Here is a 111,880-nt window from a genome sequence, read left to right as displayed (position 1 = left end):
CCGCGTTCGCGCGGACCGACGGCAAGGGAAGCACCGGCAAGCGAAGTACCGGCGGCCGGAGCACCGGCGGTCGACGCACCGGTGGTCGGGGCACCGGCCGGCGTCGTCCGTTTGTGGTTCAGGCAAGCCCAACCAGCGAAAGAGTTACGGGCTACTTCTTGCCCTGGTTGGCCACGGCCAGGATGGCCTGCTCCGCTGCCTCGGGGTCGAGGTAGGTTCCGCCGCGGGTGATCGGCTGGAAGTTCTCGTCCAGGTCGTAGACCAGCGGGATGCCGGTGGGGATGTTCAGGCTGGCGATGTCGTCGTCGCTGATGCCGTCCAGGTGCTTGACCAGGGCGCGCAGGGAGTTGCCGTGGGCGGTGACCAGGACGGTCTTGCCGGCCTTCAGGTCTTCCTTGATGTCCGATTCCCAGTACGGGAGCAGGCGGATGAGGACATCCTTGAGGCACTCGGTGCGGGGGAGTTCGTCGCCGAGGTCCGCGTAGCGCGGATCGCGGGACTGGGAGAACTCGCTGCTGTCGTCCAGCGCGGGCGGCGGGGTGTCGTAGGAACGGCGCCACAGCATGAACTGGTCCTCACCGAATTCGGCCAGGGTCTGGGCCTTGTCCTTGCCCTGCAGCGCACCGTAGTGGCGCTCGTTCAGGCGCCAGTCGCGCTTGACGGGGATCCAGCCGCGGTCAGCCTTGTCCAGGGCGATGTTGGCCGTGTTGATGGCCCGCTTCAGGAGCGAGGTGTAGAGGATGTCCGGGAGAATGTTGTTCTCAACCAGCAGCTCTCCACCGCGTGCTGCTTCCCCGCGGCCCTGGTCATTCAGGTCAACGTCCACCCAGCCGGTGAACAGGTTCTTGGCGTTCCAATCGCTGTGGCCGTGGCGCAGCAGAATCAACTTGTAAGTCATGATTTTCATCCTAGCCGAGCGCGGCCTCCGGGTGCCGAGAGTTACATCACGCCACCGGGCTTGCCTCAACCCCGAAGCGGGGCCGGCCGATAGGCTAGGGCCGTGGTGCAGAAAGCAGAGCGGGTGGTGACCGCCCGGAGCAGCCGGGGCAAGCCGGTGGGGAACGTAACCCGCGGCACCACCAACCCCAACCGCATGCGCCGGCTGGACCGCTGGCTGGCCGGGCCGCAGGCCTGGCGGCTGCGGAGGGCGGCTGACCCGCTGGTCGTGGACCTGGGCTACGGCGCCTCGCCGGCCACCGCCGTCGAACTCTTTGAACGGCTCCGGGCGGTACGGCCGGATGTGCGCGTCTGCGGGATAGAAATCGAGCCGGAACGCGTGCGTGCGGCGAAGCCCTTGGAGCGGCCGGGCCTGAGTTTCCACAACGGAGGATTCGAACTTCCGGTGCCCGGGAAACCCGTGTTTGTGCGCGCGTTCAACGTCCTGCGGCAGTACGAGGAAGCAGATGTCCGCGGCATCTGGGGGCTGGTGCAGGGCCGGCTGGCTCCGGACGGCCTGTTCATCGACGGAACGTGCGACGAGATCGGCCGCCGCTCCGCCTGGGTTGCCCTTGATGCGGAGCGCCCGCTCAGCCTCAGTATGTCGGTGCGGTTCGGCAGTTTCGGCCTGCCGTCGGAGATCGCCGAACGACTGCCCAAGGCCCTCATCCACCGCAATGTTCCCGGCGAACGCATCCACGCGCTGCTGCAGGCCATGGACCGGGCCTGGCTTGAGGCGGCGCCGCTGGCGCCGTTTGGGAACCGGCAGCGGTGGACCGCCATGTGCAGGGCGCTGCTCGACGGCGGGTGGCCGGTGCAGGATGGCCCCTCGCGGTGGCGTCTGGGGGAACTTACCGTGGGCTGGGACGCTGTGGCGCCGGGTTAACGCATGTCACCAGGGGCCGTAGGGGCCCATGTTCCTGCTGCCGCCGCGGCCGGCGTCCTTGACGGCGGGCCGGACGTCGGCCAGGTAGACGGACGCTGCCACCACGGCCGCGAGGCCGAACAGGCCCAGCGGGCCGAGGAAACCGCCGGATCCCCCGCCGAGCACGGACAGCGCGCCGATGGCCAGGCTGCCGCCGGTCAATGCCAGCCAGAACGTCTTGGTGCGCTTGCCCACAGCCTCGAAGGCGTTGGCCCGGTGGCGGACGCAGTCAAAGAAGGCCCACACCTCGAGTGCGAGTGCAATCAGCCCGAGGATGTAGTAGACCGTGCTCTCAACGTAGAAAATCAGTAATCGTCCGTCCACCAGCCCAGCCTATCTGTCCAGGGCGTCCAGCGCCTGCTTCAAATCGGCCCAGAGGTCCTCGACGTTTTCGATGCCGACGCTCAGCCGGACCAGGTTCTCGGGGACGCTGACGGGCTCCGCGGCGTGCCGGCGCCGCCGCTCGATAAGCGATTCCACCCCGCCGAGGGAGGTGGCCGGCAGCCACAGGTTCAGTGCCCGGACCAGTTTGTCCGCGGTTTCTGCGGCGCTCAGCCCGGCGGCAGCGGCAACCTGGACGCAGAGGATGGATCCGTATCCTGTCATCTGCGACTTGGCCAGATCGTGGCCCGGATCGGACTCCAGGCCCGGGTACCGCACGCTTTCCAGGGCCGGGTGGGCGCTGAGTCGCTCGGCGAGCACCGCAGCCGATGCCTGGGAGCGCTCAATCCGCAGGGCCAGGGTCCGCAGGCCGCGCAGTGCCAGCCACGCCTCGAAGGGCCCGGCGATTCCGCCGTGGATGATGCGGTGGTGGAGAAGGGTTTCGCGCAGTTTCGCGTCGGAGGTCACCAGCGCGCCCAGCACCACGTCCGAGTGGCCGGCCAGGTATTTGGTCACTGAGTGAAGCACGACGTCGGACCCCAGGCTGAGCGGCTGCTGCACCAAAGGCGTGGAGAAGGTGTTGTCCGTGACGACGATGGCGCCGGCGTCATGCGCGGCCTGGGTGAGCGCACGGATGTCAGCGATGCCGAGCATCGGGTTGGTGGGGCTTTCCAGCCACAGCATGTACGCGGCTTTGCCGCCCTCCGGTGCGATCTGGGCGCGGACCGCGTCGGTGTCCGCGATGTCCACTGTGCGGAGTTCAAGGAGGCCTTTCTCCGCCAGTTCGGCGGCCATGACCAGCGATCCGGAATAGCTGTGGGACGGCATGACCAGAACGCCGCCGTTGGGGATGAGTGACAGGGCGGAGCTGACAGCGGCCAGGCCCGAGGAATACAGCAGGCCCGGCAGTGAGGCGCCTTCGAGCTGGCCGAGTGCCTCCTCGAAGGGGTCCCAGGTCGGGTTCGAGTAGCGGCCGTAGCCCCTGTCGCCGTCGTCGAGCGCACCCGTGCCGAAATAGGTGGAGGAGAGCACAATGGGCGGGTTGACGGGCGCATCGTGCTCACGGGGCGGACGGCCGGCGGCCACCACCACCGTTTCGGCGGACAGGGATGCGGCATGCTGATCGGAAAGACTCATGGTCAAAGGGTACGTTGGGGGCCTGCCCGCGGAAAAAAGCATTGCGGTCTGCCGCTTTTGGCTATGCAGAGAAGCGCCCGCCGGGCTTTTTCGTCTGTGGATATCGGTAGGCTGGATAGGTGAATATGCAGAGCCACGGACTTTTCATCGCCTTCGAGGGCGGTGACGGTGCCGGCAAGTCAACACAGGCGGCCCGGCTGGCCGGCTCGCTCGAATCGCGCGGCCTCACCGTGCTGCGCACGCGGGAACCCGGCGGGACCCCCATCGGCGAGAAGCTCCGTTCCCTGGTGCTGGACCACGGCCACGGCCACATCGATGCCCACACCGAAGCCCTGATCTTCGCGGCGTCCCGGGCCGCGCATGCCAGCCAGGTCATCAGGCCCGCACTGGCCCGCGGCGAGGTGGTGCTGACGGACCGCTACATCGACTCCTCGGTGGCATACCAGGGCGCTGGCCGCGGCCTCGGCACGGACGCGGTGCGGAGCGTCAACGAATGGGCCACTTCGGGGCTGCAGCCTGACCTGACGGTACTCCTGGACGTCCACCCGGCCCAGGGACGCAGCCGCCGCACCGCCGGCGATGCTGCCGAGGACCGGATGGAATCCGAAGCGGACGAGTTTCACGCGCTGATCCGGCAGGCCTTCCTGGACCTCGCCGCGGCCCGCCCGGAGAGCTACCTGGTGCTGGCGGCGGGTCTGCCCGTCGAGGAAATCGCAGGACTGGTCCTGGGGCGCGTCGAAGAGCTCCTTTCAGCAACCGGCAGGCGGCCATGACCGTCTGGGATGACCTGCAGGGGCAGTCCGCCGTCGTCGCCCAGCTGCGCCAGGCGGCCATGGGTGATGGGCTCACGCACGCCTGGCTGTTCACCGGGCCTCCGGGGTCCGGCCGTTCAAATGCCGCCAAGGCCTTTGCCGCCGCACTGAACTGCGACCAGGACGACGTCACCATGCGCGGCTGCGGCACCTGCCCGGCGTGCCTGACCATCCTGGGTGAGACCCACGCCGATGTCTCCTTCGTCCGCACCGAAAAGGTGACCATCACCATCGAAGAGGCCCGCGAACTCGTGGCCACCGCCGGCAACCGGCCGTCCTCGGCCCGGTGGCGGATCATCGTGGTGGAGGACGCCGACCGGATGGCAGAGCGCACCACGAACGTGCTGCTCAAGGCCATCGAGGAGCCCACTCCGCGCACCATCTGGATGCTGTGCGCCCCCTCCCCCGCTGACGTCCTGGTGACCATCCGGTCCAGGTGCCGGGCGGTGGCGCTGCGCCTGCCGCCCGCTGCAGAGGTCGCTGCGTTGCTGGTCAAGCGCGACGGCGTGGATCCGGCCCTTGCCGAGCGTGCCGCGCGGGCGGCCCAGAGCCACGTGGGTATCGCCCGGCGGCTGGCCCGCGACGCCGAGGCCCGCGAGCGGCGGCTGGAGACCGTCCGGTTCCCGCTGGGCCTGCGGGGCATCACGGCCGCCGTGATGATGGCTGACAAGCTCGTGAAGATCGCCACCGAGGAGGCCACGAGCTCCAACGAGGAACGTGACGCCGCCGAAAAGGCCGCCCTGCTGGCCACCCTGGGTGCGCCCGAGACCGGAACCCTGCCGCCCGCCATGCGCAGCCAGGTGAAGCAGCTGGAGGACGACCAGAAGCGGCGGGCGAAGCGCTCCGTCACTGATTCCCTGGACCGTACGCTGACCGATCTCCTCTCGTTCTACCGGGATGTCCTGATCATCCAACTGGGGAACGCCGTGGAGCTGGTGAACGTTGAGCTGAGGAGCGAACTGGAAGAGTTTGCCCGGAGGTCCGGGCCGGACGTGACCCTCGCCCGGATGGACGCCATCAACAACGCCCGCAAGCGGATCACCACCACCAACGTCGCTCCGCTGCTGGCCGTTGAGTCGATGGCCGCAAGCCTGATCCAGTAGCCACGCCACCACCCGCCATTTGCCTGACCGAGCTGACGCCGCCCACAAGGAGAAACCGCATGATGTCTGCACCGCCTCTGTCCTCGCGACCCCGGACCCTCGCGGCCGGGATGCGGGCGGCCGGCGCCATGGCGCTGGCCGTACTGCTGGCATCGTGCAGTGCCCTGGGCCCGTCCAAGGACGAGTCCTCGCCCAACAATTCAACGGGACAGGCCGACCCCTCCATCGCGGCTGCCGCGCCGGAAGGGCTCAAGTCCTTCTACTCGCAGAAGATCATCTGGGAGCCCTGCGAGGACAAGCTGCAGTGCGCCAAGGTCAAGGTGCCCGTCGATTACGCGAAGCCCGGCGGCGACACCATCGAACTGGCTGCCATCAAGATTGCCGGCAGCGGGAACAAGAAGGGCAGCCTGCTGGTCAACCCGGGCGGTCCGGGCGCGTCCGGCTACGACTTCGTCAGGGATGCCGGCAACAGCCACTTCTCCGAGACGGTGCGCGCCAACTATGACCTCGTGGGCTTCGACCCGCGCGGAGTTAAGCGTTCCGCGCCGGTCACCTGCCTCACCGACAAGGAGCGGGACGAGGCCCGGGCCAAGATCTACACACCGGAGACGGACGCCGGGCTGGCGGCTCTCCTCGCGGACAACAAGGCCGTCGCGGCCAAGTGCGCGCAGCAGACCGGACCCGTCCTCGGGCACATCGACACCGTCAGCGCGGCCAAGGACCTTGACGTCCTGCGGGCAGTGCTCAACGACTCCAAGCTGAATTACATGGGCTTTTCGTACGGGACCTTCCTCGGCTCCACGTACGCATCGCTGTTCCCGGACAACGTGGGCCGCATGGTCCTCGACGGCGCCATCGACCCCACGCTCAGCGCCGAGGACCTGACCATGGGCCAGGCCCGGGCCTTCGAAAAGGCGCTGCGGTCCTACGTTGAACATTGCCTCGGCGAGGAAGGCTGTCCCCTGAGCGGCACGGTCGACGACGGCCTGCAGCAGATCCGCGACCTCATCACCTCAGTGATCCAGACTCCGCGAACCGCCAAGGACGGCCGGCTGGTGGGCGGCAACCTCTTCGTCAGCGGCCTGATTGTACCCATGTACGGCAACGAAAGCTGGCCGGCACTGACCCAGGCATTGGACGCCGCCATGAAGGGCGATGTCAGCCCCATGCTCCGGCTGGCCGACCTGGGTGCGGACCGCTCCCCCAGTGGCAAGTACTCGTCCAACACCGCACTGGCCTTCGGCGCCATCAACTGCCTGGACTACCCCATGAGCAGCGACCCCGCTGCGATGCGCGCAGAGGAGCAGCGGCTCCGCGAGGCCTCCCCCACCCTGGGTTATTTCTTCGCCTACGGTGGTGCAAACTGCGCCGACTGGCCATACAAGAACGTCCGCACCCCCTCCGCCGCCAAGTACAGCGGTTCCGCACCGATCGTCGTCGTCGGCACCACGGGTGACCCGGCAACGCCGGTGGAATGGGCCAGCGAACTGCGGAAGCAGCTTGGCAACGCGTCCCTGCTGACCTTCAAGGGCGAGGGCCACACCGCCTACGGACGGTCCAACAGCTGCATCAGCGACGCCGTGGACAAGTATCTCGTGGACGGCAAGGAGCCGGCGGACAACACCGTCTGCTGACGCGTCAGAACCGTGACGCCCGCCGCTCCAGGAGGGCCGGGAAGTCCTTGATGGAGGGCACGACGTCGGTGGCGCCGGCGCTGCGAAGCGCCGCCTCGGAGTGCGATCCTGTCAGCACCCCGGCAGCCACGGCGGCCCCGGCGCGGAGGCCGGAATGGATGTCGGCCGCGGAGTCCCCCACCACGGCCACCTTCCGGACGTCGTCGATGTCGAGGGCCAGGACCGCTGTCAGCACCATGTCCGGGAACGGCCTGCCCGGCCGGCATCCGCCGGGCACAGGCTGAGGTCGGCCAGCCCCATCCAGCCCAGTGATTCCAGCACCATGTTCTGTGTGTGGCGCCCGAAGCCGGTGGCCAGGCAGACCCTGATGCCGGCGTCCCGGAGCCAGCCGATCGTGTCCTCCGCCCCGGGGACGGCCCGGATCCCGCCGTCGGCAATAAGCTCGTCGCAGTTCAGCTCGACCCTCTTGTTGGCGCTGGCGGCCGCCTGGGGGTCGTCGAACAGTTCGGCGAAGACCGTCGTGCGGGAAATGCCTGAGCGCTCCCGCGCGTAGCGCAGCATCCCTTCAAAGCGGGCAGAGCCGGCCGGGACTCCCTGCTCCGCCAGGGTGCGGGACAGCGCGCGGTCCATGAGGCCGCCGTCGTACACGGTTGTTCCCACCATGGCCAGCACGGCCAGCCGGACGGGCAGGCCCGGACCCAGCGTGTCCCCATCCGCATCCACCGAGGGAGCAGTGCGCAGTGCGCTGACGGGTGAGATTGCGCTGTCTGGTGTCATAGTCGAGCTCCTTTGCCGCTGGAACGCAGGCGCGCTGCGCCTGTCGGACCCAGCATCGCCGCCCTTGCTGTTGCAGGCCTGAACCGGATCCGACGGCGGAATGAACGTCCTGCCAACGTCCGTCGCGGCCTCCGGGGCACTCATTTTGACCCGGACACGGGGACTCCATTACAGTTGTCTCTTGCATGAACCGACCGGTTTTCCGGCTGATTGGTGCGGTGCTTCCTTAGCTCAGTCGGTAGAGCGTTTCACTCGTAATGAAAAGGTCATCAGTTCGATTCTGATAGGAAGCTCGGGAAGAACCCCGTATTGTCGCTCGTTCGGCGGCGGTACGGGGTTTTTTGCTGGTTAAGCCCGAAGACGCCGGTTGGCAGAGGGCACATCGTTTGCGCCCGTCGGCGCTTCCAGGGCGATTCCACGGCGCTTCCGGCCAAGCCCGCTTCGGCCGGAGCGGGACGGGAATTCTTGAGCCAGTATTGATCCGCATCCGATGCGTCCTTGAGTCAACAGAGGCAGAGTGGTGGTTACCGGCACGGATGACCGGTCATACGTGCCGGTGACCCACAAACGTCCCCTCCGTCGTCTGGCCCCAGAACCGCGGCGGAGGGGACCCATCGGAAGGCAGGCCGCCATGAGAGCAGCAACGCGAGCGCCCGCAGGCCGCGGCACGGCCATCGCGATAGCAGCTCTCCTTGTCCTGGCTGCCGTCTGTCTCGCAGCTGCCATACCGGCCCTGCGCGAACCGGCAGTGCTGATGGCCCTCACCTACGGGGCTCCCGGGATCCTGGTATTCGCGCTTCTGGCCAGGATCTGGCGGAAAGGGCCCGACGCTGCGGACGGGCCCAGGGACGGTGCGGACGGTGAAAAACCACCGGCTGACGGCTGAAAGGCCCGAGCCGACGCTGGACGAGGCGCATCTCCGGTGTCTGGCAGGAGAGTGTTCGCCGGCCGCGGCTGAATCCTTCGCGGACAACTACAAGGCCCTCCTCCCCCGGCGCGTTGAACGCATCATCCTGAGCATCGGTGCCGTCATGGCACGGGAAATCGGTCTTCACCTGCCGGAGCTGCAGGAGGCCCTCGCAGGCCGTCGGCGCCTTGTTCGCTAGTCAGCCCCGGGCACATGCCGCCGTCACAAAGTCATAGATCCGGGCACGCAGAGCTGAACCGGCGGCGACCTTTAGCAGCCCCTCGTGTCCTCCCACACTCACGTGCAGGGGAAGCAGTGTGCCCACTTTGTCCTCGGCGATGGCATGCGCATCGCAGCGGGCAGGCCGGATCCGCAGGCGCAGTTCAGAGCGCGGTGTCCCCTGCACGATGCGGACATCCCGCGGCCAAGGTCCGTCCGACGGCTCAGCAATCAGGGTGGTTCCGTCGATGCTCTCGACGGTCATCGGCTTCCCCGCCGCGCCGCTGCCCGCTCCGTTTGTTTGCTTCGGGGTGATGAACAGGCGGACGACGGCGGTGCGGCCGTCCGGGGCGACCTCAAGGCGGCGGTCCAAGGCGATGTCCGCGACGGCGGCCGTCTCCGCCGCGAGGCACAGTTCGCTATTGTTCCGCTCAAGGACCCCGAACGGGTCTGCGGCGTCAGGCGCCAATTCCCGCAGCACGGCATTCCCGGGCTCCGAATATTTCACATGGGCGATTGGCTGCTGCCCGGTTGACTGGCCCCGGCAGTCCGGGGCCGGCAGCCCTGCCGGAACGCTCTTCGGCTGGTTCGGTGGCAGTTCGAGGCTGCCGCCGGACGGCTTCCACACGATGTCCCCTTGGAACAAAGCGGACGCGAGCCGGGCCTCCGCCACGTTCAACGGGCCGCCGGACATGTTGGTAAGAAGGAGCTGGATGGCCTGCTTTCCGTACTGGTCGCGCGATTGGTTCACCTCCACCGTTATCGGCAGTGGTTGAGCAGGCTCCTGTGGTTTCTGTGGCTCAGGCGCGGTGCAGGCCGCCAGCGCAGGGATGGCAGCTGCCACGGCAGTGCACGCGATCACGAGCCACCGGCGTGGGCGTGCACGCCCGCACGCACTGGACCCGCGCGCAGGAGAGCACGGGCCGCAGACCCGCCGTTCATGCAACAGGTCCACGGCCAGGGCTTTCCAGTGCTACCCGGTTTTTGGGCTGTCCGGTTCTAGAACTGTCCGGTGGGGCCGGTGTCCTCGACTTTGCCGCGCCAGCCGCCGGTCTCGGTGCCGCGTGATTCGACGAAGTCCTTGAACTTCCGCATGTCGGCCTTGACCTGCATCTCGTCGATCTTGAGTGCAGCGCCGGCTTTCTCAGTAACGGTTTCCGGTGCCCATTCGAAGTGGACCTTTACCTTGCAGTGGTTGGCATCCAGAGGCGTGAACCTGATGATGCCGGCGTGGGACTTGCCGTCCGTGCTGCGCCAGGCGATCCGGTCGTCCGGCTCCTGGTCCACTATCTCTGTATCAAATTCCCGTTTCACACCGCCGACCTTCGTGACCCAGTGATTGGTGGTGTTGCTTAGCTGGGTCACGGATTCCACGCCGGACATGAACTGCGGAAATGATTCGAACTGCGTCCACTGGTTGTAGGCCGTATGGACCGGAACTGCGACATCAACGGTCTCTTCAACAGTTTCCATCTGCTTCCTCCTGTCATTACGGGTGACCCGAAAACGGGCCCGGCAGTCGCCGTCGTTTCCCACAGCTGCCGCCACCTGAACCGTAGGTCCGGCGGCGGGCGGTGTCCAGACCCTTAAAATCACTGGTTCAGGGAACTCCGGAGGTGCTGGCTTCTGTGACCAGAAGGTCCCCGACGCGGCAATCCAGGGCATCACAGATAGCCGTCAAGGTAGAGAACCTGATCGCTTTGGCCCTGTCGTTTTTCAGGACGGACAGGTTCACCAGGCTGACGCCGACGCGCTTGCTCAGGTCGGTCAGGGTCATCCCCCGCTCTGCCTTCCACAGGGCAAAAAGGAGCCCGCCGGGACGGTCAGGTGATCCGTCGCCGGCGGGCTTCCTCCGAGGCCGTGAATTCAGGCTGTCGGCACGTCGAACCGCTGCCCCTCAGGCTTTGACGGCAGGACAGTCAGGACCAGCAGGGCTATGGCCCCAAGGAACGGCACGAGCCCCAGCAGCACAAACCAGCCACTCAGGTTTACGTCGTGCAGGCGCCGTGCAGTCAAGGCCAGGGATGGCACAATGGTCGCCAGTCCCCAGATGATGGCCAGGATCAAACCAACCACGCCTCCCGGACCGGGCACGGGAGTACCGTCGGCGGTCACGGTTGCTCCCGGCGCGCCGCCGGCGGCCGAAATGATGTTGATGATGATGCCCACGACGACTGCGACGAGCACCCACCACCAGTACTCACTCCGGCTGGCACGGCCCGTAAACGTGGCGTATTTCTTGAAGAACCGGCGGACTGCTACGGGAAAAGGTGCCCCGTAGTACGGTGCCCAAAGCGGCGGTTCGCCGGGTCCCGCCTGGTAGGCCTGCTGCTGCGGATATTGCTGATAGCTCACGGATTCCCCCCACGGGTTCTGAGTTATGAGACGAGCCAATCGTAGGCGTCAAACTCACTGATCGGGCGGTCGATGGAGAAAATTTACTGCGATTTTCCCTGCGTGAACTGATATGTGCCGGGATTTCATGAGTTCCCGGAGGACACCGCCAAGGCTGCCGGTTTCGCGTCCTGAACCCTGCGCTCCTAGCCGGCCACCTAAAGTGGGGCCATGGCAGATGCAATGCAGTCCCTCACTGAAAGCTTCAAGAATGTGGGCGTAGCCAGGTCCTACGGGGATCCGGTCCGGCTCGGCGGGAAGGAGATCGTTCCCGTTGCGCTGGTCTCCTTCGGATTTGGCGGAGGCACCGAAGGCGGCGGTCCGGAGGGGGCCGGCTCCGGCGGCGGGGGAGGCGGATTCGTCTTCCCCTTGGGCGTCTACACCCATGACGACGGCGGCCGGCTGGTTTTCCGTCCGAATCCCCTGTCACTGACCGCTTGCCTGGTCCCGCTGGTAGGCGCCGTCGGGCTTGCGCTGCGCGGAGCGCTGCGGGCGCGGCGGTAGCCTCGCTGTTTCGACGGAAAGTGGCTGTACCGACGGGAAGCCGCTACGCGACGTCGTCGGCAATGTTCCGGTCCCTGAGATGGGCCAGCAGAGCCTCTTCCGGATTGCCCGGGTTTTCTTCGAGATGGCGCAACAGGCTGGTGCGCACGTCGGGACCCGTGGCCACCGCGGAAAGGACGTCGATAATGACGTCCATGACCTGGCGCCGCATGGTCCAGTCCTCCGAAGCGTGCGTCATTGGCACCTCCCGTCCGGCCGCGAACCAAGCGGGGCCGACCCCTAGCCTGGGCCGGCCCCGCTTGCTTATCCCGATGCTATGAGACCAGCTCAGACCCGGCTTCGGCGTGTGACGGCGCCATAGATCAGCAGCACAATCACGGCCCCGAGGATGGACAGCAGCCAGGTCCTCAGGTCGAAGAAGTCACCCAAGCCGCCACCGAAGATCAGCGAGCCGATCCAGCCGCCGAGGATGGCCCCGACGACGCCCAAGACGAGGGTGACTATCCAACCGCCGCCCTGCCTCCCGGGAAGAATGGCTTTTGCAATGGCCCCCGCAATCAGACCGAGCAGGAGAAATCCAAGAATTCCCATGACGCACTTTCCTTTCCACCAGACAGGTACCGCGGGTGTGGCACCAGCTATAAGGATGAGTTAATCAGCATGCTTAGTAGCTGGCAAGCATCTGTTGCCCGCGACGCCAAAAATTCCCTTGTCAGGGCTCTGGCGGCGGTGCTATAAAAATCGGTATCAGCCAGCATCGGAATTGAGATCAAGGAGGGGCCCCGGCAGGAAGTCAACGCCTCATGGACCGGGACGGGATACCGGTAAACGCAAGGCTGCTTTTTGGGCGGTGAGCTTAGAGAGAACGCCACAGCGCGGAGTGCGCAGGTGCAGCATGATCAGCGTGCGGATCCTTTTCCCGCTAAGTGGTCCCCGGCTGCAGGAGCAGCCGGGGACCACATCACCCTAGCTGCAAAGGGGCAGCGGCAGCATCCGGAATCGTTGAGCTGGTTGTGGTGAATTCCAGTGGATCAGGCGACAATCATCAGCTACGCCCTCGGCTATATCGCTGTTGCTATGGCCGTTTTTCTAATGTTCCTGCCGGCGCTCGCCATTGTTGGCCTGCTTCTGCTTGTGGCAGGCGCCGTGCAAGTCATAGTTCTGCTCCTGAATGCCATGGCCGTTGGCCTCTACAAGGCTGTCCTCAGGATGTATCACCATCTACTGGACAGGTGGCACAGCCGTCCGCGCGGCAGGCTGACCGCCCACTAGGAACGAAGAGCGCCCCGGGGCGGCGTGCCCGCCGGAGCGCCATCCTGTGGGAGGGCATGCCGGGACTTGCGCGCCGCTACATATGATGGCTGTCATGGAGGAGGAACTGGAGCGGGCCGCTCGGGCCTTGTACGCGCTTCCCTTCGACGGGTTCATCGCCGCGCGCATTGCCGCCGCCAAGGATGCCGCCGCATCCAACAAGCCTCTCGCCCAGGCGATCCGGACGCTGCCGAAGCCTTCCGTTGCCGCCTGGACGGTCAACATGCTGGCGCATCACCGGCCCGACTCCCTGCAGCAGCTCAGGACTCTCGGACAAACCATGCAGGAGGCCCAGGCTTCACTCGACGCCGCAGCGCTGAGGCAACTCGCCAAGGAACGGCGGAAGCTCCTCGGCACCGCTGTTGGTGAAGCCCGGCTCGCCGCTGAGGAGCAAGGCCGGATTGTCAGCGGTCCCGTTGCCACCGAAGTGGAAGAGACACTCCGGGCCGCCACTGCCGACCTGGCCGCTGCCGCCGCCGTTGAAAGCGGTCTGCTGCTCCGCGGGCTTTCCGCCGACGGCGTGGACCAGGTCGACATCAGCGATGCGGTGGCCGTTCCGTCCGCGCTGGGCAAGCTGCCGCCGCCGCCGCGCCTGCCGCAGCGCCCCCGTGAAGCCCCGGATAGCACCGGCGACGCTCAGCGCCCGGCTGGTGGAGCACCGAAAGGGCGCCGGCAGGAACCGTCCGTGCCAACGCCCCCGGAGGCGCGACGCGCACCAACCCAGATGCGGAAGGCCGAAGCCCGCACGGATACCGGCGCTGACGCAGCAGAGCGTGAAAAGCCGCGCCTGCAGGCCGTCCGCGCCGCTCCCCGCCCCGTCACGCCGTCCCTGCTGGAGAAGGCGCAGGCGGCGCTGGCGGAGGCCGAGGAAGCAGCCGCCGAGGCCGCAGACGAGTCCGGGCGCCGCGACCAGGCCCGGGATGAAGCCGCGGCAGCCTTCATCCGGCTCACAGCGCAGGTGAACGAGGCACGGCAACGGCTGCGGTCCCTGGAACTGGCCCTCGACGCGGCCCGCAAGGAACGCGAGACCGCTGCCGCTGAGGCGAAGCAGTACGCCCGGGCAGCAGAGAAAAGCGGGCGGTCAGCCGTGCTGGCGAAGGAACGTGTGCTCCGGCTCCGCAACACGCCGGACTGAACTGCCAAAAATGTCAGACCCCGCCTGCACCATGGAGCCATGGAAATTAACCAGGAGTTCCACGTAACGTACTTCGACGCCAGCTGCGGCCGGATCCGCACCGAGGTCTTCGACACCGTGGCGGCGGCAGAGCGTTTCGCCAGCCGCAGCATCACCGGCGAGGACAGCTGGGCCACGGTCGACGCCGTCGCAGTGCAGCAGGGCAAGCTCGCCGCCTAGCGCCAGCCGGGCCCCGCCAGCCAGGCCTAACCGGTAGGGCCCAACCAGCCAGGGCCCATCACCACGGAGAGGCCCCGCCGCCGTCCACTTGAGCGAACGGGGGCAGGGCCTCCCAACCGGCCGCGTGGGACCTAGGCGAGGTCCCGGGACCTACGCGAAGTCAGAGACAGCCGGGTCCGGGCCGATCCTGCCACTTCCTTCGGCGGTGCGGTCCAGTCCGTTAATGGCTTCAACGTCTGCAGGGTCCAGGGTGACGTTCAGTGCGTCAAAGTTTTCGCGGATCCTGGACTCGGTGACGGACTTGGGGATAACGACGTTCCCGATGGCGAGGTGCCATGCGATGACCACCTGCGCCGGGGTGGCGCCGTGCTTCTGCGCGATGCCTGCAATAACCGGATCCGCCAGAAGCTCACCGCCCTGGCCCAGCGGGGACCAGGCCTGGGTCTTGATGCCCTGGGAGGCATTGAACTCGCGCAGTGCCGACTGGCTGAAATACGGGTGCAGTTCCACCTGGTTGATGGCCGGAACCACGCCGGTCTCGTCGATGATGCGCTGCAGGCCTTCGACGGTGAAGTTGGAGACGCCGATGGACTTGACCTTGCCGCGCTTCTGAAGCTCGATCAGCGCCTTCCAGGTGTCCACGTACTTGTCCTGCTTGGGCTGGAGCCAGTGGATCAGGTACAGGTCCAGTGTTTCAAGGCCCAGGCGCTCCAGGGACTCCTCGAACGCGGCCAGCGTTGACTCGTAACCCTGGTCGGAGTTCCACAGCTTGGTGGTGATGAAGATTTCCTCCGGCGACAGCCCGGAGCTGGCGATCGCGCGGCCCACGCCGGATTCGTTGCCGTAGATCTTGGCGGTATCGATGTGGCGGAACCCGGCCTGGAACGCCTGGAAAACAACCTTCTCCGCCACGTCGTCTTCTACCTGCCACACCCCGTAGCCCAGCTGGGGAATGGTGTTGCCGTCATTGAAAGTCAGTGTTGGTGAAGAAGTCATGCCTCCATCCTGCCAACAACGAAACTTCAAACGCACCGAATATGACGAAGCTAAGCTAGCCGCGTAACGGCCCGTCACGGGGAATATTTCGGCGGCCTGCCCAATGCAGGCCGTCAGGACTCCGACAGTCTCCGCTCGGCGTCGGCCACCTGCTCAAACACTGTTTCCGCCCGGCGCCAGACAGAGGCCGCGCCGACGGGCACAGGCCCCACGGCAAGCCGGAGCATCGCGGCGGCCTCGGCGGTGGCGGCCAGCGAATTGCCCGCCTTGGAAAGGGAACGGTGGACGCCGGACAGGGAGTGCGGAATGTCCAAGCCGTCACTGGGTGACCGCCGCTGCGCTTCAACGCAGATCTCCCGGACACGGCCGGAGAGGCCGGCCAGCTGGTTGGCTATCTCGACCAGTTCGGCGTACAGCTGCTGGTCCTCCACGCCCTCAAGCACCTGATGGTACCGGTCCAGGCCCCGGTGGAACCGGTCATGGGCGCGGCGCCACAGGCCCTTGCCAAGTTCGGCGTCGTCTTTCCGCCCTTGCCGGGCGGCCGTGAAAAATCCCAAAGAGGCCTACAAGTACTGGCCGGGGCCGTGGTCGGGGTCTTCCTTCCGGCCCGGGTGGAGCGGATCAGCGCCGGGCTGGGGTGCCTTTGCACGCTGCGGTTCGCCGTTTTCACCGATGATGACGCCGGGCGCAATGACGGTGCCGGGCGGCAGCTGCCGGAGCTGCATCTGGGCCAGGGTATGTTCGCGGGCGGCATGCTGGGCGGCAATCGCGGTCTGGATGCCGTGGAACAGGCCCTCCAGCCAGCCCACCAGCTGGGCCTGGGCGATCCGCAGTTCGGCGTCAGAAGGCGTGGCGTTGTCCGGGAAGGGCAGGCTGATCCGTTCCAGCTCCTGCACCAGTTCCGGTGCCAGGCCATCCTCGAGCTCCTTGATGGAGCGCTCGTGGATCGCCGCCAGCCGGCCCCGCGCGGCGTCGTCCAGGGGCGCCGACTTCACCTCTTCCAGCAGCTGCCTGATCATCGTGCCGATCCGCATCACCTTGGCGGGTTCGTCCACGAGGTCCTGCAGGTTGGCGGCTTTGGGCTTTTCCGCCTCGGCGGGACCTTCGGCGGCGCCGGCGTCCAGGGTGGTCCCCTCCACCGGTTCCTCGTCCTCCGCCGGAGCGGCAGGCTTTGCCTGCTGCGCACCGGGTTCCGAGGCGGGCTGCGGATCCGCCGTTCGGGTGGGTTGAGTGTCTTCGGGATCGCTCATGCGTTCATACTCTCACGGGCCCGGAACGCGGCGTCCAGTCAATGAAGCTCCTTGACCAGGATTTCGCCTTCGTCCGTAGCGAAACCGCATTTGCGGTAGAAACCGACGGCGTACGTGTTGGCCGGAACCCACACTTCCACCACGCCGTTGGCCCTCATCCAGGCCTCCATCCCGGCGAGCAGCGCCCGGCCGACGCCACGACGGCGCCACCCGGCATGCGTCCCCATCTCCATCAGCAGCAGCTCGGCCCAGGGGCCGGGCGTCCGGCGCCGCTGGATGCAGCAGTGCAGGAAGCCCACAGTCTGTCCTTCGACCTCCGCCAGCCAGAACAGAACCGAAGGGTCCGCGAGAAAGTCCCGGGCGCCGTCGGGGGTCAGTTCCCCCGACGGCGCGGTCCCCGGATCCTCGTCAAAGAGGTTGTCCGTTGCCGCCAGCGCGATGAGCGCGGCGGCATCCGCCGGCCCGATCCGGCGGACGGCGGGTCCGGGCACTGCCATGGTCAGCAGCACCTGCCCTGCGGGTTGGTGTCCTGGCGGTCCGTCCGGTCCCGCCAGAACGCCCGCTCGTCCATGGGCGGCATGCCGTGGCCGGCCGCCGCATGGTGCTCCAGGTATTTCCGGTACGCGTCTGCGCCCATGACACCCTGCAGATACCTGGCAAAGCCGCGGAAGGCTCCTGCCACCGGATGCAGCAGGCCGGCCCGTCCGGTGCTCATCAGTGGTGGCCCGCCCGCTCGGTACGCAGGTCCGCTGGCAGCTCGTTCCACTCCGCCATGAGCTCACGCTCGGCAGAGGTAGGAATCAGCCCGGCGGGCGCATACACGCGTGACGGGCGTGGCCGGTCCTCGTTGTTCACATTGGGGACACCGGCCGAAGTGTTCCTGAAGGCCTTCACCGTGGCCGCCACTGCAGTGACAATCACGACGATGCTCAAAACCACGAAGATGACGGACAGCCAGCCCTGGATCATGGTGTTGCGGACCACGGCCTCCATGGCCGCCGTGGTCTTGGCCGTGCCGAAGGAGGTCTTCCCGTCAGCCAGTGCCTTGCTGAAGGCAGCGTTGTTGGCGAAGTACCCGACGGCGGGGACGGTGGAGAAAATCTTGTGGATGCTTGCCGTGACGGTGACGACGGCGGTGAAGGCCAGCGGCACGGCAACAATCCACAGGTACTTGAAAGAGCCGCGCTTCGCGGCGATGGCCATGCACACCGCCAGGGCGATCGCGGCCAGCAGCTGGTTGGCGATGCCAAACAGCGGGAACAGGGTGTTGATCCCGCCCAGCGGATCGGTCACGCCCATCAGCAGAACTGCGCCCCAGGCGCCCACCATGATGGCCGTGCAGAGCCACGCGCCCGGCCGCCAGGATGCCTCCTTGAACTTCGGCGCAAAGTTCCCGATCGAATCCTGCAGCATGAACCGCGCAACCCGGGTTCCGGCGTCGACCGCGGTGAGGATGAACAGAGCCTCGAACATGATGGCGAAGTGGTACCAGAAGGCCATCATGCCAGTGCCGCCAATGAACTGCTGCATGATGTGGGCCAGCCCCACGGCAAGTGTCGGAGCGCCGCCGGAGCGCGAGACGATGCTCTCCTCGCCGACGTTCGAGGCGGTCTCCGCCAGGACGTCAGGGGTGATGTTGACGCCGGCCAGGCCGAGTCCGTTGACCCACTGGGCCGCCGTCTCCACCGTGCCGCCGGTCAGCGCCGCGGGCGCGTTCATGGCGAAGTAGATCCCGCGGTCGATCGAAATCGCGGCGACGAGCGCCATGATGGCCACAAAGGATTCCATCAGCATGCCGCCGTAGCCGATGAAGCGGGTCTGCCGCTCCTTCTCGATGAGCTTGGGCGTGGTGCCGGAGGAAATGAGGGCATGGAAGCCGGACAGCGCGCCGCACGCGATGGTGACGAACAGGAAGGGGAACAGGGCGCCGGAGAAGACCGGCCCGTTCTCGCGCCCGGCGAATTCGCTGAAGGCCGGAACGGTGATTTCGGGGCGCACCACGATGATGGCCACGGCCAGCATGGCGATCACGCCGATCTTCATGAAGGTTGAGAGGTAGTCGCGCGGAGCGAGCAGGAGCCAGACCGGCAGGATGGCCGCGATGAAGCCGTAGACGATCAGGCCCCACGCGATGGTGACCTTGTCCAGGTGGAAGAACGCGGCGCCCCATTCGGTGCCGGCCACGGCGCCGCCGCCGATGATGGCAGCCATGAGCAGCACGAAGCCGATGATGGAAACCTCCATGACCTTGCCCGGCCGCAGGTACCGCAGGTAAACACCCATGAACAGGGCGATCGGGATGGTCATGCCCACCGAGAAGACGCCCCACGGGCTCTCCCCCAGGGCGTTGACGACGACGAGCGCCAGGATGGCGACGATGATCACCATAATGAGCAACGTGGCCAGGAGGGCGGCGGTGCCGCCGATGACGCCGAGTTCCTCACGCGCCATCTGGCCAAGGGAACGGCCGCCGCGGCGCATGGAGAAGAACATGACCAGGTAGTCCTGGACGGCGCCGGCAAGCACGACGCCGATGATGATCCAGATGGTGCCGGGGAGGTACCCCATCTGGGCGGCAATGACGGGTCCGACGAGCGGGCCCGCTCCGGCGATGGCCGCGAAGTGGTGCCCGAAGAGGACATTGCGGTCCGTGCGGACAAAGTCCTTGCCGTCAGCCTTGTACTCCGCCGGCGTGGCGCGGCGGTCGTCCGGCTTGAGCAGATACCGCTCGATGACCCTGGAGTAGAAGCGGTAGCCGATCAGGTAGGTGCACACCGAGGCAAACACAAACCAGATGGCGTTGACCGTTTCGCCCCTGACCAGCGCCAGCATGAACCAGGCCACGCCGCCCAGGAGTGCGATGGCCACCCAGGTGGCGATTTTCGCCGGGGTCCATCTGCGCTCCTCCGCGTCGCGGACCGCGTCGTCAACGGACGCCGGCGGCAGTCCGTTGACGGCGGAATCGAGGTCCTCGGCCGCTGTTCGGGTCCCGTCCTCAGGCATGGTGCCCATGTCTCCTCCTTGAGAGTCCCAGCTGGCACGGAATGTGCCACGGGCACCCTACCAACGGGTAAGGCAGCAGCTGCGGCCATTTGCGGGGTGCTGGCCGGGGAATCGCCGAGCGGCCCCAATGCCGCGGTGAGCGGCCGGCGCGTCCTTGCCCGGCTCGCCCGTCCCTGCCGGCTGTCCTGGCCACCGCGGCTGTCAGATGCCGGGACTTCGCCGGGACACCGGCAGGCGGGCGCGGGCGAAGACCCAGGCCAGGGCGCTGCCTGTCAGTGGGACGGCAACAAGCAGGGCCACCAACGGCATCCAGGGGACCACAGGCACCGGGTACATCCGGGTGGCCCCGATGAGCAGGACTGCGGGCACCACCCCGGCGGCTACTCCCAGGGAGGTGCCCAGGGAGGCGGTCATCATCGACTGCGCACCTGCCAGCGCCTTGCGCAGCCGGGGCGGCGCCCCGACCCCCGCCAGCGTCATGTGGTCCGCCCGTGAATCGGCGAGCGCAAGGCCCGTGGTGATGCCGGCCGCGCTGAGCGTGATGAGGGCGCTGGTGCCAACGATCAGCCACAGCAGTTCGGACCCGGTCCGGTCTGCCCCGGGCTCAACGTAGAAACCCAGGGCCTGGATCCGGTAAACCTGCGCCAGTGCGGCGGACGCCCTGTCCTGTTCAGCGGCTTCGGGGTATGCCGAGAGCTGGGCGAGCAGCACCGAGTTACCGACGTGGATGCCGAGCCCTGACGCTGTCTCCGGCGGAAGCACACCATAGAAGGGCACCGGGACATCCGGCGCGTCCACGACTGCCGGCAACACCGTGTTGCTCTGGGGCTTGTAGGCAACCGCCGAACCGGGCCCCGCAACGGGCTGGCGCACGTCGTAGGACTGGAGCGTGGCTTTCCCGTCCTTTTCGAAGACCGGGTTGCTGACCACCAGTCCCCCGCTGTTCAGTGCCTCCACCGCTGCAGGGCTGGGTTCCCGTCCCAGAAGTGCCCGCAGCTCGTCGACGCCGCCGACCACCACCGGCGGAAGCTGGCCGGCGGCTCCGGCCGGGAACATCGATCCGTTGCACCGCCAGTCCTGCCCGTCCAGGACGCGTCCCTGCGGTGTCGTGGGGCACTCCTGGCCGGCCGGCACGGCGAGCTTGTATTGCCTGCAGTCCGCTCCGCCACTGTTGGCAGGAAGGGAACCATCGGCGGATGCCTGCAGGTTGCACTTGCTCAGCACCGGGCCCTTGAGGACCTGCGTCCATTGCACGGTGCTGAGCTCCCGCTGCAGCGCCGCCGTGACGGCGGCCGGTTCAATGGCCGGGGCCGGGGCCGTTCCCGGGGACTGGACCGGTGCGGTTTCCAGCGGCAGCGAAACCTGGTTCACCCGTGCGGCCCACAGGTGGCTGCGTTTTGCCTCCTCCATCTGGCTGGCGGAGAGGACCATCGCGGCACTGGCCAGCGTTGCGGCGGCGAGGACCGCCGCGACGGCGGGCACGGTGCGGCTCCGGTTCCTGGCGGAATCACGGGCGGCCATCCGCAGCGGCAGCGGCATCCATGCGGTGCGTGCGGTCAGGATCCTAATGAACGTCCCGGTGAGCAGCACCAGCGCCGCCACGGCCAGGACCGCCCCGCCGGTGAGCAGGGCCGCGACCAGCGGGGTACGGGCAGCGACGGCGTCCAGGTCACCGGTCAGCCCCAGCCATCGCCCGGCCGCCAGGCAGAGGACGGCCACAACCAGCAGTGCACCGCCCACGCGGGCCGGCCAGGGACCGGAAACGGCCGGTGCGCGGCCGGACTTCAACGCGCCGAGCACAGCCTGCCGTGCAACCTGCCGGGCAGGAACCACTGCTGCCAGGAAACATGCCAGCAGGCCCATGGCCATGGCCGCAGCAGTGGGCAGGATGTCCAGATGGAAGCCGGGGAACCGCACTGAGCCCAGGTGCCTGGCTGCCGCAACCACCGCAGCGGCCCCGCCGGCCCCCAGTACGGCGCCGGCCACGACGGCGATGGATCCCAGCCACAGCCCGGCGGCGGTCACCACGGCCCGCACCGTGGACGTTTCCGCACCGCTTGCGGCAAGCAGCGCGAGCTCGCGGACCTGGCGCTTGGCACCCACCGCGAAGGCGGCCCCGGCCAGCAGGCCCACTTCCAGCAGGGCCAGCGCCGCGATCAGCACGGCGGCGACGTAGCCGGCCGCGGGCATGGCTCCCGAACCCAATGCTGCGCCCGACGTGACCGGCGGATCGAGTGCCACGGCGCGGGACAGCACCGCAATGCCGGACCTGTTCAGGTCACGGATCTGGTCCCAGGTCACGGGTTTTGAGCCCACGAGGTAGTACATCGTTTCGCCGAGCGGATTCCCCTGGACGGCCGGGCTGCCCATCTCCGCCTGGCCAGGCCTGAGGAACAGGATGGGGTTGCCGTCCGAATAGGTGGCATCGCGGAGGGTGCCGACGACAGCGAAAGTGCCGTCCGCCGTCGTCAGCCTGTCCCCGAGGCGGATCCCGAAGCGTTCCAGCGCTCCGGGCGAGACGAGGATCTCGTCAGCGGAAGCGGCCGCCCTGCCCTTCAGGAGTGTGTATTTACCGGTGAAGGCGGGGTTCAGGGCATCGACGGCTTTGGCCATCACCGGCACATCCGACGCGCCCGCACCGGACCCGCCGGCACCGGATGCTCCGGCCCTGACCGTGAGCGTCAGCTGCCTCTCAGTCAGGACCTCGTACCCGGCCGGGATGCCATCCACGGGATTCCGCGGTGTGAAGCCGGGGTCGACGGTGTAGTTCCGCGTCATGGTTGCCGTCTCCAGCACGGGATCCTGCACGGTCTCGGCATTGGATGCGGGCATGCTGCGGAACCGTGCCTGCGTGTTCCCCAGCTGGTACTGCACACGCTCCGCCGGCGTTTCCTGCATGCTTTGCGCCAGGGCCGCAGCACCGGTCATGCCGGCAACGGGCAGCAGGATCAGCAGGATGATCAGCAGGGAGCGGCCGCGGTGGCGGCTGATGTCGCGGCGCGCCATCCGCAGGGCAAGGCGGAAACTGTGCCAGCGGCCGTGCGGCACGGGCGCAACGTCAAGGGCCATCTCAGCCGGCCGTTGCCAGGAGAACCGCCGGATCGTGCATGGCCACTGCTTCGTCCACAATCCGGCCGTCGCGGATAAACACCACCCGGTCCGCCCACGCGGCGTGCCGCGCTTCATGCGTGACCAGCATGACGGCGGCACCGGCGTCGGCCCGGGACCGGAGCACCTCCATCACCCCGTGGCCAGTGGTGGAATCCAGCGCGCCGGTGGGCTCGTCGGCGAGGATCAGCCGGCGGCTCCCCACGATGGCGCGGGCGATGGCGACGCGCTGCTGCTGCCCGCCGGACATTTCATCCATAAACCGGTGCGCCAGCTCGGGGATCCCCACCTGCCCCAGGGCGTCCAGTGCCTGCCGGTGCGCCTTCCTGGCCGTCACGCCGTCGAGCTCGAGCGGCAGGGCGACATTTTCCGCGGCGGACAGCGTCGGAACAAGATTGAAGTCCTGGAAGACATAGCCCACGGCACGGCGCCGAAGCCGGGCCAGCGCGTTCAGTCCCAGCCCCGCCAGGGGCGTCGACTCCACAAAGACACCGCCCGACGTCGGCCGGTCCAGTCCCCCGGCCAGCGCCAGCAGGGATGATTTGCCGGAGCCGGACGGCCCCATTACGGCAACGAATTCCCCGGCGTTGACCGTGAGGTCGACATCCCGCAGGGCGGCGACAGCGGTGGCCCCCTGACCGAACGTCCTGCTGACTTTGGCGAGCTCAAGGACCTGCTGCGGCCCCTGGACGCTCACCGGCGGTTCTCCGCTGTGAGCGGGGCAGCCTCTTTTACAGTGACCCCGTTGGACGGTTTACGTGCCTGGCTGCGCGCCCCGGAGGCCTGCGCAAGCTGCACCATCCTGGCCTCGCACAGGTCCAGCCAGCGGATCTCGGCCTCCGTCTGGAAGATCAGCGAGTCCAGCACCAGCAGCCAGGCGGTGTCTGCCGCCCGCTGGTTCGCGGCCGTGTCCCGGCGCGACTTCGTGTAGTCCTGCAGGGCACGCATGGACGCGGCGCGCTGGGCCTGGATGATGGCTGCCACGTCAACCCCCGGCAGGGTGACGGCGAGCGCCAGTTTGATGGCGAGCTCGTTCCGCGGCGGATTGCTTCGTTCCACCGGCGTGGCAAACCAGCCCTGCACCTCCGCCCTGCCGGCTTCGGTGATGCTGTACACGACGTGGCCTTCGCCGTCACCGCCGTCGTTGCTGACCAGGCCGTCACGTTCCAGCCGGTCCAGGGTGGTGTAGACCTGCCCGATGTTGAGCGGCCAGGTAGAGCCGGTGCGGTCTTCGAATTCGACCCTGAGTTGGTAGCCGTAACGCGGCTGGTCCTGCAGGAGGGCGAGGAGGCTGTGGCGGATGGACATGTGGCTCCTTGGCTGGAAGTCGGCGGCATGCACGCACCCCCAAGACGCGTGCATACCGCGTATGTCCTGAGCCTAGCCCGACTTTTGGCGGATGGCAATACTGAGTATCTATGTCCGTTTGGCCGACACCTGCAGCGTTACATCACCAGCAGGACCTTGCCCACGTGCTCGCCGGAGTCGAAGTACCTGTGGGCTGCCCTGGCCTGGTCCAGCGGGAAGGTCTTGGCCACCAGCGGGTGGATCCGGCCGTCAGCGACGAGGGGCCACACGGAGTCCCGGACCGCCGTCATAATGACGCCCTTCTCGGCGGCCGGGCGGGGGCGGAGCGCCGTTGCCACGACGGCGGCCCGCTTGCTCAGCAGCTGGCCGAGGTCCAGTTCCCCCTTGGCACCTCCCTGCAGCCCGATGACGATGAGCCGGCCGTAGTCGGCCAGCGCGTCAACGTTCTTCTGCAGGTACTTGGCGCCCACGACGTCGAGGATGACGTCGGCACCCTTGCCGCCGTTTTGGGCGCGGAGGCTTTCGGCGAAGTCTTCCTCGGCGTAGTTGATGGCGATGTCGGCGCCCAGGAACGCCTTGGCGGTGCCGACTTTTTCGTCGGTGCCCGCGGTGGCGGCCACGGTGGCGCCCAACGCCTTGGCCAGCTGGATGGCCATGGTGCCGATGCCGCCGGTCGCGCCGTGGATCAGGACGGTCTCCCCCGGCTGCAGCTGCGCGGTCATGATCAGGTTCGAGTACACGGTGGCCGCCACTTCAGGCAGGGCAGCAGCGGTAACCAGGTCGACGCCGTCGGGAATCCTCAGCACCTGTTCCGACGGCACGGCAACCTGCTGCGCGTAACCGCCGCCGGCCAGCAGCGCCACCACCTTGTCCCCGATGGAGAACGGCTTGGTGACGCCGGGGCCGAAGCCCGCGATCCTGCCGGAAACCTCCAGCCCGGGAATCTCCGAAGCGCCCGGCGGGGGCGGGTAGTAGCCCCTCCGCTGCTGGACATCGGCGCGGTTCAGGCCCGCCGCCACAACATCGATGAGGACCTCGCCCTGGCCCGGCTCGGGAGCCGGCACCTCGCGGATTTCCAGCACTTCCGGCCCGCCGGGCTCCGAGATAAAGACGGCTTTCATGGCGAACTCCCGATTTCTAGCTGATTCCTGCCCCAAAAATACTGTGCACCGGCGACAACTGCCACGCGGCGTTTTTTGTTGCAGCCAACTGCCTATGAAACACTACTAGTTAGGGAAGGTTGTCCGAGCGGCCGAAGGAGCTGGTCTTGAAAACCAGTGTGCGGTAACCCCGTACCAAGAGTTCGAATCTCTTACCTTCCGCGCAGGGTCCGGCGCCGTGCAAACAGCACGGTGACGGCCATTTAGAAGGCCGGTCAGGCCAATCGAAAGGTTGGTTTGGCCGGCCTTTTGCGCGGGCATGTACAGGTGCCTTTTGGCAGGCAAGTAGTGGCCCTTTCCACCGGTAAGTAGGGGTGCGTGGCGTGGGCCCAAAATCAAGTAATCCGAGTACCTGCGCGGCAAAATTCGAGTACGCGCCACTCATGCGCAGCAGGCCCCGAAGGCGTTCACTGTAATCAGCACCGCCCTTTCCCGCGACCGCGGGAAGAGTTTCCGCATCCACCGTTGCATGTGGGGGTCGAGGTCATGAGCAAGGCTGACAAACAGGGCCTGCGTTACTCGGACTACTACTGGTGCATGTCGCTGAAGGACTTTATCGAGTGGATCGAGGCCGACGACGACCAGGAGCCGGCCACGTCATACTCGGACCGGCCCTGAGGGTGCTCCCGGCGCTGCCTTCCCGGCACCGCCCATTGAAAACTGTCATCCGCCCGGCATAGTCTCGGTCGTGTCCGTAGTACCTCCATGACCTGCGGGGACGTCCCGCAAAGCACACCAGGAGCACGCTATGCCCACACCTGAAATCACGCCCGGCGCACCCTGCTGGATCGACCTCATGACCACCGACACCACCCAGGCGAAGCAGTTCTATGGCGAACTCTTTGGCTGGGACTTCCAGACCGGAGACCAGGAAAAATACGGCGGGTACATCACCGCCACCAAGAATGGCAAGAACGTCGCCGGCATCATGCAGAAGATGGAGGACCAGGCCGCGATGCCTGACACCTGGTCCGTCTACCTGCGCACCGACGACGTCGCCGGCACGGCCGCAGCGGCCACAGCCAGCGGCGGCCAGGTCTACATGGAGCCGATGGACGTTCCCGAGCAGGGCAAGATGGCCATCCTCGGTGACGCCTCCGGAGCCGCCGTCGGCGCCTGGCAACCGCAGGAAATGCGCGGCTTCGACCTCGTTGCCGAACCCGGCGCGCCGGCCTGGCACGAACTCCACACCAAGGACTACGCCGCCGCGGTGAAGTTCTATCAGGACGTGTTCGGCTGGAACACCGACGTCATGAGTGACACCCCGGAGTTCCGCTACACAACCCTGGGGGCCGGCCGGGACGCGAAGGCCGGAATCTACGACGCCACAGCCGACCTTCCCGCCGGGGTCCCCTCCAACTGGGTGGTCTACTTCGCCGTCGAGGACGCGGACGCCTCCATCGACAAGGCCGTCAGCCTGGGCGCGGCCCTCGTCGACGGTCCGGATGACACCCCCTTCGGCCGGCTGGCCACACTGACTGACCCCACCGGCGCCAGGTTCAAGCTCGTGGCCGACACGGGCCAGGGCGACGCGGCCGACGCCGAAACTGGCGGTCAGGGCGCCCTGTAGCCATTTGCTGAACGGATGCCGGCTGGCAGCTTCCTTTGGGAAGCTTCCGGCCGGCATTTTTTGTGCCGACCTGAGGAAGGGTTTGGGATCAGGCGGCAGGAGGTGAGGAAGGGTTTGGGGTCAGGCCCAGGATGGCGCGGGCGATCTCGTCGGCGTCGCGCAGGGTGCGCTGGCCGCTCGGGTACACCGGCCCCGAGTTCTGGACCGCCTCGGCGGCGATGGCCGTTCCCCACTGGCTGGCCGAGAGCTGTAGGCCCAGCACGTACAGCCGGTCGTTGACCTCGCCGTTGGCCGCCACCGGACGGTAAGGGTGCGCGCGGACGTCGAGCCCCGAGGACTGCACCGGCGTGCCCTCCACGGTCATCATGGTCCGCGGCCTCACGATCCCGTCCGCCAGGAGCTGTTCCAGCAGCGGCGACTCGTTAAGGGCCACGCGGTTGGACGGGGCCAGGGCCTCCACCAGCGTCCGCGCCTCGGCGGCACCGCCCCGGACCCACGGCGACGCCGCGGTGAAGGCCCGCTTCCCGCGGTCCACCCCAAACTTGGGGTCCGGTCCCACGAAGCTGACAATCCCGGCCCGTGCCAGGGCCGCCAGCTGCTCGGCGCGCAGCGCCGGCGGCCCGCTGGCCAGGCCCTCCACCAGCGACTCAAACCAGCCCCGCAGGCCGGCGACCCATGACTCATCGGTGATCCCGCCGTCGGCCACCACGGTCTTCAGCACGGCACGGCCGCGGTGCAGCGCGCCGATGGCCATCTTGACGGGGTCGTCCTCGCCAAGCGCTGAGCGCCGTGCGTCATCGTCGAGGTAATCCACGACGGCGGCATCCAGCTCGGCGCGCGAGCCAAAGCTCCGTCCGGACAGCGGGGCGGCAAGGCCGCGCAGGTCCAGCCGGCTGCCCGGACGGACATGGCGGCCAACGACAGCGTTGAAGTCGCCCTCCCACCGGCCCGTGCTGTGGGCATGCGGGTGCAGCGCCTCGTCCAGGTCCTTGCGGAACGCGTCATGGTCCTGCACGGCCTCCGGCTGCGAGCGCACCAGGGTGGTGTAGTAGGTCCAGAGCGCGTCCCGGTGCAGCAGCGGCCAGAGGTCGAGGTCGAATGCCGGAACGATCCCGGCCGCGGCAAACCTCCGGATGGCTTTCCCGGTGAAGTAGCGGAGCGTGACCGACTCAGGATAGTAGCCGGCGAGATTGGCCTTGGAACGGTACGGCGTTCCTCGCCGGGACGCCGCGAAAATGACCGGTTCCTGGCCCGAAGGCAGGTATTCGAGGCCATCCCCCGACTCCACGAATTTCCCGCCGCGGCCCTCGGTGAGCTGGCCCATCACATCGAAGAAGTTCAGGCCCATCCCGCGGACCAGGACCGGCTCCTGCGCCGGGACCACGCTCCAGTCGACGTCGGCAGGAACCGCGGGCGGCAGGTAGCGCAGGCCAAACTGCGCGGCGGCTGCCTGCAGTTCGCGCTGTTCCGGGCTGAGGCGGGACGCGAGGTGCCCCAGCGCGAGGACCACGGAATCGACGGTGAGTGTTGCGCCGTCGTCGAGTTCGACGTCGAACCTTCCGTCCGGCTGCCGGCGCGCGGCGGTGGCTGTCGCCTGGTGCACTTCGATGGTGACGCCGTCGGGCAGCGCGGCGAGCAGTTCCTCGAACGTGGACCGCAGGTAGCGGCCATAGATGGCGCGGCTGGGAAAGTCACCGGACCCCAGCACGGCGAGCTCAGCCCGCTCGTCGTCGGAGAGCTCCGGGAGCGGGCTGTGCTGCTGGGCTGTGCGCCAGCGGTCAAAGGTGGTGCCGGCCACCGGCGCGGCCAGCCCGGTGTCCTCGGGAACGAGCGTGGGATAGAACGACTGCGTGTTCATCAGATAGAGGCGGGACTGTCCGGGCTGCCAGACGTGCCCCGGCCCCGCGGGGAACGGATCAATCACATCGATGTGCAGGCGGGCTCCGGCGGGTGCGGCCGCGGACCAGTTGGCGAGCAGCCGCTCCAGCACACTGGTGCCCCTCGGACCTGCGCCAATCAGCGCCGTCCGGATGCTCTGCAAAATAACCACGCCTTCCAGAGTATCGGCATGTGACTTGCTAGCTGAGCGGGGATGTTGTTTGGATGGGCGCATGACCACCACCGCAGCTGATTCCGCCCCCGCATCCGGCACCGCCCCCACGGAGACCGCGCCCGCGCCCACCGACGAGAACATCTGGCTCGAGGACATCTACGGCGAGGAACAGCTGGCCTGGGTGCGCGAGCAGAATGCCCGCACGGAGGATCTGCTGGAGGACGCCGAGTATGCCCGGCTGGAGGGCGGGATCCTCGAGGTGCTGGACTCGACGGACAAGATCGCCATGGTCAGCAAGCACGGCGAGTGGTACTACAACTTCTGGAAGGACCAGCAAAACCCGAAGGGCCTCTGGCGCCGGACCAGCTGGGACAGCTACCGCAGCGATGCCCCGGAGTGGGAGGTGCTCCTCGACGTGGATGCCCTGGCCGCCGCCGACGGCGTGGAATGGGTCTTCCACGGAGCGAACCTGCTCCGGCCGGAACCCGGGCAGCCGTACCGGCGCGCGATGGTGGCCCTCTCCCCCGACGGCGGCGACGCCAACCGCTACCGGGAGTTCGACGTCGAGGCCCGGGCGTTCGTTGATCCCGCCGCCGGCGGTTTTGACCTCCCGACGGCGAAGGGGAACGTCTCGTGGCTCGATCCGGACACGCTGCTGGTCGCCAGCACCGCCGGGGACCTCCCCCGCACCGCGTCGTCGTACGCCCGGACCGCCGTGCGGGTCCACCGTGGCACCGCCTTAGGCGATGCGCCGCGCATCTTCGAGATCCCCGAGGACCACATGATGGCGATCGTGGCCCACGACTCCACGCCCGGTTTTGAGCGTACGTTCGCGGTGGACTGGATCGACTTCTTCAACCGCCGCACCTTCGTGCTGGAGGACGGCGACTGGGTGCCGGTGGACGTGCCCACCGACGTGAACACCGGCGTGCACCGGGAATGGCTGCTGTTCCGGCCGCAGCGCGACTGGACCGTCAACGGCACCACGCACGCGGCCGGGTCCCTGCTCGCCGCTGATTTCCAGGCGTACCTCGCCGGTGATCGCGAGCTCACGGTGCTGTTCGCCCCGGACGCGCACACCTCACTGCAGTCCTGGAGCTGGACCCGGAGCTTTCTCCTGCTGAACCTGCTCAAGGACGTGTCCTCGGAAATCCGCGTGCTGGATCCTGCCGAGGCCTGGTCCCCATCCCCGCTGGACGCCTGCCCGCCACTGCACGACGTCAACGCCTTCGCCGTGGACGACGAGGACGATGCGGAAGGCGGGTCCGGGGACGACTTCTGGCTCGTGGCCACCGGCTTCACGACGCCGAGCACCCTGACCCGCGGGACGCTGTCCCGGTCCTCGGCTGACGGTGCTGCAGGCGTGGTGAGCAGCCATGCGGTGGTGAAGGCGTCGCCGTCGTTCTTCAATGATGGCGACTACGAGGTGCAGCAACACTTCGCCGTCTCCGCGGACGGCACGAAGGTGCCCTACTTCCAGGTGGCGGCGCGCGGCCTGGTGCTGGACGGGCAGAACCCCACGCAGCTCTCCGGCTACGGCGGCTTCGAGGTCTCGCGCACGCCGGCATACAGCGGCACCATCGGCCGGGCGTGGCTGGAGCGGCGCACGGCAGCGGTCCAGGGCGACGGCGCCGCGGAGGGGCACAGCCGGGGCGGCGTGTACGTTGTGGCCAACATCCGCGGCGGCGGGGAGTACGGCCCGTCGTGGCACCGGGCGGCTCTGCAGGAAAACCGGCACCGCGCCTACGAGGACTTTGCCGCGGTGGCCCGGGACCTGATCTCTCGGGGCGTCACCAGTCGGGAACGGCTCGGCTGCGTGGGCGGCTCGAACGGCGGGCTGCTGGTGGGCAACATGCTGACCCGGTACCCCGAGCTGTTCGGTGCGGTGTCCTGCGGGGTGCCGCTGCTGGACATGCGCCGGTACACCAAGCTCTCGGCGGGCCATTCGTGGATTGCCGAGTACGGCGACCCCGACCTGCCCGAGCACTGGGAGTTCATGAAAACCTTCTCGCCGTACCACCAACTGAAGGATGGCGTGGACTATCCGGAAACCTTCATCTGGACCGCGACGTCCGATGACCGCGTGGGCCCGGTGCAGGCCCGGAAGATGGCAGCGCGCATGCTGGCCATGGGCATCCCCAACATCTGGTTCCACGAAGCGCTGGAGGGCGGGCATGCCGGCGCCTCGGACAACCGGCAGGCCGCCGCGCTCCAGGGCCGCAGCCAGCACTTCCTGTGGAAGGCGCTGGCGGAAGGCACGGCCTGACCACAGGACTTCGCGTAGGCCCCGAAGTTTTCCGCGCCACCCCTTGGAGTTTTTGTACAGATATCACGAGTTAAGGGCACTCCAACCCGCGAGAGCTGTACAAAAACTCCTCTGGTTTCCGAGGAGCGGCGCGTTTTTGGCGGGGCCGCCCCGGCCGTTTTGCACTGAATGGCCGGTTCTGCGTATCCTTGGTGGGCTAGTAATAGCAATTGGAGACGTGCCAGAGCGGCCGAATGGACTTCACTGCTAATGAAGGGTCGGGGTTAAACTCGACCGGGGGTTCAAATCCCCCCGTCTCCGCGTTTGGCCCCGGTCCTCGGACCGGGGCCTTTTGCGTTCCCGGGTTCCTTCGTTCCGCAGTCCCGGCTTTCCCTCCGCCCGTACAGCGGGCGTCCGCGTGCCGGACGCTCAAGGCGATAAACCGCTTTCCGGTGGCAGGATGATTGTATGGACAAACTCTCCGCCAATCAGGCCTGGAGCCCCCGGCTGGCCCTGCTTGTGGCGGCCACGTTCTTCATGGAGTTCCTGGACGGGACGGTGCTGACCACCGCCATCCCCAGCATCGCCGGGGACTTCGGGGTGCCGTCGGCCAGCGTGAACATCACCATGACCGCTTATCTGATGACGGTGGCCATGGGCATCCCGCTGAGCGGCTGGCTGGCGGAACGTCTCGGGGCCCGGCGGATTTTTTGCCTGGCCATCGCGGTCTTTACCGTGGCGTCACTGCTGTGCGCCGCCAGCCAGGACCTCACGGTGCTGACCGTCAGCCGCGTCCTGCAGGGCCTGGGCGGGGCCATGATGGTGCCGGTGGGCACACTGCTGGTGCTTCGCGGGACCCCGAAATCGGATCTGCTGCGCGCCACGGCTTACCTCGTCTGGCCGGGGCTGCTCGCGCCGGTCCTGGCACCTCTCGTGGGTGGCGCGCTGACCACCTACCTGTCCTGGCACTGGATCTTCCTGATCAACCTGCCGCTCGGCGCCGCAGCTTTCCTGGCCGCGCTGCGGCTGGTCCCTGCGGTCCCCGGCGACCGGAACCGCCGGCTGGACTGGCTGGGACTTGCGCTCACCACCGCCGGCGTGGGCGCTTTGGTGGCGGGCCTTGAACTGGCCAGCGGCCACCCCGGCGGCGCCTGGACCTGGCCGAGCATCGTGGCCGGTGTTCTCGCCCTGGCCGCCGCGGTTCTCTGGATGCGCCGCGCAGCCCACCCGCTGTTTGACCTGTCAGTGTTCGGCACCCGCACCTTCCGGGCCACCAACTCAGGCGGCTTCATCTACCGGCTGACCATCAGCGCCGTGCCGTTCCTGTTGCCGCTGATGTTCCAGAACGGCTTCGGCTGGAGCCCCCTGCATGCGGGCATCATGGTGGCCGCCGTGTTCATCGGGAACATCGGCATCAAACCGGCCACGACGCCGCTCATCAGGCGCTTCGGGTTCAAGCCGGTGCTGGTGTTCGCGTCCCTGGCATCGGCCGTGACCTTCGCCCTCTGCGCGATGCTGACCCCGGCCACACCGGAACCGCTGGTGTTTGCGCTGCTAGTGTGCAGCGGGGCGTTCCGTTCCATCGGGTTCTCCGCGTACGCGTCGGTCCAGTACGCCGACATCCAGCCGGGGCAGCTGACGTCCGCCAACGCCGTCTCGGCCACGTTTGTTCAGCTGGCCACCGGGGCCGGCATCGCCGTGGGCGCCCTGCTGCTGCGCCTCTTCGAGTCGGATTCCCTGCTCTCGTCCGGGCTGGGCGTCGTCCTGTCAGCCGGTCCGGACGGCAGCGGCGTGGCCGCCTACCGCGGCGCGTTCCTCTCGATTGCGGTGCTGATGCTCCTCAGCACCGTGGACAGCCTCCTCCTGCACCGGCACGCGGGGGCCGAGGTCAGCCGGCCTGGGCCAGCGCCAGCGGAAGCACCGCGCCCGCACCGGCCCGCCTGAGGGCACGTCCCGCGACCGTAACGGTCCACCGGCTGTCCACGAGGTCGTCGATAAGCATCACGCTGCCGCCACCGAGCCCTGCAAGCCCTGCAGCCAGCGACTCCCCCACCACGAGCCGGTCCCACACTCCGGCCAGCCGGTAGGCACTGTTGCCGCCGCGGCCGCCTGTGGGGCCGCCGTGTTCGAGCTCCAGCTGGCCGAGGTACGGGATACGGCCGATCTGCGAGATGCCGCGCGCCAGGGAGTCCACGAGCTCGGGCCTGCTGCGCGAGGGCATGCTGACAATCGCAGCCGGCCTGCCTGCACCGCTCCAGCCCGGAAGCCGGGCATCACCGGTCCCCCATTCGCGCAGCACCTGGACACAGGCCTGCAGCATGGCGGGATCCACTGTCCGGTCCGAAGCACCGGTGGCGAAAAGCTCCCGCAGCGCGCCGCCCCAGCCCAGGTCCGTCAGCCTGGCGAGCACACGGCCGTTCGCCGTGTTTTCGTCGGGTTTGATCTTGCCCTTCACCGGCACGCCGAGGCGGTCCATCCCGCTGGGCCACTGAAGCCGCGGCTCCAGCACGATGCCGGCGCGGCTCAGGGTCTGCCCTGCAGCCTCCGTGGCGGTGGAGGCGACATCCGCCGGGAACCATCGTCCGGCGCAGTTGTCGCAACGGCCGCACGCGGCTGCGGTCTCGTCATCCAGGACGGAGGTGATGTACTCCATCCGGCACCCGGCCGTGTCCTGGTAGATGACCATGGAGTCCTGCTCGTCCACCCGGGCTTCCGCGATCCGGCGGTACCGTTCTGCGTCGTACGTCCACGGCATGCCGGTGGACCGCCAGCCGCCGCCGACCCGTTCCACGGCACCGTCCACGGAAAGCACCTTCAACAGGAGTTCCAGGGGCGTCCGGCGCAGGTCCACCCGGGCTTCCAGGGCCACGGTGGACACGGCAGATCCGGCTTCCGCCAGCGCGGTCAGCACGGCAGTCGCCTTCTCCTGGGAGGGCATGGATGCCGTGGCAAAGTACTGCCAGATTTCGCGGTCCTCGGACCCGGGCAGAAGCAGGACGTCCGCGTTGGCGGCGCCGCGGCCGGCCCTGCCCACCTGCTGGTAATACGCAACCGGGGACGACGGGGCGCCGAGGTGCACCACGAAACCGAGGTCCGGCTTGTCGAAGCCCATCCCCAGTGCGGACGTGGCCACGAGAGCCTTGACCTGGTTGTCCTTCAGAAGCTGCTCTGCCCGCTCGCGGTCCGCGGGGTCGGTGCGGCCCGTGTAAGCCAGGACCTCGTGGCCAGCCTCCGCAAGAAGCCTGGCGGTATCCTCGGCGGCGGAAACCGTCAGGGTGTAGATGATCCCGCTGCCCTGCAGATCGGCCAGGTGCGTGAGCAGCCAGCCGAGACGCTCGCGCGAGTCCGGCAGGGCAAGGACCCCCAGCCGCAGCGACTCCCGGCCCAGCGCGCCGCGGATGGTCAGCACGCCGTCGCCGAGCTGTTCCTCGATGTCGTGGACCACCCGGGAGTTGGCAGTGGCTGTGGTGGCCAGGACAGGCACGGTATCCGGAAGCTGAGTGATGAGATCGGCAATGCGGCGGTAATCGGGCCGGAAGTCGTGGCCCCAGTCGGAGATGCAGTGGGCCTCGTCGATAACCAGCAGTCCCGTCCGCCGAATGAGTTCGGGCAGCTGGTTCTCGCGGAAGGAAGGGTTCGTGAGCCGCTCCGGGGACACCAGCAGGACATCCACCTGGTCGCTGGCAAGCTGTTCCCGCACGGTGTCCCACTCCAGCTGGTTGGCGGAGTTGATGGCCACGGCCTGTACGCCTGCCCGGGCCGCGGCCGCGACCTGGTCGCGCATCAGGGCAAGCAGCGGCGAAACGATCAGCGTGGGCCCGGCCCCGCGACGGCGGAGCAGCAGGGACGCCACAAAGTAGACGGCTGATTTCCCCCAGCCGGTCCGCTGCACCACGAGCGTCCGGCGGCCACCGTCGACCAGTGCCTCGATGGCCTCAAACTGGCCGTCGTGGAAGTCGGCATCCGCCCGGCCCACGAGCTCGCGCAGCACCGACAGGGCCTGGCCCCGGGTCCCGGTGGCGGGTTCCTGTCCGCTTCCGGCGCCGGCACCGGAGGGGCCGGGGGCAGACGAAAGGACCGGAGCATGCTGGTTATTTGCCATTGATTCAGTATCCCAGCCGCCTCTGACACACCAAACCCCGGGCACCGGCCATGTGGACAACGGCCGGCGCGCACTTCTGTGACCTGCCCTCCACAGGGCGCCGCACGCTAGCCCGTAAGATAAGTGCCGTGACTAGCGACCAGACCCGTACTTATGACCTTTCGGCCTCGTTCAAGGCGTATGACGTCCGCGGCATCGTGGGCGACTCCATCACCGCTGAAATCGTCGAAGCCGTAGGCGCAGCGTTCGTTGACGTGCTTGGCCTTGAGGCCCAGACAGTCCTGGTCGGCGGTGACATGCGCCCCTCCTCCCCCGAGTTCAGCAAGGCATTCGCCAGCGGCGCCGCCACCCGCGGAGCCAACGTCCAGTTGCTGGACCTGATCTCCACGGACGAGCTGTACTACGCGTGCGGAGCCCTGAACGCCGCGGGCGCCACGTTCACCGCGAGCCACAACCCCGCCGAATACAACGGCATCAAGATGGCCAAGGCCGGCGCCGTCCCCATCTCCTCCGAGACGGGCCTGAAGGAAATCCAGGCACTCGCCGAGCAGTACCTGAACACGGGCTCCATCCCGGCCGCCGAGACGCAGGGCCAGATCGGCGTCCGCGACGTGCTGAAGGACTACGCCGAGTACCTGCGCACGCTTGTTGACCTCTCCGGCTCCCGCCCCCTCAAGGTGGTGGTGGATGCCGGCAACGGCATGGCCGGGCTGACCACGCCGGCCGTCCTCGGCGACACACTGCTGCCGAAACTGCCCTTCGACATCGTTCCGCTCTACTTCGAACTGGACGGCTCCTTCCCGAACCACCCGGCCAACCCCCTCGAGCCGGAAAACCTGCGCGACCTGCAGGCCGCCGTCGTCGAACACGGCGCGGACATCGGCCTTGCGTTCGACGGCGACGCCGACCGCTGCTTCGTCATCGACGAAAAGGGCGAGGCGGTCTCGCCGTCGGCCATCACGGGCATGGTGGCCCGCCGCGAAATTGCCCGCGCGAAGGCGCAGGGCGAGGCACAGCCCACCATCATCCACAACCTCCTGACGTCCCGCGCGGTGCCGGAGCTCGTCGCCGAAGACGGCGGCCGGGCGGTGCGCACCAGGGTAGGCCACTCCTTCATCAAGGCCGTCATGGCAGAGGAAGGCGCCATCTTCGGCGGGGAGCACTCCGCCCACTTCTACTTCCGCGACTTCTGGAACGCGGACACCGGGATGCTGGCCGCCATGCACGTGCTGGCCGCCCTCGGCGAACAGGACGGCCCGCTGTCGGAGCTCGGCCGTGAGTACGAACCATACATTTCCTCCGGCGAAATCAACTCCGAAATCGAGGACAAGGCCGGCGCCGTCGAGCGTGTCCGGGCAGACTTCGAAACCGAGGACGTGGCAGTGGACCACCTGGACGGCAGCACCTTCACCGCCGCCGACGGCAGCTTCTGGTTCAACCTGCGTCCGTCCAACACCGAACCGTACCTGCGGCTGAACGCCGAGGCCACGGACCGGGCCACCATGGAGCGCGTCCGCGACCGTGTCCTGGCCCTGGTCCGCAGCTAGGGCAGCCCGTGGCATCACCTGATTCGACCCCGGCCCAGTCGTCGTGGCGTTCGTCCGTGCCGGACGCCACGGCCACGGACCTGGAAGACCTCCTGGGCACCGGACTGGCCGCCGCCCAGGAGCAGCTTGAGCGCAGCGGCGGGTTTGTGCCGTTCGCCCTCGTGATGGAGAACGACGGCGACGTCCGCCTGGTGGCTGTTTCGCCGGCAGATCCCGAGGCCCAGGGCGACGCCGAGTTCGACGCCGACGCGATGATCCGCGACATCACCGAACTTTTGCGCCAGCACCGGGACGAGTTCCGCGCGGCAGCCATTGTCTGTGACATCACCCTGGTGGAGGAGGACTCGGACGCCATCCATGTGGCCACCGAGCACCGGGACGGCGCGGTGTTCGCCGCCGTCCTGCCCTACTCGCCCAACAACGCGGGCAGTGACTGGGAGTTCGGGGACCTTGCCGCCGACACCAACGAGCCAGTGATTTGGACTGACTAGGGCGGACAAACCGGCGATTTGCACAGGCCATTAGGCTAGAAGCATGAAAATCAACGCCTTCGCGGACGTCAGCCTGCGCGCCCTGATGGTGCTCGCTGCCGCACCCGAGGGCGGTTTGCTTACCACCCAGAACGTCGCGGACGCCGTCGGAACCCCCTATAACCATGTCAGCAAGGCCGTCGCCAAGCTGCGCATGATGGGACTGATCGACGTCGAGCGCGGCCGCAACGGGGGCTCCAGGCTCAGCGCCGCCGGCCGCCGCGTGACCGTCGGCCAGGTGCTGCGCCAACTGGACACCCGCGAGGACGCCGCCGAGTGCATCGGCCCCGCCGGCAGCTGCCCCCTCATCAATGAATGCAGACTCCGGGGGGCCATCGCCCGGGCGCGCGAGGCCTTTTACCGCGAACTCGACGACGTCGTGGTGGCTGATCTGCCCACCTCGCGTCAGATGACGCCCGTGTTTGAGGCGATCGGACTTCGTCCCGGCGCCTGACGCGCCCCGTCTGCAGCAGCGCCCGGCCGGCCGGCGCCTGCGCCCGTGCCGCGGCCGCCCGCGGGACGCCCCATCCCCCGGCCCCCGGCGGGGGCCCCCGCCGCATTTGGAAAAACAGTTCTACAGGGTGTAGAAATGACTCAGCAGAAACTCGCATTTCAAATGCCAGTATCCGCACTTCCGGTCCGGCCAAAGACCCCGGACCACTAGCTCAGGAGTGTCAATGCTCTCGGACAAAGCCCGTCCTGTCATCGAAGCCACCCTTCCCCTGGTCGGTTCACGAATCGGCGAGATCACCCCCAAGTTCTACGCCCGGCTCTTCGCCGCGCACCCGGAACTCCTGGACGGGCTGTTCAGCCGCTCCAACCAGCGCAACGGCAACCAGCAGCAGGCGCTGGCCGGAAGCATTGCCGCTTTCGCGAGCCACCTCGTAACCAATCCGGGCACCCTGCCGGAGACGGTGCTGTCCCGCATCGCACACCGCCACGCCTCCCTCGGCATCACCGAACCGCAGTACCAAGTGGTCTACGAGCACCTCTTCGCCGCGATCGCTGAGGATCTGGCCGAGGTCATCACCCCCGAGATTGCCGAAGCCTGGACCGAGGTCTACTGGCTCATGGCGGACGCGCTGATCAAACTTGAAAAGGGCCTCTACGCCGCCCAGGCCAACGGGAAGATGTGGACTCCCTGGAAGGTCGCCGCCAAGACCGCCGCCGGAACCGGCTCCATGACCTTCACTTTGGAACCGGCCGACGACACCCCCGTCACCGAAGCACTCCCCGGCCAGTACGTCAGCGTGAAGGTCACCCTGCCGGACGGCCTCCGCCAGGTCCGCCAGTACTCCCTCTCCGGCCACGCCGGCACCAGCCGCAGCTTCACCACCAAACTGGACGACGGCGGCGAGGTCTCCCCCGTGCTGCACAACGACGTGGCGGTGGGCGACATCATCGAGATCTCCAACCCCTACGGCGAAATCACGCTCAAGGACGGCGACGGTCCGGTGGTCCTGGCTTCCGCGGGCATCGGCTGCACCCCCACGGCGTCCATCCTGCGTTCCCTTGCCGAGTCCGGTTCGAACCGCCAGGTTTTGGTCCTGCACGCCGAAAGCACCCTGGACAGCTGGGCACTGCGCTCCCAGATGACCGACGACGTCGAACGGCTCGGAGGCGCCGACCTTCACCTCTGGCTCGAGCAGCCGGAAGCCGGGTCCAAGACCGGTTTCATGTCCCTGCGCGAGGTGGACCTTCCGGCCAACGCGTCGCTGTACCTGTGCGGCCCGCTGCCGTTCATGAAGAACATCCGCAACGAGGCCATCAACGCCGGCATCCCGGCGACGAAGATCCACTACGAGGTCTTCGGCCCGGACATCTGGCTGGCCTCCTAGCCCCTCCCACTCCGGAGTTTTTGTACAGCTGTCGCGACTTGAGGGCCCTTAAACCCCCATTATCTGTACAAAAACTCCTAACGGACGACGGCGGCCCCGCACCTTTCGATTAAAAGGTGCGGGGCCGCCGTACTTTAGTGGTCTAGGCCAGGTGTGGGCCCACGGTGCCGAGGGGCCCCAATCGAGTTTGCGAGATTGGGGAGGCAGAGGGGACTAGGCCAGGCGGGCCTTCAGGCCGTCGAGCTCCTGCTGAAGCGCTGCGGGCAGCGAATCGCCGAAGTTGGCGAACCAGTCCTCGATCGAGGCGAGCTCGGTCTTCCACTCGTCGGGGTCGACGTGGACTGCTTCCTCCACCTGCGCGGGGGTCATGTCCAGTCCGGTGAGGTCGATGGAGTCGCCGGTCGGGACGAAGCCGATGGGGGTCTCCACGGCGTCGGCCTTTCCTTCGAGCCGCTCGATGGCCCACTTCAGGACACGGGCGTTGTCCCCGAATCCGGGCCACGCGAAGCCGCCCTCGGCCGTGCGGCGGAACCAGTTGACCAGGAAGATCTTGGGCAGGCGCTCCGGATTGGCCTTGGCCGACAGGTTGACCCAGTGGTTCAGGTAGTCGCCGGCGTCGTAGCCGATGAAGGGCAGCATGGCCATGGGATCGCGGCGGACCACGCCGACGGCACCGGCCGCGGCAGCGGTGGTTTCCGAGGACAGGGTGGAGCCCATGAAGATGCCGTTGGTCCAGTCGCGGGCCTCGGTGACCAGCGGGATGGTGGTCTTGCGGCGGCCGCCGAACAGGATGGCGGACAGCTCCACACCGTTCGGGCTGTGGTACTCCTCGGCCAGCATGTCGATCTGGTCGATCGGCGTGCAGAAGCGGGAGTTCGGGTGGGCTGCGGGCTTGCCGGACTCAGGCGTCCAGGAGTTGCCCTGCCAGTCGGTGAGGTGCGCCGGGGTTTCCTCCGTCATACCCTCCCACCAGACACCGCCGTCGTCGGTCAGTGCAACGTTGGTGAAGATACTGTTGCCCTTGGCTATGGCACGCATGGCGTTGGGGTTGGTGCCCCAGCCGGTGCCGGGTGCCACACCGAAGAGGCCGGCCTCGGGGTTGACGGCGCGGAGCTCGCCCTCCTTGCCGAACCGCATCCAGGTGATGTCGTCACCGAGGGTCTCAACCTTCCAGCCGTCGATCGTGGGATCGAGGAGGGCGAGGTTGGTCTTGCCGCAGGCGGACGGGAAGGCTGCCGAGACGTAGTACGTCTTGTTTTCCGGCGAGGTGAGCTTGAGGATGAGCATGTGCTCGGCAAGCCAGCCCTCGTCGTGGGCCATGACCGAGGCGATGCGCAGGGCGTAGCACTTCTTGCCGAGCAGGGCGTTTCCGCCGTAGCCGGAGCCGAAGGACCAGATGGAGCGCTCTTCGGGGAAGTGCACGATCCACTTGTCCGGGTTGCAGGGCCACGGGACGTCCGCCTGGCCGGGCTCCAGCGGAGCGCCCAGGGAGTGCAGGGCGGGAACGAAGAAGGCGTTGGTTTCCGTGATCTTGTTCAGGACGTCCGTGCCGATGCGGGCCATGATGCGCATCGAGGCAACCACGTAGGCGGAGTCGGTGATCTCGACGCCGAACTTGGGGTCCTCGGCGTCAAGGTGCCCCATGACGAACGGGATGACGTACATGGTGCGGCCGCGCATGGAGCCGGCGAACAGCCCGCGCAGCTTCTCCTTCATCTCCGCCGGGGGCATCCAGTTGTTGGTGAAGCCGGCGTCGTGCTTGTTTTCGGAGCAGATGAAGGTCTGCTCTTCGACGCGGGCCACGTCAGCGGGGTCCGAGAAGGCCGCGAAGGAGTTGGGGAACAGGTCCTGGTTCAGCCGCTTCAGCGTGCCGTGAGCGACGAGTTCCTCGGTGAGGCGGGTGTTTTCTTCCTCGGAGCCGTCAACCCAGTGAATGCGGTCCGGCTGGGTCAGCCCAGCGACCTCTTCAACCCACGCCAGCAGGCCAGCGTGGGTGGTGGGTGCTTTCTCAAGCAGCGGCAGTCGCGCCAAGTGGGCCATTGCGGTTCCCTTCCTCGGGTTCGGTGGTGTGTGCTAAATGCTATTTCTGATGATCTGGACCAATTCCCTGTCAGACATCGGACCTCCTTCCGATTTGGAAGCAAGTTCCGCGGAAACTCGCGGAATTTCGATTTAGAAAAGTTGAAATTAGTGACGAAGGTCACATAGACCGGTCTAGTTGTGTAAATTACATGGTCCTCGATTTGGAAGTCCGGCCGTTCTCCCGTAAAGTTATTCGAGGTTCGGGGGTGAGCGAGAAAAGCTCACTGAGAACCGGAAGATGCGCCCATAGCTCAGCTGGATAGAGCGTCTGTCTACGGAACAGAAGGTCAGGGGTTCGAATCCCTTTGGGCGCACAAAGAGAAGGTCCGCACCGGGAACCCGGTTGCGGACCTTCTGCGTTAAGCACAGGCCGCCGCTTTGGCCGCCGCCCGCGGGGCCGCGGCCCGCCGCGGGCCCGGACCCTAACGCCCTACTCGCCCACCGCATCACGTATCCGCTGGCGGAACCCCTCGAAGTGATGGGTCAGTTCGCGGGCTGCCCGCGCTTTGTCCCCGGCCGCCACGGCCGTAAAGATGCTCCGGTGCAGGGCCGCGAGCGCCGGCAAGTCCTCCACCCCTGGGCCAACTTCCGTGTAGATGTTGCGGTACACCTTCCAGAAGACGCCCAGCAGGTTCAGCAGGAGTTCATTGTTGAGGGGTTCGAAGAGCCGGCGGTGGAAGTCGGCATCGGCTTCCACAAAGGCCTCCCCCGCCGCAGCGCTCTGCTCCATGCGGATCACGGCCTCCTCGATGGCGGCCAGCTGTTCCGCCGTCATCACGCCGATCGCGCTGCCGATAAGCCCCGCTTCCAGCGCTTGCCGGACATCCACCAGCTGCCGCGCCTCCAGCCCTTGGTGCCGCAGCGACAACCGCCCACGGAAAATCAGGCCGTCAGCGAGGGACTCGAAATTGCTGGGCGCCACGAACATTCCGAAGCCGTGGCGGATTTCGATGACCCCGAGCGCCTGCAGGACCTTCAGCGACTCCCGCAGGGTGTTCCGGCCCACGCCGAGGGCAAGGCACAGCTCGTTTTCGGTGGGAAGGGCGTCTCCGGGCTCCAGCTCGCGCTCCAGGATCAGCTCCATGATGTCCGACTGCAGGGCACGCAGCCGTGCCTGGGCGCTGAACCGGGCGGGCGGAACCACGTTGGAGGGCTGCATGGAGGGCTCCTTTGCACTGGCCGTACTTTTCCTCACCGTATCGGATGTCCCACGTCCCCAGAATGGCCGGCTCCATTGTTACAGCACCGGGTGCCGAAGTCCGCGGCAACGGCGGGCGTAGTCTGATGCCATGCCACGACTTGTTGAACGGGAATTCGATGTCATTGTGATTGGCGCCGGCGCGGCGGGCGAGAACGCTGCCGACCGGGTGGTGCAGGGAGGCCTGACGGCGGTCCTCGTGGAATCCGAACTGGTGGGCGGCGAGTGTTCGTACTGGGCCTGCATGCCGTCCAAGGCGCTGCTGCGCCCCGGCACCGCACTGCACGGAGCCCAAGCAGTCCCGGGTGCCAGCGAAGCCATTACCGGAACACTCGACGCGGCCGCGGTCCTCAAGCGGCGCGACTCCTTCACCTCGCACTGGCAGGATGCCAGCCAGGTGGAATGGGTGGACGGCGCGGGGATCGAACTGATCCGCGGCCGGGCACGGCTCACCGGCGAGCGGTCGGTCAAAGTAGCCGGGCTGGACGGCGACGATTACGCACTCACGGCGCGTCACGCCGTCGTACTTGCCAACGGCTCCACGCCCAACCAGCCGCCAGTGGAAGGGCTGTCCGAGGTTGAGTACTGGGGCACGCGGGAGGCGACCTCGGCGAAGGAGATCCCCGAACGGCTTGGCGTGCTGGGCGGCGGCGTCGCCGGAACGGAGCTCGCCCAGGCCTTTGCCCGCCTCGGGTCCGCGGTCACACTGGTGGCCCGCAGCGGCCTGCTGGGCAACTTTCCCAAAGAGGCTGCGGAGCTGGTGGCCACCGGGCTGCGGGCTGACGGGGTGGAGCTCAGGCTCGATACCAAGACCCGCAGTGTCCGGCGAAATTCCGACGGCTCCCTGACCCTCGCGCTCGACGGCGGTGACACCGTCACCGTGGACAAACTGCTGGTGTCGACGGGGCGGCGTCCTGCCCTGGAAGGACTCGGGCTGGAAAGCGTGGGGCTGTCCGCCGGCGACTCCAAGCCCCTGGCCATCCGCACGGACAGCACCGGCCTGGTGGCGGAAGCATCGGGCAACAGCGACGGCCCCTGGCTGTATGCGGTGGGCGACGCCGCGGGCAAGGCGCTGCTGACCCACCAGGGCAAATACCAGGCCCGGGCCACCGGGGCGGCCATCGCCGCCCGCGCCAAGGGCGAGCTACGCGGGGAGCCCGAGCCGTGGAGCCGGTATGCGCAGACAGCCGACCAGCACGCCATTCCCAACGTGGTGTTCACCGATCCCGAGCTGGCCAACGTGGGAAGGTCGCTGGAGCAGGCCCGCAAGGACGGCTACAACGCATCGTCCGTGGAGCTGCCCATCGAGGTGGCGGGCTCCTCCCTGCACGCCCGGAACTATGAAGGCTGGGCCCAGCTCGTGGTGGATGAGGACCGCAAGGTGCTCCTCGGCGCAACCTTTGCCGGGCCCGACGTCGCCGAACTCCTGCACGCAGCGACGATCGCCGTCGTCGGGGAAGTGCCGCTGGACCGGCTCTGGCACGCCGTGCCCTCCTATCCCACGATCAGCGAGGTCTGGCTGCGGCTGCTGGAGAAGTACGGCCTCTGATGCTTATTTGAACTGACTAGTCAGTTCAGTTAGCCTTATTGCAGACAACTTCTGCGAAAGGCTCCCTTTGCTCTGCGCACGACAGCTCAGCGTGAAAGGCCGGCGGGTCGACCTCCTGCCGCCGACTTCCCTTCAGGTGGCCCGCGGCGAACTGCTGCTGGCGGCCGGCGAACGCCAGGACCAGCGGACGGCCCTCGCGCTCGCCCTCAGCGGCCGGATGAAATCCGACGGCGGCACTGTCAGCTGGGACGGCTCCGCCGGGGTCCGGCCGCTGCGGCGCGCCAGCGCCCTGGTGGACTCCCCCGGCGTCAACGAACCCGAACAGCACCTGAGCGTCGCGGATCTCGTGACCGAGGACCTGGCCCTGATTCCCCGGCGTTACCGCGGTGCCCTGCTCAGCAAGCCGTGGCTGAAGGTCAACCGCTTCGAGGATGTGGCCGGCATGTGGACGGAGCAGCTCCCTCCCGCCCGCCGCACCGAACTCCTCACGGCGCTCGCCCTCGCCAACCCCGGCACGGACCTCCTCGTCGTGGACTCCCCCGACCGGCACGGCGCCGACACTGCCGACTGGCTGCCGCGGCTTACGGCACTGGCGCACGACGGCGGCCGGCCCCTCGCCGTCGTCGCTACTGTCAGCGCCCTCCCGGACGGCTGGACCGGACCGTCCGCCGCGGTAGGCAACGTTGTTTCCGCTCCGGCCGAGGAGAGTTTTTGTACACATAATGGCCGCAAAACGCCCCCGAAGTCCGATTATCTGGACAAAAACTCCAGCCTGACGGATGGGGTGGCCAAGTGACTGTCCTCCGGCTGGCGCGCTCCGAACTCAAGCGCATGACCGGCGGACTGCTGCCAAAGCTGACCGTCCTGGCCCTCGCCATGGTCCCGCTGCTCTACGGCGCCGTGTACCTCTATGCCAACTGGAATCCGTACGGCAACCTGGACCGGATCGACGCTGCGCTCGTGGTGGAGGACGCCGGAGCAGCCACCAGCAACGGAACGCGGCTGGAGGCCGGGCAGAAAGTGGCAGACAGCCTCCTGGACGGGCACGTGTTCAACTGGCAGTCGGTTCCGTCTGCCTCGGAGGCGGACCAGGGCGTCAGCGACGGAAGGTACGCCTTCGCCCTCAAGATACCCAAGGACTTCTCCGCCAACCTGGCCTCACCAGGCAGCTTCGACTCGGCCACCCAAGCCATGCTCAACGTCACCACCAACGACGCCAACAACTATCTGCTGAGCACCATCGTGGACAAGCTGACCACGGCCGTCCATGCTTCGGTGGCCAAGGAAGTGGGCGCGGAGACGGCCAACCAGCTCCTCACCGGGTTCGGCACCATCCACACGCAGATGGTGAAGGCCGCCGACGGCGCCACCCAGCTTGCCGACGGCGTCACCCGCCTGCACGAGGGCACAGCAACCCTGCATGCGGGAACCGGGAAGCTGGAAACCGGCGCTGCCGATCTCTACAACGGCCAGATCAAGCTGCGCGACGGGGGCAATGAGCTGTCGGCCGGTGCCGGACGGCTGAGCGGAGGACTGGCGGAGCTGCGGGACAAGACCTCGGGGCTTCCGGCGGACTCGCAGCGCCTCGCCGACGGCGCGGCGCAGGTTGCGGCAGGAAATGCGGCCCTCAACAGCAAGGTCCAGGACGCCGTCGGGCAGCTTGAAGCAGCTGAAAACGGCCTCCGCAGCAGGCTGCAGGAGACCAACAGCAAGCTGGTGGCCGCCGGTGTCCTCACCCAGGAACAGGCGGACCGGGTCCTCGCGGAGGCCGATGCCGCAGCCGCCTCCGGCCCTGTCGGTGATGCTAAGGCGAAGATCCAGGCGGACGCCGCGCAGATCCAGCAGCTGTCCGACGGATCAGCTGCGGTCAGCGCCGGTGCAGCGCGGTTGGCCGCCGCGGCTCCGGCACTGACGGGCGGCATCTCGACGGCGTCTGCCGGGGCAGACCGGCTGGCGGCCGGCGTTTCGGCTCTGGCGGCCGGAGAGCAGACGGCGGTGGACGGCGCCGCCGCCCTCTCGGCGGGCGCCCAGAAGCTCGACGACGGTGCGGCGCAGCTGGAGAGCGGCGCGGGCACCGCCGCGGCCGGTGCCGGGAAACTGGCTGCCGGGCTGTCCCAGGGCGCCGGCAAAGTCCCCCACCCCGACGACTCGCAGAGGAGCAGCCTCTCGGCCGTGATGTCCGACCCCGTGGCGGTCAGCAACGTCTCGCAGGCAAAAGCCGGTTCCTACGGAGCCGGGCTCGCCCCGTTCTTCATGACGCTTGCCCTCTGGATCGGCATCTTCATGCTGGTCCAGGCGATGCGTCCCGTCACCCAGCGCGCCCTGGCCTCCAATGCGCCGGCCTGGAAGATCGCTGTCGGCGGCTGGCTTCCGTTCCTGGCGGTCGCCGCCGTGCAGGCAAGCCTGCTCACCGTCGTCGTCACCATGGGCCTGGGACTGAAGCCTGCCCATCCGTGGCTGATGTGGCTGCTCCTGCTGGCTGCCGCCATGGCGTTCAGCGCCATCATCCAGGGCGTGGTGGCGCTGCTCGGTTCGCCCGGGAAGCTGGTGGTGCTCATCCTGCTGGTGCTGCAGCTGGTCTCCTCCGGCGGCACTTTCCCGTGGCAGACCACGCCCGAACCGCTGCACGCCGTCCACCGGGTCCTGCCGATGGGTTATGTGGTGGACGGCATGCGGCACCTGGTTTACGGGGCTGACCTGTCCCTGATTCCGGCAACGGTGGTGGGGCTGTTTGGCTACACTTTGCTGGGGATGGCCCTGTCAACGCTGGCCGTCCGCAAGAACAAGTTCTGGACCCTGAAAACCTTGAAACCGGAGATCGCCGTATGAGCACGCTGGAGGCGGATCAAGACCCCGTCGCGCCAAGGAAGCTTCGCCCCGGCAGAACCAACGCCACGAAGCAGAAGCTCTTCGAGGCGTCCATGGAACTGATCGGCGAACGCGGTGCGTCAGGTGTGACGGTGGACGAGATTGCCGCTGCGGCGGGCGTGTCGAAGGGGACCGTCTACTACAACTTCGGCAGCAAGTCGGACCTCATCGCCCAGTTGCTGCGGCACGGGGTGGACATTCTCGAGGCGCGGCTGCTCAGCGTGCGGGGCGGGAAGGCGGACCCGCTGGCGGGCATGGAGGCCATGATCGGCCAGGCGATGGATTTCATGGCAGAGTATCCGTCCTTTGCCCGGCTGTGGGTGGGCGAGCAGTGGCGCACCCCGAGCGAGTGGCAGGACACCTTCGTGGAGCTCCGGGGCCGGCTGCTGCAGGTGATCGGCACGGCAATCGAAAGCGTGGCCGGGCAGTACCCGGTGGACGCCTCCATCTCGCGGGGAAGCCTGGAAGCGGCCGTGTTCGGTGCCTGCTTTGTGGTGGGGCTGGACCGCCAGACCTACAACCCCGAGCGGAGCCGTGACCAAAGCGTTGCAGCCATCATGACAATCATGCGCGGCTACGTGCTGAAGGGACCCCAACCTCAGGGATGATTAGTCCCATGGGCCACATGGGTAACAGCGGAAAGACAGCGATCGGCGCGTTTGCCGCGGCGGCGGGCCTGCTGGTGCTGACCGCCATCACGCTTGAGGAAGCCGCACTGGTTGCCTTTCTCGCCGCCGTGGCGGTGGGGTACGTGGCGTCCGTGTCCGAAGCCTTCGCCAGGCGGCGCTACCTTGCCCTGCTGGCGGGCGGCGCCGGCACCAGCCTGTTCATCGGCTGCAGCATAGCGTTCCTGCGCATGTGGGGACTGGCCTTCAACCAGGACGCAGCCGCCCTGGGCCAGGCGGTGGCTTCCCGGGATTCGGACATTTACTTCTACCTTGCGGCGGCTTCAGGGGTGCTGACCCTGCTGGTGCTGTTCTGTGCGGCGGTCTGGCCGTCCCGCCGCCGGTTGCGGCACGCCGGCCCTGCTGCAGCGGCCAGGCCCCGGAGCGGAGGACCAGCCCGAAGCGCAGGCAACGCCCGGGCCGGCAGGGCCGGCACCGCCAGCCGGTCCGGTACGGGCGGCAGACAGACTCCCGCGTCCGCGTCTCGCGCGGCCGGAGCACCGGCGCGGCCCGCGGCCAGGCTCCCGGCCGGTGCCCGGCAATCTACGCAACAGACCCCGGGCCAGAAAGCGGGAACGCGGCAAACGCCGCCGCAGCGTACCCCGCCTCCGAGGGTGGCTCCGCCGCGAGCGGCAGGAACAAAGACGGGAACCGGCAGGGCTCCACGCCGCTGAAGCTGCAGCACGGGTTCAGCCTTGGCCGCACGGCGGGCTGGCCTGGCCTGGCCGGTCGGCGCCTGACAAGCGTGCAGCATTCGCTAGTGTGAAGCGGGATTCCAGAACCGCACGGCTTCCTGTCCGGTCGTCTGGCGGCCGGCTTCGGCAGCGCGCTGCTCCGCTTCGAAGTCGATAGTCCGGCCCAGGATGAGGTAGGCGATGGCAGAGGCCGCCAAGCCCGCAAACAGGGCCAGGTCTGCTCCCCCAAGAGCTTGGGCAACGGGGCCGACGTACCAGGCGGTGACGGCGAAGGGTGTCATCGCGATGATGCCGATCAGGTAGGCGGTCATCCCGCGCCAGGCCCAGGTCCCGTAGATTCCGTTGGGTGTGAAGATCTCCCTGATGGCGTAGTGTCCGCGGCGCACGAAGTAGTAGTCGACGAGATTGACGGAGGTCCAGGGCACGAGCACGTACAGCAGGATCACCAGGAAACTGCCGAAGTTGGCAAGGAAGTCACCGGTGCTCAGGAGTGAGCCGATGAAGGCTGCCAGGGCGATGATGGTGCACCCGAGGATGCGGAGGGCCCGTGTAGGCCGGACCGGCCTGACCGAATCGGCGATGGTGATGAGTTCCATGGCTGCCGCATAGATGTTAATGGTGATGACGCTGACCAGCCCGGGAAGCGCCGCAATGAGCAGCCAGAACCCGGCGCCGGGGAGAATCTGATCGGCGGCGTCACGGACGCCTTCAAGCGGCGATGCTCCCTGGAAAACGGCGGCGACGAATGCGCCGAGGGCCATCAGCCACACCGCTCCGACGAAGACCCCACCATATGTGTAGAACAGTGCCCTGCCCGGCTTTGTCTCCGGGGGAAGGTACCGGGAATAGTCCGAGACATAGGGTGCCCAGCCGAGGGCATAGGCTGCGGCGGCACCGAATTGCAGCAGGAACGGCACCCAGTCGAATCCCGAGAGAGAGAACTGGGCGGGATCGAGCGGCAGGAAGACGAGCGTAGCCGCCGTAAAGACGCCGAATGTCAGCAGGAAGACCAAGGTCAGCCATTTCTGCGTGTTGTGGATCCAGTGATAGCCGAAAATGGCGAGCACGAGCGCGAGGCCGCTGATGATGAAATACCACAGCGGGTTCGCATCAACGCCGGTGGTCATGGTCAGTATCTCGGCGGCCAGCATCTGGTTGAACATGTTGAACCCGACAAGGCTGAAGACCACGATGGCGCAGATTACGGCGACGCCACGGAAACCGAACTGGGCCCGCGACTGGATCATCTGAGGTAGCCCGAGCTGGGGACCCTGCGCGGAGTGGAAGGCCGTAAACACAGTTCCCACCGCAACGCCGAGGCAGATTGCGAGCAACGAGGTCAAGAAGGACGCACCCAGCGCGGCTCCGAGCATGCCCGTCGCCAGAGTGGTTACGTTGGCGTTGGACATGAACCAGAGCGGGAACAGACTCCAGGGCTTGCCCCGGCGCTCGGTCAGGGGCACCCAGTCAATGGAACGGGATTCGACAAGTTCGGGCTGTCCCGCCGGCTGCGAAACATCCATGGCGGATTGGCTCATGGTTCTCCTCAAAAGTGGTCAGATACGCGAGGCGCAACATCCATGGGACTTTCCGGACGACGGTAAAACCTCGGTTTTCCGACATTAGGAACGATCGAGGCATCGCACAAGACGATATAAACCTTTGGAGCGCATAGCCCCTCCCTATGGACTAAGCCGGTTGGGCAGATTTCATCACCATCTCTGTCGCCAGCCGCACCAATTCGGCGGTCGCCGGCGAGAGGGCCGCGTCCTCCCGGACCACGACGGCGATGGTGTCGTACAGGGGATCCGCAAACGGGACGGTGAACACGCCCTGCGGGAAGATGTCACTGACCGAAACTGCCCGCGAAGTGAGGGTTTCGCCCACGCCGCGGGCCACCAGGCGCAGGGCTGACTCCACGTTCTCGACCTCGATCATCGGCTCCAGCCGGATCCCCGCCAGCTGGGCGCGTTCTGCCAGTTGGCGTCTGGTGGGGTCCTGCCAGCCGTAGTGGGCGTCGTAGAGAATCAGCGGAGCTTCCGTGATCGCCTCCACGGTTATGGGCTTTCGGACGCGCTCGGGGTCGGAACTGGCCCACAGCACCTCGTCACGCAACAGCGGCGTGACAGACAGGCCGTCGTCGTTGACGGGAAGCACCACGAGTCCGGCTTCGAGCTCGCCCGACCGCACGGCGTCGGCCACTTCGACGGAATTCTGGCCCACCAGCCGGGTGCGCACCCCCGGCCGCTCGGCATGGAACCGTACCGCCAGATCGGAAAGGAAATAGTAGGACGCGTTGCGCAGCACCCCCATGGAGGCCACCCCGCCGCTGAGCCCGCGGAGCGCGCTCAGGGACTGCTCGGCGCCATCGGCTCCTTCCACGGCGCGGCGGGCCCACGGCAGCAGCTCATGCCCCGCCGATGTCAGAACGAGCCGGCGGCCGCCGCGCACAAACAGCTGGAGCCCGCATACGGCCTCGAGCTTGCGCACAAGTTCGGAAATGGTCGGTTGCGTGGTGCCGAGTTCAAGGGCCGCAGCGGTAAACGATCCGAGGGTCGCGGCCATGAGGAAAGCTCGAAGCTGTGTCAGGGTCATAGGGACAAGCTATACCTTTGATAGCTTTCATAGCTCTTGTGCGGTATTTCGGCTCGTGCCTAGGATCGCTGCATGCTTTTTACTCCTGCAGTCCTCAAAGACCTCCATGGCTCCTACCGCCACCTTAAAACGCCGGCGGTGAACGCGCCTGCTGCGCAGCGCGACCCCGCCGTCATCACCACCGTCTCGGAAATGCTCCGCGAGATCGAGGCGGGAGGCATCGATGCCGTCCTGCGCTACGCGGAAAAACTTGACGGCTGGGACGGCGGCGACATCGAACTGCCCGTCGCCCGGATCGCCTCCAGCGGGGACCGGCTCCCGGCGGACCTGCGTGCGGCAATTGAACTGGGGGCCGCACGCACCCAGGCGTTTGCCCGGGTGCAGCGGGACCACCTCGTGGACTTCGATACCGAACTCATACCCGGGCTCCACGCCGGGGTACGGTACATCCCCGTCTCACGCGTGGGCGCCTACCTGCCTGCCGGGCGCTTCCCGCTGACGGCCAGCGCCTTCATGACGGTGGGGGTGGCCAAGGCGGCCGGGGTTCCCGCCGTCTCGGCCTGCACTCCTCCGCAGCCCGGCGGCTTCGCCAACGATGCCGTGGTCTATGCCGCGCACCTGTCCGGCGTCGACCGGCTCTTTGTGCTCGGCGGCGTACAGGCGCTGGCCGCAATGGCTTTCGGGCTGCTTGGCGACCTTCCGGTGGACATGCTGGTGGGGGCCGGCAACGCCTATGTGGCTGAAGCCAAGCGCCAGTTGTTCGGTACGGCGGCCATCGACCTGCTCGCCGGCCCCTCGGAAGTAGCGGTGATCGCTGACGAGAGCGCGGACGCCGAACTGGTCGCGGCCGATTTGCTCGGCCAGGCTGAACACGGCCCCAACTCCCCCGCCGCCCTCGTCACGACATCCGAGGAACTCGGGCTGGAGGTCATTGCAGCCGTGGAGCGCCAACTGGCAACCCTTGAAACCGCTCAGATCGCCGGCGCCGCCTGGCGCGACTACGGATCGGTGACGTTAGCATCCAGCCGTGAGGTGGCGGTGACGCTGATGGATGACCTGGCACCGGAACACTTGGAAATCCTGACAGCCGACAACGACTACTACCACGCCGCCCTCCGCAACTACGGATCGCTCTTCATCGGCGAATGGAGCACGGTGGCCTACTCCGACAAGGGTATGGCCGGAACCAACCACGTACTGCCGACGGCCGGGGGCGCCAGGCACTCTGCCGGACTGTCGGTATCCCGGTTCCTTAAGCCGCTCACCTATCAGCGTGTCGACCGAGAGGCCACGACTGACCTCGCCACGGCCGTTGCCGTCATTTCGGATTCCGAAGGCATGGCGGCGCACCGCGCCACCGCGACTATGCGGCTCGAACGGGCCGGCGAGCTGGTGGCCGGACAAACCCCGCCCGCACTCGCGTAATGGCCGCAGAACCCCGGGACCAGGCGACGTCTCCTGCCGCGGCGGCGGCAGCCGGACGCAGCGTGGCTGTGCGGGCCCACGAGCTGGCACCGAGCATAGGCGACCTCGCAGCAAATCTTCGCATGATCGAGGAGGCGATCCATGCTGCGGTAAAAGACGGCGTGCAGCTGCTCGTCCTGCCGGAGCTCGCTACCAGCGGCTACTACCTCCGGCCCGACGAGGCGGAGCGGTGCGCCCTGGCCGCGGATGATCCCACCTTCGGCCAATGGGCTTCGCTGCTCGATCCGGGCATGGTGCTGGTCCTGGGATTCTGCGAACGCGGCGAGCACTCGCTCTTCAACAGTGCCGCCGTCATGACACACGCAGGTGTCATTTCCGTCTACCGAAAGACACACCTCTGGGATGAGGAGCAGTCGCTGTTCGAGCCAGGCAGCGCGCCGCCGCCGGTGGTTCAGACCCCGCTCGGGCCGCTCGGGGTACTGATCTGCTACGACCTCGAGTTTCCGGAGATGCCGCGGTCGCTGGCACTCGGCGGGGCCGAGATCATCGCAGTTCCTACCAACTGGCCTTTGGTGCCGCGGCCAGCCGGCGAACACGCCCCGGAAGTGGTCCAGGCCATGGCGGCTGCCAGAGCGTCCTGTGTGGCCATCGTCTGCTGTGACCGTGGCGGCACCGAGCGCGGCCGTACGTGGACCCAGGGCACCGCAGCGACCGGCTGCGACGGCTGGCCAGCCGGTGCGACTGATGCTGCCGGCCGGCTGGATACAGTCATCACCGTGCCGGCCGAACGCACCCGTATCGGGCCGCGCAACGATACGCTCAGCGACCGGCGCCCGGCGCTCTATTCTCCGCGGCTGCAGGCCAACCCCCACACCTAAGGGCCGACCATTCAGGTCGTCCGACGGGAAGATCCGGACGCCGCGCCACCGGCACAGGGCTGGTCTACCGGAAGATGTTGAACGACTGCCAGCCCGGCCCGACGGCACTAAGACCGGTGAACTGGCTGTTGCCCAGGCCGTAGTAGACGAGGCGCCCGTCGGTGGTCTTGGCGATGAGTCCGCGCGTTCCCGGCCCCTGGAAGCCGAACGAGGCGGAGGACTGGACCACTGCATTCCATCCTGTCCCCACCGGGCGGCGGGGTTCGGCTGCGAACTTCCCGGCGCCGTCGGACCTGTACAGCAGGAGCTCGCCGGACGCCTTGGTGACCAGCAGGTCCTGGCGGCGGTCATTGTCGAAGTCCGCCATGGCCAGTTTCATGCCCTGGAATCCCTGCCCGATCCGCAGCTTTGCGCTCAGCGCACCGCCGCTGGCGTTCGGGTAGTAGTACATGGCGCCTTCAGCGGCCGTGGCCACGACACCCGGATACCGGATGCCGTTCTGCCACTTGCCCACGCTGATGGTCATGGACTGCCATCCCGACGTGCCCACGCGGATAGGGCTGAGGAAGCCGCCGGAGAGCTTGCCGCGGTACACGGAGAGCGTCCCGGTCTTCCACTGGGCCACGATGTCGTTCACGCCGTCGGCGTTCCAGTCGGCGACGAAGCCGGCCTTCAGGCCTGACCAGCCCGGTCCGATCCGGACGCGCGTGCCAAATCCGCCCCGGCCGTTGGCGGGATAGGACCACAGCACGCCGGCGGAATCGGCGGCGAGCACGTCCGCCCCGCTCCTGATGGTGGGGCGGGCGGAAAAGTACTGTTCCATGGTGGGGATGCCGCGGCTCTTCATGTCGGTGGCCAGCGGAACGCCGACGAACCTTAGGTGCCATGGCTCATAGGTGTAGCCGGTGATGCCGGAGTAACCCTGCGGGTAGCGCACAATGAATCCGTAGCGGTGGGCATTCGCCGCCACCCAGCGCCCGCCCGGGGTGGTCCCGAAGCAGGCTGTGAGGCCACAGCCACCGCCGGCGTTGCCGATGTCCGCCGCGAGCCCGGTCTGATGCTCGCTGTAGCCGGGCCTGGCAGAGATCTGGTCCGCATAGGCCTGCCCGTACATCTGGACGTAGGAGCTGTACAGGGCACTCTGGGACGCGTAGGACCGGTAACCGCTGATGACTTCGAGGGAATATCCGGCGGCGCGCGCCCCGGCGAACAGCTGGCTCAAGGCACCGGCGACCTGGCGCCGCAGCAGATGGCCGCTGCCGTTCCAGCTGACGAGGTCCGCCGGCGCGAACTGCCGGGGATTAAGCGGCCGTGACTTGTTCACCAGGACCCACGCATGGCTGGGGTTCGACACCACCTGCGTGGACAGTACCTCACCTGACGGTGCTGCCGCGGCCTGCTGTGCCCCGGCGGAAAGCATCAGAAGAACAACGACGGCGGCAGCGAACCGCCGGGCCCCGGCCCGCCACCGGGCGGGTACAGAATTCAGCATGGCGGCCCTTCCCCATTAGACGACGCTGGGGACAAGCCTACTCGCCTGCGCCGGCCTCTGCGCGGCTGCGGCTAGTGTGCGCGCGGGACCTTGAAGTGGGTGAGCCTGGCGTCCTGGCCGTCCAGTTCAGCCCAGGGTTTCTCCGTTTCCAGCACTGTCAGTCCGCTGGTGGGAAAGCGTGTTGCGGCATCCATGTAGGCGTCATGGTTGGAGTCCCGGGATGCCAGGTGCATGGCCAGGTCCTGCACCCCGGGCATGTGGGAGATCACCATCAGCGTGGTCACGGTGTCCGGCACGTGGTTGATGACCGCAAGCATGCGCAGCGCTGAGGCGCCGTAGAGCCCGTCCTCAAGTTTCGGCGTCGGGGCCTTCTCGCCGAGTTCGCTGCACACCCAGGTGCAGGTCTGCCGCGTGCGCAGCGCACTGGAGCAGAGGATGAAATCCGGGACGATGTTGTGCTTGAGCAGCCACTTGCCCGCAAGCGGGGCCTCGCGGTGACCGCGTTCCTCCAGGGGACGCTCATGGTCCGCCACCCCGCCCGGCCAGTCGGCTTTGGCGTGGCGCATGAGGACCAGCCGCTTCTTATGGTGCGCGCTCATGGACTCACCCTACTATCGCAAGCCCACATCAGCCGCGGAGCGGCGCGGAGACTAGATCGAGTACTCCGGAGCGGCCCAGACAACCACCTCGGGGTGCTCGTAGAAGCGGTAGCCCTGGCCGCGGACGGTGCGCACGGTGTTGGCAAGGCGGCCCAGCTTCGAGCGGAGGCGGCGGATGTGGACGTCGATGGTCCGCTCATTCGGCACTTCTTCGGCGTTGCGCCACAGGCCCTCGAGCAGTTCGTCGCGGCCCACGGTGCGGGTGCCGTTCTCCACGAGGTAGTTGAGCAGTTCGAATTCCTTGAACGTCAGGTTCAGGGACTCGCCGTCGAGGTGGACCTCGCGGCGGGCAAGGTCGATCAGGACACCGGAGGGGCGGGGATCCTGGGCCGGCTGCGGGCGTGCGGTCTCGGTGCGCTGCCGGGCGTTGACGGTCGGATCACCGAAAGTGGAACGGACGACGTCGAGCGCGGAGCCCGGCGCGCTGGCCGGTGCCACGGCAACGGCGGCGTAGCTTTCAGCACCGGTAACCAGCGACTGGGCGTAGGCCCGGATCTCCTGGGCAAGCTTGGCGATCGAGGTGCCGGCGGCAGCCGCGGTTTCCTCGTCAATGCCCATGTACAGGACGAATCCGCGGGCGACGTTGTCGTTGGGAACGGGCCGGACCGGCGCAGCGGCGAGCGGGGCCACCAGAGGCGTGGGCGCGGTCAGCGGCGCGGCTTCCTCGGCCTGCACGGCGCGGAGCTGGCCGTACGAGTTCGGGTTGTAGCCCTGGGGTGCATAACCCGGGGCGGCGGGGATGCTGTTGGCCTGTCCTCCCGGAGCGAAGGCGGGGCGGGCGCCGAATCCCTGGCGCAGGCCCGGCGCCTGGCCGGCCTTATTGGCGTTACGGACTGAGATGTGGACGTATCCGGATGCAACTGACATGTTTGCTTACCTCAATGTGAATGGCCGTCATCGCGGCTCGAATGCTTGGGTCCCCGCAATGTCTTGGGGAGGGGCGCCCTACGCTGGGCTGGGGGCGAATGCCTAAAAACTTCGTGGGTGGTGAAAGTCAGGCGTGCATTCGACAACAGCGCATGTCGGCAGCAGCGGGTGTGCTGGGCCAGTATTCTGCGGCTGCAGTTGCTGTTGAGTTCTTGTTCACATTTGAAAGTGTGCAACGTAACAATGAAAACTTGCAAGTAACAATGGACGGAACTGTCCGCATGCTGAGACAAACAGCCAGTTTGTGTGATAAATCACAGTTTTGTCAGCGGGCATTTTTGGGATTAATTTTCCTGAACAAACGGTCGGAAAGCCGCCCATACAGAATCTTCTTCGATTTTGGGGTAAATACTCGCTGAATATTCAATGACGCTTGAATTGCCGGAAACCCGCAGCGGCGATTCGCCGATTGTCCAGCTATGACGCGGCCCCGCCAGGGACTTTTTGCCAGGCCCGGCTTGGAGCCGTTGGTCAAATCCAAACGAACGACGGCGGCAGCGCCCGGTTGCCTGGGCGCCGCCCCTTCCCGCACTGGTCAGCTGGACTGGCTCGAGCCCGTGCGTGCGCCCGAACCGCTGCTCCCGCCTGACTGGGTGGTGGCGGTCCCGCTCACCTGGACGCTCTCGGCGGCAAACGCCGAACCATCCTTGCCGGCCACGATCCTGACGGTGGCCCCGGACACGATATCCGCCGACGTCAGTTCGCCCGTTGCCGACTGCCGCCGCCGCTGCAGCATGTTGCTCACCGCCGTGTCACCGCTGAGCGTGTAGGTGCGTGTGAAGCCGTCGGCACTCCTCACCGTGACCGAACCGGAGGAAACCGCCGAAACGGTGCCGAGCTGCGCCACCTTGGTGACGTATTGCCCGTTCTCTTCCACGACGTATTCCGAATGGACCGCCGTGGAGATGCCGCTGCCCATGCCGCCAAGGCCGTCGGGCGCGAAGTCGCCTCCCTGGCCCGGCACTGTTCCGCTGCCCGGTGCCTGCATACCGCCCGGACCGCCCATGGAACCGCCATCCTGGGGCAGGCCACCCTGGACACCGCCCTGGGCCGAGCCACCCCGGGTCCCGGCGGCTGTTCCGTTGGCAGCGGCAGCGTTGCTGCCCAGCCCGTACACAGTGGCTCCGGCACCAGCAGCCAGAACGGTCGCCGCGCCCGCCACCACCAGCCCGCGCTTCATGGTCCACGGCTTGCCGCCGGCAGCCGAACCGCCCGCTTTTCCGGCCGACGGCGGCCCTCCCCAGCCCCCACCCCAGCCCGGCGAGGTTCCGGACCCCTGGCCGGCCACCGGCATCCGGTCCGTTTCGGCGTCGGGCCCGGCGTCCGGTCCTGCGGTGGGCCCCGCGGACGGCCGGGCAGCCGGCCCCGCGTCCGGTCCTGGCTGGTAGGCGTGCCCGTCCGGCTGAGGCGCCGGAGGCAGGGGTGTGGTTTCCGGAACAGGTGCGTGCTGCTGTCCGCTCATTGCGATCTCCTTAGGGGTGCGGAAGTGTCCGTTCCAGACTGGAAAGCCTTCCTGTGATTGGGCTGTGCGGCGCAAGAGCCATGGCTGTGACCTGAAAAGTACGTACAGCGCGCCTTCCAGCTCGCTAGGCTGGGATTCACAGCCGGCGCACAGGGTTGCCAAAGCGGCGGCTAAACACCAGAACGGAGAGTTGTCACATGGCCACTTCGCACTCCATGACCAACAACCTTCCCCAGCTGACCCACCCGGACGGCTCCCCCATCCGCGCCCTGGTGGTCGACGACGAGCCGAGCCTTTCCGAGCTCATGAGCATGGGCCTGCGCATGGCCGGCTGGTCCGTCGCCGTCGCCGCGGACGGCCCTGGGGCCGTGAAACTCGCCAAGGAGTTCCGCCCCGACGTGCTGGTGCTGGACGTGATGCTTCCAGGGTTCGACGGCGTCGAGCTCCTGGGCAGGATCCGCGCCTTCGCGCCGGAGGTCCCCGCCCTGTTCCTCACCGCCAAGGACGCGGTACAGGACCGCATCGTGGGCCTCGCCGCGGGCGGCGACGACTACGTCACCAAGCCGTTCAGCATGGAGGAAGTCCTGCTGCGCCTGCACCGGCTGGTCCAGCGCTCCGGCGTGGCCGCGATGGACTCCGCTGAACTCGTGGTGGGCGACCTCGTCCTGAACCTCGACACACGCGAAGTCACCCGGGCGGGCGACGAGCTGCAGCTGACAGCAACCCAGTTTGAGCTGCTGCGCTACCTCATGGAGAACCCCAAGCGCGTGGTCAGCAAGGCCCAGATCCTGGACCGGGTGTGGAACTATGACTTCGGCGGCCAGGCCAACATCGTGGAGCTGTACATCTCCTACCTGCGCAAGAAGGTCGATGCCGTGCACCCGCCGATGATCCACACCGTCCGCGGCGCGGGCTACGTCATCAAGCCGGCAGAGTAGGCCGTGGCAAACCTTTCCGGAGCCGTCCGCACGCAGCGCCGGAGCTGGCTGAAGCCGGGCACCTGGCATTTGCGCACGCGCCTGGTCCTGGTGGCGATGGCACTCCTTGTGGCGATCTGTGCCGCCATCGGCCTCTTCAGCTACGCGTCGATGGATTCCTTCCTGACCCGCCAGCTCGACGATCAACTCACCGGCGCCGCTGACAGGGCCCGGGACTTTGGCCGTCCGCCGCTGGGCTCTGCCGGCAACAAGCCGGATCCTCTCGAAGGCCGGGGCCAGCGGGTGGGCACCCTGGTGGCCAGGATCCAGTCCGGGCAGGTCAGCGCGGGATTCCTGGCCTCCGATGCCAGCCGCAAGACTCTCTCGGCCGCAGACAACCAGACCCTTCTGGGGCTCCGCCTTGACGGCGGCCCCGTCGACCGCACCCTGTCCACCGGGGCCTACCGGCTGGTGGCCGCCCAGACACCCTACGGCGACGTCATGGTGACCGGACTCCCGCTGGCAGACAAGCAGAGCACCCTGACGTCACTGGTCTGGACCATCACCATCGTGTCGCTGGGCGGCCTCGTGCTGATCGGCCTGGCCGGGACGGTGCTCATCCGCCGCACCATGAAGCCGCTGGAACAGCTCTCCGAGGTGGCGACCCAGGTGTCCCGCCTGCCGCTGGACGCCGGTGAGGTGGCACTCGCCGTCCGCGTCCCGCCGTCGAACACCCACCCCGGAACTGAAGTGGGCAGCGTGGGGCACGCCCTGAACCAGATGCTGGACAACGTCTCCAACGCGCTGGAAGCGCGGCAGGAAAGCGAAATGAAGGTGCGGCAGTTCGTGGCGGATGCCTCGCATGAGCTCCGCACCCCGCTCACGGCCATCCGCGGCTACACGGAGCTGATGCGCATGACCGAAAGGTTCACCCCGGACGGCCAGCGCTCGCTTGCCCGCGTGCAGAGCCAGTCGGAACGCATGACCGCGCTGGTGGAGGACCTCCTGCTGCTCGCCCGGCTCGACGAGGGCCAGCCGCTCAAACTCAGCGACGTGGATCTCACGCAGCTCGTGATCGAGACCGTCAGCGATGAAAAAGTCATGGCGCCGGACCGGGCGTGGCATCTCGACCTTCCGGAGGAACCGGTATCGGTCCGGGGCGACGCCTCGCAGCTGCACCAGGTGCTGGTCAACCTGCTCTCGAACGCACGCAAGCACACTCCGCCCGGCACCACGGTGACCACCGGCGTCCTGCGCTCAGCCGACGGCAGTGCTGTGATTACTGTCACGGACGACGGCGCCGGCATCCCGCCCGAATTCGTGGACAAGGTCTTCGCGCGCTTCGCCCGCGCAGACGCGTCACGTGCGACGCCGGCAAGGTCGGCCCTGGCGCCGGCACCGGCGGCGGCGAAGGGCTCCGCCGCAGGTGGCGAAACCGCGCCAACCGCCCTCCGCACCCCCGCATCACAGGGGGAGCCGGGGATTTCGCAGGGAGACGCGGGCGTGGCTTCGGCGGAGGGAACCAGCGGCCTGGGCCTGTCCATCGTGCAGTCCATCGTCGAGGCGCACGGCGGCACGGTCGAGGTGACATCCCGGCCCGGCCGGACCGAATTTGCCGTCCGGCTCCCCACGCAAGGCGCCGCGCCGTCGTCGTGATGTCCGTTACCTAAATGTGACTTAATCAAAAGCCTCCTGTACCGTCGATAGGGTGCGGCCGCCACTGGAGCCGCATCTCCGGATTGACGCCCAGCTCTGCCGCTTCCCGGATTCCGCTACATCAGGCAGAGGCGGGGGAACCAGAGTCCCGGGCTTTCCGCATCAGCCCTTGGGGTGAAGCCGACACGTGAATTTTCCGTGCGGCCGGATGACCTCATCCGAACCCGACAGCTAACTCCGCAGGTGTTGAGAGGCAATCCACCATGTCTGAATTCAAGATTCAGGCGCGCCCTGAACGCGCCTCGAACAAGCCTGGCCGCACGACGTCACGCCCCGGCATTTCCCGGCACCGCGCCGAACCGACGCCGCCCACGACGGCATTGGGCCGCTTCGCCGCAAACCTTCCGTCCTTTGGGCGCCGGGCAGCCATCCTGACCACCGCAGCCGCCGTGCTCGTGGGCGTCGGCGCCGCCGGCCAGGCCGCCGACCAGGCTGCGCCGTCCGCCGCCCCGACGACAGCGGCCACCGCTGACGCCGGGCAGACGCTGAGCTTCGACAAGACGCTGATCTCCGCCCTTCCGGCCCCGACTGCGGCGTCCATCGCGGCGCAGTCCGCCACCAAGGCGACCGCCAAGGCCACCCCGAAGCCGGCCGCCAAGGCTGCTCCTGTTGCCAAGGTTGCCGTCAAGGCCGCCCCGAAGCCGGCCGCCAAGGCTGCTCCTGTTGCCAAGGTTGCCGTCAAGGTGGCCCCCGTGAAGGCTGCTGCCCCGGTCGCCGTGAATGATCCCGCCGGCGCGCAGGCCTACGCGGCCAGCAAGCTCGGTTCCTTCGGCTGGTCCGCAGACCAGATGCAGTGCCTGAACCGGCTCTGGACCAAGGAATCGGAATGGCGCACCACGGCCACCAACGCCAGCAGCGGCGCCTACGGCATCGTGCAGTCGCTGCCCGCCGAGAAGATGGCGAGCTCCGGCGCGGACTACCGCACCAACTACCGCACTCAGATCAACTGGGGCCTGGGCTACATCAAGGAGCGTTACGGCTCCCCGTGCGATGCGCTGAACTGGCACCTCGCCAACAACTGGTACTGACCGGTTGCCGCGGCCGGACCGGCTGACGGCGAACATTTCTGCACCGCTTTAGGGTGACCGGCTTTGATGCCGAGGGCCCCGGATCCGCCAGGATCCGGGGCCCTTTTGCTGCCCACGCCCCTCCCGCAGCGGGCAAAGTGGCGCAGAAATGCGGCCACCCCCGTTCAAAACATCACGCCGAAACACTTCCACAGCCCCTGCACAGCTTCGCCCTAAAACCCTCATAACAGCGGCCGCCACTGTTGTTGCATGACCATCACTGACCACGCCTCCGGAACCCAGCCCCGCCCACCGCTGCACACCCAGCTGCACACGCTCCAGGCAGCCGGCGCGGCCGGCCATGCCCCGGCCTGCACCCCAGGCAGGCACCCCCGGCGGCAGCCCATCGACACCTCCGCCGCGGTTCCGGTCCTGGACGTGACCATCCCGGTCTACAACGAGGAGCGCGACCTGGAGGAGTGCCTGCGCCGGCTGCACACCTACCTGCGCGGCACGTTCCCGCACTCGTTCCGCATCACCGTTGCAGACAACGCGAGCACCGACGGAACGCTCAAGGCTGCCGAGCGCGTGGCCCGGGAACTCTGTGAGGTGGATGTGGTGCATCTCGAGGAGAAGGGCCGCGGCAACGCCCTGCGGAAAGTCTGGCTGGCCTCGCCGTCGCCGGTCCTGGCCTACATGGACGTGGACCTCTCCACCGACCTGGCCGCGCTGGGCCCGCTGCTGGCACCGCTGATCTCCGGCCACTCGGACCTGGCCATCGGCACCCGGCTGACCCGCAACTCCCGGGTGGTGCGCGGGCCGAAACGCGAATTCATCTCCCGCAGCTACAACTTTCTGCTGCAGTCCCTGATGGGCGCCCACTTCAGCGATGCGCAGTGCGGTTTCAAGGCCATCCGCGCCGACATCGCCCAGCAGATCCTCCCGCACACCGTGGACACAGCCTGGTTCTTCGACACCGAACTCCTGGTCCTCGCGGAACGGTGCGGCCTGCGCGTCCACGAGGTGCCGGTGGACTGGACCGACGACCCCAACTCCAGCGTGGACATCGTCCAGACGGCCCTCGCCGACGTCCGTGGAATGGCCCGGCTCAGCAAGGACATGGTCACCGGCCGCATCCCGGTCGCGGAACTCCGTGCCGCCCTTGCCCGCGGCCCGCTGCCGGCAGCTTCCCGCAGCCAGGAGCAGAGCCCGGGCGGAAGCCTGTTCGGCCAACTGGTCCGGTTCGGCACCATCGGCGTTGCCTCCACCCTCGCCTACCTGGTCCTCTTCTACCTCTGCCGCAACCTGATGGACCCCCAGCTGGCCAACCTGCTGGCCCTGCTCACCACCGCCGTGGCCAACACCGCCGCGAACAGGCGCTTCACGTTCGGCATCGCAGGCAACAGCGATGCTGCCCGCCACCACTTTGAGGGGCTGCTGGTTTTCGGGATCGGGCTCGCCCTCACCTCCGGCGCGCTGGCCCTGGTCCACAGCGGCGCACTGCCGGGAGGCACGACGCCGGACCGCTGGCTTGAGCTGGCCACGGTCACTGCAGCGAACCTCGCCGCCACCACAGTGAAATTCCTGCTGTTCCGGCTCTGGGTCTTCCGACGGCGGCCGGTCCCCACCAACGCTCCCTCAGATCCTGCCGCCTCCGAGCCATCGCTTCCGCACTCATCCCTCCCGACAGAAATGACACAGTCATGAGCACCACCGTCACTCCCCCAAACCAGACGGCACTCGAGCGGACATCAACCCACACCGCAGAGGCCGCGCCCGAAGCGCCCCGCCAGGCCGCCCCGGAACAAACCCGCCGGACCGGCAGGGCATCCCGGCTCCTGCTGGGAAACCAGGCCCGCTGGATCCGCCCCTCGGCTGCAGCGCTGCTGGCGTTCACCGCCGTGCTGTACCTGTGGAACCTCGAAGCCACGGGATACGCCAACTCGTTCTACGCCGCAGCCATCCAGGCGGGCACGAAGGACTGGACGGCGCTGCTGTTCGGCTCCCTCGACGCCGGAAACGCGATCACGGTGGACAAGCCGCCGGCGGCCCTGTGGATTCCTGCCCTCGTGGGCAGGATCTTCGGCTTCTCCCCGCTGAGCATGCTGGTGCCGGAGGCACTCATGGGCGTGGCCGCCGTCGGGCTTCTTTACCTCACCGTCAAGCGCATCTCCGGCCCCGGGGCCGGCCTGCTCGCCGGCGGCGCGCTGGCGCTGACCCCGGTGGCCGCGCTGATGTTCCGGTTCAATAACCCCGACGCACTGCTCACCCTGTGCCTGGTGCTGGCCGCCTACCTCACCACCCGTGCCATCGAAAAGGCCGGCTGGAAATGGCTGGCGGCCGCCGGTGCAGTGATCGGCCTGGCTTTCCTGACCAAGATGCTCCAGGGCTTCCTGATCGTTCCCGGCCTGGCCCTGGCCTACCTCTGGGCCGCCCCCACCAGCCTCGGCCGGCGTTTCCTGCACCTGCTCGCCGCGGCAGGCGGGATCGTGCTGGTGGCCGGCAGCTACATCGCACTGTTCCAGCTCACACCCGCTTCGGCCAGGCCCTACATGGCCGGCTCCGAAACCAACAGCTTCCTTGAGCTGACCTTTGGCTACAACGGCCTGGGCCGCATCACCGGCTCCGAAGGCGGCATGGGCGGCGGCATGCCCGGCGGTGGCGGCGGCATGGGCGGGAATGTCGGCTTCGGCGGTGCCGCGGGGATCACCCGCATGTTCGGGACCAGCTTCGGCGGCGAAGTGTCCTGGCTGCTGCCGTCCGCCCTGATCCTGCTGGGCGCCGGGCTGTGGTTCACCCGCCGCGAGGCACGAACCTCCCGCACGCGCGCTGCCCTGGTCCTCTGGGGCGGCTGGCTGCTGGTCACCGCCGGCATCCTGAGCTTCATGAGCGGCACCGTCCACCCGTACTACGCTGTAGCGCTGGCCCCGGCGATCGCCGCACTGGTGGGCATCGGGTCCGTCGAACTCTGGCGCGGCCGGGCCCACCTCCCCGCCCGGATTACGCTGGCAGCCACCGTCCTGGCCGCCTCGGCCTGGTCCGCGGTGCTGCTGGGGCGCGACGCCACGTGGCTGCCCTGGATCAGGGTGGCCGTACTGATCCTCGGCGTACTGGCCGCCGCCGCACTATTGCTCCGGCTCGACTCGCTCCAGGCCATTCCGGCCAGGCTCCGCAGGACGGCGACGGCGGCTGTCGTGGCGGTCTCGCTGCTGGCCGGCGGGCTGGGCAGCGCCGCGTGGACCTTCGTAACTGCAGCCCAGCCCCACTCCGGATCGATCCCGACGTCGGGCCCCACCGCATCCGCGATGGGCGGGCCGGGCGGCCTGGGAGGACGCGCCGGCTTTGCCGGACGGGACAGCTCCGCGTCGGGGCTCGCTGACGGTTCCGGTTTGGCACCGAACGGCGCAACCGACGGCGGCACTGCTTTCGGCGGCAACGCTACCGACGGTGCTGTTCCCAACGCTGCTGCGCCAAGCGGCGCAACGGGTCCCGACGGCGCCGGCACCGCGAACTCCGAACTCACCGCGCTGCTGAAGGCCAGCACGGCAAAGTGGTCCGGAATTGTTTCCGGCGCCAGCCAGGCAGCCAGCCTGGAACTCGCCACCGGCACCAGCGTGATTGCCCTGGGCGGCTGGAACGGCGGGGACCCCTACCCCACGCTCGCGCAGTTCCAGGAGATGGTGGCCAACGGCGAGATCGGATACTTCATCTCCGGCGGCGGAATGGGCGGAATGGGCGGCCGCGGCGGAAACTCCGAGGTAGCCACCTGGGTTGCCGCCAACTTCGAAGCCCAGACCATCGGCAACTCCACCGTCTACAAGCTGACCAAGTAGGCAGTCATGACCAACACCATGCCGCACTCCGCGCCTCCGGCGGGGACCCCCAACGAAGGTCCTGTGCAACAATCGCCCACCGGGAAGCCAGTGGAACCAGGGAAGAACGGGGCCTCGCGGCAGTCACGCGCCCCGCTGAAGCAGCGGCTGAAGCAGCGGCTGAAGCGGCGGCTGACGCGGCGGGGCCGGCCAGCCCGGACGGAGCTGCGCTCACGGCTGGAACTCGCCGGGCTCCTGCTCGGCACGTCCGTCCTCTACCTGTGGAACCTGGGCGCCTCGGGCTGGGCCAACGCCTTCTACTCGGCGGCGGCCCAGGCCGGGTCCCGGGACTGGACGGCATGGTTCTTCGGCTCGTCCGACTCCGCCAACGCCATCACGGTGGACAAACCGCCGGCCGCACTCTGGGTCACGGGACTGTCGGTGCGGCTCTTCGGACTGAATTCGTGGAGCATCCTGGTGCCGCAGGCCCTGATGGGCGTGGCCACGGCGTGGCTGGTCTACCTGGCCGTGCGCCGGGCCGCCAGGCCCGCCACCGGTAACGTCAGGCTTGCCCACCTGGGTGGCCTGCTGGCGGGCGCCGGGATGGCCCTTACCCCGGTGGCCACCCTGATGTTCCGCTTCAACAACCCGGACGCCCTGCTGGTGCTGCTCATGACGGCGGCCGCCTACGCGGTGCTGCGCTCGATCCAGGACGCGCGGTTCCGCTGGCTCCTGCTGGCCGGCGTGTTCCTGGGCTTCGGTTTCCTGACCAAGCAGCTGCAGGTCCTGCTGGTGGTGCCGGGGCTCGCGGCCGGATACCTGCTCGCCGCTCCGGCCCGCCTCGGGAAGCGCCTGCTGCATCTCGCGGGCGCCGGGGCCGCCCTGGCGGTGTCCGCCGGGTGGTGGCTGGCCGCCGTCGAGCTCATCCCCGCAGAAAGCCGCCCCTACATTGGCGGCTCGCAGACAAACTCCATCCTCGAACTCACGCTGGGGTACAACGGCCTGGGCCGGCTCAACGGCGACGAAACCGGCAGCGTGGGCGGCGGGAACGGCTGGGGAACGCCCGGGCTGCTGCGGCTCTTCAACACCGAGTTCGGCGGGCAGATCGCCTGGCTGCTGCCGGCCGTGCTGATCCTCGCCGGAGCGCTGCTGTGGCTCGGCCGGCGGGCACCGCGGACCGACGCCGTCCGGGCGTCCGTTGTCATCTGGGGCCTCTGGGTGGTGGTCACCGGGCTGACGTTCAGCTTCATGGCCGGCATCATCCATCCGTATTACATGGTGGCCCTGGCACCGGGAATCGCCGGCCTGGCCGGACTGGGCGGCGTCCTCCTCTGGCAGCGCCGGTCGCTGCCGGCCGCGGCGGTGCCGCTCGCCGCGGCAGTGGCCGCCGCCGGCGCCATGGCCTTCCAGCTGCTGGGCCGCTCCCCCGCCTACGTCCCGTGGCTCCGCTGGGCGGTGCTGATCGCCGCGCTGCTGGCCGTGGCACTGCTGCTGCTTCCGTTCACACCCGCCGGCGGGCTTGGCCGGGCGCTGCGGCGCACGACGGCGGCTGCCGCAGTCGCGGCGGCGCTCGCCGCACCGCTGGCCTACTCCCTCACCACCGCGGCAACCGCACACTCCGGCGCGATTGTCAGCGCCGGGCCGGCCGCAACGGGAGGGCGCGGCAACTTCGGGGGGCTGGGCAGCTTTGGCCGGCAGGGCAGCCTCGCCGGGCCGGGCGCCACCGCCAATCCCGGTCCTGCGAATACCGGCACGGCCAACGCCGGCGCTGCCAGTTCCGGCACCCGGGCACCCGGCGGATTCGGTGGCCGAGGCGGCGGCATGGGCGGCCTGCTGGGTACCAGCACGCCGTCGGCCGGTCTGGTGGCCGCCCTCCAAGCCGGCGCGGCAAACTACACGTGGGCCGCCGCCACCGTGGGTTCCAACAACGCGGCCGGCTACCAGCTGGCCGCCGAACTGCCGGTTATGGCTGTCGGCGGCTTCAACGGGACCGATCCTGCCCCCACGCTGGCGGAGTTCCAGCAACTCGTGGCCGACGGCAAGATCCACTACTTCATCGGCGGAAGCATGATGCAGGGTGAAACGGGGTCCGACGCCGCGGCGCGGATCTCGGACTGGGTGGCGGCCAACTTCCAGGCCGAGACGATCGGCGGCGCCACGGTCTACGACCTGTCCTGACGGGCCTGGCCTCCGCCGGAGTCCAAGTCCAGGCTCCGGCTACAGCCGCAGGGAGATCACCCGGCGCCCGTCGTCGCCGGCTTCCACCGAGGCCGTGACGGCGGTGTAGTCCGGGATGTGCAGCACGCCGTCGGGAAGGACGCCGGTGTTCGGGCCCACCGCAACGGTCCGGATGCCGGCGGCGACTCCCGCGGCGATACCGGCGGGAGCGTCCTCGAACACCACCGCCTCCGACGGCACGACGCCCAGCAGGGACGCCCCGCGCAGGTAGCCCTCGGGGTGCGGCTTGCCGCGGGACACGTCCTCGGAGGTGACCACCGCGGCCGGCATGTCCACTCCTGCCGCGGCCATGCGGACGACAGCGAGGTCAGGCGACGCCGAGGTCACCAGGGCCACGGCGTCGGCCGGCAGCGACTCGAGCAGCTGCAGCGCCCCCGGCACGGCGACGATGCCGTCGGTTTCGGTCAGTTCCATGTGGCCCAGCTCGGCAACCAGGGCATTGATGTCGGCGCCCTCGGGAGCGAAGCGGCGCACAGTGTCCAGGGCCCGCACCCCGTGGGAGGTGCGGAGGATTTCCGCGAGGTCAAGGCCGTAGCGGCCGGCGAATTCCGCCCACACGCGCTCCACGATGGCCGTGGAATCCACGAGGGTGCCGTCCATGTCGAACAGGACGGCACGTGCTGTCAGCGTGATGGTGGCGGACTCGGTGGGAAGGCTCATGCCTTCCATCCTGCCTCATCCGGACCGCCGGCGCGCCCTTCGTGACTTAGCCGTTCGGCCGGTTGGGGATGTACTGCACCGCCCACTTGTTGCCATCGGGATCGGCAAAGTAGACGAAGTGGCCCCAGTCCTGGACGTCCACGTCGCTGACATCCACGCCGTTCGCCTTGAGCTGGCTGTGGGCGGCGTTGATGTCGCTCACCACCAGCTGAAGGCTGGGCGCCGTGCCCGGAGGAGCATCGTTCAGGCCCTCCCCGATGGCGATCGAGCAGCCGGAACCGGGCGGGGTCAGCTGGACGAAGCGGATGCCGTCCATGGGCCGCTCGTCATAGTCGGCGTTGAAACCGACCTTGTTGACGTAGAAGTCCTTGGCGCGGTCCACATCGGACACGGGGACGAAGACGAGTTCAAGTTTCCAGTCCATGCTGCACAGGCTAGCCGGGGCGCCCCGGGCTCCGGAAGGGGTGGGCTTGGGAAGACCCGTGTTAAATCAGCGGCAGGCCCTACCCGGCGATGCCGTAAAGCCGGTCGCCGGCGTCGCCCAGGCCCGGCACGATGTAGGCCTTCTCGTTCAGCTTCTCGTCGATGGAGGCGAGGACGATGGTGACGTTGGCGTCCTTGAGTTCCTCCTCCAGCTTGGCCAGGCCCTCCGGGGCGGCCAGCAGGCAGATGCACGTGACGTCGGCGGCTCCGCGCTTGAACAGGAACTTGATGGCCTCACGGAGCGTGCCGCCGGTGGCGAGCATGGGGTCGAGGACAAAGATCTGGCGGCCCGAAAGATCGTCCGGCAGCCTCTCAGCGTAGGTGATGATGTCCAGGGTTTCCTCGTCGCGGGCCATGCCCAGGAAACCCACTTCGGCCGTGGGGACCAGCTTGGTCATGCCCTCGAGCATGCCCAGCCCGGCACGCAGGATGGGCACCACCAGCGGGGTGGGCTTGGTGAACGCGGTGCCAACGGTGGTGGCAACCGGGGTTTCGATGGTGACCGGCTGGGTGCGGACATCGCGTGTGGCCTCGTACGCAAGGAGCGTGACCAGTTCCTCGGTGAGCTGGCGGAAGACCGGCGAGGGGGTGTTCTTATCCCGCAGGACAGTGAGCTTGTGGGCGACCAGCGGATGGTCCACGACGAGTGTGCGCATGGGTCAAAACTATCACCCGGGCCTTGCCTCCCCGCCCCGGTTTCCGGGTCCTCCCCCGGCATCCGGAGCTCCCTGCAGATGCTCCGCCTGGTCGGCCTTGCTGCCCTTGATGTGGGCCGGGCGCTCAAACGTGGGCGGCGGTCCGGCATGCTCCCGGCGGCGGAAGTGATGGAACAGCCGGTGGGCCAGGATCACCACACCCACCCAGGCCGCCCCGATCAGCCACGCGGCCATCACGTCCGTCAGCCAGTGATGGCCGAGGAACACGCGGCTCAATCCCATGGCGATGATGAACACCGCCCCTGCGGCAACCACCCACGTCCGTGCCGAAGTTTTCCGGAGCTCCAGGCACACCAGGTACACCACGATGCCGATCACCACGGTGGTGTTCAGCGTGTGCCCGCTGGGGAACGACGGCGAGAATTCGAAGGGTGGAACGGCGTCGATGTGGTCAGGACGGGTGCGGCCCAGCAGCGTCTTGCCCACACTGGTGGCCGTGACGGAGACCGCCGCCGCACCGCCCACCAGGATGAGCGGCCGCCAGCTCCGGCTGGCGTAGATGAGCCAGGCCACGAGGATGCTCGCCAGGATGGGCATGCCTATGCCGCCGCCGACGTTCGTGAACGCCGTCACGGCGGTGTCGAGCCCGGGGTTCCGGTACTCCTTGGCCAGCTGGAGGGCGGGTTTGTCCAGTCCCGAGACACCGTTCTGGTCCACGACGGCGTCGTACACCTGGGCGCTCAGCAGCGTCAGGGTAACCACCAGGATGCCGCCGACGATGAGGGTGATCCACAGGGCCGCGTAGGGCCCAAGCCACCTGCCGTACCGGTCAGTCAGGGACTTCATCGTTACTCCCGGCGCTTGCGTTGTCCGATGCTAAGTATCCTTAGAAACTATCATTGACCCATGGCCCCGGACGATCCGCAACACCTCGAATGGATGGGCCTTGCCCTCGAAGAAGCCCGGCGGGCCCTGGCAACCGAGGACGTGCCCATTGGCGCCGTCGTGATCGGTCCGGACGGGACCGTCCTGGGCGCCGGACGCAACGAGCGGGAGGCACTCGGGGATCCCACCGCGCACGCCGAGGTGGTGGCCATCCGCGAGGCCGCCGTGCGGCTGCGGGAACGCGCCGCCCTCGACGGCGGCAGCGGCGACGGCTGGCGGCTGGAGGACTGCACGCTGGTGGTGACCCTGGAACCGTGCGCCATGTGCGCCGGAGCGATCGTCCTGGCCCGGATCCACCGCGTGGTGTTCGGAGCCTGGGATGAGAAGGCGGGGGCTGCGGGCTCCGTGTTCGACATTCTTCGCGAGCGCCGCCTGAACCACTGGGTGGAGGTCTACGCCGGCGTGCAGGAGGAGGAATGCGGCGGGTTGCTGCGGGAGTTCTTCGCGGCGCACCGGACCGGCAGTCCAACTCCCGGCTAGCCGCGCCAGCCAGCTATGCGGCCCCCAGCCAGCTACCGGCCCGCGGCGTCCAGTGCGTCGATCCGCACCTGGCGGGAGGCCGGCGAGTCCAGGCTGAAGGAGCGGAAGTCGCCCAGGTCCTCCCGGATCCACGCTTCGACCTCGGCGATGCGCTGTTCGACGGCGGGTGTCCGGCCGGCGAAGAGCCAGGCCGCGATCCTTTCCCGGCCCGGGTCGTACTGCCACAGCCCGATGATCCTGCCCCGGTCAAAGACGGGATGGTCCGGCAGGTCAGCCTGCAGAGCCAGGGTGGCGTCCAGCAGCTGCCTGTCCCGGTCCTCCTCGGCGAACAGGTCCGCCGCGTTGCGCCGGTGCAGCACGAGCGAATCGGTGCCGGCCAGGAGCTGGATCTGTTCCCTTTCCGGCGGACTGAAGTCCGCAAGGCGTTCGACGTCGGCGGGCAGCATCCAGAGCACGTCGCCTGTGGCCGTGGGGACCTCCACGGCCCCGACGGCGGCGAGCGCCGCCTTGCTGTCGGTGAGGGTGAACCCGGTGAACCACTGGGATTGCTTGACCGTGGCGCCTCCCGTCCAGCCGAGGTAGCGGCGCATCAGTTCCTCGCGGGCGCCTTCGGGACCGAGCCGGCTGGGGGGCAGGCCCCAGGGCGTGTAGGCGTAGCGCTGCTGGTCAAGCCGCCCGTTGACCGGAACGCGGCGGATCCGGCCGTCCGCCTGCAGCAGGCCCAGCGCCGTGGGCAGCGTGGTGGCAGCGCCCTTTTTCTTGCCTTCCTCGCCCAGGTTCCGCACCGACTCCCCCAGCTCCTCCTTGAGCTGCCTGGGGTCCAGCGGACCGTCTGCCTCGGCGAGCACGTGCAGGATCTGTTCCTCCAGCAACGTGATCTCGCCGCGGTCCACGCCGAGCCTGGCCAGCACCCGGAAGGCCTCTTCAGCGCTCTTGCCCAGGCTCAGCGCCCAGTCGAAGTCCTCCCGGCCCAGCACGTAGGTGCAGCCGCGGGCGGTGGGCAGTTCGTGGATCCTGAGCTCGCGGACGTCCGCGTCCGCCTGCGTGCGGCGGATTCCGGCGCGGGCGAAGAGGGTCAGGTACGGGTTGGCGCCGCCCACTGACCTCGCCCAGCCCGCCGCGGCCAGCACCTCCTCCGACGTGCAGCCTTCGAGTCCTCCGTCCAGCCCTTGCCGGTGCCAGGCCCAGGCGCGGAGCAGCTCCGGGGTGAGGGTTGCAGCGGTTTCCAGGGTGCCCGAGGGCTGGACGTGGGTAGCCATGCCTCATTCTCCATCAGCAGGCGGTTGCGAGGAATGGCCGCCCCGGGGTGCATGCGGCGCCACGTAGCCGAGCACCTGCCGTGCGGTGGCGTCCCAGCCTGGCAGGAGGTCCCTGCCGGCGAGGGCGCGCCGGCGCCATTCGGTACGTAAATCGCGATCCGTGAGCCAGCTGCGCAGCAGTGCGGCCAGCGGCCCGGGGTTCTCCTCTGCGGAGCCGGCAGCTTCACTTCCTGCGTCACCGCCAAGTTCGACGGCGGCACCCGGCAGGGGGGGCTCCGTCCCGTCACGGGGCCCTGGTGCCGGTTCCGTACCCAGGCCCAGTGCCTCCACCGCCCCGGTGCCGGCCCGGACGATCACGGGCACCCCGCGGGCTACGGATTCGGTGACCGCCATGCCGAAGGCTTCCACCTTGGAGACCAGCAGGCTCAGGTCGGCGGCATGCCACTGCTGCTCCAGCGCGCCGCCGGTCAGCTCGCCCGGGAGCTGCACCCGGCGTTCCAGCCCGTGCCGGGCAACGGCAGCCTTTACCTGGCGGGCATAGTCGGGGTCCGCCGTGGCCGAGCCCACGAGGGCTGCCGTCCAGTCCAGGTCCTGCAGCCGGGCCAAGGCACCGAGGAGTGTCAGCTGGTCCTTGTTGGGCAGCAGTGCCGCCACGGCCAGCAGGTGCGGCGGCTCGGATCCGTGTGCAAGCCGGGCACGTTCGGTTCCGGGCAGCGCGGCGCGGACGCCGGCCAGGCCGTGCCGCCGGGTGATCTCGGCGGCGGCTGAACCGCTGGTGCAGATCACACCGGCGGCCGCGCGCAGCGAACGGGCTTCGAGGTCCGGGTGCTGGTCAAGGGGCATGTGCATCAGGACCCAGGGCGCGTGGCCGCTGGCGGCCGCGGCCTCCATCGCGTCTGGGGCGCCGGAGGCGACCAGGCCGTCAACGATCGTGATGGTTCCGGCCGGCGCGCCCGCCGGGGTTCCTGCACCGAGCAAGCCGGCCAGCCGCCGTCGTTCTTCCTTGCTGGCCACCGGCCAGTCGCCGTCTACCGGCTGGATGGCTACCGCGGCTCCCAGTTGTTCCAGGCCCTGTGCCAGCGCGGCGTTGTAAACGTTGCCGCCGGAGTTGTGGCGGATGTTCGCGGGAACCAGGAGCCGGATGGCCGGCGGCGTGGGCAGCATTAGAGCCTCAAAGTGAGCCGAACTCGAGGGAGTAGCTCGCCCAGGCATCGGGGTTTTCCCGCAGGGTGACGTCCACACCGGCGAGTTCCCGGCCGTCCGCGTCCTCCCGCAGGCGCTCGGTGACGGCCTCCGCAATGTACTGCGCCAGCGCCTCCGTGGTGCTCAGTTTCCCGGCGAAATCCGGGTGCTCGTCCAGGTTGCGGTAGTTGAGGCCGGCCAGCACCTCCTCGATCATCCCGCCGGCGGCGCCGATGTCCAGCACGATGGCGTCGTCGTTAAGGGCACGACGGCGGAACGTCACCTCCGCCACGAAGGTTGCCCCGTGCAGGCCCTGGGCGGGCCCGAATGCCTCCCGGGGAAGGCTGTGGGCGATCATGAAGTGGCGGCGCACGGTCAGGCTGAACAATGGTTACCTCGCGGTTTCGGTCGTTGGGGTCTGGTGGCTTTGAGCGGGTGAAGCGCCGGCGGCGGGATACACAATGACGTGGCAGAGCGCTTCGAGCCGCCCGTCGGCCAGGTCCTGGACCACGCGGGGCAGCTCGGCGAACGCGGAGGCGCCTGTGAGGAACGCCTCGAACACCGGATCCTCCAGCAGGGACACGGCGAGCTCCAGCCGGTCGGCGGCGGTCCGTCGGTGCCGGCGCGCCCGTGCCACGGCGCCCACCTGGCTGGCGCGGATGGAGAGCCTGCGGGCGTGGAAGTCCTCGCCGAGCGGGATGGTGATTTTCCGGTCGGCGTACCAGGACATTTCGATGATCTCGCCCTCGTCCCCCACCAGCTTCAGGCAGCGTTCCAGCCCGCCTTCGGACGCGGAGCAGTGGAACACGATGTCGCAGTCCGGCAGGGCGTTGTCCGGATGCGCGAAGTCCACGCCCAGCGCGTCGGCGAGGTCCTTGCGGGCGGGGTCGACGTCCACGAGCTGCAGCCGTCCGAGGGGGAACGTGCGCAGCAGCGTGGCCACCATGCCGCCCACGAGCCCGGCGCCAATGACGGCGACGCGGTCGCCCAGCCTTGGGCCCGCCTCCCAGAGGGCGTTCACGGCCGTTTCCACAGTGCCGGTGAGGACCGCGCGGCGGGGAGGAACGCCGTCGGGAACGCGGGTGAGCGATGACACCGGAACCACATAGCGGTCCTGGTGCGGATGCAGGCAGAAGACGGTTTGCCCCACCCAGCCCGCCGGGCCCTGCTCCACCATCCCCACAGACAGGTAGCCGAACTTCACCGGCGAAGGGAAGGAGCCCTCCTGGTGCGGGGCGCGCATCTGCTCGGCGACGCACGGCGGGACGGCGGCCTGGTGGACCACGATTTCGGTGCCCTTGCTGATGCCCGAATACAGCGAGCGCACCAGCGCCTCCTCCGGGCCGGGGACGGGCAGCGCCTCGGTGCGCAGTTCACCCCGGCCGGGTGCCACGGTCCAATATGCGGTTGCTTCGTTCTGCTGCTGGGTAGTCATCTTGCTTATGAATCTAGTGCCCGGCCCCGATTTCCGGGAAGATGCGTCCCGGCGCGCCCGCTCGGGAGGTGTTCCGCGCGGCTGGACTGCGGCTCCGCTGCCGGCGAAAAGCATGCCGTTTTGGGGATGCGGGCCTTGCTCCGGTACCCTATTCAGGTTGGTGACGTGTCCGAGCGGCCGAAGGTGCAACACTCGAAATGTTGTTTGGTGTAAAAGCCAACGTGGGTTCAAATCCCACCGTCACCGCCACGTAGAAAAGGACCCCGGTTCCCCTTGTTAGGGGAACCGGGGTCCTTTTCTTTGCCTGCAAGGGGACCGGGCGGCAATACAGCAGTGGTTCTCGCGCGCTGCCTGACCGGCGCGGCTACAAAGATCAGGACGCCTGACGCCGCTCCCCTCATGCTGGCAGTAGGCTCGCGATCGTGACTGATGACCACATCCGGGCTGCCTATGGGGCACGAGCTGCCGAGTACACGAGCCTTCTTGGCTCCGTTGAGGACATGCATGAACTGGACCGGCAACGCATCAAAGGGTGGGCAGAACGTATCGATGGCCAGGTGGTCGACGCCGGTTGCGGTCCCGGCCACTGGACAGACTTTCTGCACCGGCAGGGTGTGAAAATACAGGGCGTCGACCTTGTTCCGGAATTCATTGACAGCGCGCGGGCACGCTTTCCTGGCGTGTCATACCGGGTCGCGTCGCTGCGGGATCTTGGCGTGCCGGACGGCTCCGTGCAGGGGGTGCTCGCGTGGTACTCCTTGATCCACGTTCATCCAGGCGATCTTCCTGCGGTGCTCTCGGGGATTGCCCGCCGTCTGACCCACGGAGGGCACCTGCTCATCGGATTCTTCGAGGGCGCTGCCGCCCAACCTTTTGAGCATGCGGTCACGACGGCGTACTACTGGCCTGTCGGGCAGATGCGACTGATGCTCGGCGAGTCGGGGTTCCACGTGTGCGACGTCGAAACGCGCCAGGATCCGGGAAAACGGCCGCACGCAGCGATGGCCGCCACCGTTCGCTGAGGCCTGCCCTCCAAGCGCCTCCCGACCCAGGCCGGTTCCGAATCGCTAGAGCCCGCAGCGGACCTGGCCCACCGTAATGGCCTGCGCGATTCGCGGGCATTTGAGACGCACCGACTTTAGACTGCACCATGATCGAAACTGAGCGAACCGCCACAGACCCTGTTTTCGAAGCTGCCTACGAGGCGGCACAAAAGAGCCTCAGGGAGGGCGGCATCCCGATCGGCGCAGCCCTGGCCCGCGGCGGAAAAGTGATCGCCAGCGGCCACAACCAGCGTGTCCAGCATGGGGATCCGATCGCCCACGGCGAGATGTCTGCGGTTCGGGCCGCCGGACGCCAGAAGAGTTACAGGGACACAACCCTCTACACCACCCTGGCGCCCTGTGCGATGTGTACCGGGACCATCATCCAGTTCAAGATTCCGCGCGTGGTGGTGGGCGAGGACGCGACGTTCCCGGGTGAATTCGACCTTCTGCGCTCGCGCGGCGTCGAAGTGGTGGTGTTGAACGATGCCCGCTGCATCGAGATGATGCGCACCTTCCAGGGCGATCACCCTACGCTGTGGGCGGAGGACATCGCCGAGTAAATGAGGGTTCAACCCTTGATCTGCTGCAGCAAGATGGCCGATGTTTGGGCAGTCAGCCGACTTCCATGGCTGTCAGGGAGATGTTCCTGCGGGGCGGCGGCCCGCTCATTCCCCGATTCGCAGAGCGGGCCGCCTACCGCAGCCGTAGATCATGGAGACCCGTTACGGCCGCGGTAGCGTCGATGGTACTGCCGGGGGCTTGGGAAAAAGTGGCGTCGATTTGAAACCTAAGCAAGCTGTCCATTAGTTTTGATAGGTCGCTCCGTGTTCCCCCATATGCGGAGCGGTTGCCTAGAAGAACCCCGCTGCACACGTGCAGCGGGGTTCTTCGCTTGGCGGGTGTTCCCGGCGGCTACTCGGAGCCAGACTGCTGTTCCGAAGACTTTGCTTCCGGACCGGACTTCTGATCGCGGTCGAGAAGGTTCTTCCTGATCTCGTCCAGCTTCTCCTTGATGACCCGCTCCGCGTCCGAGATGGTCTTCCCTGCGGTGCTCAGCGGGTCCAGCTGCACATACACCTCATGCCCCACGGGCAGGTCATACTCATCCTTCAGGTGCGTTCCGCCGCCGACCCCGTCCAGGGCCAGGTACACCTGGGCGTCGGTGCGGGCGATTCCGGCGATCCTGCCGAACACCACGGTGAAATCGTTCGGTTGAAAGCTCACCGTCTGGCCGACGTGGCTGCGGTCAAGGTCCCCCGCCGTCACGGCCTTCTCGTACTGGCTTCCGCTGTAGTTCATCGCTACTCCTCAATTTGGGGGTGGTGACTTACGCCAGCAGTCTATGGCGGACGGGCGGCACGCGCTTGAATGGTTGCAGATCGTTTCGCGGGCAGGAGCCACACATGAACGCCAGGGGCAGCAAGAGCACCGACTACGCCTTCGTCACGGTCTGGCGGGTGGCCGGGAGCGCGGACGACGTCGCGGAACTCCTGGGCGACCCGGAAGGACTCGCCCGGTGGTGGCCCTCCGTCTACCTCCGGGTGAAACAAATCCATCCTGGCCAGGAAAACGGCGTCGGACGGATGGCCAGGCTCCATACCAAGGGCTGGCTCCCCTACACCCTCCTCTGGACCCTGACCGTAACGGAGCCGATCACCAGCAGGGGCTTCGCGATCCGCGCGACGGGTGACCTGGACGGGACCGGACGCTGGACATTCGAGCAGGACGGCCCTGAGGTCGTGATCACCTACGACTGGCGGGTCAGTGCCACCAAGCCGCTGCTGCGGCGGCTCAGCTGGCTGCTGAAACCCGGGTTCTCGGCCAACCACCGCTGGGCCATGGCCCGCGGGCAGGCGAGCCTGGCGCTGGAACTGCGACGCCGGCGGGCAGGAACCGGCCCGCAGACCGTCCCCGCACCACCGCCGCCCACGTTCCCGCGGGTGGCGGGGCGTGGGCGGCGGACGGACCAGCAGGTGCGTGGCTAGGCGTTGGCAAGTACCGGCTCCGGCGGTGCCTGGTTCCGGCTGGCCCTCGGCTTGGCGAACCTCAGGTACAGCGACGGGACCACGAACAGGTTCAGCAGCGTGGACGTCACCAGCCCGCCGAGGATCACCAGGGCCATGGGATGTTCAATCTCGTGGCCGGGGATGTTCCCCAGGACCACCAGCGGCACCAGGGCAAGCCCGGTGGCCAGGGTGGTCATGAGGATCGGCGAGAGGCGTTCGGCGGCGCCCCGCAGGACCAGCTCCGGGCCGAACTTTTCACCCTCATATTTCTCCAGGTGCTGGCAGTGGTTGATGAGCAGGATGCCGTTCCTGGCCGCGATGCCCATGACCGTCAGGAAGCCCACAATGGATCCCAGCGACAGGACACCTCCGCCCAGGAAGGCGGCAAACACGCCGCCCACCAGGGCAATCGGCAAGGTGAGGATCACCAGGGTCGCCAGCCGCCAGCTTCCGAAGGCAATCTGCAGGAGCAGGTAAATCACGGCCAGTGCCCCGACGGCGAGCGTCAGCAGGGTCTTCGTCGCCGCTTGGCGCTCCTGGAACTCGCCCAGGATCTGGGTGCGGAAGCCCTGCGGCAGCTCCACCTTCTTGAGCCCTTCCTCCATGGCCGCAACCACCGAGCCCAGCGAACCTTCCTTCACGTTGGCCTCAATATCGATCCTCCTGGAGTGCGCATCCCGCTGAATCACGTTCGGGGTCGGCTTCACCTGGACGCTTGCCACATCGGACAGCAGGATTTTTTTGCCGCTCGGGGTATCGATGGGCAGGTTCCTGATGCTGGTGATATCGGAACGCACCTCCGGCGGGCTCCAGACCTGGACGTCATATGCCTTGCCGCCCCGGTACACGTCACCGACCTCCTCCCCCGCGACCAGCCATGCCGCTGCACGCCGGACGTCGCCCGGCTTCAGCCCGTAGCTCTGGGCCTTGGCCAGGTCAACCTCGATATTGAGCTGCGGAATATCCTTCTGCAGGGCCGTGTGGGGGGCTACGGTTCCTTCGGTCTGCTCAAAGATCGTTTGGATTTCCGCGGCCTTTGAACGCAGGAGCGCCAGGTCGTCCCCATAAAGCCGGACGACGACGGCATCGCTGGCGCCGGTGAGCACCTCACGGATCCGCTCCTTCAGGTAGGTCTGGACATCCCGCACGATGCCGGGATAGCCGTCCACCACCTCGTGGATGGACTTCAGCGTCTTGTCATAGTCCACCGCGGGGTCGATGCTGATCCAGTTCTCGCCGAAGTACACACCCACGACTTCATCCGCGTTGAAGGCCTGCCCGATGTGCGAGCCGCAGTTCCGGACACCCGGGATCGTCAGGAGTTCCTCGCAGGCCTTCTGGCTGACGCGGTACTCCTCCGTCACCGAGGTGCCCGGCTGGGTCAGCCAGTGCATCAGGAAGTCGCGCTCCTTAAAGTCAGGCAGCAGCGACTGCCCGAGCAGCGGTGCCGTGATGGCACCAATGGCTGCCATGGTGCCGAAGGTCGCGTAGCCCGCCACCGGCCGCCTCACCATCTTGCTCAGGACCGCGCGGTAGCCGCGTTTCAGCACCCTCACCAGAGGCGGTTCCTGCTCCTTCAGCGGAACTTTCCGCATGAAGATCAGTGCCAGCGCGGGGGTGACGGTCAGCGCCACGAGCATCGACGCCAGCACCGCAAGGGTGTAGGAGATCGCCAGCGGCCTGAAGAAGGCCCCGGTCAGTCCCTGCAGGAAGAAGATCGGCACGGCCGCGGCGATGATAATCAGCGTGGCGTAGATGATCGGCCCGCGGACCTCCAGCGAGGCCTCCAGGACCACCGACGCCGTTGACCTTGCCCCACCGTCCGCGCGGTGCTGCCGGAGTCTTCGGATGATGTTCTCGATGTCGATGATCGCATCATCCACCACCACCCCGACGGCAATCACCAGCCCCGCCAGCACCATGGTGTTGACCGAGGCTCCCGTGAGGTAGAGGACGGACGCGGCCGTCACCAGCGACAGCGGGATGGCGATCAGGCTGATCAGCGCCGTGCGCCACTGGAAGAGGAACGCTCCCAGCACCAGCACCACGAGGATGCAGCCCAGCATCAGCGCGCGGCTGAGGTTGTTCAGCGATTCCTCGATGAAGGTTGCCGGCCTGAATATCTCCGTATCAATGCTGATTCCGCTCAGCCCCGGCTTCATCTGCTCCAGCGCTGCCTCGACACCCTTCGTGACTTCCAGGGTATTGCCCCAGGGAAGTTTCTCGACGATGAGCATCAGGCCCTCGCCCTGGTTGATCACGGCGTCGCCAATGAGCGGCTGGTGGTCCTCCACCACATTGGCCACGTCACCGAGGCGGAGCGGCTTCCCGTTCTTTTCCTCGATGGTGATCTCCGCGAGGTCCTTTGGAGTGGTGATCGGGAGCACGTGCTGGATGCTGAGCCGCTGGTTAGGCGTCTCGATGTGGCCGCCGGTGCCGATGACTGAACCCGGCGAGTACTGCAGCAGGCCGGCGTCAAGGGCGTTGGCGGTGACTTCCATGACCTGGTTCAGGCTGACATCGTTGGCCTTCAGCTTCTCCGGAATCGCCTGCACCTGCAGCATCTGCAGGCGCTCGCCCCAGATCGCCACGTTGGCCACGCCCGGGACCCGCAGCAGGTGGGCGCGGATCTTCCAGTACGTGATCATGGACATTTCCATGAGCGACCGCTGGTCCGACGTCAGCCCGATCTTCATGACCCGGCTGGTGGAGGACAGCGGCTGCAGCATCACCGGCGGCGCCGCCCAGGTGGGCAGCGACGGCGTGACGGTGGCGATCCGCTCCGAGACCAGCTGGCGGGCCTTGAGCAGGTCAGCCCCCGGGGCGAAAAGGAGCACGATCGAGGACAGCTGCTCCACGGACTTGGAGCGGATCTCGTCCAGCCCCTCGACGCCGTTGAGGGCGTCTTCGAGCGGAACGGTCACCAGCTGCTCCACCTCGGCGGCGGTCAGGCCGATGGCGATGGTCTGGATCTCCACCTTCGGCGGCGCGAATTCGGGAAAGACATCCACCGAGGCCGTGCTGAGCTGGACGCCGCCGAACGCCATCATTGCCACGGCGATGGCAACCACCAAGGCGCGGAATTTCAGGCTGAACCCGACAATCCGGCGCATGTCAGTGACCCTTTGTGCCGAATTCGGCGCCAAACAGCTCCGCGGCACCAACGGTGACAACATCGGTTCCTGCCGGCGGACCGGACCGGAGCTGCACCTTGTTGTCGGCAATCTTGTCCACCGTCACCGCGGCCCGGATGTAGGTGCGCGGTTCCGGATTGGTGTAAACCCAGGTCTTGCCGTTGGCATCGTAGACCAGGGCACCGTAGGGCACCTGCAGCGGGCTGCCTTCACCCTTGGCCACCTTGACCGTGGTGATCCCCAGCCTTTCCACTGCCTTGTCCGTGAGCGTCAGCCGGTTCAGGTCCGGACCGGCCTTCTCCATGGTTGACGCCGCCTGCCCGGCGGGCGCCGCCGCCGTTTTCACTGTTGCGCAGCCGGAGAGTCCGATTGACGCTGCGCAGGCCAGCACGAGAACAGAACGCCAGCCCCCAAAACCACTCTTGCTTTTCATGACAATTCCGACCTCTCTGCCAGAACCGGTCCGTTGTGAATCACCAATGAACTCCCCCAGTCCGTGTTGGAGCGCGGACCAATGCGGAGGAAGAGGATCGGCAGAATAAAGAGGGTCAGCAGGGCGGAAGTAATGAGCCCGCCCCACACAACCAGCGCCAGCGGAAGGATCATGCCCCCGCCGACCGGGCCGCCGAGCAGCACCAGCGGCACCAGCGCCAGTCCGGTGATCACGGTGGTCAGAACAGTAGGCAGAAGCCGCTCCCCGGCCGCCTGCCGCATGAGATGCGCCGGCGAATCCAACGGGGTGCGGGCCTGCAGGGACTGGTACGTTCCCATCAGCATGACCACGTCCCGGATTGCCAGGGCGAGCACCGCCGCCAGGGCCACCAGCACATAGACGGAGCCGAACCCGCCGGCCAGGTCTGCGGCGACGATGCCGCCGGACAGTGCCACGGGAAGCAGCACGAAGACCAGCCCCGCGAGCCGCCAGTTGCCAAGGACCGTCAGCAGCAGGACCAGGATGCCGGCTGCCGCAGCGAGGGCGAGCCACCAGATAAACGCGCCGGCGGCCTCCTTTTCGGCATACTGCGGCGGGATCTCGGCGTGGTATTCCACCGGGAACTGCATTCCCTTGATGGCGGCCTGGACGTCCCGGGTGACGTCACCGAGGTTGCGGCCCTGGATGTTGGCCACGACGTCGATGCGCCGGGAGGTGTCGTCGTGATGGATCACGGTCTGGTTTGGGCGAAGCGTGACCTTGGCCACGTCACCCAGCCGGACCTGCCCGCCTTCAGGCTTGTCCACCATCATGTCGGTGACGGCCGTCAGGCTGTTGCGGGTGGCTTCTGTGCCCTTGACGATGACCTGGAAGACCTTCTGCTGCTCGAACAGGTACCCGACCTCGATGCCCTGCAGGACGGTGGCAGCCGCCCGCCTGACGTCGCCGGGCTTGATGCCCTGCTTCTGCGCCGCGGCCAGGTCGACCTCGATTTCCGCAACAGGCTGGTCTACTGTGGCATCCACCTGCGGCTCAGCCACGCCCTGCGTTCGCGCCAGGATCTCGCGGATTTCGTTTGCCTTCTGGCGGAGGATGTCCAGGTCCACGCCGTAAACGCGCACTCGGAACTGGCGGTTGTCGATCGCCGTAGCAGCAGCAACCTGCTGCTCCGGGTAGGTGGTCACCTTGGCCGTCAGGCCCGGGTACCCCTGAACGATCTCCTGCACCTCAGAGCGCACCCTGCTGATGTTGACGCCGTCCTCCATGGTCACCCAGAGCTCGCCGGCGTTGACGTCAGAGGCGGTATCGGAGGTAATGGCACGTCCCACGTGGCCGCCCACCGAAGAGACTCCGCGAACTCCACTGAGCTCTTCGCTGGCGTTGGTCATCACCCTGTTCATCACGTCGGCCCCGGTGCTTGCCGCGGCCTCCCATTCCACAAGCAGGGTCCGGTCGGGAACAGCGGCCACAACAGGAAGTTCCTTCGTGGCGGCCGGGACGATTGCAAGTGCTGCAATGGCCATCGCCGCCGCCGCGAGGGCGAACACCGTGGCCACGGTTCCGGTGAAGGCCCGCGCCGCGCGCTCGTAGCCGAGCCGCGCCCTGCGGACCACCGAAAGGCTGCGCCGGGGACACCGCTGGCCCCGCAGCAGCAGGCTCGCCAGGGCGGGCGTGACTATCAGGGCGATGAGCATCGCCACAGCGGTGGCGAGCAGGTAGGACAGCACCAGGGGCTTCAGGAACGCCCCTTCGACGCCGGGAACAAACAGCGACGGCGCCAGGGCGAGCAGCGCAGCGAGTCCGGCGAACAGGACGGGAACGCGGGACCGCTGCAGCCCGTGGGCCAGCAGGGCTTCACGCGATACCCGGTCGTCGGCCGATTCCCGCCGGAAGCTGTGCAGGTCCGTGATGACATCGCCGATGACGACGAGGAGGGCAAGGACCAGGCCGGCGAACGCCATAACGTTCAGGACCGCTCCCTGGAACTGCAGAACCAGCGCCGCAGCCATGGCCGCCACGGAAATGGAAACCAGGGCCAGCAGGGCGTACCGCCAGGAGCGGAACGCAAGGCCGATCAACGCGGTGACCACCAGGAGGCTGACCAGCAGGGCAAGGCCCAGGCTGCCAACAGCGGACTCAACAAATGAGGCCGGCCGGAACACTGTGGAGTCCACGGTGATGCCGGACAGGCCGGGACGCAGCCCGTCAAGGACCGATTCCACACCCTGGGTCACTTCCGCCACGCTCGTGTCCGGGAACTTCTCGATGACCAGCAGCAGGCCGGGCGTCTTGCCGGTGACGGCATCGCCGATAAGCGGCTGGTGGTCCTCGCTGAGGGTGGTGACGTCGGACAGCGTCAGGGACTTGTCGGATGCACCTTCAACGCTGACTTTGCCGAGGTCTTCCGGGGTCCGGATCGGAAGCACGTGCTGGATGCCGATGCGCTGGTTGGCGGATTCGAGGAAGCCACCCGTGCCCGGGGTTGACGCTTCCAGGAAGCTCAACGGGGACACCCACACCGCATTGCCGGCGGTCTCGACCACCTGGTTAAGGGTGGTGTTCTTGGCACGGAGCTGCTTCGGGTCCACCTGCACCTGCAGCTGCTGTTCGCGCTGGCCGTAGATGGAGACGTTTGCCACCCCAGGGACACCCATCAGCGCCGGCTTGACGTCCCAGCGGGCCAGGACGGACATGTCGATCGGCGACACGTCCTGGGATGTCATCTGCACCATCATGACGCGGCTCGTTGAGGAGAGCGGCTGCATCAGGACCGGCGGAGACGACACGTTGGGCAGCGCGAAAGCCTGTGTGAGGCGTTCTGCCACGAGCTGCCGGGCGCGGAGAATATCGGTGCCCGGCTCAAAAACCATCTCAATCGAGGAGAGGCCCGGGACTGACTTGGAACGTATTTCGTCCAGCCAGGCAACCCCGTTCAGCAGGTCGGCCTCCATGGGTGAGGTAATAAGCTGTTCGACCTCCACGGCGGACAGGCCCAGCGCCTCGGTTTGGATCTCCACATGTGGTGGAGAGAATTCTGGAAGATTATCCACTGGCATTGACGGCAGGGTGGTTAATCCGTACCCCAGAATGCCGGCAGCAGCGGCTAAAACAATCAATCGAAACTTAAGACTCCAGCGGACAAGCCAACCGGTCATAACCTCAGCCCCCATCGTTATTGGCTTCGGCGGCGTTGCCGGAAACCAATGACTGATGCGCCTCTTCAGGTACGTCCGCAGCGGCGTTGCCGCGGACGAGTGCCGAGCTGTCTCCCCTCAACCCTGCGCATCCCCCTTGCCGGAGGACACTTCCGGCCACGGGAGTGATGATGGATCGCGGCCGGACTATGAGCGTTAGTTCCTTGACGGATTTCCTTGCCGGCTTTTCGATTCCTACAAGGTTGTGGACAAGTGAGACCAAGATCATTTTGGCACACCGAAAACTGCAGATCAACGCAACTTTTAGCCCGGAATTGGCTAATTCTGCGCTATCAAACTGGTTTATCGTTGCATCAACGTCGGTCAGAACCGTTTCAGGCCGAACGGGAGGCTCCCCACCCTCGATGTCACAATCAGGGCATCAAATCGGGGTCTCCGCCGCGCCTTCGTTGACTCGGGCAGGAAGGCCCGCAATGTTAGTGCCATGAGGCCTCAGCGAATCACCAACGGACTACTGTGCACGACGGCGGCTGCCGCATTTGCGCTGCTGCTCACCGCCTGCGGGCCAAGCCAGCCCGCCACCCAGGGGACAACCGAGCCGGCAACGAGCTCAACCACCCCGGGCACGCAGGCGGCCCCCGAAACGTCCGCACCGCCGTCGTCCTCTGCTTCGCCTCAATCGGAGCCGGCATCGACCTCAGCGGGACCGAAGTCCACCGCCGCCGGGACCCTGCTGTGCAAAGCCTCAGGGCTGAAAGCCACCACTGACGCGACGGGCGGCGGCGCCGCCGGCAGCGTCTACATGGAACTGATCCTCACCAACAGCGGAAAGGCACCCTGCCACCTGAAGGGGTTCGCGGGCGTGTCCCTTGTCACCGGACCCAGCGGGCAGCCGATCGGCGCCCCGGCCACGCGCGACACCTCCGTGGCCGTCCAGGACGTCCTGCTGGCGCCCGGGAAGTCGGGCACCGCGGTGCTCCGCTACACGCAGGCGGGCAACTACCCGGACTGCAGCAAAACCGCTGCCGCCGGATTCCGGATCTATCCGCCGGAGGACACGGCGTCACTGTTCGTGGCCCGGCCGTCGGATGCCTGCAGCAACGCCTCCATCGAGCTCCTGAGCATCGGCGCCTTCCAGGCCCGCTGAGCCACAACTTGCTTCAGGCAACCTGCCCTGCCCCAACCCTGTTCCGGCCCTAACTCCGTAAGTACACTTACGATTACGTCGGGGTTCCCGCTGCCAGCGCGGGGGCCTGCCGCGGGAACGACCCGAGGCAAAGACGCAGGCCAAAGGCAGGTTGAGGCACGTGACGTCACTCTGGTTGGACCGCACCGACACTTTTACCGGCGATCCGTTCACCCCAGGAGAGTCGTGCGACACCGTGGTGGTGGGCGCCGGCCTGACCGGCCTGGTCACGGCGCTGCTGCTCGCCCGCTCCGGACAGAACGTGCTTGTCCTGGAGGCGCGCGGCCTCGGCGCAGTGGCCACGGGCAATACAACGGCCAAGGTCACCCTGCTGCAGGGCACCGTGCTCTCATCCCTCCGGCAGCAATATCCCCAGAAGGTGGTGGACGCTTATGTGTCCGGCAACCGCGAAGGGCAGGCCTGGCTGCTGCGGTACCTGGAGCAGCGCGGCGTGCCGTTCCAACTGCGTGACGCCTACACCTATGCCGCCACGCAGCAGGGCACGGAGGCGGTCCGCGCGGAGCTCACCGCTGCCCTCGCCGCCGACCTGGAGGTGGACTACGTCCGGGATGCGGGGCTGCCGTTCCCCGTCCGCGGAGCCGTGCGCCTTCGCGGGCAGGCCCAGATCAACCCCATGGATGTGCTCACCGCGCTGGCAGAGGACGTCCGCAGCCACGGCGGCCGGATAGTTACCGGGGTCAGGGTCCGGAACGTCACCGGGGCGGGACCCTCCACAGTCCATGCTGACCAGGGATCGGTCCGCGCCGACTCCGTGGTCCTGGCCACGGGCAGCCCCATCCTGAACCGCGGCCTCTACTTCGCCAAGCTCAAGCCGAACCGCTCCTACGCCGCGGCCCTGGAGCTCGCCGGAAATGCGGCGCCGCCCGAGGGGATGTACATCTCCGTGGAGCAGCCCGTGCGGTCCATCCGGGACTACCCGGCTGACGGCCGGAATCTCCTCCTGGTGGGCGGCAACGGGCACCCGGTGGGCAGGGCGCGCTCGGAACAGGCACATTTGGAGAATGTGCTGTCGTGGGCACAGCAACACTTCCCCGGCGCCACCGTCACCCACACCTGGTCCGCACAGGACTACCAGGCCACCAACCTCATGCCGTTCTTCGGCAGGCTCCCCCGCGGCCGCGGCCGCATCCTCTTCGCCACCGGCTACAACAAGTGGGGAATGACCAACGCGGTGGCTGCGTCCCTGGGCATCGCGGCGGACATCCTCGGGGGCCAGCTGCCGTGGGCCAACACCATCCACCGCAGGGTGACGTCACCTCCGGGTGCGGCCTCGGCCATAACCCTCAACGCCGGAGTGGCCGCCACGCTGGCCAAGGACTGGGGCAGGGTCCGGCAGCTTCCCCCGTCGGACGGCGGTGCGCCGGCAGAGGGCACGGGCACGGTGGCGATGCGCGGACGGAAGCCCGTCGCCACCTCCACCGTTGACGGAACGACGTGCAGCCGGTCCGCCGTCTGCACGCACCTGGGCGGGATCCTGCACTGGAACGACAACGAAAAATCCTGGGACTGCCCGCTGCACGGCTCCCGGTTCAGCAGCACCGGCCAGGTGCTGGAGGGACCGGCCACCCGGGACCTTCCCGCGGCCGAGTGAGGCGTCCATCCCTGATGCTCCTCTGGCTGTCAGTGCCGTGAGGCATGATGGAGGCATGCAGTCGCAGGAGCCCGCCGGCACGTCACCAGGGGACTCGATGGGCCAGTTCAGCCGGCCCACCCGGGAGTGGTTCCTCGGCGCCTTCTCCGAGCCCACCCCCGCCCAGCAAGGGGCGTGGAATGCGATTTCGTCCGGCTCACATGCTCTTGTGGTTGCCCCCACGGGCTCAGGCAAAACCCTCGCGGCGTTTCTGTGGGCGTTGGACCGGCTCCTCGTGTCCGGATCGGCTGCGCCTGCTGCCGCGGCGCAGGCTTTACCCGGGGCTGAGGTCCTGCCGGGCCTGGAAGAACCCCCGGCCGGGGCCACGAGCAAGCCGTCACGGGCCCGGAAGCCCAAGCGGAAAACCCGCGTACTGTACATATCCCCGCTCAAGGCGCTTGGCGTCGACGTCGAACGAAACCTCAGGTCTCCCCTGATCGGCATCACGCAGACGGCCAAACGTCTGGACCTGCCGGCGCCGCTGATCACCGTCGGGGTCCGCTCCGGCGATACCCCCGCCTCGGACCGCCGTGCGCTGCTCAGCAACCCGCCGGACATCCTGATCACCACGCCCGAGTCCCTCTTCCTGATGCTCACATCCAAGGCACGGGAGACCCTCAGCGAGGTGGACACCGTTATTGTGGACGAGGTCCACGCCGTGGCCGGCACCAAGCGGGGAGCGCACCTCGCGGTCTCGCTGGAGCGGCTTGACGCCCTGCTGCCGGCGCCTGCGCAGCGGATCGGGCTCTCGGCCACCGTCGAACCGCGGGAGCTGGTGGCGCAGTTCCTGGCCGGTTCGGCACCGGTGGAGATCGTGGCCCCTCCGTCGCGGAAGAACTGGGACCTCACGGTGTCCGTTCCCGTGGAGGACATGTCCGATCTGCAGGGCGCCGCCGGAGCCTTCGATTCCGGCCCGGCCTCCGGGCTCCAGCCGCAGGCATCGATCTGGCCGCATGTGGAGGAAAGGATCGTGGACCTGGTGCTGGCCAACCAGTCCACCATCGTGTTTGCCAACTCGCGGCGGCTGGCGGAACGCCTGACCGCGCGGCTCAACGAGATCCACGCGGAACGCCAGCTCCTGGCAGTGGGCGGAGGCTGGGGTGATCCCGCTCCGTCTGTGCCCGCAGGCGTCCCGACGTCCACCGGCACCCCTGCGCACATGATGGCGCAGGCCGGCAGCACGGCGGGGGCCGAACCGCTGCTGGCCCGCGCCCACCACGGCTCCGTGTCCAAGGACCAGCGCGCCCTGATCGAGGACGACCTCAAGTCCGGCCGGCTCCGCTGCGTTGTGGCCACGTCCTCGCTGGAACTCGGCATCGACATGGGCGCCGTGGATCTCGTGGTGCAGGTGGAGTCCCCGCCCTCGGTGGCCAGCGGCCTGCAGCGGGTGGGCCGCGCCGGGCACCAGGTGGGCGAGATTTCCCAGGGTTACCTTTTCCCCAAGCACCGGGCCGACCTCGTGCACACGGCCATCACCGTTGAACGCATGCTGGACGGCAAGATCGAACGCCTGAGCGTGCCCGCCAACCCCTTGGACATCCTGGCCCAGCAGACCGTTGCCGCCACCGCACTGGGCAGCATCGACGTGGAGGAATGGTTCTCCACCATCCGCCGCTCCGCCCCGTTTGCCACGCTCCCCCGGTCCGCCTTCGAGGCGACGCTGGACCTGCTGGCCGGGCGCTACCCCTCGGATGAATTCGCCGAACTCCGCCCCCGGATCGTCTGGGACCGCAATGCCGGAACCATCGAGGGCAGGCCCGGCTCACAGCGGCTGGCGGTCACGTCCGGCGGCACCATCCCGGACCGCGGGCTGTTCGGCGTCTACATCATCGGCACGGAGACGGAGGGGTCAGCCTCACCTGCGGGAGGGGGTGACGGCAAGGGGTCCGGCACGGCCCCCGCCAAGGGCGGCCGCCGGGTCGGCGAGCTCGACGAGGAGATGGTCTACGAATCCCGCGTCGGCGACATCTTCGCCCTGGGCGCCACCAGCTGGAAGATCGAGGACATCACGCACGACCGCGTGCTCGTCTCGCCGGCCTTCGGCCAGCCCGGCAAACTGCCCTTCTGGAAGGGCGATTCACTGGGACGCCCCGTGGACCTGGGCCGCGCCCTTGGTGCGTTCGTCCGCGAACTGTCAGCGTCCGACGTCGGCCCTGCCACCGAACGCTGCAAGGCCAGCGGCCTTGACGACTTCGCCGCCAACAACCTCCTGCAGTACCTGTCCGAGCAGAAGCAGGCCACCGAGGTGGTCCCCAGCGACACCACCCTCGTGGTGGAACGCTTCCACGACGAACTCGGCGACTGGCGGGTCATTCTTCACAGCCCGTTCGGCATGCCGGTCCATGCGCCCTGGGCCCTCGCCGTGGGCCAGCGGCTGAACCAGCGGTACGGGCTGGACGGGTCGGCCATGGCCGCGGACGACGGCATCGTGCTCCGCGTGCCCATGATGGAGGACGAGCCGCCCGGTGCCGAGCTGTTCCTGTTTGATCCCGAGGAACTGGAGCAGATTGTCACCGCCGAGGTGGGCGGCAGCGCCCTGTTTGCGTCCCGCTTCCGTGAGTGTGCGGCGCGTGCCCTGCTGCTGCCCCGGCAAACGCCCGGCAAGCGGCAGCCGCTGTGGCAGCAGCGCCAGCGGTCCGCCCAGCTGCTGGACGTCGCCCGCAAGTACCCGTCGTTCCCGATCGTGCTGGAAACCGTCCGCGAATGCCTCCAGGACGTGTACGATCTGCCCGCCCTGAAGGACATCGCCGCCTCGGTTGAACGGCGTGAACTCAGGATTGTCCAGACCACCACCCAGCAGCCGTCCCCATTCGCCAAGTCCCTGCTGTTCGGCTACGTGGCGCAGTTCCTCTACGAGGGCGATTCCCCGCTGGCCGAACGCCGGGCGGCCGCGCTGGCGCTCGACTCCACGCTGCTGAATGAACTCTTGGGCCGGGTGGAGCTGCGCGAGCTCCTGGACGCCCGGGTCATCGAGTCCACCGAACGCGAGCTGCAGCGCCTTGCCCCCGACCGGAAAGTCCGCGGCCTCGAGGGGGTGGCCGATCTGCTCCGACTGCTCGGCCCCCTGGACCCCGGGGAGGTCGCCGCCAGGCTTGCCCCGCCGGTTGAGTCCGTCGAAACCGATGCCCCGCTGGTTGAGCCTGCCGAAGCCACTGCCCTGGTTGAGCCTGACGAACCAGACCCACTGGTTGAGCCTGCCGAGACCGACACCGCGCCGTCCGAAGCCACTCTGGCCGAAGCCGGCGCCCACCTCGCCGTCCTCCAGCGGGCCAACCGCGCCATCAAGGTGACCATTGCCGGCGCCGAACGCTTTGCCGCGGTGGAAGACGCTGCCAGGCTGCGCGACGCCATCGGTGTGCCGTTGCCCATGGGCGTCCCCCTGGCTTTCATCGAGCCGGTGGCGGACCCGCTGGGCGACCTCGTCTCGCGCTATGCCCGCACCCATGGTCCGTTTACCGCCACCGAAGCCGCGGCCAGGCTGGGACTTGGTGCCGCCGTCGTCGGAACTGCCCTGAAGCGGCTGGCAGCCGACGGCCGCGTGGTGGAGGGCGAGTTCCGGCCCCACGCCGAAGCCCCTGCCGCCGAGCCCGCCGCCCATGAAGGCGTCGTGGCCCTGTCCGGGCCGGATTCCGGTTCCGGCCTTGACCCCGTCACGGAAGCGGCGGCTGCCTCGGCCGTCGCATCGGCGGCGGTGGCCCTGGCCGGCAGCGAGTGGTGCGACGCCGAGGTCCTGCGCAGGCTCCGCCGCCGCTCGCTCGCAGCGCTGCGGGCCGAGGTGGAGCCGGTGGACATCACCGCCTACGGCAGGTTCCTGCCGGCCTGGCAGAACATCCGCACTCCCGGCGCGGGCCGGGGACAGCCGGCGCTGCGCGGACTCGACGGCATCGTCGCAGCCGTGGACCAGCTCTCCGGCGTGCCGATTCCGGCTTCTGCCTGGGAACCGCTGGTGCTCGCCAGCAGGGTGTCCAATTACCAGCCCGCCATGCTCGACGAACTCATGGCCGCCGGGGAAGTCCTCTGGTCGGGTGCGGGTTCGCTTCCGGGCAACGACGGCTGGATCAGCCTGCACCTGGCGGACTCGGTGGAACTGACACTGAACCCGGCCCTCGATTTTGAGCCGGGCGACGCCCAGCGGCGGCTGCTGGACCACCTGCAGGCCAACGGCGGCGGCTACTTCTTCCGGCAGCTGACCGACATTGCCGGCGGCATGGATGCGGTACTCGGCGACCAGGACGTGGTGTCCGCGATCTGGGACCTGGCGTGGGCCGGCCGGATCACGGGAGACACCTTCGCCCCGGTCCGGGCCCTGATCGCCGGCGGACACACTGCCCACCGGCAGGTTGCGCGGGCGCCGCGGGCCAGGGCGCCCCGCCTCAGCCGGCTCGGACGGTCGCACGGCACGGGCCTGCTCGGCTCGCCGGGGCTGTCCGGCGGACGCTACGGCACGGCCGGCGGCGCGGCGCCCACCCCGCCCCTCGCGGCGGGACGCTGGTCCGCGCTCCCGACGCCCGAACTCGATCCCACGATCCACGCCCGCGCCACCGCGGAGCTGCTGCTGGACAGATACGGCGTGGTCACCCGCGGATCCGTCATGGCCGAGAACATCCTGGGCGGATTCGGCCTCATGTACAAGGTCCTGGCGCGGCTGGAGGAGGCCGGACGGTGCCGGCGGGGCTACTTCATCGAGCATCTCGGGGCCGCCCAGTTCGCCGTGCCCGCAACCGTCGACCGGCTGCGCTCGTATACCGAGGACACGCAGCTCGCCAGGCCGGAACCCGTGGCTCTGGCGTTGGCGGCAACAGACCCGGCCAACCCCTACGGTGCCGCCCTGTCGTGGCCCGCCACGGATGCCGAGGCCGGTACGGGCCACCGTCCCGGGCGCAAAGCCGGTGCCCTGGTGGTGCTGGTCGACGGCGCGCTGGTGCTGTACGTCGAAAGGGGCGGCAAGACGCTGCTGGTGTTCACCGAGGACGAATCCGTCCTCGCCGCCGCGGCCGGCGCCCTCGTGGACGTCGTAAAACGGGGCGCTGTGGACAAGCTTGTGATGGAAAAGGTCAATGGCCATGACATCCTCGAGACTCCCACCGCGTCGGCGCTGACGGCCGCCGGCGCCTATTCCACGCCGAAGGGGTTGAGGATCCGTGCCTGAAGGCGACTCCGTCTGGCGCGCCGCCAGCCAGCTGCATGCTGCCCTCGCCGGCCAGAAGGTTCTCGCGTCCGACTTCCGTGTGCCCCGTTTCGCCACGCTGAACCTGGCCGGCTGGACCATGGAGGAGGTGCTCCCCCGCGGCAAGCACCTGCTCATGCGGCTGGTGGGCCCGGCCCAGGAACGGCTCACCATCCACTCGCACCTGAAGATGGAGGGCAGCTGGCAGGTCTACCCGCCCGGCGGCAGGTGGCGGAAGCCGGGCTTCACCGCCCGGTGCGTGCTCCGCACCGCCGCAGCCGACGCCGTCGGATTTTCCCTGGGCCTGCTTGAGGTGATCAAGACCAGCGACGAGGACAAGGCCGTGGGGTTCCTTGGCCCCGACCTGCTGGGCCCGGACTGGGACCCGGCCGAGGCCGAGCGCCGCGTGGCGGCGAGGCCCGAGGTGCCGGTCGGGGTGGCGCTGCTGGATCAGAGCAACCTCGCCGGCATCGGGAACATCTACCGCTGCGAGGTGTGCTTCCTGGCCGGTATCCACCCGGCGTCGCCGGTTGCCGCGGTGAAGGACTGGCCCGCCATGTTTGCCGACGCCAAGCAGCTGCTTGAGGCGAACCTCGGACCGGGCCGCCGGACCACCCTGCTCAACGCCCGCGGAACGCCGGTGGGCCGGGCGGCAGGCCGGCCGGGCTACTGGGTGTACCGGCGCGAGCACCAGCCCTGCCTGCGCTGCCGGACCCCGATCCGCCACGGTGTCCTGGGCAAAAGCGTGCCTGGCAACAGCGTTCCCGGCAACGGCGCCCGGGGCGCTTCGCCGGCGGTGGTCACGGAAGAACGCGACATCTACTTCTGTCCCACGTGCCAGCCGCTGCTGGGCCCGCCCGAATCCTGACGCTGTTGTTGCCGCGGAACGAAGCGGCTTAGGAGGCGGCCACAGGTGCCTCGGACTCGCCCTCGCGGTCCCGGGACTCTGAACCGGCGGACTGCCCGGCGCCTCCGCCGCCGGAGGGCCGGACGCCTCCAGCTGATGCCGGCTCTCCGGCCTGAATTGCGGCCGGAACCATGAAATACGGCAGTAGCAGCTGGACCAGCGGGCCGATCGCCAGCGCATAAACAACGGTTCCCACGCCGACCGATCCGCCGAGGAGCCAGCCCGCGGCGAGCACCACCACTTCGATCAGTGTCCGGGACAACCGCACGGACCAGCCGGTGCGCCGGGCCAGGCCGGTCATGAGCCCGTCGCGGGCGCCGGGGCCGAAGCGGGCACCGATGTAGCACGCGGAGGCGATGCCGTTGAGCACCACAGCACCACCCAGCAGCGCGATCTGGCCTCCGAGGTGGCAAAACGCGGGGATCACGGCGAGCCCGACGTCGGCAAATACGCCCACCAGGATGGCGTTGCAGAGCGTGCCGAAGCCCGGCCGCTGGCGTAGCGGGATCCAGAGCAAGAGCACCAGGAAGCTGACGATGATGACCACGGCGCCAATGCTCAGGCCTGTCTTGCCGGCAATGCCCTGATGGAACACGTCCCAGGGGTCGAGTCCGAGCCCCGCCCGGATGAACAGGGCCAGCGAAATGCCGTACATGGCGAGGCCGGTGAAGAGCTGTACAAGTCTGCGGATCATCATTGAACCATCCTCCGCCAGAACTGGCCTTGCTTTCCATGGCCAGTTTGAAATACTGGCCTCATGTCCGGATCACTCACACCCACCGCGCTCGCCCGTCTCCTGGGCCGGTGGCACGGGGGCAACGCTCCCGCCTACCGCGAGCTGGCCGACGTCGTACGTCTGTTGGTCCTTGACGGACGCATCCCGCTGGGCACCGCCCTGCCCAGCGAGCGGACCCTGTCCGCCACCCTTGCCGTCAGCCGCACCACGGTGACGGCCGCGTATGCCAGCCTGCGGGAACAGGGATTCCTGAGCAGCGGCCAGGGCTCGCGCGGCCGCACGTGCCTGCCGCGGACGGCCTACACGGCAGGACAGGGGCGGGACTCGCGGGCGGGACTGTCCGGGGCGCCGGGCCTGGCGGTTCCCGACGGCGTCATCGACCTCGCGTACGCGTCGCTCCCTGCCAGCGGCGAAGCGGTGCACCAGGCCTTTGCCGCCGCCCTCACCGAGTTGCCCGCCCTGCTGCCCGGTTTCGGGTACGACGCCCTGGGAGTTCCGGCCCTTCGGGAGGCGATCGCCGGCCACTATACCGACGCCGGCGTCCCCACCACAGCCGGGCAAATCATGGTGACGTCCGGCGCGCAGCATGCCCTCAACGTGGTGCTGCGGGCGCTGGTCGGCAAGCAGGACAAGGTCCTCGTGGAGCAGCCCACCTACCCGAATGCCCTCGACGCCATCCGCGCCACGGGCTGCCGGATGGTCCCGGTGCCCATGCCGCCGGCACTGGCGGGCGGCTGGGACCTGGACGCGACCGAATCAGCCCTGATGCAGCAGCGGCCCCGCCTGGCCTACACCGTCCCGGACTTCCACAACCCCACAGGCCGGCTGATGCCCGATGCGCAGCGCCGCCGGCTGGTCCGCGCCGCCGCTGCGTCGGGCACTGTCCTGGTGGCGGACGAGACACTCCGTGCCCTGAACCTCGGCGGCGGCACAACGGCTCCGCTGGCTTCCTTCAGTCCCGCCGTGGTCTCTATCGGTTCCCTGAGCAAGTCGCACTGGGCGGGCATGCGCACCGGCTGGATCCGCGCTTCGGAGAGCCTGATCCAGAGGTTCGCCGCTGTCCGGACCACGATGGACCTCGGTGGCCCGGTGGTGGAGCAGCTGGCGGCCGCCCACCTGGTGCGGAACCTGGCCGATCCCATGCCGGCCCGCCTGGCCGCGCTCCGGGAGAACCGTTCCGCGCTGCTGGAGCTGCTCAAGGCGCACCTGCCGCAGTGGCAAGCTGAAAGGCCCGACGGCGGGCTGGCCGTGTGGTGCCGGCTGCCGTCGCCCAGCAGCACGGCTTTGACGGTCATCGCCCCGGACCTTGGTATCCGCCTCGCCGCCGGCCCACGGTTCGGCGTGGGCGGGGTGTTTGAAAACTTCCTCCGCATTCCGTTCACGCTGCCGCCGGACCAGTTGGAGACGGCCGTCCTCGCGCTCCGGGCAGCCCAGGACCGGCTGGACGCCGCCCCGCAGCTGCGCCGGACCCTCAGGGACTCCCCCGCCGCCGCCATCGCCTGACGCGCGTCCGCCCTGGCGACGGGGATAGTGCCTGGCGACGCGCATTACATCTGGCGACGCGCATAACACCTGGCGACGCGGGAATCCGGGTGTCGTCCGGCACTTTTCGCGTCGCAGGGCGGGCCCCGCGTCGCCTGCGGCCCTACGCGTAGACCTTGCCGAGGAACGCGCCCCACGCACTGGCGGTGGCTCCGGAGTCGCCACTGCCGCTGAAGTCGTGGACGGTCATGCCCACGGGTGCTCCGAAGGCGTTCCGGCCAAAGAAGCGGTAGAGGGTGTCGCCGGTGCGCAGGCCCAGGAAGTTCGCGTTCGAGAAGTCCACCTGCCCCGTGAGCCGCCCGACGCCGTCGACCTCCACATCAAAACTGTCGCCTTGCGCCGCCCTGTCCACGCCGAGCGCCTTCTTGAGCTGCACAAAACCGTCAGGCGTCTGCGATTCGGCGGGACCCTGAATGTCGGTGAAGACCACGGGCTGGCCGTCGAAGTGCTTCAGGTACTGGCCCAGGGTGTGCAGGTAGAACTCGGTGTGCTTGCTGGCGCCGTCGTACTGCTGGTCCCAGTTGTCCGCGAAGATGCCGCTGTGGACATAGTGGAGCCGGGCATGGCCGCCGTCGAGCGGTTCCAGGACGTGCTCGAGCTGGTTGAACCAGCCGTCCGGACCGTCCATGCGCGAGACCAGGTGGTGCGGATATTCCTCCACGGTCTTCACGTCCGGCCACTGGTCCGTGGGGAACATCCAGCCCGGGGTGCCCTTGGTTACGGCTTCCCAGACCCGCTCGGGGGTGCCGGGCAGCTCGGTGTCAAAAACTATCTCGAAGTTCCGGTCGTCAGTCATTGACCTGCTCCTTGGCTGGGGTGGCATTGGTTGAGTCTGTGTTTTGCGGCTTGAGTGCCGGGTGGAGTGCGACGACGAGCCGGTGCTTCCGCCCGCCGGCGCCGCCATGGTGGTACTTGTCCACGAGCCGGGTGACCGCCACGCCGAGGTCTTCGGCGAACGCAGCCCGGTCCGCGGCGGTGCGGAACGTGATCTCGCCGTCGATCGCGAACGTGGCGAGTTTCTGCCGTGCGGCGGCAGCGCCGGTGATGAGCTTCCCCATTTCCTGGACCATGCGGCCGGCGAGCGCCAGCAGCCAGAAGGCCGAGAAGCGGTCCGCGAAACGGCGCGGATCCGGCGCCACCGGCTGCAGCGCCACCGGGGAAATGAGGTATGACGCCGCCGTGGCACGCAGCAGGCGCTCCGTGACGTTGCCCTTGCGGCGCTCCTCCACCAGTTCCACGAGGCCGTGCCGCTCCAGCGCCTTGAGGTGGTAGTTCACCTTCTGCCGCGGGAGCCCCACCTTCGCGGCCAGCTGCGTGGCCGATCCCGGTTCCGCCAGCTCCTGGAGGATCCGGGTCCGGATGGGGTCCAGCGAAGCCTCCGCGGCGGCCGGGTCCTCGATCACTTCGATGTCCAACATGGTCCAAGTATCTGTACCGACAATTTTATTTGTCAAGAACTTTTTTCTCGTCCGTTCGGCGGAATCGCGGGAACGGTGCGCGGCCGCCGTAGAGTTCCGGCGGGGCGGCAGTCTTCCAGCGATTTCGACGGCGGCGCCGCGACGGGCTCGCAGGTAGCGGGAGGCGGGGCACGGCGCGGAGGGCGGGCGCCGGGCGAGACACGGCGCAAAGTAGAATGGACCGGTGATGCAATCCCCGCTTCCCGTGCGCGACGGCGTGAACGCGACCCGTCTGCGCCTTCCGGACGAGGGACCCTGGGACACCGCAATGGACTACATGATGCACCGCTGGGGGCACATCGACCCGCAGGGCATCGAGGACCGGTTCGACGCCGGCGAGATCGTGGGCGAGGGCGGCATCCCCCTGCACCGCGGCACCAGGCTCGAGGACCACACCTTCATCTGGTACTACCGCACGCTCCCGCCGGAAACCCGTTTGCCGGTCGAGCTGAACATCCTGCACCAGGACGATCACATCCTGGTGGTGGACAAGCCGCACTTCCTGCCCACCACCCCCGGCGGCACCTACATCCAGGAATCGGCGCTTGTCCGGCTGCGGAACCAGCTGGACCTCCCGGACCTGATCCCGATGCACCGCCTCGACCGCATGACCGCAGGCATCCTCCTGCTCTCGACGAACCCGGAGACCCGCGGCAAGTACCAGGTGCTGTTCGAGAAGCGCCAGGTGCAGAAGGAATACGAGTGTGTGTCCGCAGCCGAACCGGCTCCCGGGCACCCCGCCGTCGACTTCCCGGTGGTGGTCCGCAACCGGATGACCAAGTCCCGCAGCTACCTTCTGGCGGAGGTCATCGACGGCGAACCGAACGCGGAGACGCGGATCGACCTGCTGCGGACGTTCGACGGCGGCCCTCACATAAGCGGCGCCCCGGAACGCCGCGGCCTCTACCGGCTCGAGCCGCATTCCGGGAAAACCCACCAGCTCCGCGTGCACATGGCCTCGCTGGGGCTGGGCATCCTGCACGACCCGTTCTACCCCGAACTGCTGGACAAGGCGCCGGACGATTACACCAAGCCCCTCCAGCTGCTGGCACGCGGCATCCGGTTCACGGACCCCGTCACGAAGAAGCCCGTGGAGTACCGCAGCGGCCTCCGGCTGAGCGAAGTCCGCTAGGCAGCACCTTCAAGGACGCTCCGGAAGACCGCCACGGTGTCCGGGCCGAAGAGCACGAACTCCACCAGTTCCACGCCGCCTTCGGCAGGGCGGGCCGCATAGGACCGGACGGCGTCGAAGGCTATCTGCGCCACCTGGCGGGCGTCCCAGCCGTAGACGCCGGCGCTCACCGCGGGGAAGGCCAGCGAGCGGACACCCAGTTCTTCGGCAATCCGCAGGCTCTCGCTGAAGCAGGACGCGAGCAGCGCCGGATTGGTCTGCCCGGCGTGCCGGTTGGGTCCGACGGTGTGGATGACCCAGCGCGCGTGCAGACCGAATCCGGGGGTGGCCACGGCCGCGCCCACCGGCAGCCCGTCCCGGAGCGTTGTCGCCCTCAGCTCCCGGCAGGCGGCCAGCAGTTCCGGCCCCGCCGCCCGGTGGATAGCGCCGTCCACGCCGCCGCCGCCCAGCAGCGAGGAATTGGCCGCATTGACCACCGCGTCCACCGGCCGCCCGGTGATGTCACCCTCTACGATCTCTATCCGCATGCAGCCAGTGTGGCACTGCGGTGCGCCCAATCGTAGGCGCCCGCCGGACTGTGCGGTTTTCCCGGCGCGTTTCCGTCCGTGTGCGGTACTTTGTGCAGATGGACTTCGGCAACCCGGACACCTGGAGCACCGCGATCTACTTCTGGATCGTTCCGGCAGTGCTCGGCGATGCAATTTTTCCGCCCATCCCGTCCGAGATGGTCCTGATCACCGGCGGCGCGCTCTCTGCCGAAGGACGCGCAAACCTGTTCCTGGTCGGCGCCCTGTCCGCCACCGCGTCCTGGGTGGGCGACGTGGTGGTGTTCCAGCTGTTCAAGCGCCGGCTGAGCCACATCCTGGACCGCTGGAGGTGGGGCCGCAAAATCCACCACGGCATCCACGAGGCAATTGCCAGGGCGGGCAGGTCCTCCACCTACGGCACCATCATCGGCGCCCGGTTCATCCCCGGCGGGCGGCTCGCGACCTCCGCCGCCTCCGGTATCGCGGACGTTTCCACCCAGGGCTTCAGCCTGTGCGCCGGACTGGGGGCCGTGCTGTGGGCAACGTGGCTCGTGGGCCTCGGCTACTTCACCGGCTCCGCCACGCGGCTGCCGTTCTGGGCGAGTTCGCTGATCGGTGTGGCGGTCGGCCTGGTGATCGGCGCCGTCGTGGGCCTGATCGTCACGCGCCGCCGCGGGGACCGCTCCCCTGTGGACGAGCCGGACGGCCCCTCAGGGACCGCTGCCTAAACGGGCGCCCAGCGGCCGCGGCTGCGGCGGAGAACCGACAGTGAGCCTGTCAGCGCAACGCGTTCGACGGCGTCACGCATCACGGCTGCCGATTCCCGGGCTGCGCTGTTCTCACCGTTGTATTCGGTGGGCTCCACGAGGAACCGCAGGTTCAGCTGCGGGACACCGCCGGCCAGTTCCAGCTGGTGCGACTCCACATGGTGCCGCGATCCCAGGACCTCGACCGCAGTGTCCATCACGGCCTCGGGAGGGTTGCCCGGCCTAAGCCCGGTGATCTTGAGTCTGGTCTGGAAGGACGGCATCCTCCCACCCTAATGCCGGGCTCGAAGGACTCAGCGCGAACGTACACTTGTGGCCCCAAAATGCCGCTCAGCAGGGGCCACAACTGTACGTTCGCGCGGGGAACGGCGGGCCGGTATCCGGACGGTTGCGTTTTGCCGGGGGCGAGCCTATCTTGGCAGGAAGGGGCGCGATCATGCACGAACTTTCCATCACGCAGGGCCTTGTCGACGCCGTTCTCAACCGCACAGGCGAACGGACGGTCACGGCGGTCAACCTGAGGATCGGACCCCTTTCGGGCGTACTGGCTGATGCCGTGCGCTTTTGTTTTGACGTGGCGGCGGCCGGCACTCCGCTGGCCGGCGCGAGGCTGCGGATCGAGGAACCACAGGGCCGGGGACGGTGCCGCAGCTGCCGGGACGAATTCACCCTGAACGATCCCATCCTGCTGTGCCCTTGCGGAAGCGCGGACGTCGAAGTCCTCAGCGGCCGCGAGCTCATGCTGATGTCCGTGGAGGTGGCATAGGACATGTGTACAACGTGCGGCTGCGGCGACGAGGCCGGCACCCGCATCTCAAACCTCGCAGGCGAGCTGCAGACACCCGGGCCGGGGCACGTGCACGGCCATACCGATGAGCACGGGCGCACCTACACCCATGAGCATCCTGACGGGCACGGGCACTCCCACAGTCACCCTGACGGGCACCACCATCCGGCGCCGGGCACAGAGACCATCCTGCTCGAGCAGAACCTGCTGGCCAAGAACGACCTGCTGGCCGCCACGAACCGGGGCTGGCTCGCCGGCCGCGGCGTCCGTGCCTTCAACGTCATGAGTTCACCCGGCGCAGGCAAGACCACCCTCCTGGTCCGGACGCTGACGGAACTCGGCGGCCGCCTGAACGCAGGCGTCGTCGAAGGGGACCAGGAGACGTCCCTCGACGCGGACCGCATCCGCGCCACCGGGCGCCCGGTCATCCAGATCAACACCGGAGCCGGCTGCCACCTGGACGCCAGCATGCTGCGGCATGGCCTCGATGCGCTGTCCCCGGAGCCCGGCTCCACGGTCTTCATTGAAAATGTGGGCAACCTCGTCTGCCCGGCACTCTTTGACCTCGGCGAAACAGCCAAGGTGGTGATCGTCTCGGTAACGGAAGGTGATGACAAACCCCAGAAATACCCGCACATGTTCATGGCAGCCGATCTCGTGATCGTCAACAAGTCGGATCTGCTCCCCTACGTCGACTTCGACGTCGATCAGTGCCTGCACCGCATCCGGCAGATCAATCCGCGGGCCGACTTCCTCACGCTCTCCGCCACCACCGGCGAAGGCCTCGCCGCCTGGTACGGCTGGCTCGACGGCGCCACCTCCCAACCGGGGGCGCCCACCTCCGGGGCAGCCCGGTCAGTTCCCTTGACCGGCTCCCTGACAGATACACGCTGAACCCCACCCGGGGCACTGAAAGAGGCAACGATGCCTACGGAAACTTCCCTTAAGGCCGAAGAAGCCCTTATCCACGTGCTGTGGATCAACGCAGGGCTCAGTTGTGACGGAGACTCGGTGGCGCTGACCGCGGCCACCCAGCCGAGCGTCGAGGAAATCGCCCTCGGGGCGCTGCCCGGCCTGCCGAAGATCGCCATGCACTGGCCACTGATCGACTTTGAATGCGGCCCGCAGGAAGGGGCCGACGATTTCCTGGAATGGTTCCGCAAGGCGGACCGGGGCGAACTGGAACCTTTCGTGCTGGTGGTCGAGGGATCCATCCCCAATGAGAAACTCCACGGCCCCGGCGGCTACTGGTGCGGGTTCGGCAACGACCTGGAGACCGGCCAGCCCATCACCACCAGCGAGTGGCTGGACCGCTTGGCTCCCAAGGCCACGGCCATCATCGCGGCCGGGACCTGCGCCACGTATGGCGGCATCCACGCCATGGCGGGCAACCCGACCGGCGCCATGGGCGTCCCCGACTACCTGGGCTATGACTGGAAGTCCAAGGCCGGCATCCCGATTGTGTGCGTGCCGGGATGCCCGATCCAGCCTGACAACCTGTCCGAAACCATGACCTACCTGCTGTACCAGGCCACCGGCCAGGCACCCATGATTCCGCTGGATGAGGCACTGCGTCCCACATGGCTTTTCGGCAAGACGGTCCACGAGGGCTGCGACCGGGCCGGCTACTACGAGCAGGGTGACTTCGCCACCGAGTACGGATCCCCGAAGTGCATCGTCAAGCTCGGCTGCTGGGGCCCGGTAGTGAAGTGCAACGTGCCCAAGCGCGGCTGGATGAACGGCATCGGCGGCTGCCCCAACGTCGGCGGCATCTGTATCGGCTGCACCATGCCGGGCTTCCCGGACAAGTTCATGCCCTTCATGGACGAGCCTCCCGGCGGCAGGTTTTCCACCAGCACCATCCGCCCCTACGGTTCCGCCATCCGGACTTTGCGCGGCATCACGACGCACACCCTGGACCAGGAGCCCAAGTGGCGCCGGCCCGGGACTGAGCTCCTCACCGGAGCCCGGCGCACCTGGTAACCCACCCCACTTCCAGACAGGCGAAGACAATGACGTCCACAATTCCCATGGGTTCCGGAAGCGGAACGGGCAGCAGCAACCTGGTGGAGATGAACTGGGACCCCATCACCAGGATCGTCGGCAGCCTCGGCATCTATACCAAGATCGACTTCGAGAACAACCAGGTCGTGGAGTGCAAGAGCACCTCATCGATCTTCCGCGGCTACTCCCTCTTCATGAAGGGCAAGGACCCGAGGGACGCCCACTTCATCACCAGCCGCATCTGCGGGATCTGCGGCGACAACCACGCCACCTGCTCCTGCTACACGCAAAACATGGCCTACGGCGTGAAACCCCCGAACCTGGGCGAATGGATCGTCAACCTGGGCGAGGCCGCCGAGTACATGTTCGACCACAACATCTTCCAGGAGAACCTCGTCGGCGTGGACTACTGCGAAAGGATGGTGTCCGAAACCAACCCCGGAGTCCTGGCCAAGGCGGAGAACACCAGGGCACCCCATGAAGCCGACCACGGCTACCGGACCATCGCCGACATCATGCGCTCGCTGAACCCCTTCACCGGCGAGTTCTACCGGGAAGCGCTGCAGGTCAGCCGCGCCACCCGCGAAATGTTCTGCCTCATGGAGGGCCGCCACGTGCACCCCTCCACGCTCTACCCGGGCGGCGTCGGAACAGTGGCCACCATCCAGCTGATGACTGACTACCTCACCCGGCTGATGCGCTACGTGGAGTTTATGAAGAAGGTCGTCCCGATGCACGACGACCTGTTCGACTTCTTCTACGAGGCGCTGCCTGGCTACGAGCAGGTGGGGCTGCGGCGGACGGTGCTGGGCTGCTGGGGATCGCTGCAGGATCCGGACTACTGCAACTTCGAGTACAAGGACATGACCGAGTGGGGCCGGAAGATGTTCGTCACGCCGGGCGTGGTGGTGGACGGCAAGCTGGTCACCACCGACCTGGTGCGCATCAACCTGGGCCTGCGGATCATGCTCGGCTCCTCGTACTATGAGGACTGGGAAGACCAGGAAATGTTCGTCACGCACGATCCGCTGGGCAACCCGGTGGACCGCAGGCACCCGTGGAACCAGCACACCAACCCGCGGCCGCAGAAGCGCGACCTTTCGGACAAGTACAGCTGGGTCATGTCCCCGCGCTGGTTCGACGGCCAGGACAACCTCGCCCTGGACACCGGCGGCGGCCCGCTGGCCCGGCTCTGGGCCACGGCGCTCGCAGGACTCGTGGACATCGGCTACCTCAAGGCCACCGGCAGGAGCGTCCAGATCAACCTGCCCAAGACCGCGCTGAAGGGACCCGTCACGTTCGAGTGGAACATCCCGCAGTGGAGCAACACCCTCGAACGCAACCGCGCCCGCACCTACTTCCAGGCCTACGCCGCGGCCGCTGCGCTGCACTTCGCGGAGAAGGCCCTCGAGGAGATCAGGGCCGGACGCACCAAGACGTGGGAGACCTTCGAGGTCCCTGATGAAGGCATCGGCTGCGGCTTCACCGAGGCGGTGCGCGGCGTCCTGTCCCACCACATGGTGATCCGCGACGGCAAGATCGCCAACTACCACCCGTATCCGCCCACCCCTTGGAATGCCAGCCCCACCGATTCCAACGGCGTGGCCGGTCCTTACGAGGACGCAGTCCAGGGCCAGCCGATCTTCGAGGAGAACGACCGGGAGCACTTTAAAGGCATCGACATCATGCGCACCGTCCGCAGCTTCGATCCCTGCCTGCCCTGCGGTGTCCACATGTACCTGGGCAACGGGCACACGCTCGACATGCTGCATTCCCCCACCCAGACCTTGACCGGCGAGTAGTCGATGCTCGGCGGGGACCGGCCGCCGCCGCAGAGCGGCGACCAGATCGGCACACTCCTTGACGCCCTCGGCGCCGGCGGGGCGGTGGCCCGCGGCCGTGCCGAGGACCTCGTCCGGCAGGTGACGGACCTCTACGGCGCGGGTCTGCAGCGGATCATGGAGATCCTGCAGGCCCAGGGAAAACTCGACGACGCAACGTTGGACGCGCTGACCGCGGACAGCCTGGTGGCCGGCCTGCTGGTGATCCACGGACTGCACCCGCACTCGCTGGAGGCAAGGGTGGCGGCGGCGCTGGACAGCGTCCGGCCCTATCTGGGCTCCCACGGCGGCGACGTGGAACTGGAAGGCATCAGTCCCGACGGCGTGGTGCGGCTCAAGCTGCTCGGCACCTGCCAGGGCTGCCCGTCGTCGTCCGTCACGCTCAAGTACGCCGTCGAGGAGGCCATCCAGAATGCCGCGCCGGAGGTGACGGCGATCGACGTCGTCGAAGCGGAAAAGCAGCCGGGCGCACCGGCGCTGATTCCGGTGGACTCACTGCTGGTCCGGGTGAACAGCCCGGCGGGCGGAACACCGGCCGAATCGTGGCACGAGCTGTCCGGCGGCACCTGGGAGCCGGTTCCGGAGATCGCCGGGCTCGAAGCCGGCGAGGTGGCAGGATTCCTGGTCGGCGGCTACCCGGTGCTGGCCTGCCGGACCGGGCAGGACATCTACGCCTACCGCGACTACTGCCCCCGCTGCACCGGTTCGATGGCCGGCGCCGTCCTGCAGCGTGCCCTCGCGGCACCGGTTGGCGGAGGCCTGCTCACGTGCCCCACCTGCCGCGGACACTTTGACGTGAGGCGGGCGGGAGTCTGCCTCGAGGACAGGAGCCTGCACCTTGAACCGCTTCCGCTGCTGGTCCGGAACGGAGTGATGTCCGTGGCGGTCCCGACGGTCTCGCTGCCGTCCGTGCCGGTGCAGGTCCCGCCGGCACCGGCACCGCTGACGCCGGTGCAGGCGCTCCCGCTGGTGGCGCTTCCGGGGCTGGAGCTCCCCGCGGAACCCGGACCACCGGTCAACGAACCGGCGCCCAACGAACCGGCAGTCAAGGAACAGCCCGCCAACGAGCCCGCAGCAAAAGAACCGGCAGCGTCGGCGGCAAGGTCCGTCGCCGCGGCGTCCGTCGCGGCAGCGTCCGTCCTTGCAGCATCCGTCGTGGGAGTTGCCCCGGCAGGCTCAACACCGCCGGCATCAGCGGCAGTCACGGCGCCGCCCGCCGCAGCGCCGGCACCGCAGGCAGCCGCGGGACAGGACCGCTGACATGAGTGCGCAGAACGGCGGAGGTACCCGCGGCCCGAGAGCCGGCCAGGCCAACGGCACCTTGCCGGTGGCCCTACTCCGGCGGATTTCGGCGAACCGGCCCGCTCCCGCCGCCGGGGAACGCTGCGAAATGTGCGGCGAACCGATTCCCGACGCACACCAGCACGTGGTGGACCTGGAGAGCCACGCGATGATGTGCACCTGCCGGCCCTGCTACCTCCTCTTCACCGACGCGACAGCACACCTGCGTTACCGCTCGGTGCCGGACAGGTACCTCTCCTTCCCCGGCTTCGATCTCGGCCCGGGGCAGTGGGACGAACTGGAGATCCCGGTGGGCCTGGCGTTCTTCTTCCGCAGTTCCAGACTCGGCCGCACGGTGGCGTTCTACCCGGGCCCGGCCGGTGCAACGGAGTCGGAACTGCCGATCGCGGCCTGGGACGGCGTGCTGGCAGGCAACCCGGCGCTCGGCCTCGCGGCGCCGGACACCGAGGCGCTGCTGATCCGCGGCCCGGGTCCGGGAAGGGCCGCGGCGGACTGCCATCTGGTTCCCGTGGATGCTTGCTACGAACTGGTGGGCCGGCTGCGCCGCCTCTGGCGGGGGTTCGACGGCGGCCAGGAGGCACGCGACGAACTCGCCGCCTTCTTCGACCGGATCTCCCGCCGCAGCGTTCCGGCCGCGGCAGGCTCCGGCACCTCCGGCACCTCCGGCGAAGCGTCCGGCGGCGCGTCCCGCACGGGAGGCCTCCTGTGACCGAACTTTCCTTCGCCGTGCTGGACATCCGGCCCGAACCCTACGCGGCCGCCCCGCAACTGACCGCCAGGCTGCAGCTGACGGAGGGCACCGGTGCCGTAGTGCACGCGGTGGCGCTGCGCTGCCAGGTCCGGATCCTGCCGCAGCGCCGGGGCTACGCGCCCGAGGAGGAGACCGGCCTGCTGGACCTCTTCGGCGGGCGCGGACGCTGGCCCAGCACGCTCAAATCGTTCGTCTGGATGCAGTGCAGCACCATGGTGCAGGGTTTCACCGGAAGCGCCGAGGCGGACCTCCCGCTGCCCTGCACCTTCGATTTCGACGTGGCCGCCGCCAAATACCTGCATGCCCTCCGCGACGGCGAGATACCGCTGGAACTGCTGTTCTCCGGGACGGTGTTCACCAAGGGGCAGACGGGGTTCACTGTGGAACAGGTGCCCTGGGACCTTGAGGCGTCCTACCGGCTGCCCGTCGCCGCCTGGCGCACCCTGATGGACCAGTATTTCCCCAACGCCGGCTGGATCCGCCTGGACCGCGACGTACTCGCAGCGCTCGCCCAGTACAAGTCCGCACGGGGCCTCACGTCCTGGGAAGCCGCGATCGAGAGACTGCTCGCCCAGGCCACCGCCGATGTGCCCGGGGACCGGCCATGAACACCAGCCTGGCCCTTGCCCGCGCGGTCGCCGACGCCGTCCTCTACGAGGGCTACCTGCTCTACCCCTACCGCGCGTCCGCCCAGAAGAACCAGGCCCGCTGGCAGTTCGGCATCCTTGGTCCCCCGGGTGCCGCCGATGACGGCAGCGGGGAGGAACCGTCCATGTCCGCCGACTGCCTGCTGGCTGCGGGACCCCAGGCCGGGCTTGAAATCCACTTCCGCTTCCTGCAGCTGCAGACCCGCACGGCGGAAAAAGCGGACGACGGCGGCGGGTTCACTCCCGTGGACAGCCTCGCCGTGGGCGGTGCGAACTGGCTGACCTGGGACGAGGCAGTCGAACAGGACGTGGCGTTCGGGCCCTTCACCGTTGCCGAACTCCGGACCGGGCAGGTCCTGCCCGTGGACGTCCCGGCGGGACTCGACGTTGAGGAACTCAAGGACGACGCCGGGAGGCAGGCCGGGCGACTGGCGCGCCGCCGTCGTGCTCTCCAAGGCGAACTGCGGCTGAACGCCGCAGAAGAGGATTCCGGCGGGCTGCTGCGGCTGAGCATCACCGCGGCAAACACGGCCGGCCCGTTCCCGGCCGGTCCCCTGCGGGCCGGGAACCGGCAGGACGCGAGCGCGGCCTCCTTCATCGGGGCACACCTGCTGCTCAGTGTCCGCGACGGGGATTTCGTCTCGCTGCTGGACCCGCCGGCGTGGGCCCGGCAGGCAGCCGGGCAGTGTTCCCAGCACCGCTGCTGGCCCGTGCTGGCCGGCCCGGAAGGGCAGACCGACGTGCTGCTGATCTCGCCCATCATCCTGTACGACCACCCGGCCGTCGCGCCGGAAAGTTCCGTGGCGCTGTACGACTCCACGGAGATCGACGAAATCCTCACGCTGCGGGTGCTGACACTGACCGACGAGGAAAAGGCCGAGGCACGGGCAACGGACCCGAGGGCCGCCGCCGTCATCGACCGCTGCGAGGCGATGTCCCCCGAGGACCTCCAACAGCTGCACGGGGCCCTGCGGAACCCGCACGCATTCGCCCCGGATGCCGCCGAAGCATGGACCGCAGCCGGCCAGGATGTTCCCTGGTGGAATCCCGAGGCGGAGGCCAGCGTCCGGCCGGACGAGGACGCCGTAGTGATCGACGGCGTCGCGGTGGCCCGCGGCAGCCGCGTCCGCGTGCACCCGAAGCGGCGCGCCGACGCCCAGGACCTGTTCTTCGGCGGACAGACCGGGCGGGTCACCAGTGTGCATTTCGACGTCGACGGCAGCACGCACGTCGGGCTCGTCCTCGAGCAGGATCCGGCGGCTGACCTCCATGAGGGCTACGGCCGGTCCTTCTACTACGCGCCCGACGAGCTGGAACCGCTGGAGGAAAAGGAAAACCCGCAATGAAGGCAATAGGAATGACCACTGTTTCAGTGCTGGCAGCGATGGTCCTCTGGGGCATCTACATCGGCATCCGTGCGGTTCCGGATATCCGGCGCTACATGAAAGTGCGGCGGATGTGACCGGCGGTGTCCTTGTGGCCGGCGTCGGAAACATGTTCCTGCACGACGACGGATTCGGCCCCGAGGTGGCGCGGCACCTGGCCGCCCTTCCGCAGCCGCTGACTCCCGGCGTCCGGGTGGTCGACTACGGCATCCGCGGCATGCACCTGGCCTACGACCTGCTCGCCGGCGTCGACACCCTCGTCCTCGTGGACACGGTGCCCGCAGACGGCAACTCGGCGCCCGGCAGCATCCGCGTGCTGCAGGTCAGCGAGGCGGACCTGGACGGCCGGGCCGTGCTCGATCCGCACGGCATGGACCCGGCGGCGGTGCTGGGCAGGCTCCGATCCATGGGTGGCAGCCTGCCGGCAACCTACGTGGTGGGCTGCGTCCCCGCCGACCTGTCCGAGGGCATCGGCCTCTCGGCAGCCGTGGCCGCTGCGGTGCCCCAGGCCGTCGACGCCGTCGGCTCCCTGCTCGGCCGGCACTCTTCCACTCCAAGCTAAGGCGGTGTCCGGACATGTGCCTCGGAATACCCGGCAGGGTCGTCGAACTCCTCGAGGGTTACGGCGGCCAGCTCGCCCTCGTCGACGTTGCCGGAGTGCAGCGCAAGATCAACATCGGCCTGCTGGACGACAGGCCACCGGAACCCGGCACCTGGGTCCTGATCCACATGGGCTTCGCCCTGGAGCGCGTGGACGCCGCGGGCGCAGAACAGGCCATGGACGGGCTGGAACTCATGGGCCGCCCGGCAGACCCCGGGGCCGGAACCCGGCCCGCACCATCACCACAAGGAGGGGAACATGTCACCCACGAACCAGCCTGATCCTGCCGGCCAGGAGAAGGGTTCGGCACCCGGAACGGCGCCGGATCAAGGCACCGCGCCGGGCACGGCACGCGCCTTCGGCAGCGAACCGCCGCTGAAGGAACCCGCCCAGCCCGGAGCGGACGAAACACCGGAGGACGCCGCACAGGCCCCCGCTGGTGTTGGCGAGAGCATCAACCGCAGGGGTGAGGACGTCGTCAAGGAGGAGGGCTCCGAGGCGGGACGCGAGCACACGGGAAGCGACGAATCTCCTGCCGGCCGGCCAACGGGCGAGTCGTCGGCCCGTGACGCCACCGCCGTCAAGAGCCCCGAGCACCCGGACGACAGCGCGGCACCGCAGTCACCGTGAGCGCTGCGGCCGCGGCTAGTGCTCCAGCGCTATGGCCGCACCGCGGTGCTCGACGCCGCTGTTGGCAATCCGGACGTGCCGCGCCGTAAAGTGTTTGAGCTGCTGCAGCTGCGGGGCCGAGAGCCGGTCGCACACCCAGTCCCAGTGCAGCGAGACGACGTCGCCCACGGCCAGCCCGGCAACGAACCCGGTCCCGTTTACGGCAAACTTGGCTGTTTCCACAACAGGCTCCCCGATGTCCAGGGCCATTCCGTCCCATACCAGCGGACGCGACTGCACCACGGTGTCGTCCCCGGAAATCGCCAGCACCCGCCCCCAGCGGATCCGGCACCTGTCCAGCACGTTCAACGCGGTGGCGTGCCGGCGCTCGTCAAGGAGCAGGCCCAGCCACGGATAGATCTCGAACACATGGAAACTGTGGTGCGGGACCCCGCCCGCCAGGACGCCTTCCACCAGGTGCGGGAACTGCCGTCCGGTGCGCGCCCGGAAGCGGTCCTCCATGGAGTTGCCGATGTTCGTGATGCCGACGGAATCCAGCAGGCTGTTGCCCACCCAGTACGCCTCCACCACGCGGGCATCCAGCGGGTCGGCAATGCCGTGCGAGCCCGCGATCAGCTCAAGGTAGGGCCACGCGCCGGCAAAGCCCTTGGCCAGTTCGCGGAGCCCCTGGTCCGTGACGCCGGACTGCCCGTAGTGCAGCAGGGCATCACTGTCCGGCGGGCCGCAGCTGCCGCGTGAATTGGGCGGATAGGCGTAGCGGACGAACAACTGGGCACCATCGATAACCATCCCGTGGCCACCTTCTGCGAGCGTCTTCTGAAAGTAGCACCGGGCCATGACCCGGACAAGGGGACCGCCCGCCGTCGGCAATTCCTGGAACGCCGGACAAAGCGTTGACAGCCCTGTCCCTGAAGCGGATGCTGTGAAGACCCACTCGCAGGGAGTCAACGATGACAGCTGCAGACCTAAACCGCCGCGCCGCCCTACAGGTGCTCATTGCAGGCGGTTCGGCCGCCCTGCTGGCCGGATGCGGCGCATCCGGCACCGCCCCGCCGTCGTCCGCTGCGGGCAGCACCACCAGCATCAGCCTCACGGACCAGCGCGGCAAAACCCTGTCCTTCGCCCGGCCGGTGGCCCGGGTGGTGACCATCCCCATGCCGTCGGCCTCCCTGCTGGTCGCCGTCGACCGCAGCGCCGACCATCTCGCGGCCATGCATAACGCCTCCTGGGTGGCCATGCGCGGCGGCATCATGGGCACCATGTTTCCCGCCGCCCTGGACCTCCCTCACGACATCGCCACCCAGGACTTCACGGCCAACGTTGAGAGCATCCGGGCCCTCAACCCGGACGTGGTGGTCCAATGGTCGGACGCGCAGCTCATCGAGCCGCTGGAGAAGGCGGGACTCCAGGTACTGGGGCTGAAAAACTCCGGCACGCAGGAGGATGTGGATACCTGGGTGACCATGTTCGCCACCATGCTCGGCAAGCCCGAACGTGCCACCGAACTCAAAACGCGCAGCGACCGGGAGCTTGCCGAGGTCAAGTCCCTGGCCGCCGGACGATCGTCCAAGGGGCCGGGCATCCTGTACTTCAACCGCTTCACGGGCGGGCTCAAGGTTGCCGGCGCCAACAGCTACAACGACTTCTACATCAAGCTGGTGGGCGGCTCCAACCCGCCAACAGGCAAGGACCCGCTGACCGGTTCGGGCATGGTGGGCGTGGACATCGAGCAGGTCCTGCGCTGGGACCCCGAGGTCATCCTGCTGGGCAACTTCGACGCCGCCATGCCGCAGGACATCTACTCGGATCCGGTCTGGCAGAACGTTTCCGCGGTCCGGTCGAAGCGTGTGTACAAGGTCCCGCTGGGCGGCTACCGCTGGGACCCGCCCGGGCAGGAGTCGCCGCTGATGTGGCACTGGCTGGGCGATATCGCCTTCCCCCAGCAGAGGTCGGCGGTGCGGGCCAAGGCGTCCGAATACTTCAGGTTCCTGTACAACCACGAACTCACCGACGCCGAACTGGACAAGATTCTCTGGACCGCGGAAAACGGACAGTCCGCCAACTACCGGCAGTTCAATGCTTGATGAGGCCGGTTCCCCGCGACTGGGCAGGCGGCGTCCTGCGGCAGCCCGGTTGCGGCCGGCCGAACCCCCGTTACGGCCGGCATCGCCGGCACTGCCTCGGGCGGGACCGGCTTCCGCCGCAGTGAAGCGCGGCGCAGGGGAACGGTCCGCGGTGGAACGGAACGCGGGAGAACGACGGCGGGAACCCGCCGCCGTCGTTCCCATCACCCTTGCTGCCTGCTTCCTGACCGCGGTGGCGCTGCTGGCACTGACAGTGGGGCGGTTCAGCGTGCCCCTGGACCACGTGCTCCAGATCCTCACCGCGCAATTGGCCCCGATCCCGGTCCAGGCGAGCGGCACCGAACAGAACGTGGTGCTGCTGGTCCGGCTGCCGCGGATCCTGCTCGCCCTGCTGGTGGGCGGCGGCCTGGCGATCGGCGGCGCGGCGCTGCAGGCCATTTTCCGCAATCCGCTGGTCAGCCCCGAGATCATCGGCGTCTCCGCCGGCGCGTCCTTCGGCGGCGCCCTGGCGCTGCTGCTCGGCCTGGGCGCGTTCCTCCTGGTGGGCGGCTCCTTTGTGTGCGGGCTGCTGGCCCTCGGGACCCTGTTCCTGATCACCTCCGGCCGCTCGGGG

At 68.0% G+C, this 111,880-nt stretch carries 104 protein-coding genes, 5 tRNA genes, 1 pseudogene and 1 riboswitch (1 of these 111 running past the window's edge); of the genes and pseudogenes, 62 read left to right on the top strand and 48 right to left on the bottom strand.

The window, feature by feature from the left end:
- Positions 1–151: 151 nt before the first annotated feature.
- Complete coding sequence (locus ACFRAH_RS12450) at positions 152–898, bottom strand: phosphoglyceromutase (protein WP_377991183.1); 747 nt, start codon at positions 896–898, stop codon at positions 152–154.
- 102 nt (positions 899–1,000) lie between these two features.
- Here ACFRAH_RS12450 and ACFRAH_RS12445 point away from each other — a divergent pair, with 102 nt between their 5' ends.
- Positions 1,001–1,822, top strand: a complete 822-nt coding sequence (locus ACFRAH_RS12445; protein ID WP_377991182.1) for a class I SAM-dependent methyltransferase — start codon at positions 1,001–1,003, stop codon at positions 1,820–1,822.
- A 6-nt stretch (positions 1,823–1,828) separates the two neighbouring features.
- Here the strand turns inward: ACFRAH_RS12445 and ACFRAH_RS12440 are convergent, their stop codons facing one another.
- The gene (locus ACFRAH_RS12440; RefSeq protein ID WP_377967756.1) at positions 1,829–2,185 is read right to left on the bottom strand and encodes a DUF2516 family protein; all 357 of its coding nucleotides are present in this window, start codon (positions 2,183–2,185) and stop codon (positions 1,829–1,831) included.
- Positions 2,186–2,194: 9 nt separating this feature from the next.
- Positions 2,195–3,379: a trans-sulfuration enzyme family protein gene (locus tag ACFRAH_RS12435; RefSeq protein ID WP_377991181.1), complete on the bottom strand. Its 1,185-nt coding sequence runs from the start codon at positions 3,377–3,379 to the stop codon at positions 2,195–2,197.
- A gap of 125 nt (positions 3,380–3,504) precedes the next feature.
- Between ACFRAH_RS12435 and tmk the strand changes: the two genes are divergently transcribed.
- The 3 genes from tmk to ACFRAH_RS12420 all read left to right on the top strand — a co-directional run bounded on the left by tmk (position 3,505) and on the right by ACFRAH_RS12420 (position 6,928).
- Positions 3,505–4,152: a dTMP kinase gene (gene tmk, locus ACFRAH_RS12430; protein ID WP_377991189.1), complete on the top strand. Its 648-nt coding sequence runs from the start codon at positions 3,505–3,507 to the stop codon at positions 4,150–4,152.
- Positions 4,149–5,294 carry a DNA polymerase III subunit delta' gene (locus ACFRAH_RS12425; protein ID WP_377991180.1) on the top strand — a complete coding sequence of 382 codons (1,146 nt, stop codon included), beginning with the start codon at positions 4,149–4,151 and terminating at the stop codon, positions 5,292–5,294. Before tmk ends, ACFRAH_RS12425 begins: the two co-directional genes overlap by 4 nt.
- 62 nt (positions 5,295–5,356) lie before the next feature.
- A complete protein-coding gene (locus tag ACFRAH_RS12420) occupies positions 5,357–6,928 on the top strand; it encodes an alpha/beta hydrolase (protein WP_377991188.1) in 1,572 nt (523 codons plus the stop codon).
- Between the two features lie 4 nt (positions 6,929–6,932).
- Here the strand turns inward: ACFRAH_RS12420 and ACFRAH_RS12415 are convergent.
- A pseudogene (locus ACFRAH_RS12415) lies at positions 6,933–7,705 on the bottom strand (HAD family hydrolase).
- A gap of 220 nt (positions 7,706–7,925) precedes the next feature.
- Between ACFRAH_RS12415 and ACFRAH_RS12410 the strand changes: the two are divergent.
- The 3 genes from ACFRAH_RS12410 (at position 7,926) to ACFRAH_RS12400 (ending at position 8,811) form a co-directional block, all read left to right on the top strand.
- Positions 7,926–7,998, top strand: a tRNA-Thr gene (locus ACFRAH_RS12410).
- 338 nt (positions 7,999–8,336) lie between these two features.
- Positions 8,337–8,591: a hypothetical protein gene (locus tag ACFRAH_RS12405; protein WP_377991179.1), complete on the top strand. Its 255-nt coding sequence runs from the start codon at positions 8,337–8,339 to the stop codon at positions 8,589–8,591.
- Complete coding sequence (locus ACFRAH_RS12400) at positions 8,566–8,811, top strand: hypothetical protein (protein WP_377991178.1); 246 nt, start codon at positions 8,566–8,568, stop codon at positions 8,809–8,811. Before ACFRAH_RS12405 ends, ACFRAH_RS12400 begins: the two co-directional genes overlap by 26 nt.
- Here the strand turns inward: ACFRAH_RS12400 and ACFRAH_RS12395 are convergent, their stop codons facing one another.
- The 4 genes from ACFRAH_RS12395 to ACFRAH_RS12380 all read right to left on the bottom strand — a co-directional run bounded on the left by ACFRAH_RS12395 (position 8,812) and on the right by ACFRAH_RS12380 (position 11,186).
- Positions 8,812–9,582: a hypothetical protein gene (locus ACFRAH_RS12395; RefSeq protein WP_377991177.1), complete on the bottom strand. Its 771-nt coding sequence runs from the start codon at positions 9,580–9,582 to the stop codon at positions 8,812–8,814.
- A gap of 248 nt (positions 9,583–9,830) precedes the next feature.
- Positions 9,831–10,304 carry an SRPBCC family protein gene (locus ACFRAH_RS12390; RefSeq protein ID WP_377991176.1) on the bottom strand — a complete coding sequence of 158 codons (474 nt, stop codon included), beginning with the start codon at positions 10,302–10,304 and terminating at the stop codon, positions 9,831–9,833.
- A gap of 127 nt (positions 10,305–10,431) precedes the next feature.
- On the bottom strand, positions 10,432–10,629 hold the full coding sequence (locus ACFRAH_RS12385) for a helix-turn-helix domain-containing protein (protein ID WP_377991187.1): 198 nt from the start codon (positions 10,627–10,629) through the stop codon (positions 10,432–10,434).
- 68 nt (positions 10,630–10,697) lie between these two features.
- Positions 10,698–11,186 carry a DUF805 domain-containing protein gene (locus ACFRAH_RS12380; protein WP_377991175.1) on the bottom strand — a complete coding sequence of 163 codons (489 nt, stop codon included), beginning with the start codon at positions 11,184–11,186 and terminating at the stop codon, positions 10,698–10,700.
- A 210-nt stretch (positions 11,187–11,396) separates the two neighbouring features.
- Between ACFRAH_RS12380 and ACFRAH_RS12375 the strand changes: the two genes are divergently transcribed.
- Positions 11,397–11,729, top strand: a complete 333-nt coding sequence (locus ACFRAH_RS12375; RefSeq protein WP_377991174.1) for a hypothetical protein — start codon at positions 11,397–11,399, stop codon at positions 11,727–11,729.
- 43 nt (positions 11,730–11,772) lie between these two features.
- On the opposite strand, the gene ACFRAH_RS12370 is transcribed toward ACFRAH_RS12375, so the two are convergent.
- Both ACFRAH_RS12370 and ACFRAH_RS12365 read right to left on the bottom strand, forming a co-directional pair.
- Complete coding sequence (locus ACFRAH_RS12370; RefSeq protein ID WP_377991173.1) at positions 11,773–11,967, bottom strand: hypothetical protein; 195 nt, start codon at positions 11,965–11,967, stop codon at positions 11,773–11,775.
- Positions 11,968–12,056: 89 nt separating this feature from the next.
- Positions 12,057–12,320, bottom strand: coding sequence for a GlsB/YeaQ/YmgE family stress response membrane protein (locus ACFRAH_RS12365; RefSeq protein ID WP_003801204.1), 264 nt, complete (start codon positions 12,318–12,320; stop codon positions 12,057–12,059).
- Positions 12,321–12,755: 435 nt separating this feature from the next.
- On the opposite strand from ACFRAH_RS12365, the gene ACFRAH_RS12360 reads away from it, so the two are divergent.
- The 3 genes from ACFRAH_RS12360 to ACFRAH_RS12350 all read left to right on the top strand — a co-directional run bounded on the left by ACFRAH_RS12360 (position 12,756) and on the right by ACFRAH_RS12350 (position 14,394).
- Positions 12,756–13,001 (top strand): hypothetical protein, encoded by a 246-nt coding sequence (locus tag ACFRAH_RS12360; protein ID WP_377991172.1) that lies wholly within the window; start codon positions 12,756–12,758, stop codon positions 12,999–13,001.
- 94 nt (positions 13,002–13,095) lie between these two features.
- Positions 13,096–14,175, top strand: coding sequence for a hypothetical protein (locus ACFRAH_RS12355; RefSeq protein WP_377991171.1), 1,080 nt, complete (start codon positions 13,096–13,098; stop codon positions 14,173–14,175).
- A gap of 39 nt (positions 14,176–14,214) precedes the next feature.
- On the top strand, positions 14,215–14,394 hold the full coding sequence (locus ACFRAH_RS12350; RefSeq protein ID WP_377991170.1) for a hypothetical protein: 180 nt from the start codon (positions 14,215–14,217) through the stop codon (positions 14,392–14,394).
- Positions 14,395–14,544: 150 nt separating this feature from the next.
- On the opposite strand, the gene ACFRAH_RS12345 is transcribed toward ACFRAH_RS12350, so the two are convergent.
- From ACFRAH_RS12345 to ACFRAH_RS12300, 10 genes are all read right to left on the bottom strand, one after another.
- Entirely contained in the window at positions 14,545–15,390 is an 846-nt protein-coding gene (locus tag ACFRAH_RS12345) for an aldo/keto reductase (RefSeq protein ID WP_377991169.1), read from the bottom strand.
- 113 nt (positions 15,391–15,503) lie between these two features.
- Positions 15,504–15,947 carry a hypothetical protein gene (locus tag ACFRAH_RS12340; RefSeq protein ID WP_377991168.1) on the bottom strand — a complete coding sequence of 148 codons (444 nt, stop codon included), beginning with the start codon at positions 15,945–15,947 and terminating at the stop codon, positions 15,504–15,506.
- Positions 15,948–15,953: 6 nt separating this feature from the next.
- A complete protein-coding gene (locus ACFRAH_RS12335; RefSeq protein WP_377991167.1) occupies positions 15,954–16,640 on the bottom strand; it encodes a bacterial proteasome activator family protein in 687 nt (228 codons plus the stop codon).
- A gap of 38 nt (positions 16,641–16,678) precedes the next feature.
- On the bottom strand, positions 16,679–17,137 hold the full coding sequence (locus ACFRAH_RS12330; RefSeq protein WP_377991166.1) for a GNAT family N-acetyltransferase: 459 nt from the start codon (positions 17,135–17,137) through the stop codon (positions 16,679–16,681).
- Positions 17,138–17,139: 2 nt separating this feature from the next.
- On the bottom strand, positions 17,140–17,355 hold the full coding sequence (locus ACFRAH_RS12325) for a YbdD/YjiX family protein (RefSeq protein WP_377991165.1): 216 nt from the start codon (positions 17,353–17,355) through the stop codon (positions 17,140–17,142).
- Positions 17,355–19,643: a carbon starvation CstA family protein gene (locus ACFRAH_RS12320; protein ID WP_377991186.1), complete on the bottom strand. Its 2,289-nt coding sequence runs from the start codon at positions 19,641–19,643 to the stop codon at positions 17,355–17,357. Before ACFRAH_RS12320 ends, ACFRAH_RS12325 begins: the two co-directional genes overlap by 1 nt.
- Before the next feature lie 201 nt (positions 19,644–19,844).
- Positions 19,845–22,712 (bottom strand): FtsX-like permease family protein, encoded by a 2,868-nt coding sequence (locus ACFRAH_RS12315; protein ID WP_377991164.1) that lies wholly within the window; start codon positions 22,710–22,712, stop codon positions 19,845–19,847.
- Between the two features lies 1 nt (position 22,713).
- Positions 22,714–23,448, bottom strand: a complete 735-nt coding sequence (locus ACFRAH_RS12310; protein ID WP_377991163.1) for an ABC transporter ATP-binding protein — start codon at positions 23,446–23,448, stop codon at positions 22,714–22,716.
- Positions 23,445–24,059: a PadR family transcriptional regulator gene (locus ACFRAH_RS12305; RefSeq protein WP_377991162.1), complete on the bottom strand. Its 615-nt coding sequence runs from the start codon at positions 24,057–24,059 to the stop codon at positions 23,445–23,447. Before ACFRAH_RS12305 ends, ACFRAH_RS12310 begins: the two co-directional genes overlap by 4 nt.
- A gap of 137 nt (positions 24,060–24,196) precedes the next feature.
- Positions 24,197–25,180, bottom strand: coding sequence for an NAD(P)H-quinone oxidoreductase (locus tag ACFRAH_RS12300; RefSeq protein ID WP_377991161.1), 984 nt, complete (start codon positions 25,178–25,180; stop codon positions 24,197–24,199).
- Positions 25,181–25,293: 113 nt separating this feature from the next.
- On the opposite strand from ACFRAH_RS12300, the gene ACFRAH_RS12295 reads away from it, so the two are divergent.
- The 3 genes from ACFRAH_RS12295 to ACFRAH_RS12285 all read left to right on the top strand — a co-directional run bounded on the left by ACFRAH_RS12295 (position 25,294) and on the right by ACFRAH_RS12285 (position 26,789).
- Positions 25,294–25,381 (top strand) — tRNA-Ser (locus ACFRAH_RS12295).
- Positions 25,382–25,705: 324 nt separating this feature from the next.
- Entirely contained in the window at positions 25,706–25,837 is a 132-nt protein-coding gene (locus tag ACFRAH_RS12290) for a hypothetical protein (RefSeq protein ID WP_377991160.1), read from the top strand.
- A gap of 130 nt (positions 25,838–25,967) precedes the next feature.
- Complete coding sequence (locus tag ACFRAH_RS12285; RefSeq protein ID WP_377991159.1) at positions 25,968–26,789, top strand: VOC family protein; 822 nt, start codon at positions 25,968–25,970, stop codon at positions 26,787–26,789.
- 88 nt (positions 26,790–26,877) lie between these two features.
- Here ACFRAH_RS12285 and ACFRAH_RS12280 read toward each other — a convergent pair whose 3' ends face one another.
- Positions 26,878–28,839, bottom strand: coding sequence for an FAD/NAD(P)-binding protein (locus ACFRAH_RS12280; RefSeq protein ID WP_377991158.1), 1,962 nt, complete (start codon positions 28,837–28,839; stop codon positions 26,878–26,880).
- A 61-nt stretch (positions 28,840–28,900) separates the two neighbouring features.
- Here ACFRAH_RS12280 and ACFRAH_RS12275 point away from each other — a divergent pair, with 61 nt between their 5' ends.
- The 3 genes from ACFRAH_RS12275 to ACFRAH_RS12265 all read left to right on the top strand — a co-directional run bounded on the left by ACFRAH_RS12275 (position 28,901) and on the right by ACFRAH_RS12265 (position 33,031).
- Entirely contained in the window at positions 28,901–31,108 is a 2,208-nt protein-coding gene (locus tag ACFRAH_RS12275) for a prolyl oligopeptidase family protein (RefSeq protein WP_377991157.1), read from the top strand.
- Positions 31,109–31,319: 211 nt separating this feature from the next.
- Positions 31,320–31,408: transfer RNA gene (locus ACFRAH_RS12270), tRNA-Ser, on the top strand.
- Positions 31,409–31,555: 147 nt separating this feature from the next.
- Positions 31,556–33,031, top strand: a complete 1,476-nt coding sequence (locus ACFRAH_RS12265; protein WP_377991156.1) for an MFS transporter — start codon at positions 31,556–31,558, stop codon at positions 33,029–33,031.
- Here ACFRAH_RS12265 and ACFRAH_RS12260 read toward each other — a convergent pair.
- Positions 32,976–35,189 carry a RecQ family ATP-dependent DNA helicase gene (locus ACFRAH_RS12260; protein ID WP_377991155.1) on the bottom strand — a complete coding sequence of 738 codons (2,214 nt, stop codon included), beginning with the start codon at positions 35,187–35,189 and terminating at the stop codon, positions 32,976–32,978. The two genes, ACFRAH_RS12265 and ACFRAH_RS12260, sit on opposite strands and share 56 nt — an antisense overlap.
- A 128-nt stretch (positions 35,190–35,317) precedes the next feature.
- Between ACFRAH_RS12260 and ACFRAH_RS12255 the strand changes: the two genes are divergently transcribed.
- From ACFRAH_RS12255 to ACFRAH_RS12240, 4 genes are all read left to right on the top strand, one after another.
- Positions 35,318–36,736, top strand: coding sequence for a phosphomannomutase/phosphoglucomutase (locus ACFRAH_RS12255; protein ID WP_377991154.1), 1,419 nt, complete (start codon positions 35,318–35,320; stop codon positions 36,734–36,736).
- Positions 36,737–36,744: 8 nt separating this feature from the next.
- Positions 36,745–37,227, top strand: a complete 483-nt coding sequence (locus ACFRAH_RS12250; RefSeq protein ID WP_377991153.1) for a hypothetical protein — start codon at positions 36,745–36,747, stop codon at positions 37,225–37,227.
- Between the two features lie 43 nt (positions 37,228–37,270).
- Positions 37,271–37,720 carry an RrF2 family transcriptional regulator gene (locus ACFRAH_RS12245; RefSeq protein WP_377991152.1) on the top strand — a complete coding sequence of 150 codons (450 nt, stop codon included), beginning with the start codon at positions 37,271–37,273 and terminating at the stop codon, positions 37,718–37,720.
- A gap of 223 nt (positions 37,721–37,943) precedes the next feature.
- Positions 37,944–39,104, top strand: coding sequence for a globin domain-containing protein (locus ACFRAH_RS12240; RefSeq protein ID WP_377991151.1), 1,161 nt, complete (start codon positions 37,944–37,946; stop codon positions 39,102–39,104).
- Positions 39,105–39,317: 213 nt separating this feature from the next.
- Here ACFRAH_RS12240 and ACFRAH_RS12235 read toward each other — a convergent pair whose 3' ends face one another.
- On the bottom strand, positions 39,318–41,144 hold the full coding sequence (locus tag ACFRAH_RS12235) for a phosphoenolpyruvate carboxykinase (GTP) (RefSeq protein ID WP_377991150.1): 1,827 nt from the start codon (positions 41,142–41,144) through the stop codon (positions 39,318–39,320).
- Between the two features lie 282 nt (positions 41,145–41,426).
- On the opposite strand from ACFRAH_RS12235, the gene ACFRAH_RS12230 reads away from it, so the two are divergent.
- A tRNA-Arg gene (locus ACFRAH_RS12230) sits at positions 41,427–41,500 on the top strand.
- A gap of 116 nt (positions 41,501–41,616) precedes the next feature.
- Here ACFRAH_RS12230 and ACFRAH_RS12225 read toward each other — a convergent pair.
- Positions 41,617–42,345 (bottom strand): FadR/GntR family transcriptional regulator, encoded by a 729-nt coding sequence (locus ACFRAH_RS12225; RefSeq protein ID WP_377991149.1) that lies wholly within the window; start codon positions 42,343–42,345, stop codon positions 41,617–41,619.
- Positions 42,346–42,475: 130 nt separating this feature from the next.
- Here ACFRAH_RS12225 and ACFRAH_RS12220 point away from each other — a divergent pair, with 130 nt between their 5' ends.
- From ACFRAH_RS12220 to ACFRAH_RS12200, 5 genes are all read left to right on the top strand, one after another.
- A complete protein-coding gene (locus ACFRAH_RS12220; RefSeq protein ID WP_377991148.1) occupies positions 42,476–43,933 on the top strand; it encodes a dihydrolipoyl dehydrogenase family protein in 1,458 nt (485 codons plus the stop codon).
- Between the two features lie 67 nt (positions 43,934–44,000).
- On the top strand, positions 44,001–44,729 hold the full coding sequence (locus ACFRAH_RS12215) for an ABC transporter ATP-binding protein (RefSeq protein ID WP_377991147.1): 729 nt from the start codon (positions 44,001–44,003) through the stop codon (positions 44,727–44,729).
- Positions 44,726–46,762 carry a YhgE/Pip family protein gene (locus ACFRAH_RS12210; protein ID WP_377991146.1) on the top strand — a complete coding sequence of 679 codons (2,037 nt, stop codon included), beginning with the start codon at positions 44,726–44,728 and terminating at the stop codon, positions 46,760–46,762. Before ACFRAH_RS12215 ends, ACFRAH_RS12210 begins: the two co-directional genes overlap by 4 nt.
- A complete protein-coding gene (locus ACFRAH_RS12205) occupies positions 46,759–47,409 on the top strand; it encodes a TetR/AcrR family transcriptional regulator (protein WP_377991145.1) in 651 nt (216 codons plus the stop codon). Before ACFRAH_RS12210 ends, ACFRAH_RS12205 begins: the two co-directional genes overlap by 4 nt.
- Positions 47,410–47,426: 17 nt before the next feature.
- On the top strand, positions 47,427–48,140 hold the full coding sequence (locus tag ACFRAH_RS12200; RefSeq protein ID WP_377991144.1) for a hypothetical protein: 714 nt from the start codon (positions 47,427–47,429) through the stop codon (positions 48,138–48,140).
- Positions 48,141–48,223: 83 nt separating this feature from the next.
- On the opposite strand, the gene ACFRAH_RS12195 is transcribed toward ACFRAH_RS12200, so the two are convergent.
- Both ACFRAH_RS12195 and ACFRAH_RS12190 read right to left on the bottom strand, forming a co-directional pair.
- Positions 48,224–49,699, bottom strand: a complete 1,476-nt coding sequence (locus ACFRAH_RS12195; protein ID WP_377991143.1) for a purine-cytosine permease family protein — start codon at positions 49,697–49,699, stop codon at positions 48,224–48,226.
- Positions 49,700–49,850: 151 nt separating this feature from the next.
- The gene (locus ACFRAH_RS12190; protein WP_377991142.1) at positions 49,851–50,756 is read right to left on the bottom strand and encodes a LysR family transcriptional regulator; all 906 of its coding nucleotides are present in this window, start codon (positions 50,754–50,756) and stop codon (positions 49,851–49,853) included.
- Positions 50,757–50,828: 72 nt separating this feature from the next.
- On the opposite strand from ACFRAH_RS12190, the gene hisD reads away from it, so the two are divergent.
- Positions 50,829–52,181, top strand: coding sequence for a histidinol dehydrogenase (gene hisD, locus ACFRAH_RS12185; protein ID WP_377991141.1), 1,353 nt, complete (start codon positions 50,829–50,831; stop codon positions 52,179–52,181).
- A complete protein-coding gene (locus tag ACFRAH_RS12180; RefSeq protein ID WP_377991140.1) occupies positions 52,181–53,059 on the top strand; it encodes a nitrilase-related carbon-nitrogen hydrolase in 879 nt (292 codons plus the stop codon). Before hisD ends, ACFRAH_RS12180 begins: the two co-directional genes overlap by 1 nt.
- Positions 53,060–53,123: 64 nt before the next feature.
- Here ACFRAH_RS12180 and ACFRAH_RS12175 read toward each other — a convergent pair whose 3' ends face one another.
- From ACFRAH_RS12175 to ACFRAH_RS12165, 3 genes are all read right to left on the bottom strand, one after another.
- The gene (locus ACFRAH_RS12175) at positions 53,124–54,551 is read right to left on the bottom strand and encodes a D-alanyl-D-alanine carboxypeptidase family protein (RefSeq protein ID WP_377991139.1); all 1,428 of its coding nucleotides are present in this window, start codon (positions 54,549–54,551) and stop codon (positions 53,124–53,126) included.
- A gap of 71 nt (positions 54,552–54,622) precedes the next feature.
- Complete coding sequence (locus ACFRAH_RS12170; protein WP_377962975.1) at positions 54,623–55,150, bottom strand: SixA phosphatase family protein; 528 nt, start codon at positions 55,148–55,150, stop codon at positions 54,623–54,625.
- Positions 55,151–55,201: 51 nt separating this feature from the next.
- Positions 55,202–56,077, bottom strand: coding sequence for a winged helix-turn-helix domain-containing protein (locus ACFRAH_RS12165; protein WP_377991138.1), 876 nt, complete (start codon positions 56,075–56,077; stop codon positions 55,202–55,204).
- 98 nt (positions 56,078–56,175) lie between these two features.
- On the opposite strand from ACFRAH_RS12165, the gene ACFRAH_RS12160 reads away from it, so the two are divergent.
- Positions 56,176–56,496, top strand: a complete 321-nt coding sequence (locus tag ACFRAH_RS12160; protein ID WP_377991137.1) for a hypothetical protein — start codon at positions 56,176–56,178, stop codon at positions 56,494–56,496.
- 176 nt (positions 56,497–56,672) lie between these two features.
- On the opposite strand, the gene ACFRAH_RS12155 is transcribed toward ACFRAH_RS12160, so the two are convergent.
- Complete coding sequence (locus ACFRAH_RS12155; protein ID WP_377991136.1) at positions 56,673–57,599, bottom strand: hypothetical protein; 927 nt, start codon at positions 57,597–57,599, stop codon at positions 56,673–56,675.
- A gap of 197 nt (positions 57,600–57,796) precedes the next feature.
- Between ACFRAH_RS12155 and ACFRAH_RS12150 the strand changes: the two genes are divergently transcribed.
- The 6 genes from ACFRAH_RS12150 to ACFRAH_RS12125 all read left to right on the top strand — a co-directional run bounded on the left by ACFRAH_RS12150 (position 57,797) and on the right by ACFRAH_RS12125 (position 67,229).
- A complete protein-coding gene (locus ACFRAH_RS12150) occupies positions 57,797–58,537 on the top strand; it encodes a response regulator transcription factor (RefSeq protein ID WP_377991135.1) in 741 nt (246 codons plus the stop codon).
- A gap of 3 nt (positions 58,538–58,540) precedes the next feature.
- Positions 58,541–60,172 carry an ATP-binding protein gene (locus ACFRAH_RS12145; protein ID WP_377991134.1) on the top strand — a complete coding sequence of 544 codons (1,632 nt, stop codon included), beginning with the start codon at positions 58,541–58,543 and terminating at the stop codon, positions 60,170–60,172.
- Between the two features lie 94 nt (positions 60,173–60,266).
- A riboswitch (cyclic di-AMP (ydaO/yuaA leader) is annotated at positions 60,267–60,430 on the top strand.
- Between the two features lie 5 nt (positions 60,431–60,435).
- Entirely contained in the window at positions 60,436–61,260 is an 825-nt protein-coding gene (locus tag ACFRAH_RS12140; protein ID WP_377991133.1) for a hypothetical protein, read from the top strand.
- A gap of 249 nt (positions 61,261–61,509) precedes the next feature.
- The gene (locus ACFRAH_RS12135) at positions 61,510–62,946 is read left to right on the top strand and encodes a glycosyltransferase (protein ID WP_377991132.1); all 1,437 of its coding nucleotides are present in this window, start codon (positions 61,510–61,512) and stop codon (positions 62,944–62,946) included.
- Positions 62,943–65,072, top strand: coding sequence for a glycosyltransferase family 39 protein (locus ACFRAH_RS12130; RefSeq protein WP_377991131.1), 2,130 nt, complete (start codon positions 62,943–62,945; stop codon positions 65,070–65,072). Before ACFRAH_RS12135 ends, ACFRAH_RS12130 begins: the two co-directional genes overlap by 4 nt.
- A gap of 6 nt (positions 65,073–65,078) precedes the next feature.
- Positions 65,079–67,229 carry an ArnT family glycosyltransferase gene (locus ACFRAH_RS12125; protein WP_377991130.1) on the top strand — a complete coding sequence of 717 codons (2,151 nt, stop codon included), beginning with the start codon at positions 65,079–65,081 and terminating at the stop codon, positions 67,227–67,229.
- A 39-nt stretch (positions 67,230–67,268) separates the two neighbouring features.
- Here ACFRAH_RS12125 and ACFRAH_RS12120 read toward each other — a convergent pair whose 3' ends face one another.
- The 4 genes from ACFRAH_RS12120 to ACFRAH_RS12105 all read right to left on the bottom strand — a co-directional run bounded on the left by ACFRAH_RS12120 (position 67,269) and on the right by ACFRAH_RS12105 (position 69,934).
- Complete coding sequence (locus ACFRAH_RS12120) at positions 67,269–67,949, bottom strand: HAD-IA family hydrolase (protein ID WP_377991129.1); 681 nt, start codon at positions 67,947–67,949, stop codon at positions 67,269–67,271.
- 46 nt (positions 67,950–67,995) lie between these two features.
- Positions 67,996–68,373, bottom strand: a complete 378-nt coding sequence (locus ACFRAH_RS12115; protein WP_377991128.1) for a VOC family protein — start codon at positions 68,371–68,373, stop codon at positions 67,996–67,998.
- 79 nt (positions 68,374–68,452) lie between these two features.
- Positions 68,453–69,088 carry a uracil phosphoribosyltransferase gene (gene upp, locus ACFRAH_RS12110; protein WP_377991127.1) on the bottom strand — a complete coding sequence of 212 codons (636 nt, stop codon included), beginning with the start codon at positions 69,086–69,088 and terminating at the stop codon, positions 68,453–68,455.
- A gap of 12 nt (positions 69,089–69,100) precedes the next feature.
- Positions 69,101–69,934 carry a phosphatase PAP2 family protein gene (locus ACFRAH_RS12105; protein WP_377991126.1) on the bottom strand — a complete coding sequence of 278 codons (834 nt, stop codon included), beginning with the start codon at positions 69,932–69,934 and terminating at the stop codon, positions 69,101–69,103.
- Between the two features lie 60 nt (positions 69,935–69,994).
- Here ACFRAH_RS12105 and ACFRAH_RS12100 point away from each other — a divergent pair, with 60 nt between their 5' ends.
- Positions 69,995–70,513: a nucleoside deaminase gene (locus ACFRAH_RS12100; protein ID WP_377991125.1), complete on the top strand. Its 519-nt coding sequence runs from the start codon at positions 69,995–69,997 to the stop codon at positions 70,511–70,513.
- Positions 70,514–70,545: 32 nt separating this feature from the next.
- Here ACFRAH_RS12100 and ACFRAH_RS12095 read toward each other — a convergent pair whose 3' ends face one another.
- From ACFRAH_RS12095 to ACFRAH_RS12080, 4 genes are read right to left on the bottom strand one after another with little or no spacing between them, the layout of a single operon-like run.
- Positions 70,546–71,772 carry a DNA glycosylase AlkZ-like family protein gene (locus ACFRAH_RS12095; RefSeq protein WP_377991124.1) on the bottom strand — a complete coding sequence of 409 codons (1,227 nt, stop codon included), beginning with the start codon at positions 71,770–71,772 and terminating at the stop codon, positions 70,546–70,548.
- A 3-nt stretch (positions 71,773–71,775) separates the two neighbouring features.
- The gene (locus ACFRAH_RS12090; RefSeq protein ID WP_377991123.1) at positions 71,776–72,936 is read right to left on the bottom strand and encodes a glycosyltransferase family 4 protein; all 1,161 of its coding nucleotides are present in this window, start codon (positions 72,934–72,936) and stop codon (positions 71,776–71,778) included.
- 7 nt (positions 72,937–72,943) lie between these two features.
- Complete coding sequence (locus ACFRAH_RS12085; protein WP_377991122.1) at positions 72,944–73,342, bottom strand: 6-pyruvoyl tetrahydropterin synthase family protein; 399 nt, start codon at positions 73,340–73,342, stop codon at positions 72,944–72,946.
- 3 nt (positions 73,343–73,345) lie between these two features.
- On the bottom strand, positions 73,346–74,389 hold the full coding sequence (locus tag ACFRAH_RS12080) for a zinc-binding alcohol dehydrogenase (RefSeq protein WP_377991121.1): 1,044 nt from the start codon (positions 74,387–74,389) through the stop codon (positions 73,346–73,348).
- Between the two features lie 159 nt (positions 74,390–74,548).
- On the opposite strand from ACFRAH_RS12080, the gene ACFRAH_RS12075 reads away from it, so the two are divergent.
- The 3 genes from ACFRAH_RS12075 (at position 74,549) to ACFRAH_RS12065 (ending at position 75,995) form a co-directional block, all read left to right on the top strand.
- Positions 74,549–74,638 (top strand) — tRNA-Ser (locus tag ACFRAH_RS12075).
- Positions 74,639–74,811: 173 nt separating this feature from the next.
- Positions 74,812–75,411, top strand: coding sequence for a class I SAM-dependent methyltransferase (locus tag ACFRAH_RS12070; protein WP_377991120.1), 600 nt, complete (start codon positions 74,812–74,814; stop codon positions 75,409–75,411).
- Between the two features lie 128 nt (positions 75,412–75,539).
- Positions 75,540–75,995, top strand: coding sequence for a nucleoside deaminase (locus ACFRAH_RS12065; protein ID WP_377991119.1), 456 nt, complete (start codon positions 75,540–75,542; stop codon positions 75,993–75,995).
- A gap of 352 nt (positions 75,996–76,347) precedes the next feature.
- Here the strand turns inward: ACFRAH_RS12065 and ACFRAH_RS12060 are convergent, their stop codons facing one another.
- On the bottom strand, positions 76,348–76,734 hold the full coding sequence (locus tag ACFRAH_RS12060; RefSeq protein ID WP_377991118.1) for a hypothetical protein: 387 nt from the start codon (positions 76,732–76,734) through the stop codon (positions 76,348–76,350).
- A 104-nt stretch (positions 76,735–76,838) separates the two neighbouring features.
- Between ACFRAH_RS12060 and ACFRAH_RS12055 the strand changes: the two genes are divergently transcribed.
- Positions 76,839–77,420 (top strand): SRPBCC family protein, encoded by a 582-nt coding sequence (locus ACFRAH_RS12055; protein WP_377991117.1) that lies wholly within the window; start codon positions 76,839–76,841, stop codon positions 77,418–77,420.
- Here the strand turns inward: ACFRAH_RS12055 and ACFRAH_RS12050 are convergent.
- Genes ACFRAH_RS12050 through ACFRAH_RS12040 form a run of 3 tightly spaced genes read right to left on the bottom strand, consistent with a single transcriptional unit; the run spans position 77,417 to position 84,163 of the window.
- Complete coding sequence (locus ACFRAH_RS12050) at positions 77,417–80,554, bottom strand: efflux RND transporter permease subunit (RefSeq protein WP_377991116.1); 3,138 nt, start codon at positions 80,552–80,554, stop codon at positions 77,417–77,419. The two genes, ACFRAH_RS12055 and ACFRAH_RS12050, sit on opposite strands and share 4 nt — an antisense overlap.
- 1 nt (position 80,555) lies before the next feature.
- The gene (locus tag ACFRAH_RS12045; RefSeq protein ID WP_377991115.1) at positions 80,556–81,008 is read right to left on the bottom strand and encodes a hypothetical protein; all 453 of its coding nucleotides are present in this window, start codon (positions 81,006–81,008) and stop codon (positions 80,556–80,558) included.
- Complete coding sequence (locus ACFRAH_RS12040) at positions 81,005–84,163, bottom strand: efflux RND transporter permease subunit (RefSeq protein WP_377991114.1); 3,159 nt, start codon at positions 84,161–84,163, stop codon at positions 81,005–81,007. Before ACFRAH_RS12040 ends, ACFRAH_RS12045 begins: the two co-directional genes overlap by 4 nt.
- 484 nt (positions 84,164–84,647) lie before the next feature.
- Between ACFRAH_RS12040 and ACFRAH_RS12035 the strand changes: the two genes are divergently transcribed.
- The 4 genes from ACFRAH_RS12035 to ACFRAH_RS12020 all read left to right on the top strand — a co-directional run bounded on the left by ACFRAH_RS12035 (position 84,648) and on the right by ACFRAH_RS12020 (position 93,035).
- Complete coding sequence (locus ACFRAH_RS12035) at positions 84,648–85,310, top strand: DUF4232 domain-containing protein (RefSeq protein ID WP_377991113.1); 663 nt, start codon at positions 84,648–84,650, stop codon at positions 85,308–85,310.
- Positions 85,311–85,470: 160 nt separating this feature from the next.
- Positions 85,471–86,961, top strand: coding sequence for an FAD-dependent oxidoreductase (locus ACFRAH_RS12030; protein WP_377991112.1), 1,491 nt, complete (start codon positions 85,471–85,473; stop codon positions 86,959–86,961).
- Positions 86,962–87,016: 55 nt separating this feature from the next.
- Positions 87,017–92,149 carry a DEAD/DEAH box helicase gene (locus tag ACFRAH_RS12025; RefSeq protein ID WP_377991111.1) on the top strand — a complete coding sequence of 1,711 codons (5,133 nt, stop codon included), beginning with the start codon at positions 87,017–87,019 and terminating at the stop codon, positions 92,147–92,149.
- Positions 92,142–93,035 carry an Fpg/Nei family DNA glycosylase gene (locus tag ACFRAH_RS12020; protein ID WP_377991110.1) on the top strand — a complete coding sequence of 298 codons (894 nt, stop codon included), beginning with the start codon at positions 92,142–92,144 and terminating at the stop codon, positions 93,033–93,035. The genes ACFRAH_RS12025 and ACFRAH_RS12020 overlap by 8 nt, the downstream gene beginning before the upstream one ends.
- A 28-nt stretch (positions 93,036–93,063) precedes the next feature.
- On the opposite strand, the gene ACFRAH_RS12015 is transcribed toward ACFRAH_RS12020, so the two are convergent.
- Positions 93,064–93,771: a YitT family protein gene (locus ACFRAH_RS12015; RefSeq protein ID WP_377991109.1), complete on the bottom strand. Its 708-nt coding sequence runs from the start codon at positions 93,769–93,771 to the stop codon at positions 93,064–93,066.
- A 60-nt stretch (positions 93,772–93,831) separates the two neighbouring features.
- On the opposite strand from ACFRAH_RS12015, the gene ACFRAH_RS12010 reads away from it, so the two are divergent.
- A complete protein-coding gene (locus ACFRAH_RS12010) occupies positions 93,832–95,313 on the top strand; it encodes a PLP-dependent aminotransferase family protein (RefSeq protein WP_377991108.1) in 1,482 nt (493 codons plus the stop codon).
- Between the two features lie 142 nt (positions 95,314–95,455).
- Here the strand turns inward: ACFRAH_RS12010 and ACFRAH_RS12005 are convergent, their stop codons facing one another.
- Positions 95,456–96,148 carry an SRPBCC domain-containing protein gene (locus ACFRAH_RS12005; RefSeq protein WP_377991107.1) on the bottom strand — a complete coding sequence of 231 codons (693 nt, stop codon included), beginning with the start codon at positions 96,146–96,148 and terminating at the stop codon, positions 95,456–95,458.
- A complete protein-coding gene (locus ACFRAH_RS12000; protein WP_377991106.1) occupies positions 96,141–96,770 on the bottom strand; it encodes a helix-turn-helix domain-containing protein in 630 nt (209 codons plus the stop codon). The genes ACFRAH_RS12005 and ACFRAH_RS12000 overlap by 8 nt, the downstream gene beginning before the upstream one ends.
- Before the next feature lie 226 nt (positions 96,771–96,996).
- Here ACFRAH_RS12000 and ACFRAH_RS11995 point away from each other — a divergent pair, with 226 nt between their 5' ends.
- Positions 96,997–97,941, top strand: coding sequence for an RluA family pseudouridine synthase (locus tag ACFRAH_RS11995; RefSeq protein WP_377991185.1), 945 nt, complete (start codon positions 96,997–96,999; stop codon positions 97,939–97,941).
- Here the strand turns inward: ACFRAH_RS11995 and ACFRAH_RS11990 are convergent.
- A complete protein-coding gene (locus tag ACFRAH_RS11990; RefSeq protein ID WP_377991105.1) occupies positions 97,938–98,468 on the bottom strand; it encodes an O-acetyl-ADP-ribose deacetylase in 531 nt (176 codons plus the stop codon). The two genes, ACFRAH_RS11995 and ACFRAH_RS11990, sit on opposite strands and share 4 nt — an antisense overlap.
- 98 nt (positions 98,469–98,566) lie before the next feature.
- Between ACFRAH_RS11990 and ACFRAH_RS11985 the strand changes: the two genes are divergently transcribed.
- Positions 98,567–99,196: a DedA family protein gene (locus ACFRAH_RS11985; protein WP_377991104.1), complete on the top strand. Its 630-nt coding sequence runs from the start codon at positions 98,567–98,569 to the stop codon at positions 99,194–99,196.
- Here ACFRAH_RS11985 and ACFRAH_RS11980 read toward each other — a convergent pair.
- Positions 99,193–99,498 carry a hypothetical protein gene (locus ACFRAH_RS11980; RefSeq protein WP_377991103.1) on the bottom strand — a complete coding sequence of 102 codons (306 nt, stop codon included), beginning with the start codon at positions 99,496–99,498 and terminating at the stop codon, positions 99,193–99,195. The two genes, ACFRAH_RS11985 and ACFRAH_RS11980, sit on opposite strands and share 4 nt — an antisense overlap.
- 173 nt (positions 99,499–99,671) lie before the next feature.
- Between ACFRAH_RS11980 and ACFRAH_RS11975 the strand changes: the two genes are divergently transcribed.
- From ACFRAH_RS11975 to ACFRAH_RS11920, 12 genes are read left to right on the top strand one after another with little or no spacing between them, the layout of a single operon-like run.
- On the top strand, positions 99,672–100,001 hold the full coding sequence (locus ACFRAH_RS11975) for a hydrogenase maturation nickel metallochaperone HypA (RefSeq protein WP_377991102.1): 330 nt from the start codon (positions 99,672–99,674) through the stop codon (positions 99,999–100,001).
- 3 nt (positions 100,002–100,004) lie between these two features.
- Positions 100,005–100,916 carry a hydrogenase nickel incorporation protein HypB gene (gene hypB / locus ACFRAH_RS11970; RefSeq protein WP_377991101.1) on the top strand — a complete coding sequence of 304 codons (912 nt, stop codon included), beginning with the start codon at positions 100,005–100,007 and terminating at the stop codon, positions 100,914–100,916.
- Positions 100,917–100,946: 30 nt separating this feature from the next.
- Positions 100,947–102,005 (top strand): hydrogenase expression protein HypE, encoded by a 1,059-nt coding sequence (locus ACFRAH_RS11965; protein WP_377991100.1) that lies wholly within the window; start codon positions 100,947–100,949, stop codon positions 102,003–102,005.
- 29 nt (positions 102,006–102,034) lie between these two features.
- The gene (locus ACFRAH_RS11960) at positions 102,035–103,828 is read left to right on the top strand and encodes a nickel-dependent hydrogenase large subunit (protein ID WP_377991099.1); all 1,794 of its coding nucleotides are present in this window, start codon (positions 102,035–102,037) and stop codon (positions 103,826–103,828) included.
- 3 nt (positions 103,829–103,831) lie between these two features.
- Positions 103,832–105,127 carry a NifU family protein gene (locus tag ACFRAH_RS11955; protein WP_377991098.1) on the top strand — a complete coding sequence of 432 codons (1,296 nt, stop codon included), beginning with the start codon at positions 103,832–103,834 and terminating at the stop codon, positions 105,125–105,127.
- Between the two features lies 1 nt (position 105,128).
- The gene (locus ACFRAH_RS11950) at positions 105,129–105,878 is read left to right on the top strand and encodes a DUF5947 family protein (protein WP_377991097.1); all 750 of its coding nucleotides are present in this window, start codon (positions 105,129–105,131) and stop codon (positions 105,876–105,878) included.
- Positions 105,875–106,528, top strand: coding sequence for a DUF6084 family protein (locus ACFRAH_RS11945; RefSeq protein WP_377991096.1), 654 nt, complete (start codon positions 105,875–105,877; stop codon positions 106,526–106,528). Before ACFRAH_RS11950 ends, ACFRAH_RS11945 begins: the two co-directional genes overlap by 4 nt.
- Positions 106,525–107,913: a hypothetical protein gene (locus tag ACFRAH_RS11940; RefSeq protein WP_377991095.1), complete on the top strand. Its 1,389-nt coding sequence runs from the start codon at positions 106,525–106,527 to the stop codon at positions 107,911–107,913. The genes ACFRAH_RS11945 and ACFRAH_RS11940 overlap by 4 nt, the downstream gene beginning before the upstream one ends.
- Before the next feature lie 11 nt (positions 107,914–107,924).
- Entirely contained in the window at positions 107,925–108,029 is a 105-nt protein-coding gene (locus ACFRAH_RS11935; protein WP_377991094.1) for a DUF6893 family small protein, read from the top strand.
- Positions 108,026–108,514, top strand: coding sequence for a hydrogenase maturation protease (locus tag ACFRAH_RS11930; RefSeq protein ID WP_377991093.1), 489 nt, complete (start codon positions 108,026–108,028; stop codon positions 108,512–108,514). Before ACFRAH_RS11935 ends, ACFRAH_RS11930 begins: the two co-directional genes overlap by 4 nt.
- A 14-nt stretch (positions 108,515–108,528) precedes the next feature.
- Positions 108,529–108,834: a HypC/HybG/HupF family hydrogenase formation chaperone gene (locus ACFRAH_RS11925; protein WP_377991092.1), complete on the top strand. Its 306-nt coding sequence runs from the start codon at positions 108,529–108,531 to the stop codon at positions 108,832–108,834.
- Complete coding sequence (locus tag ACFRAH_RS11920) at positions 108,812–109,183, top strand: hypothetical protein (protein ID WP_377991091.1); 372 nt, start codon at positions 108,812–108,814, stop codon at positions 109,181–109,183. Before ACFRAH_RS11925 ends, ACFRAH_RS11920 begins: the two co-directional genes overlap by 23 nt.
- 15 nt (positions 109,184–109,198) lie before the next feature.
- On the opposite strand, the gene ACFRAH_RS11915 is transcribed toward ACFRAH_RS11920, so the two are convergent.
- Entirely contained in the window at positions 109,199–109,972 is a 774-nt protein-coding gene (locus ACFRAH_RS11915) for a DUF6390 family protein (protein WP_377991090.1), read from the bottom strand.
- A gap of 161 nt (positions 109,973–110,133) precedes the next feature.
- Between ACFRAH_RS11915 and ACFRAH_RS11910 the strand changes: the two genes are divergently transcribed.
- Both ACFRAH_RS11910 and ACFRAH_RS11905 read left to right on the top strand, forming a co-directional pair.
- Complete coding sequence (locus ACFRAH_RS11910; protein WP_377991089.1) at positions 110,134–111,267, top strand: ABC transporter substrate-binding protein; 1,134 nt, start codon at positions 110,134–110,136, stop codon at positions 111,265–111,267.
- 151 nt (positions 111,268–111,418) lie between these two features.
- A protein-coding gene (locus ACFRAH_RS11905) for a FecCD family ABC transporter permease (protein ID WP_377991088.1) crosses the window boundary here: on the top strand, positions 111,419–111,880 show its start. The gene runs 585 nt beyond the window's last position; only the first 462 of its 1,047 coding nucleotides appear in the window; it begins with the start codon at positions 111,419–111,421; its stop codon lies beyond the right edge, outside the window.

Source organism: Arthrobacter sp. NPDC056727 (assembly GCF_042790555.1).
Lineage (GTDB): Bacteria > Actinomycetota > Actinomycetes > Actinomycetales > Micrococcaceae > Arthrobacter.
The sequence above is the reverse complement of the archived record's forward strand: the minus strand, read 5'-3'. Positions and strand labels throughout refer to the sequence as shown.

Bases quoted from the DNA above. Each gene is read 5' to 3' on its own strand.
- ACFRAH_RS11995 (WP_377991185.1), top strand. From the start codon at position 96,997: ATGCAATCCCCGCTTCCCGTGCGCGACGGCGTGAACGCGACCCGTCTG.
- ACFRAH_RS12130 (WP_377991131.1), top strand. From the start codon at position 62,943: ATGAGCACCACCGTCACTCCCCCAAACCAGACGGCACTCGAGCGGACA.
- ACFRAH_RS12375 (WP_377991174.1), top strand. From the start codon at position 11,397: ATGGCAGATGCAATGCAGTCCCTCACTGAAAGCTTCAAGAATGTGGGC.
- ACFRAH_RS12325 (WP_377991165.1), bottom strand. From the start codon at position 17,355: ATGAGCACCGGACGGGCCGGCCTGCTGCATCCGGTGGCAGGAGCCTTC.
- ACFRAH_RS12190 (WP_377991142.1), bottom strand. From the start codon at position 50,756: ATGACCCTGACACAGCTTCGAGCTTTCCTCATGGCCGCGACCCTCGGA.
- ACFRAH_RS12265 (WP_377991156.1), top strand. From the start codon at position 31,556: ATGGACAAACTCTCCGCCAATCAGGCCTGGAGCCCCCGGCTGGCCCTG.
- ACFRAH_RS12140 (WP_377991133.1), top strand. From the start codon at position 60,436: ATGTCTGAATTCAAGATTCAGGCGCGCCCTGAACGCGCCTCGAACAAG.
- ACFRAH_RS12035 (WP_377991113.1), top strand. From the start codon at position 84,648: ATGAGGCCTCAGCGAATCACCAACGGACTACTGTGCACGACGGCGGCT.
- ACFRAH_RS12220 (WP_377991148.1), top strand. From the start codon at position 42,476: ATGCCACGACTTGTTGAACGGGAATTCGATGTCATTGTGATTGGCGCC.
- ACFRAH_RS12015 (WP_377991109.1), bottom strand. From the start codon at position 93,771: ATGATGATCCGCAGACTTGTACAGCTCTTCACCGGCCTCGCCATGTAC.
- ACFRAH_RS12355 (WP_377991171.1), top strand. From the start codon at position 13,096: ATGGAGGAGGAACTGGAGCGGGCCGCTCGGGCCTTGTACGCGCTTCCC.
- ACFRAH_RS12330 (WP_377991166.1), bottom strand. From the start codon at position 17,137: ATGGCAGTGCCCGGACCCGCCGTCCGCCGGATCGGGCCGGCGGATGCC.
- ACFRAH_RS11965 (WP_377991100.1), top strand. From the start codon at position 100,947: ATGCCTACGGAAACTTCCCTTAAGGCCGAAGAAGCCCTTATCCACGTG.
- ACFRAH_RS12160 (WP_377991137.1), top strand. From the start codon at position 56,176: ATGCCTAAAAACTTCGTGGGTGGTGAAAGTCAGGCGTGCATTCGACAA.
- ACFRAH_RS12120 (WP_377991129.1), bottom strand. From the start codon at position 67,949: ATGAGCCTTCCCACCGAGTCCGCCACCATCACGCTGACAGCACGTGCC.
- ACFRAH_RS11940 (WP_377991095.1), top strand. From the start codon at position 106,525: ATGAACACCAGCCTGGCCCTTGCCCGCGCGGTCGCCGACGCCGTCCTC.
- hisD (WP_377991141.1), top strand. From the start codon at position 50,829: ATGCTTTTTACTCCTGCAGTCCTCAAAGACCTCCATGGCTCCTACCGC.
- ACFRAH_RS12435 (WP_377991181.1), bottom strand. From the start codon at position 3,379: ATGAGTCTTTCCGATCAGCATGCCGCATCCCTGTCCGCCGAAACGGTG.
- ACFRAH_RS12105 (WP_377991126.1), bottom strand. From the start codon at position 69,934: ATGAAGTCCCTGACTGACCGGTACGGCAGGTGGCTTGGGCCCTACGCG.
- ACFRAH_RS12235 (WP_377991150.1), bottom strand. From the start codon at position 41,144: ATGGCCCACTTGGCGCGACTGCCGCTGCTTGAGAAAGCACCCACCACC.
- ACFRAH_RS12010 (WP_377991108.1), top strand. From the start codon at position 93,832: ATGTCCGGATCACTCACACCCACCGCGCTCGCCCGTCTCCTGGGCCGG.
- ACFRAH_RS11925 (WP_377991092.1), top strand. From the start codon at position 108,529: ATGTGCCTCGGAATACCCGGCAGGGTCGTCGAACTCCTCGAGGGTTAC.
- ACFRAH_RS12045 (WP_377991115.1), bottom strand. From the start codon at position 81,008: ATGAAAAGCAAGAGTGGTTTTGGGGGCTGGCGTTCTGTTCTCGTGCTG.
- ACFRAH_RS12425 (WP_377991180.1), top strand. From the start codon at position 4,149: ATGACCGTCTGGGATGACCTGCAGGGGCAGTCCGCCGTCGTCGCCCAG.
- ACFRAH_RS12345 (WP_377991169.1), bottom strand. From the start codon at position 15,390: ATGACTTCTTCACCAACACTGACTTTCAATGACGGCAACACCATTCCC.
- ACFRAH_RS12225 (WP_377991149.1), bottom strand. From the start codon at position 42,345: ATGCAGCCCTCCAACGTGGTTCCGCCCGCCCGGTTCAGCGCCCAGGCA.
- ACFRAH_RS12290 (WP_377991160.1), top strand. From the start codon at position 25,706: ATGAGCAAGGCTGACAAACAGGGCCTGCGTTACTCGGACTACTACTGG.
- ACFRAH_RS12300 (WP_377991161.1), bottom strand. From the start codon at position 25,180: ATGAAAGCCGTCTTTATCTCGGAGCCCGGCGGGCCGGAAGTGCTGGAA.
- ACFRAH_RS12080 (WP_377991121.1), bottom strand. From the start codon at position 74,389: ATGACTACCCAGCAGCAGAACGAAGCAACCGCATATTGGACCGTGGCA.
- ACFRAH_RS12285 (WP_377991159.1), top strand. From the start codon at position 25,968: ATGCCCACACCTGAAATCACGCCCGGCGCACCCTGCTGGATCGACCTC.
- ACFRAH_RS12245 (WP_377991152.1), top strand. From the start codon at position 37,271: ATGAAAATCAACGCCTTCGCGGACGTCAGCCTGCGCGCCCTGATGGTG.
- ACFRAH_RS12315 (WP_377991164.1), bottom strand. From the start codon at position 22,712: ATGGCCCTTGACGTTGCGCCCGTGCCGCACGGCCGCTGGCACAGTTTC.
- ACFRAH_RS12150 (WP_377991135.1), top strand. From the start codon at position 57,797: ATGGCCACTTCGCACTCCATGACCAACAACCTTCCCCAGCTGACCCAC.
- ACFRAH_RS12405 (WP_377991179.1), top strand. From the start codon at position 8,337: ATGAGAGCAGCAACGCGAGCGCCCGCAGGCCGCGGCACGGCCATCGCG.
- ACFRAH_RS12320 (WP_377991186.1), bottom strand. From the start codon at position 19,643: ATGCCTGAGGACGGGACCCGAACAGCGGCCGAGGACCTCGATTCCGCC.
- hypB (WP_377991101.1), top strand. From the start codon at position 100,005: ATGTGTACAACGTGCGGCTGCGGCGACGAGGCCGGCACCCGCATCTCA.
- ACFRAH_RS12175 (WP_377991139.1), bottom strand. From the start codon at position 54,551: ATGCTGAATTCTGTACCCGCCCGGTGGCGGGCCGGGGCCCGGCGGTTC.
- ACFRAH_RS12305 (WP_377991162.1), bottom strand. From the start codon at position 24,059: ATGTCCATCCGCCACAGCCTCCTCGCCCTCCTGCAGGACCAGCCGCGT.
- ACFRAH_RS12365 (WP_003801204.1), bottom strand. From the start codon at position 12,320: ATGGGAATTCTTGGATTTCTCCTGCTCGGTCTGATTGCGGGGGCCATT.
- ACFRAH_RS12180 (WP_377991140.1), top strand. From the start codon at position 52,181: ATGGCCGCAGAACCCCGGGACCAGGCGACGTCTCCTGCCGCGGCGGCG.
- ACFRAH_RS12420 (WP_377991188.1), top strand. From the start codon at position 5,357: ATGTCTGCACCGCCTCTGTCCTCGCGACCCCGGACCCTCGCGGCCGGG.
- ACFRAH_RS12005 (WP_377991107.1), bottom strand. From the start codon at position 96,148: ATGACTGACGACCGGAACTTCGAGATAGTTTTTGACACCGAGCTGCCC.
- ACFRAH_RS12200 (WP_377991144.1), top strand. From the start codon at position 47,427: ATGGGTAACAGCGGAAAGACAGCGATCGGCGCGTTTGCCGCGGCGGCG.
- ACFRAH_RS12090 (WP_377991123.1), bottom strand. From the start codon at position 72,936: ATGCTGCCCACGCCGCCGGCCATCCGGCTCCTGGTTCCCGCGAACATC.
- ACFRAH_RS12170 (WP_377962975.1), bottom strand. From the start codon at position 55,150: ATGAGCGCGCACCATAAGAAGCGGCTGGTCCTCATGCGCCACGCCAAA.
- ACFRAH_RS11955 (WP_377991098.1), top strand. From the start codon at position 103,832: ATGCTCGGCGGGGACCGGCCGCCGCCGCAGAGCGGCGACCAGATCGGC.
- ACFRAH_RS12115 (WP_377991128.1), bottom strand. From the start codon at position 68,373: ATGGACTGGAAACTTGAACTCGTCTTCGTCCCCGTGTCCGATGTGGAC.
- ACFRAH_RS12165 (WP_377991138.1), bottom strand. From the start codon at position 56,077: ATGTCAGTTGCATCCGGATACGTCCACATCTCAGTCCGTAACGCCAAT.
- ACFRAH_RS11985 (WP_377991104.1), top strand. From the start codon at position 98,567: ATGGACTTCGGCAACCCGGACACCTGGAGCACCGCGATCTACTTCTGG.
- tmk (WP_377991189.1), top strand. From the start codon at position 3,505: ATGCAGAGCCACGGACTTTTCATCGCCTTCGAGGGCGGTGACGGTGCC.
- ACFRAH_RS12100 (WP_377991125.1), top strand. From the start codon at position 69,995: ATGGCCCCGGACGATCCGCAACACCTCGAATGGATGGGCCTTGCCCTC.
- ACFRAH_RS12095 (WP_377991124.1), bottom strand. From the start codon at position 71,772: ATGGCTACCCACGTCCAGCCCTCGGGCACCCTGGAAACCGCTGCAACC.
- ACFRAH_RS12205 (WP_377991145.1), top strand. From the start codon at position 46,759: ATGAGCACGCTGGAGGCGGATCAAGACCCCGTCGCGCCAAGGAAGCTT.
- ACFRAH_RS12055 (WP_377991117.1), top strand. From the start codon at position 76,839: ATGAACGCCAGGGGCAGCAAGAGCACCGACTACGCCTTCGTCACGGTC.
- ACFRAH_RS12390 (WP_377991176.1), bottom strand. From the start codon at position 10,304: ATGGAAACTGTTGAAGAGACCGTTGATGTCGCAGTTCCGGTCCATACG.
- ACFRAH_RS11950 (WP_377991097.1), top strand. From the start codon at position 105,129: ATGAGTGCGCAGAACGGCGGAGGTACCCGCGGCCCGAGAGCCGGCCAG.
- ACFRAH_RS11920 (WP_377991091.1), top strand. From the start codon at position 108,812: ATGTCACCCACGAACCAGCCTGATCCTGCCGGCCAGGAGAAGGGTTCG.
- ACFRAH_RS12060 (WP_377991118.1), bottom strand. From the start codon at position 76,734: ATGAACTACAGCGGAAGCCAGTACGAGAAGGCCGTGACGGCGGGGGAC.
- ACFRAH_RS11975 (WP_377991102.1), top strand. From the start codon at position 99,672: ATGCACGAACTTTCCATCACGCAGGGCCTTGTCGACGCCGTTCTCAAC.
- ACFRAH_RS12050 (WP_377991116.1), bottom strand. From the start codon at position 80,554: ATGCGCCGGATTGTCGGGTTCAGCCTGAAATTCCGCGCCTTGGTGGTT.
- ACFRAH_RS12370 (WP_377991173.1), bottom strand. From the start codon at position 11,967: ATGACGCACGCTTCGGAGGACTGGACCATGCGGCGCCAGGTCATGGAC.
- ACFRAH_RS11980 (WP_377991103.1), bottom strand. From the start codon at position 99,498: ATGCCGTCCTTCCAGACCAGACTCAAGATCACCGGGCTTAGGCCGGGC.
- ACFRAH_RS12240 (WP_377991151.1), top strand. From the start codon at position 37,944: ATGCTCTCGGACAAAGCCCGTCCTGTCATCGAAGCCACCCTTCCCCTG.
- ACFRAH_RS12025 (WP_377991111.1), top strand. From the start codon at position 87,017: ATGCAGTCGCAGGAGCCCGCCGGCACGTCACCAGGGGACTCGATGGGC.
- ACFRAH_RS12040 (WP_377991114.1), bottom strand. From the start codon at position 84,163: ATGACCGGTTGGCTTGTCCGCTGGAGTCTTAAGTTTCGATTGATTGTT.
- upp (WP_377991127.1), bottom strand. From the start codon at position 69,088: ATGCGCACACTCGTCGTGGACCATCCGCTGGTCGCCCACAAGCTCACT.
- ACFRAH_RS12125 (WP_377991130.1), top strand. From the start codon at position 65,079: ATGACCAACACCATGCCGCACTCCGCGCCTCCGGCGGGGACCCCCAAC.
- ACFRAH_RS11935 (WP_377991094.1), top strand. From the start codon at position 107,925: ATGACCACTGTTTCAGTGCTGGCAGCGATGGTCCTCTGGGGCATCTAC.
- ACFRAH_RS12350 (WP_377991170.1), top strand. From the start codon at position 14,215: ATGGAAATTAACCAGGAGTTCCACGTAACGTACTTCGACGCCAGCTGC.
- ACFRAH_RS11990 (WP_377991105.1), bottom strand. From the start codon at position 98,468: ATGCGGATAGAGATCGTAGAGGGTGACATCACCGGGCGGCCGGTGGAC.
- ACFRAH_RS12260 (WP_377991155.1), bottom strand. From the start codon at position 35,189: ATGGCAAATAACCAGCATGCTCCGGTCCTTTCGTCTGCCCCCGGCCCC.
- ACFRAH_RS11960 (WP_377991099.1), top strand. From the start codon at position 102,035: ATGACGTCCACAATTCCCATGGGTTCCGGAAGCGGAACGGGCAGCAGC.
- ACFRAH_RS11910 (WP_377991089.1), top strand. From the start codon at position 110,134: ATGACAGCTGCAGACCTAAACCGCCGCGCCGCCCTACAGGTGCTCATT.
- ACFRAH_RS12135 (WP_377991132.1), top strand. From the start codon at position 61,510: ATGACCATCACTGACCACGCCTCCGGAACCCAGCCCCGCCCACCGCTG.
- ACFRAH_RS11915 (WP_377991090.1), bottom strand. From the start codon at position 109,972: ATGGTTATCGATGGTGCCCAGTTGTTCGTCCGCTACGCCTATCCGCCC.
- ACFRAH_RS12000 (WP_377991106.1), bottom strand. From the start codon at position 96,770: ATGTTGGACATCGAAGTGATCGAGGACCCGGCCGCCGCGGAGGCTTCG.
- ACFRAH_RS12065 (WP_377991119.1), top strand. From the start codon at position 75,540: ATGATCGAAACTGAGCGAACCGCCACAGACCCTGTTTTCGAAGCTGCC.
- ACFRAH_RS12155 (WP_377991136.1), bottom strand. From the start codon at position 57,599: ATGAGCGGACAGCAGCACGCACCTGTTCCGGAAACCACACCCCTGCCT.
- ACFRAH_RS12275 (WP_377991157.1), top strand. From the start codon at position 28,901: ATGACCACCACCGCAGCTGATTCCGCCCCCGCATCCGGCACCGCCCCC.
- ACFRAH_RS12450 (WP_377991183.1), bottom strand. From the start codon at position 898: ATGACTTACAAGTTGATTCTGCTGCGCCACGGCCACAGCGATTGGAAC.
- ACFRAH_RS12195 (WP_377991143.1), bottom strand. From the start codon at position 49,699: ATGAGCCAATCCGCCATGGATGTTTCGCAGCCGGCGGGACAGCCCGAA.
- ACFRAH_RS12335 (WP_377991167.1), bottom strand. From the start codon at position 16,640: ATGAGCGATCCCGAAGACACTCAACCCACCCGAACGGCGGATCCGCAG.